Genomic DNA, 112,605 nt, shown 5'->3' with positions numbered 1-112,605 from the left:
CGCGACGGATGGCTTCTTCACCAACGGCGTCAGCAACGGTCCGCTGTCGGCGCTATCCAGCGCTGCGGCTGGCGGCAACGGCGTCTATGCCTATGGCGGATCTGCCACCACGGGCCTCTTCCCGACCAGCACCTATGACTCAGCAAACTATTATGCCGATGTGGTCTTCCGGCCGCAGCTCGCCGCCTGACGCGTCGAACGAGAATAGAGACGGTTTCGAATGAGGCTCATGAAACGCAAATGCCAGTCGCTCCGAATGCCCTCATTGAAGGGATGCTGATGAACAGCATCGACCGGCTGCCGGTGACAGTGCTCTCGGGTTTTCTCGGCGCCGGCAAGACGACGCTTCTCAGCCACGTGTTGACCAATCGCGACGGCCTGCGGGTCGCCGTCATCGTCAACGATATGAGCGAAGTGAACATAGACGCCAGCCTTATTCGAGACGGCGGCTGTAACCTGTCGCATACGACGGAGACGTTGATTGAACTCAGCAATGGCTGCATATGCTGCACCTTGCGCAACGATCTCCTGACGGAAGTGCGGCGACTGGCCGAAGAGGGGCGATACGACTATCTGTTGATAGAGGGGACCGGCATTGCGGAGCCATGCCCTATCGCGGCAACCTTTTCATTCCGCGACGAGAACGGTGTTTCGCTCTCCGATTTTGCGAAACTCGACACGATGGTGACCGTCGTAGACGCCGCAAGCCTCTTGGCCGATTACAGCAGCGCTGATCTGCTTCGCGATCGCGGCCTGCAGCGGGACGGTGACGACCGGCGGACGCTCATCGACCTGTTGGTGGACCAGATCGAGTTTGCCGATATTGTCGTGATCAACAAGATATCGGATGCGAGCGAAGAGGTCCGCGCGGAAGTCCGCAAGACGGTGGCTGCACTCAACCCGGATGCCCGCCAGGTGGAGACGGACTTCGGCAAGGTTTCTCTTGCTACCATCCTCAGTACGGGCCTCTTCGATGAAGCGAAGGCCGCCGCTCACCCGTTGTGGCACAAGGAACTGTACAATCCGGGCGACCATGTTCCGGAGACAGAGGAATACGGGGTAACGAGCTTTGTCTACCGCACGAGACGTCCCTTCGACCCCAAGCTGTTTCGAGCATTCCTGGACGAGCCTTGGCCGGGGGTAATCCGCGCCAAAGGCCACTTCTGGCTTGCCACGCGCCCGCGTCACGTTGGTTTGATGTCGGCTGCCGGGGTGCAACGGCGCTGTGAACCTATGGGGCTCTGGTGGGCGGCCGTTCCCCGACAAGACTGGCCCAGCCATCAACAGTTTCGTCAGCATCTTGAGAGCCGATGGGACAGCGCTTGGGGCGACCGTCGGCAGGAGCTCGTGTTCATCGGTGTTGATATGGACGAGACAGGCGTCCGGACCGCGTTGGACGACTGCCTGGCCAGCTCGGACCCGCGGGACTGGTCGGCTCTCGAAGATCCGTTTCCGGCCTGGTAGCACGGGACGTGGGAGCACCGGCTCGACCGGCCGGACCGGCGAGACAAGACCGAACTAGAATTCCTCTTCACCCAGAATCGGCCACTGAGCAGTAGCCGGAGGCAGCTTTGCTGCCTTGTCGGTCGGGCATGCGGTGAGGGTCATCATAACGGAGTACGGAGTATCACCCACATACCCCAGATTGCTGTCGTACATTCCCTTTCGAAAGCTGGCAGGATGAAGCCTTCCAATGGTGGTCGATGGGAAACGGGGACGCCGCTCTTGCTGAGATTTCATGTGAGGAATCGCGAATACCTAAGTACTGCCGGCGGCACGCCGAGCGTCTGTCACCCACCCTCCGTCTGGACCGTACTGCTTGGAACTGCGACCGTGGTGTCTTCAAGCACTCATGGTCCCTACGGTTTTGCCAATCAGGGCAGCGCAACCGTCCAATCCTCCTTCTCCGGCACGGTCACATCTTCCCTGATATCATCAGGCGACATGCAATCGTCCCCTGCATCGTCGACGGCGATGCCGGCACCTGCGGGAGATAGCGGCGCGCAAGACGGTTTCACCAAGACGGCGTCGGCTGAGACGGTGTTCCAGACGCCTTCCTCGACATTGCAACGCACCGTGCTTGCCCCGGATCCGTCCGAGGAGGCTGCGACACTGCCTGCCGCTCCCGCGCTTACGGGTGTTACCACCGATGCCGACACTGGAAGCACCAAGACGGCGGAGCCGGTCAGCTCTTCCAGCAGTCTCGGCACGGCTTCGTTGCGCCTTCAGGCCTCGATAGCATCTGTCTCTGTGGAGCCGAGCCAGGACGTTTCTGCTGAGACGACCGCGGAGCCGACGGCACTGGCGGCACCGATGGCGGCAGTTTCGGCTGCGGCGACGCCCAACAAGATCGCGCTCGAAAACCTGAAGCAGGGCAACCCGATCAGCGAATGGGGTCTGGAGGGCGACGGCGGTGGCACCATCCAGGGCTTCGCCACCGAAATCAGCACAAATATCGGTCAGACCGTCGATTTCAAGATCGCAACCGATTCCACTCACTACCGCATCGATATTTACCGCATTGGCTATTACGGCGGGGCTGGCGCGCGTAAGGTCGACTCGATCGAGCAATCGCTGACATCGGCGCAGATCCAGCCGCACCCGATTGTCGACATGTCGCTCGGCCTCATCGATTGCGGCAACTGGTCGGTCTCGGCGAGCTGGCAGATTCCCGACGATGCCGTCTCGGGCGTCTACTTCGCCAAGCTGGTGCGCGAGGATGGCACCGAGGATGCAAGCATCATCCCCTTCGTCGTGCGCGACGATGCCTCCACCAGCGATATCGTCTTCCAGACATCCGATACCACCTGGCAGGCCTATAATGCCTGGGGCGGCGCAAGCCTCTATTATGGCGAAGTCCCCGTCGATCCGGCCGACATGATCGGCTACCTGCCGCCGAACTGCAGCTGCGGCCTGACTGCGATCGGCCGCGCCTCGGCCGTCAGCTACAACCGCCCGATCATCACCAATACCAGCCCGATCGGCGGCTCGCATGATTTCATCTTCGGCGTCGAGTCTTCGGCGATCCAGTGGCTGGAGCAGAACGGCTACGATGTTTCCTATATCTCCGGCGTCGATGCGACGCGCAGCGGCAGCCTGCTGCTGAACCATGATGCCTATCTCTCTGTCGGTCATGACGAATACTGGTCGGCCGAGCAGCGCGCCAATGTCGAGGCGGCCCGCGATGCGGGTGTGAACCTCGCCTTCTGGAGCGGCAACGAGTGCTATTGGAAGGTCCGCTGGGAAAGCAGCATCGACGGCAGCGGCCAGGCCTATCGGACCATGGTCTGTTACAAAGAGACCTGGGGCACGAGCACGGATCCGAGCGCTATCGGCACCGGCACCTGGCGCGATCCGCGCTATGCCGATCCGGGACAGGAGCCGGAGAATTCGCTGACCGGCACGATGTTCCAGGTGGACAGCTACCGTTCCGATACGATCACCATCCCCTACGACTATTCGAACCTGCGCTTCTGGCGCAACACCGATGTTGCCGAGCTTGAGGAGGGCGAGACCTATAATCTGGTGCAGAACCTGCTCGGCTATGAGTGGGATTCCGACGTCGAGAACGGCTTCCGGCCGGATGGCCTTATCAACCTGTCGCTCTCCTCCATCGCAGTCAGCACCTATCTGCGCGACTACGGCACGACGGTCGGCGATGCGGTGGCAACTCACAGCCTCACCATGTACCGGGCCGAAAGCGGCGCGCTCGTGTTCGGTGCCGGCACCGTCTTCTGGTCCTGGGGTCTCAACGCCAACCACCAGGGAGCGGAGACGCCGACCGATCCCAACGTGCAGCAGGCGATGGTCAACATGTTCGCGGACATGGGCATCCAGCCGACCACGCTGGATGCGAGCCTGATCCTGGCGACCCAATCGACCGACGCGTTGAAGCCGACCTCGTCGATCTCGTCGCCGATCGTTGGCGCGAGCTTCGTTGAGGGGCAGCGCGTCACCATCACCGGCACGGCGCAGGATTTCGGCGGCGGCATCATTGCCGGTGTGGAAGTTTCCACGGACGGCGGCCAGCACTGGTTCAAGGCCACCGGCCGCGAGAGCTGGAGCTATAACTGGGTCGTCCAGGCGAGCGGCACCTATACGATCCTGTCGCGCGCCGTCGACGACAGCGTCAATCTGGAGGCACCATCGGCCGGCAAGCAAGTCACTGTTACCCTGCCGGGCACACAGGGCCTATGGACGCTGGCGGAAAAGCCCGCGGTCGAAACGGCGATCGATCGCGATCCGGTCGAGCTCGGCCTGCGCTTCCAGGCGACGGCGGCAGGCTCGGTGCAGGGCATCCGCTTCTACAAAGGTTTCTACAATACCGGCGACCACGTCGTCAGCCTCTGGTCCGGCGACGGAACGCTGCTCGCAACCGGCGTGTCGGTGGGTGAATCGCTCTCCGGCTGGCAGACGGTGATATTCTCCTCGCCGATCCAGATCGCCGCCGGCACGACCTATGTGGCCTCCTATCACAGCAACGGATTCTTCTCCGTCACCGAGAACTATTTCAGCGAGCCCTATGCCAGCGGCGCGCTGAAGGCCGTCGATGGCGGCGGCGTCTTTGCCTATAGCGGCACCAGCACGTTCCCCGGTCAGAACCCCGGCGGCTCGAACTATTGGGTGGACGTAGTCTTCGATGCCGGCCCCAACAGCCAGCCGGTCGCAACCGACGACAGCGGGCTGATCATCGGCCATAACGGATCGCTTGTTATCTCGATTGCCGCACTCGTGGCAAATGATGTCGATGCCAATGGCGATGCGCTGACCATCACCGCCGTCGGCAATGCGCTCAACGGCACGGTCGCTCTCAACACGCAGACCGGAACCATCACCTTCACGCCGGCTAACAATTATTCAGGCCCGGCAAGTTTCACCTATACGCTGTCGGACGGCCGAGGCGGCACGGATCAGGGCAATGTCAGCCTTAGCGTTCAGGCAGGTCCGGCCGGCGAGACGCTGTTTACCGGCAGCGAGGGGCCGACCGGCGGCAGCTTCAACGACAATACGGCGATGGAACTCGGCATGAAGTTCGTCGCGTCCTCAAACGGCACGATCTCGGGCATCCGCTATTACAAGGCTGCCGGCGATACCAGCGTGCATACCGGCTCCATCTGGAGGGCCGACGGCACGCTCGTCGCCACGGTCACCTTCACCAACGAATCGCTCTCCGGCTGGCAGACGGCAACCTTCTCCACGCCGCTGCAGATCACGGCGGGTGCGACCTATGTCGCCTCCTACCACACGACCGGCAGCTATGTGGCGACCGCAGGCTATTTCAACACGGCCCATACCAACGGCTCGCTGACGGCGCTCGCCGGTGCGAACGGTGTCTATGCGGTCGGATCGGGCTCGACCTTCCCGACCCAGAGCTACCAGTCGTCGAATTACTGGGTCGATGTCGTCTTCAACCAGTCGACGGGCAACACGGTGCCGGTTGCCGCCAACGACAACGGCTATACGACCTATTCCAACACGGCCCTGTCGATTGCCGCGGCCAACCTGCTTGCCAACGACAGCGATGGCGATGGCGACCCGCTTGTTATCACCGGCGCGAACGGCGCGGTCAACGGAACGGTGACCTTCAACAGCCAGACCAACACGGTGATCTTCACGCCGAACTCGGGCTATACGGGCGTCGCAAGCTTCTCTTATTCGATCTCGGACGGGCATGGCGGCACGGCTTCGGCCACCGTCAGCCTCACGGTCAATTCGCAGCCCGGCGGCGGCACGACCTCGAGCCTGTTTACCAGCGCCGACACGTCGGGGGTTACCGCCGCCAATGACGCAAACTCGGTCGAACTTGGCGTCAAGTTCATCGCTTCCGCCAACGGCCAGATCACGGGGCTCACCTATTACAAGAGCGCACAGGATACCGGCACGCATGTCGGCTCGCTCTGGACCACGAGCGGTCAGCTCCTTGGCCAGGCAACCTTCATCAACGAGACGGCAAGCGGCTGGCAGACGGTTTCCTTCACGCAGCCGATCAATGTTACGGCCGGCGTGACCTATGTGGCGAGCTACCATTCCAACGGTTTCTATTCGGCGACCGCGAACTACTTCACGACAGACTATACGAGCGGCGCGCTGACGGCGCCGGCAAGTTCGGTCAGCGGCGGCAACGGCGTCTATGCCTATGGCACGGGCAGCCTGTTCCCGACCGCCTCCTACAATGCCAGCAACTACTGGGTGGACGTGCTCTATCAGCAGGGCGCGCAGAATGCGGTTCCGGTCGCCGCCAATGACAGCGGCTACTCGACCAATACGGGTACGCCGATCACCATCCAGGCCTCGGCGCTGCTTTCAAACGACAGCGATGCCGATGGCGATCCGCTCACGATCACCGGCGTCAGCGGCGCCGTCAACGGCTCGGTCGCCTACAGTGCCCAGGCCCAGACGGTGACCTTCACGCCGACCGCAGGCTATTCAGGACCGGCGAGCTTCAGCTACGCGATATCAGACGGCAAGGGCGGCACGGCCACGGCTCAGGTTGCTCTCACCATCAACAACCCGGCTGCAGGCCCGGAGCAGAACCTCTTTGCCACCAATGCGACGCCTGCAATCGTCTCCACCAACGACAATCAGCAGGTCAATCTCGGCATGAAGTTCCAGGCCGATACGGCAGGCTGGATCACCGGCATCCGATTCTACAAGGGTGTCGACAATACAGGCCCGCATAACGGCTATCTCTGGACCGCCTCGGGCACGCTTCTCGGCAGCGTCGCCTTCAGCAATGAAACGGCAAGCGGCTGGCAGACCGCGACACTCACCCAGCAGGTAGAGGTCACCGCGGACACGACCTACGTCGTTTCCTACAGCACCAACGGCAATTATTCGGCGACCGGCAACTACTTCAGCGCCGATGTGACGAATGGCGACCTCAGGGCGCTCAGCGGCAGCAACGGCGTCTATGCCTATGGGTCGAGCGGGCTGTTCCCGAGCGCCAGCTATAACAGCACAAACTACTATGTGGACGTAGCATTCAGACCGCAGCTCGCAGCGTAAAGCCCGCGAGCATGTAAGACCAAGCATCTGTAAAGGGTAATGATATCGATGATGGGTGCAGACAACAGATTGCCGGTAACGGTTCTCGCCGGGTTTCTCGGCGCCGGCAAGACGACTGTCCTCAATCATGTCCTGAGCAATCGTGAGGGTCGCCGGGTAGCTGTCATCGTCAACGATATGAGCGAGGTCAACATCGATGCGGATCTCCTGCGCGAGGGGGGTGCAGACCTCTTGCGCACGGACGAGACGCTGGTAGAGCTCACCAATGGATGCATCTGCTGCACCCTGCGCGACGATCTCCTGAGCGAGGTCCGCCGGCTCGCTAGCGCCGGCCGTTTCGACTATCTGCTGATCGAGGGCACCGGCATTGCCGAGCCGCTGCCAGTCGCAGCCACCTTCTCCTTCCGCGACGAGAGCGGGGCAGCACTCTGCGATGTCGCGCGGCTCGACACCATGGTTTCCGTCGTCGATGCGGTCAATCTTCTCGCCGATTACCAGAGCGCCGAGTTCCTTGCCGATCGCGGCGAAAGACGTGACGGGGACGATGAGCGCAAGCTCGTCGAACTCCTCGTCGAGCAGATCGAATTTTCCGACGTCGTCATCATCAACAAGGCAGGCGATGTGCCGCCCGCAATGCTCTCGGAGGTTCGCCGGGTCGTCGCGGCGCTCAATCCGGATGCCCGCATCATCGAGGCGGCCTTCGGTCAAGTGCCGCTTGGCGCGATCATGGATACCGGGCTCTTCAGCGAGGCGAATGCCGCCCGTCATCCGTTCTGGCACAAGGAGCTTTACGGCTGGGGTGACCATGTGCCGGAGACCGAGGAATACGGCATTGCGAGCTTCGTCTATCGCAGCCGCCGGCCTTTCGATCCCGCGCGGCTAAGCCGCGTCATCGAACAGCCATTGCCCGGCATCATCAGGGCGAAAGGGCACTTCTGGCTGGCGACCCGGCCGGACGAGATCGGCCTGCTGTCGATTGCCGGCACGCAATGCCGCATCGAGAACAGGGGGTTCTGGTGGGCTTCGGTGCCGCGGGCGCACTGGCCGCGCCATCCGCAATTCCGCCAGTTGCTTGACCGGCATTGGGACGATGTCTGGGGCGACCGTCGTCAGGAACTGGTCTTCATCGGCTCCGGCTTCGACGAGGCGGCGATCCGAGCCGCGCTCGACGATTGCCTGGCCGGGGAGGAGACGGGTTTCGATCCGCAGACCGCCATCGGCCTTCGCGACCCGTTTCCGGCATGGCGGCACGATACTCACGCAGCGGACCGAAAAGTGTGAAGCGGTTTTCGGATAATCCGATGTGTCGACTCAAAGGTGAACAGGTTTTGATTATCAACCAGAGGAGAGAACAATGAGCAACGAACTCTATGCAGATGGCATCGGCGAGATCACCATCACGGGAACGATCGTACGCATCGACCTGATGTCGCTCTCGGCCACCGATCGTGACGCCAACAACAATCCGAAGCCGGTTTTCCGCCAGCGCATCATCATGCCGGTCGATGCCTTCGCCAATGCGGTCGATCTCATGCAGAAGGCGCTTGGCGGGTTGGTCGAGGCGGGTGCGGTCCGTCGCATCGGCGATATGCCAGCTGCGGCGGCTGCCGATATCCAGACGGTGCAGGCCGGCGCTTCGAACGCCTCGCCGAACTTCAACTGATAAAACAAATATTGCCTCGGTCTCGTATTGTTTCGGGTGGGCCATGAGTGGTTTTCTGCATACCAACCTGCACTGTCTTGCGCTCGTCGCACGTCATCACGGCGTCGATCTTGCTCCTGAGCGACTGCAGCACGATTATGCCGTCGGCAACGATCCCGTTGCCATGCGGCAGCTGCTGCGCATGGCCAAGGATGCCGGCCTCAGGGCAAGGCATCTGACGCTCGACTGGCGATCCCTGTTCCAACTCGGCGAGGCCTTCCCGGTGCTCGCCGAGCTGACGAACGGCAACTGGGTGGTTATCGCCGGCGCTGTCGGGAGCGGGGAGGATGAGAGAATCCACGTTCTCGACCCGCTGGCATCACGCGCCGAGGTGATGATGCTCAGCGAAGAGCAGTTCGCCAAGGCCTGGCTCGGATCGGTGATCCTGCTGAAGCGCAACTATCGCATGTCCGATGAGGACCGGCCCTTCGGCTTCCGCTGGTTCATCCCCGAGATCATCAAGCAGCGCAGCTTCTTCCGCGACGTCGCGCTCGCCGCCTTCGTGCTCTACGGGCTGGGGCTGACGACGCCGATCTTCTTTCAGCTCGTCATCGACAAGGTGCTGGTGCATCAGAGCTATGCGACGCTGACGGTTCTGACGGCGGGCATTGCGATCGCGCTCGTCTTCGACGCGACCTTCACCTTCCTGCGCCGCTATCTGCTGCTCTATGCGACGAACAGGATCGACATCCGCGTCGCGACCCGCACCTTCGGCCATCTGCTCAACCTGCCGATCGCGCTCTTCGAGCAGGCCTCGGCCGGCGTTCTCGTCAAGCACATGCAGCAGACCGGGCGCATCCGCGAATTCCTGACCGGCCGGCTGTTTCTCACGCTCCTGGACGGCGTTTCGCTCCTGGTCTTCGTGCCGATCCTGCTTCTCTACAGCGTCAAGCTGACGCTTGTCGTACTCGGTTTCGCCGCCCTTGTCGGGCTCGTGGTAATGATGCTCGTCGGGCCGTTCCAGCGCCGGTTGCAGGCGCTCTACCAGGCCGAAGGCGACCGGCAGGCATTGCTGGTGGAAACCGTGCACGGCATGCGCACCGTCAAATCGCTGGCGTTGGAGCCGCGCCAGCGCAAGGTGTGGGACGATTATTCGGCCCAGGCGATCTCCGTGCGTTTCCGGGTCGACAAGATCTCGACCATCGCCCAGGCGATGACCGGACTGCTGGAGAAGCTGATGAGCGTCGCGATCATCGGCCTCGGCGCGCTCGATGTGTTCAGCGGCGCGATGACGATCGGCGCGCTGGTCGCCTTCAACATGCTCGCCGGCCGGGTCTCGGGACCGCTGGTGCAGATCGTCACCATGGTGCACGAATATCAGGAAGTCGCGCTCTCCGTGCGTATGCTCGGCGAGATCATGAACCAGCGGCCGGAGCAGTCGGGCCGCGGGCGAGGTGTTCGGCCGCATCTGCAGGGCCGCATCGAATTCGACAGGGTCAGCTTCCGTTACGGCCCGGATAGCGCGCCGGCGCTCGATAATGTCTCCTTCGCCATTCCGGCGGGCTGCCTCTTCGGCGTGGTCGGCAAGAGCGGCTCGGGCAAGACGACGATCACAAGGCTCATCCAGGGGCTCTATCAGAGCCAGGAAGGCCTCGTGCGCATGGATGGCTATGACAGCCGTGAGATCGACCTCGTGCATCTGAGAACGAGCATCGGCGTCGTGCTGCAGGATAGTTTCCTGTTTCGCGGCTCGGTACGCGAGAATATCGCCGCCGCCAAGCCCGATGCCAGCATCGAGGAGATCATGGAAGTCGCCCGCATCGCCGGCGCCGAGGAGTTCATCGAACGCCTGCCGCGCGGCTTTGACACGATGCTGGAGGAAAACGCCTCCAATCTGTCAGGCGGCCAGAAGCAGCGGCTTGCCATTGCCCGCGCGCTGATTACCGATCCGAAACTGTTGATCTTCGACGAGGCGACGAGCGCGCTCGACCCCGACAGTGAGGCGATCATCCGCGAGAATCTAAGCCGCATCGCCGCCGGCCGCACCGTTATCATCGTCTCGCACCGACTTTCGACGCTCGTCGATGCCGATGCCATTCTCGTCATCGAGCGTGGCAAAGTCGCCGATATCGGCCGGCACGATCAGCTTGTATCGCGCTGCATGACCTATCGCCACCTGTGGTCCCAGCAGATGAGGCAGGTCGCATGAACGCGCACACCAGAAAACCCAGCGAAAACCTGCCGGTGCCTTCAGGCAAAGGCCCTTCAGACAAGGGGCCCTCGGGGAAGGGCAGGGAGCTTGCCGCCCGCCCGCCGTTGCCGCCGGCAATTGCCGAATTCCAGTCCGACGCCGTCGAGCTCGAGGAACGCGCGCCGCCTAGAGTTGCACGCATGACGCTCTACTGCGTGACGGCGCTGATTGTTTCGGCGATCATCTGGGCCTCGGTCTCGTCGATCGATGAGGTGGTGATTGCGCCCGGCAAGCTCGTCACCACCCAGCCGACCATCGTCGTCCAGCCGCTCGAAACCTCGATCATCCGCACGATTGAGGTGAAGGCCGGCGAAGTGGTGCATGCCGGGCAGACGCTCGCGACCCTCGACGCCACGTTCAGCCAGGCCGATGTCGACCAGCAGCAGGCGAAGTTCTCCGCCCTCGACGCCCAGGTGAGGCGCATCGAGGCCGAGCTTGCCGGCAACGACTACACGAAGATCGCGGGAGATACGCCCGACCAGGTGCTGCAGGCGCAGCTCTTCGGCCAGCGACAGGCCTTCTACATGGCGCAGCTGCAGAATTTCGAGCAGCAGATCGCCGGCCAGTCGGCCGCTCTTGCGGCGAGCAGGAACCAGGAGGCGGTGCTCAACGACAGGCGCGATGGGCTCTCGCAGATCGAGGCAGCGCGGGAGCGGCTCTATGACAAGCAGAGCGGCTCGCTGATCACGCTGCTCGGCTCGCGTGACGCCCGGCTCGACGTGGAATCCGACCTGACCGCCGTCCGCGGCCGGGCCGACGAGGCCGCCCACTCCTATGCCAAGCTCCGAGCCGACCGCCAGGCCTTCATCGAGGATTTCCGCCGCGCCGCAATGGAGCAACTGGTGGAATTGCGCGGCCAGCGCGACATGGCTGACGAGGAACTGAAAAAGATGGAACTGCGCCGCAACATGGTGGCGCTGACCGCACCCGCCGATGCCGTCGTGCTCGATCTCGCCCAGCGCTCGGTCGGTTCAGTGGTGCGCGAGGCGGAACCGGTCGTGACGCTGGTGCCGATCAATGTGCCGCTTGAAGCCGAAGTCTCGATCAACACCCGCGACATCGGCCGCGTGGCCGTCGGCAAGGAAGCCCGCATCAAGCTCGACGCCTATCCCTTCCAGAAATACGGCACCGCCTCGGGCGAGGTGAGAACCATCAGCCAGGACACGTTCCTCACCGGCCAACAGGAGCAGACAGAGACCCCGAGCCAGCCGGCCGCCCCCTTCTTCAAGGCGCGGATCCTGCTTGCCGATACCCGGCTGAATGCCGCAGGTATGCCGGTGAGGCTGCTTCCCGGCATGACCGTGTCCACGGAAATCAAGGTCGGCAAGCGTACGGTGATCTCCTATTTCCTGTATCCGCTGCTGCGTGGCCTCGATAACGCAATACGCGAACCGTAGGACGCGGAGGATCAGTTCGCCCCGACGATATCCCGAGTGAGCTTCGAGGCAGATGTTTCGCATCCCATCGCGGCGGCCTGGTCCGCCCGTATTTTGCAGAAACAGGACACTTTAACTTTGCTGGCATGTCGCAGTTGGAAATAGAATCTGCCCCGCAAACACAAATTTGCGGCGTAACGGATATTATGGAACTATTTGCCCAATTCGGATCGTCGTTCATCGGCTGACGAACCAAAACGGTGTTGACTCTTTTTTCGGCCATAACATTTCAGGAAGATCGCAGCGGGGCGGCTGTCTGGCTTGGGAGGCGGACAAGAGCAACTCATTGCTGAACATGGCGGCGATTTCAAGCGTCAATAGCAGAGCCACGGTCAGAGCGCAGTTTCCTCCGCAAGTTCTAATCAGCACGCCCTGTTCTACGTGAGGCTCAGCCCTACCTGCGAGCACCGTAATGTTCGGCGCTCGACTACTTTTCCATCATCAGCTATGGCGTCGATCAGAAAATCTGACTCGGGCAAATGCAACTCAATGATGGTAATCCTTTTCTACCGGACGGTCCTAAGCCAGTCGACGTTCATCGCAAACGCCATCGTTTTCGCCGGACGGAATAGGGCCCGGCATTGCGAACGGCATAATCGTAGCTACCACCGCAAAAAGCGTCGGCCTGCAAAATACCCCGCAACGGCCACAATGAGTATGGCGATTGGATACCAGGTTGCGACGAATAAGGGACTGTCGTCGGGGCAATTAGAGGCGTAAAGCGTAGCGGCAATACCGGCGGATGCCAATGCCGCGATTGCCCCGGCTTGACCGGGGTGATCCGGCGCACCATGGCGCATCACCAGAAAGAGGAACACGGTCGGCGCTAGCGAGAGGACCGGGATGACTGTCAGGCAATGCAATGCATTGTGACCAACCAGTCTGCTTTCCCAAAGACCGGCTGGGGTGACGATCAACTCGATGGTGGCGGCTGCGATCAACAGCGCTGGTGCCAGCAGCAACAACCAGCGCCGAGCCATTGCGCCCTCCCCTGGACGGATAAGGCTCTCCATCATCGATGCCGCCACAAAAAACAGCGCCAAAGTGGCAATGAACTTGAATACGAAGCGCACAGTCATGATTGCTTGAGCAAAATCAGGTCGAACACCCAGGACCGAAAAGAACACCAATCCCGCCACCAACGCGCCAGCAGCTGTCGCCAGAGCAAGCGCCCTCGAGAGGTTGACGGGCCTCCGTGTGTCCTCTGATATCAGATTGATCAGGTCTTCCGTGTTCACTCAAGTACTCCGTTTGCGGCTGGCCTGACCAGACCGTCCCGCTTTGTTGCGCAACCTTACCCAGGATTGGCTATCTTAGCATCATCAACCATGTTGCCATATCCGCAAGCGGATCTCGACCTCGCGTTCGACAAAACGCCATTCTTCAGTCGCACGCAATCGAAAGAGCATGGCATCAAATTGAGGGGCATTTTCCTCCGCGAATTCGAACCAGGTGAGAAAATCGAAAGGCTCGCCGAGATCACGGCTGTGATAGAGGCGTCGAGCGACGGCAGGCAAATAGTCCATCCCGATCTGAAAATGCGCCGACCTCTCCTGAATGATGGCCCGGCGTTCGTCCTGCGCAAGAGACCACCAAAGATCCGACTTGCGAATCGGGATCAAGACCGCAAGGCGCGCCGTTGCGCGGCCCAACGGTGGTTGGCGTTCTCCAAGCTGATCGAGTTCGACACGGGTCGTGTATCGCGCGCTGCCGGCTGTTCCGCGCAGAAACCAGGCTGCTGGATCGGGTAATATGACCTGATTGGTGTCCATGACACTAAGACGAGGCGCAACATCCAGACCCTTGCCGATAATGGCGCGTGTTGCCTCGACCTGCCATTGGCCACTCTCACCAGCCACGAAGTATGTCGGTTTCACCATCGTGACTTACCAGCGCAATAGTCTGTGGCCAAGCAAAGCACCGGTTCCGGCAACTATCGAAATGGCCATTGGATACCACAGCATTACAAAGAGCGGGCTGTCGTCATCGCAATTGGCTGCGTAGAACGTCGCCGCAATCCCTGCCGCGACGAGCCCGGCAACAGCTCCGGCGACCGCGGGTCGGGTGGGGGCAGCGTATCGAAGCGCGTAGAGAAAACAGGCAAGAGGACCCACCGATAAGAATGGGATAATCGTCAGGCAGAGGCTGGAATTGTGCCCGATCATGCGCGTCACCCATGTCTCCGACGGCATGACCAACAGTTCAAAGATCGCCGCTGCACTCATAAACAGAGCAGGAACCGTCAAGCCCAATGCCGTCAACCGAACCGGGACGCCCGGTCTTCCGATCCGGAACATGACCATCCCACCGGTCAAGCTGAGAGATCCCGTGATCACGAATTTGAACAGGAAGCGGCCGGTCTCGATGGCCGCGCCGAAGTCCGCACGCAAGCCGATGACCGCGAAGAACAAAATGGCGGCGATCAATGTGGCGGCGGTGGCAGCATGCATCAGGGCATGATCAAGATTCAGTCGAACCGGCGTATCCTGCACGAGCAGTTCGATCAACTCATCAGTCTTCATGTCGCCCGCCCCGAATAGAGAGCAGCCAACCCCTTCAATGCCCTATGCAGGGAAACACGTACCGCCACCTCTGTCATCTTCAGCCGATCGGCCGTTTCCCGAACACTCGACCCTTCGATCGATATCGATTGAACGATCGTTCGTTGCGGGTCCTTGAGCTTGCCCAGAATCTGTTCGATATCGATGCGATCGGAGGCTGCGATGCGTTCGTCTGCTTTAAGTGTAGCAACGACGTCCTCAAGTGGTACTGACTGACTGCCACGGCGCCGCAGGCTATCGACCACCTTGTTGCGAACGATTGCCGATAGCCATGGCCCCAAAGGCCGTGACGGATCCCATGTCCCCCGCTTGAGATGGATAGTAAGCAGCACTTCCTGAACCACGTCCTCAGCCTCGCTGGCCGGCGCACCGAACTGGTCACAACGCCTCCGCGCCATCACCCGCAAATGTGGTGTGAGGGCCGTCAGGAATTTGTGATAGGCATGGCTGTCGCCCGCAATCGCGGAACGCAGCCAGGATGCCCATTCCTTTTCACGCGCCAGATCTGTCATCCGACATATCCTTCTTCGGCGGTTCTCGTGCGATTGTTACAGAGACCAGCCAGATTTTTTTGCGCGTGAGATAGCGAGTCAAAGCGTGCAAGCGTTTGAACGGTCATGTCATCGATCATGAGATAAGATTGTCTGACTGTGATTGGGTTCCAGCAGTGCAAAAATGGGCCGGATAAGACCTTCCAGAAGGTCTCTTTCAGGACGCGTGCGCGCAAGCACACGAATACCCAGCAGCGTGCCGAGCAGCGTGCCGGCCATGTCCGATGCATTTTGGCAACGATTGATCGATCCGTCTTTCTGGCCTTTTTCGACGCAGTGCCTGAAGAAAGCCTCAACTTGCACCAGGACTTGAGCCACCACCCGCTGAAACTCATCATCATGCGGTGCTACCTCGAGCGCGGAATTGACCAACATGCAGCCTTTCCGCTTGGTATCGCTCAACGACCGCTCAATAATTTCGTTGAAGAATGCGCCGATCGCCTCACGCGGCGGCTTCGTCTCAAACCGGCCGACACGGTCGCCGAAGCTCCGTTCGACATAGAAATCGAGCGCTTTGCGATAAAATGCGTGCTTGTCGCCAAAGGCATTGTAGATGCTTGCGGTGGTCAGCCCGATTGCCTGGGCCAGATCGCGGATTGACGTTGCCTCGTAGCCGTGTTCCCAAAACCGCTCTACAGCCAGCAGCAATACTTTTTCTTCATCAAATTCTCTGGGCCTGGCCATACATCCTTCCTCCCAGAACATGGATCGAACGGGCGACTGCCCAGGGCTATCGCCAATGCATTTTAGAACATTCGGTCTAAAATTCAACCCTGTGTGGTTCAACCTTTGACTGCTTTCTACTTCATCAATCTCAGCGTCAGGCTGTTAAGGGCGGAGAGCAGTCCGATAACGGCAACCCCGAAGATCACGTAGCGCAGTTCTTCGAACGGGGTGCCGCTCAAATAGTCCAGACCATACTGCCATGCGAGGACGATCACGATGGTAGCAATCAGCGCCAGCAAAAGGCCGAACAGATGGCGCCAGAAGCCTCTCCCATTCTGGGTCATGCTCCAGCCACCTCGCGAAAACTGTCGATCTTGAAAATCAGCAGATCGTCGCGGCGTTCGATATTACCTTCAAGCACCACCGGTAAACCGGTCTTGTCGAGCAAGGCCGCCGGCATCGGTCCTCCGTCTTGGGAAGCGAGAAGAAAGAAGATGTGGCCGTCCACGGGTGCAGTGGAAACGAAGACGGGTGGAACACCTCCAGAAATACAGAGATTGGCGCAGGCCTTGTGCGCGAGGCCCGTCCCCGGCTTCATGGCGCCAGCACTGCATTTTCCATCACAGATCTCGCCCGTCAAACGCCACCGACCGAGATTGTCCGGCACGGACGTGACCGGCAGGGCCGGCATCCGCGGATCGGCTGCTTTCAGGTCGTCTTCGCCGCCGATCAGCAGCATGACCAGGTCTCCACGCTTAACGAAGATGCCACCTGCCTGTGCGGTTTTGCCCGCAAGTGGCAGCGCCATGTCGTCCACCCCGAGCTTGCCCGAGCCCGCCAGCATGACAGCGCGCGCGGGCTTTTTGCCGTCGGAGGGAACACGAAGAATCGGATAGGGCTTTACCTCCATGGTGCCGATCAAATGCTCGCCGGAGAGCTCATCGGCATAGCTGCCGGCGCCTGGACTTTCGGTATTAAGGGACAGCAACGCTGAAGTCGTCGCCATGGCGGCAATGAAGAACACGATGAACCCGATCATCAGCACCCTGACATCGGCTGGGACTTTCTTGAAGTAACCGACAAAAAATCCGCGTTCGACGGGCCTCAGCATCAAACTGTTCCTCCATTCTTCGGCGCCGCAGCCGCGGGAAGCAACTTCGCGGGGATGGTCAACGGCTCCAGCTTTGTGCCAAGAGGCAAAGGTTCCGGATCAACCAGAATGCTCGATCCCTCCAGGCGAAGGCGATATTTGCGGATCCGCTCCCGGAACGGCGGTGGCGAACAACCGTCCTCGGGGCGATACTGATAGCCATGCCAGGGGCAGGTGATAAAGCCGATGACGACCTTGCCTTCGCCGATGGGGCCGTTCTGGTGCGAGCAGATATTGGATACGGCTGAAAGACCACCCTTTGAACGGAAGACGGCGATGCGCTCGCCGCCCGGTGCCACCCCGATGATCGCCCTGCCTTCGGCAATCTCGCTGACATCGCCGACGATCACCCAAGGCGCCTCGGTGGCCTTTCGCGCCGCAGCCGCGTCAGCCGATGTCTCCCGCCGACCTGCGACAAGGTGCAGGACGCACAGTGTAGCCAATCCGCCGAGCGGCAAAAATGCCAAAGCAAGATCCCGGCGATCAATCAGAGCGCCGAGCGCCACATGCAGGATGACCGCAGCGTAGGCGAAGTAGACGCTCATGTGGATCGCCTTCCACACCGGCGGCGTCAGGAAGGAAAGCCAGAAATCGTGGCTCGTTACCGCAAGGACCGCCAGAATGACGAGCGCGAAGACGCCGAAGAGTTCGAAAGGAAAGCCGGCGATGCTCGTGAAGCTGGTATTGCTGGTGAAGAGCGCCGTGAGCTGTGGTGTTGGACTAAAGGAGAAATACCATCCGAGCACATAGTAGGCGTGCGTGGCTGCGATGAACGCGGTCATCACGCCAAAATGGCGGCGATTGTAGAGGAGCGGAACGAAACGGGCATCGATCCGCGCCAGTGGCCCGATTGCGAGGAGGATGGTCAGCATCAGCAGGGCCAGAGACCCAAAGGCACGCATCCGCTGGATCGGCAGGTCGGTATCCCGGAGCGCAGAGGACATGACTGGGCCGATCCGCAGGAAAATGAGGATGTAGAGGAAGATCCCGGCCAGCATGACCGCGTCATAGATGATCTTGGTCTTGTTCCAGATGACCGGCTTGTAGGATACGCTCACGGGTGGCTATCCCCCGGCGCTTCAACGGCTTCAAGGCGCACAGCCGGTGCATCGGCCGGCAGCTTCGGAACGCTCGCGAAGATGACGACAAGCATGATCGGGAGAACGACCGCTATGCCTGTCCATATCACTGCGTGGGCACGACGATGACGACGCTGCATGCTACGGTTCTCCCCCGGAAAGTCTGATCCACCGCCAGACGACCAGCGGCCAGAGGAGAACGAGCCCGGGGATAAGGAGCGGGCGGACCGCATAAGCGTCCCGTGCTCCCGGATCGACCTTGTCGAATCCGAACAGCAGAAAGGCGACAGCGACAGCAAGACCGATGCCGGCCCAAAGCGTCAATCCTGCGGAGACGGGATCGGACACCGAAACCATGGGACCCTCAGATGCGGCCGGTTGCCGGTATGGCCGCACCGGTGACGATGCCTGCTGCAGGCGAAACGAGGAAACCTATGAGCTTGGCGATATCCGTTGGCTGAACCCAGTTGTCCATCTTCGCATTCGGCATCGCCGAGCGGTTTTGCGGCGTGTCGATCGTGCCCGGCAAAATACAGTTGGCCGCAATGCGCTTATCGCGGTTTTCCGCGGCGATCGCTTCGGTAAGCCGCATCACCGCCCCTTTCGATGCTGCATAGGCGGCTTGATTGGCGCCGGCCTTTAGTCCCGGCGCTGCCGCGACGTGGACGATGCGGCCGTAGCCTGCCTGCTGCATCGGTTTCAGGACCGCCGCACTAATTGCATAAGCGGTTCTGGCGTTCATGTGAAACAACTGATCCCACTGGTGTACGCCCGTCTCGTCGACCGGTCCTGTCCGGAAGCCGCCGACGGTATTTGCGAGCGCGTCGAGCCGGCCAAATCTCGCGAGCGTTTTTTCGACCGCCTCCTGGCATGACGTCAAATCGGCGAGATCCATGCCGCCGATCAGCAGGATTTCGCTGCTGTCGGGCAGACTATCTGCCAATTTTTCCAAGGCTTCCGAATTGTGCTCGACACAGACAAGCCGCGTACCGTTCGCCGCAAGCTCCCTGACGACGGCGTTTCCAAGGTTTCCTGCTGCGCCCGTAACCATGACAACGGTGCTTGTTCGGGTTGCTTCACTCATGATGGTCCCGCCCTTTCGAGTTGAGGCGCCCGTAAAGGCTCGTCCGTAATTCGCGGCAGCACATCGTTTTGTTACACATGTTTTAAAAAAATTCCTGCCCGCCATGCGACGCCCAGAAATATTGATGCGGCTGCGAAAAATTCAGGACCAGCTGTAACGAACTACCTGACGCGACCGTAAAGGTCTCTGTCGGACGAAGGGTAATGGGATCTTCAGGGTTCTATTTGGCGTCCTCCTGAAGGAGCAAACGAATGAAGCGCGATGCTTACGGTCTCATGACCAGCACTGACAGCAACGAGGCACAACGGGCATTCGAGAATGCCGTTTTTGGTCTGGCGGCGCATCGGCCAAGTACTGGCGTGGCCATCCAGTCGACATTGGCAGCCGACCCCCATCACGTTGCCGGCCATGCGCTGAAGGGCTTTGCAAATCTGATATTGGCGCGGTCGGAGCTCGACGAACCTGCTGTCAAGGCACTCGTCGATGCGAAGGCAGCGCTGGTTGTCAGAGGCGGAGGAACCGGTGACGAGCGCACCCTTGCGAAAGCATTGGAGGCCGCCGTCGAAGGCTCGTTTTCGCGTGCGGCAGATATTCTCGACGACGGTTTCGAGGATCGGTCGGTAACGTTCCTCCCTTTTAAGATTTCGCAGGCGCTGCGTTTCATGCTTGGAGATGCCCGCGGCATGCTGCGGGCCAGCACGCGTGCAGTCGCTCGCCTTGACACCGGCACAACGGCGAGGGGCTTTGTTCTTGGTTGCCACGCGTTTTCGCTTGAAGAGCATGGTCGGTATGCCGAGGCGCTTGCCGCGGGGCAGCTTGCGGTTGCTCTGCAGCCCGATGATTCCTGGGGCCTTCACGCCGTCTCGCATGTCTTCGAGATGCGTGGCGATACGGCAGAAGGTATTGACTGGCTCGAGGCCAGCCGCAAGGCTTGGTCACGCTGCAACAATTTCTCCTTTCATATGGCCTGGCATCTCGGTCTGCTACACTTGGAACGCGGCGATCATGATCGGGTGCTGCAGATCTACGACGACGACGTTCGCCCACAGCAAACCGACGATTTCCGAGACATGGCGAATGCCGTCTCGCTTCTATGGCGGATGGAGCAATCGGGAGTTCATGTCGGTGATCGCTGGACAGATCTGGCAGAGATAGCCCATCGTCGAAAGGCGGACACGACCTTGATTTTTGCAGCTCTGCACAATCTTGCCGCCATGGTTGCCGTTGGCGACCGCGATGGAGCAGTGGAGCTTGTATCGCATATCGAAGCCAAAGCGCTTCGTATGGATGACCAGGGCCGCGTCGCCGCCGAGATCGGCGTGCCGATGGCGCACATTCTCACCGGTCTCCATGCTCCGGCTGACCGCCACATGCTCGAACGCATGGTGGCGAACCTGCCGAAGATCGGCGGCAGCAACGCACAGCGCGACTTCTTCGTGCTCGCGCTCGCCAGAGCGATGGCGAGCGATGGCAATAATGTCGGTGTCTCGCGTATCGGCCAGATTCGCCAACAGCTGAAGGCCGACGACCGATTGTTCAAATCTATCGAACATTCGGTTGGCATGAGTTTGCCTGCCTGATCTCACCTCAAAGAAGGAAAACACGATGTCTATGATGGAAATCCAAAAGACAAGCATCTTCCCTGAAATTCAACCGAGCCTCGGCCGGACGATTATTCTTTCCGGACTTGCCGCGAATATTACCTGGGAAATCTGGGCACGGCTGATCACGCCGCTGTGGGTTGGCGGACCGCTGGAGCCAGCTGCTCTCGTTCAATCGGTGTTCGGGTTCAACAATTTGTTGCTGGCCGAAGCGATCCACGCGATCGTGGGTATCGTTTTCTATCCGATCGGCTACCTGTTCATCGCCCGGCCGTTGCAGCGGCTGATCGTCCCCAAGCTGCCACTGCTATTGACGGGTATCGGCTTCGGCATCGGTCTTTGGATCTTCGCCCTTTACGTCATGGCACACCTGTTTGGCGGCCAACCGGCGTTTCTCGGTTTTGTTACTCTCACCTGGGCATCGCTGATCGGCCACATTCTGTTTGGTACGGTTGTCGCGTTCGTCGTCCGCCGCATCGAACGTTAGACCCGTTGTGGGACTAGGCCTGCCCGGTTCCGTGAGCCACCGGGCAGTTTTTCCAACCGTGTAAGGTTTCAGTTACCAATGTGCGTTGAGCTTCCCATTTCATCAGATTCGAGAGATTGATAGTGACCGCTGAAAGCTTCGTAACGCCGAGAGTTGCCGACATCGTCGCCAGGACGCTTCATGCCCATGGCGTCCGTCATGCCTTTGGTATGCCGGGCGGAGAAGTGGTCACGCTGATAGACGGCCTAGAGGCCTCAGGCATCGCCTTTCACCTTGCACGCCATGAAACCGCGGCGGCGATCATGGCGGCAGGCGCGAGCGCGATGACGCAAAACCCGGAACTTCTCGTGACGACCGTGGGCCCGGGCCTTGCCAATGCGGTCAACGGCATTGCCGACGCTGCCCAGGAGCGCGTCCCTTTGATCGTCATATCCGGCATTGTCGACCGTCCGACCCGTGCGCGTTACACCCATCAGGTGATCGACCATGCCCAGTTGCTCCGACCGTTGGTCAAAGCTTCTTTCGAAATCGAGCCCGAGAGCGCTGCTTCCGCGGTCGCTCGTGCCCTCGCGCTTGCCATGACGGAGCCGATGGGTCCCGTCCATCTTGACCTGTCTCCGGCGACTGCTGCCGCGGTGTCGCCAGCCTTGAACGTCATTTCGCCTCCGAAGCTTCTGAAGCCTTCGGTGACAATGACGGATCCGGCCGTTCACACACTGTCCGAAAGGCTTGGCCGGGCGCAACGACCGCTTTTTATCGCTGGTCTTGACGCCGTGCGAGATCACGCCGGTCCGGCACTCCAGCACTTGATCGAAAAAATTGGCGCACCGGTTATCACAACCTATAAGGCCAAGGGCATCATTCCCGAGAGCCACCGACTGTCGCTTGGTGCGGCCGGATTGTCACCGCTGGCGGATCAAATTCTTCTGAACCTGGTCCGGGATTCGGATCTGGTCCTGTTGATTGGGTACGACCCAATCGAAATGCGGCTCGGCTGGCTGGATTTCGTCGGAGATCCAGCAAAGCTTGTGGAGATTTCCGATACTGCCCCGGACCACGGCATGCATCATGCCGGAACCAGAATCCAGGCTGCACCTCGATCCTATCTACTGGCGCTGGCCGATATTCACGCGGGGCACAAGACCTGGACGGCTGGCGAACCCGCCGCCGTGAAAAACGAACTTGTCCGTTTATTCGCGAGCAATGGCAGTTGGGGACCGCACGCAATTACCGAGATCCTCAATGCCGTCGCCGGTCAGGAAGCAATCGTCACAGTCGACAGCGGAGCGCATCGCATTCTCCTGTCGCAAAAATGGGTTGCGCCACGGGCCATGTCATTGCTGCAATCGGCGGGCTTTTGCACCATGAACGCGGCCTTGCCGCTTGCGATCGGGGCCAAGGTCGCCGATCCATCACGTCCGGTTTTCGCCGTGATGGGCGACGGCGGTCTTGAGATGGGAATCGGCGAATTAGCTACGCTACGCGATCTTAATCTGCCTATCACCATCGTGCTTTTTCAGGATCGCAGCCTGGCGTTGATTGCTCTGAAGCAGGCATCCGCCGGTCTGAAATCTGCCGGCGTCACGCTCGGCGAAACTGACTTTGCCGCCGTCGCGCGAGGTTTCGGCGGTTATGGTTTCAATGTGGAGAATTGTGATGACTTCCGTAACGAGCTTGAGGCAGCCCGCGAGCGCGAAGGCTTCACCCTCATCGCCTGCAAATTCGATGCAAGCGCCTACGACGGCGCCTTCTGAGGCCAACCAGGCGACAGGTTCAGCCCCTCAGAAGGTCAAGCCCCCCCGTGATCCGCGGCTCGACTTTTTCCGTGGCGTCGGCATGCTGATTATTCTTTTGGCCCATATCCCAAACAACGGATGGGCGTTGTGGATTCCGGCGCGCTTCGGTTTCTCCGACGCCACGGAAATGTTCGTCTTCCAGTCCGGAATGGCCTCGGCCATCGCCTTCGGCTCGACCTTCGACCGCAACGGTGCACTTGCCCTCATCGCCCGCGTTGCACAGCGGATCTGGCAGATCTTCTGGGCCCATATTGCTGTCTTTATCGTTGTCGCCGCCATCATGGTTGTTGCCGGAACCCGTTATGACGGCGTCACCTATGTCGACAGCCTGAACCTCGTGCCCTTCATGGAGGACCCCGGCAACCTCCTCGTCGGTTTGCTGACGCTGACTTACGTGCCGAATTATTTCGATATCCTGCCGATGTACATCGTCATCCTGGCGCTGATGCCGGTGATGATCTTCGCGTCGAAAGTCCAGCGATTCCTGCCGTTTGCGCTCATGGCAGCATTGTGGCTGGCGACGCAGTTCGGCTTCACGGGGCTGCCCGCCGAGCCCTGGTCGGATCGTCCGTGGTTCTTTAACCCCTTGGGGTGGCAGTTGCTGTTTTTCACTGGTTTCTTCCTGATGCGCGGCAGCCTTCCAGCCCCCGGCTTCGATCGCAGGTTGATGGCGCTCGCGATTGCCGTCGTGATCCTGACTGTGCCTTTTGCCTGGGTACGGTTCCAAGATGCGCATCCAGCCTTCCAAATGGCCGCTACCACGCTTTTCCCCCTCACCGACAAGACCGACTTCGGACTGCTGCGCTTCGTTCATTTCATGGCGCTCTGCTACATCGCCGTACATCTCGTCGGCAAGAAAGGCTCCCGGCTGCGCGGCCCTGCCGTGCGCGTTCTGACGGTGGTTGGCCAGCAATCGCTCGCCGTCTTCATCACCGGTATCGTGATTGCGCAGCCGATCGGTATTGCGCTTGATCATGCCGGTCGCACCACTTCGGCAGAGGCAATTGGAAACCTGATTGGCTTCGGCGTGCTTGTAGGAACCGCCTATCTCGTACGCTGGTTCAAGAGTTCCCCCTGGAAATCGTGAGAATCCCTAATGTCTGACCATCAAAAACCCACCAGCCTGGGCGGTCTGCGCATCCTCGACCTGTCGCGGATTCTCGCCGGACCGACCTGCACGCAGCTGCTCGCCGATCTCGGCGCCGATGTCATCAAGGTCGAGCGGCCCGATACTGGCGACGACACGCGCAGCTGGGGACCGCCCTTCGTGCCGGATGCCGATGGCGGCGACAGTGATCTCAGCGCCTATTTCCTGTCCGCCAACCGCAACAAGCGATCGATAGCCATCGATCTCGCCAGCGATGAAGGTGTTGCGCTTGTCGAGCGGCTGGCGGCTGTCTCGGACGTGGTGATCGAAAACTACAAGCCGGGCGATCTCGACCGCCGCGGACTCGGCTATGAGGATATCCGCAAGATCAAGCCGGATATCGTCTGGTGTGCGATATCCGGTTTCGGCCAGACCGGACCCTATGCCGAGAGAACCGGCTATGATTTTCTCGTCCAGGCGATGGGCGGTATCATGAGCATCACCGGCGAAAGCGATACGGCCGGTGGCCGGCCCCTCAAGGTCGGCCTTGGCATCGCCGACGTGATGTGCGGCATGTATGCGACCGTCGGCATCCTCGCTGCTCTGCGCCATCGCGACCGCACGGGCGAAGGCCAGTATATCGATCTGGCGCTTTATGACACGCAAGTTGCCTGGCTTATCAATGCCGCGACGAACCATCTGGTTTCGGGAAAGGTGCCAGGGCGGATCGGCAACCGGCATCCCAACATCGCCCCCTACCAGACTTTCGCAACGGCTGCTGGCGAAATCGCCATCGCAGTCGGAAACGATCAGCAGTTCGCCCGCTTCTGTACGGCGATCGGCTGTCCCGATCTGGCGGGCGACGAGCGGTTTCGCCGCAACCGTGATCGCGTTGTGAATGTCGATGCACTGGACCGGCTTGTGACCGAGGCTCTACGAGCCGACACCGCCGAAAGCTGGGAGCAGCGCCTTGTCCATGCCGAAATCCCTGCAGGCCGGGTCGCCACGATCGATCAGGTCGTGGCCAATCTGCATACCTTGGCGCGTGAAATGATCATGCCCATGGAAACAGTGGACGGACAAATCGTCCGCCTGCTCGGCAACCCGCTCAAAATGTCCGCAACCCCGGTTCGTTTCGATCGGGCGCCTCCACATGTCGATCAGGATAAGGACGCCATCCTTCGCGAACTCACGATGCTCGAAGCTGCCCGCCGGACTTAAACTGTCGCTTGATCGCATCGCCCAAATGGTTTTTGCCAAGGACGCCGAAATGGGTCGTCTTGCCGATGACAAGGGCGACGTACCGACAAAGTTGAGGGCGAGCGTTTGTTTGTCATCTCGTTTCTGACGCACTGTTTTCGCGACCGCGCTGAGCTTGGCGCTCTCTTTGCTCGGCTCGGCAGGCGTCGCCGTCGTCAACTTGAAAAGGCCCCTATCCGCAACGGGGCGGATAGGTGATTCATGTCGGCATCGGGATTTACGGATCAGGCTGTACCTTGACCTTTTCCCAGTTTGCCTCGGCCTTTTTGATATACCCGCTGACGTCCTGCCTCCAGGTTTTGAGGACGCTGTCATTGTAGTTGAGGTAGAGCTTGTTATCGACCACGGTAAAGGCTTGGGGTTCGGTCGACGCCTTGTGGCCTTGCGCCGTTCCAAAGGCACAGTAGCCGCCATACTGCGGAGCAAAACGCCTGGGGTTGGCGGCGAATGCATCGCGATGTGCGGCGGATGCAAAGTGGAACGTCGCCCCTTTGTAGGTTGCCATATATTTGTCCGACCCTTTCACCGGCCTGTGGTTGGTGAAATAGGCGACCGGATCATAGCCGTTGATGGCCACACCATTCGTCGTAAAAATCTCGGCGGCATAGCCGACAGAGGCGAAGGAAAGCGTGAGAGCCGCTGCAAGCGGCAGAATGGGGCGTAGTGAGATCGTCATGGTGTTATCCTTCTGTTGAACGAAAGCGCCGCCTTTTTTCGTCGCGGGCGGCACACTTTGCGACACATTGAACCTGGCGTTCATGCTGCCATCGCTCGCGATGACCGTGAGCGCTTGCGCCAGCTCCATTCCCCTGTTGATCATAGCCTCCCCGTTTATAAGTTCGATCCGCTCCCCTATGCCGTTCGACGGGCGCGGCGCAATACTGGTCTGGGTGTTCAATTCCAGCGAGGTGCCGTCGGCGCCGTGACATGACATGAGCCTCGAAACGTGAAGAAGGAGGGCGTTGACGACTTTCGTGTTCTCAGTCGCGGTCGACCAGGATCTTGCTGGCCAGCGCCGCGTTCTGGTCGCGATGCGCCCAGGCTACCATCATGCTCAGCGCGAAGAGCACGATCGCGGGGACGGGCGAGCCCGGCAGCACGAAGAGATGGGTCAAGGTGGCGCCGACCATGATCGCGGCGAGCAGAAGCGCACCGAGCGAAGCCACAGCCGGGACGAGTATCGCGCCCGCGCCGATCAGTTCGAGTATTCCGGTGAAATACCGAAACCACTGCCCGAGCCCGATCTGCTCGAAGTTCTGAACCAACATCGGCAGGCCGTAGAGGTTAGCGCTGCCGGCGGCGATGAAGGCCGCAGCAAGGATAAGCTTGACGCTCCATAGTCCGATTTGACGCCAGCGCGGCGCCGCCTCATTCTTTATCGTCGGGCTGTCTGAATTCTGCATGGTAAACTCCCTCGTATGGAACAATCAATTCTACGGCTGCGTACGCGTCTGTCTGAACATGAGTTCATTGCGGACACATCGAGAGCGCCACCTTCGCTTCCAACTCCCGTATTTTGCGGTCCTTGTCGGACACTTCCTTGAGCATCTGCTCCATGCGAGCGTCAGGCGCGCGCGATATCTCCCAGAATGTCACGGTGAAAATCACAGGTAGGGTGGCGGCAACTTTGTGATCGATAGCTGCCAGTTGATCCGATTGCTGCGATGGGCTTTCCGTCGCGACACGGCCCCAAAGCTTAAGAGTGCATCCGGCGCCTGCATCGCAGCGAACGAAGGCTTCCACCGCCGCTTCGCGCCGAACAACGGTGCGGCGAAACGCCGTGCTTTCGACGTGCACGCGAAACGTGGATCCATCGATGACATGGGGAAGCATCGCAACGCTCGAGACGGTCTCGAACACAATCCCGGGGCGTATCCGGGAATAATCGATCGCCAACTCCCGCTGCGCCTGAACCAGATGAGCAATGCTCGGAGTAATCGTCTGCCCCCAGACGGCCGCGCCTTCTCCGAAGTGATGAACGATAGCATGGCCGATATTTGGACATGTGATTGATTGCAGCATGAGGGTGTTCCCTTGTCATCGCCGAACGATCCGCCAGCATCGCACCGGATCAGGTTTGCGACCTCGCTGCCTACCAATTCGTAGGAATGCAGGCGGTTGTTACAAAGGATCTTCGTTTTTTTTCAGCCCGGCTCACTTGGGAAAACCCACCGCTGTCAGGCCAGCATCAAGCATATCGGACCGGGCCTCGTGGCCACCGTTGTGGATGCACATGATACTGTCGCCCCGAATGCAGTCCGGTACATCGTCGCACTCGATATTATCCAGCGTGACTTTCTTCGCAGCCTTGTTGTCGCATCTGGCGCGCTCACGCAGAATGGCCAAACTTTCGAGCGCATCGCCCTGATGGAATTTGGTGCCAATCGCCCGACCGGCGAGCGGAAATGTCTGATCCGCGGTTCCATGAAAATGGACCATTGGAGGAAGATCGGCAACACAGTCCTCCCGTTTCGGAAGAGGATTCCAGAACACGCCGGAGAACGTCACCATCGCCGCGGTTTTCTCCCCCTGTTCACAGGCGGTGTACCAAGCCATCGATGCGCCGATGGAAAAACCACCGATCACCGTCCGGTCCGGGGTAAAACCGTAGCGTTGCCGCAGGTCATCAAAGACATTCGTGATGAACGCCTTTTCATCGCGACCCTGGTTGGGACCGTGGGGAAAAGACCAACTCCCGTCGATGCCATCGACGGCTACATAGGCCAGATGATGCGCGAGCGTCATCTCTACCAGGGAACGCTGCTGCATCTGCAACCTGGCGGAGCTTTTGAAACCATGGAAATAGACAAAGACGCCGCGAATGTCGCCATCTTGCGGCAACTCGATCCGATAGTTTCCCTCCCTGACCGGACAAGCAGTCTGCGCTCCGCAGAGCATTGCGGAAGAAACAGCAAGAGGCATGGCGGCGATGAGGAGGAGAGCAGCGAGGGGGTATTGGCGCATGAAGAAGTATCACCGGTGTTTATCATGAGAAGCCTGCAAGAGCCCTGGTGCGTCGTGAGCAGTTTGCGCAAGGCATGTTGCAAGTGACCGGGAAGAGGTAGGAAGTCCAGTCACAGCAGATAATTCGCGCGCGGGTCGCTGATCGTTACATCCGACGGAAAAAATTAGCAGTTTGTCCTGCGTAAATTCGGCCGGGCTGCAGGCCGCAGAGGAGCGAGGCCGCGCGCGGCGCGGTCAGAAAAGAGCGGCGGGCGTCACCGCGGCTTACTCCGCCGCCGGTCCGTAGAGGCCAAGCTGCTCGAGAAGCGCCCGCTGCCGGCCGGCATTTTCGGCCAGCAGACCGGTATAGCGATCGATGATCCGGTCGCGGTGGCTCGGATCGGCGACAACGGAGAGCGCGCCGACGATCGCTGCGACCTTTTCCGAGGTCCGCCGCAATTCGTCCAGCAGTTCCGAATTGCCGCAGACCTCGCTGACCACCCGCTTCGTCACCCTGCCGATTCCGGCCGGTGTGCGGCCGCCCGCCGAGACGTACCCTTCCGGCAGATCGCCCTTCAGATTGGTGACCGACTTGAAGCGGATGACATCGAAGATCTGATCGACCGCCTGCTTGGCGCCGGTTACCCGAGATGGATGGTCGGTATCGGCGGCGGCGTGCGGCAGCAGTTCCAGCTTGCCCTTATGGCGCTCTTCGAGCGGCAGATAGGGAACCATCGGTCCGCTGAGCTTGCCGGTCGCTGCATCCTTGAAGAGATCGGCGTCGACTGCCGCATGGGCAATCTTTGCTGATGACAGCGCCTGGTCGAGCGCGGCCGCATCGACGACCTCGCCCCGGTCGTAGTTGACCAGCACCGCACCATCGTTCATCGCGCCGAGAACCTGCGTGTCGACCACCCCTGCGTTGGAGTAAACGCCTGTCGCAGCATCCAGCCGGCCGAGGCCGATATGGACGGAGAGCACGTCGGCGCCGGTCGCCGCTTCGACCGGACTTGCGGCGTAATCGAAGCCTTCCGACTCGATCCAGCCTTGGTGATGCTGGCGCGCGTAGATCGCCACCTTCATGCCGAAAGCCTTGGCGAGCTTGGCGACTTCGCGGCCGATATTGCCGTAGCCGAGAATGGCGATTTTCCGGCCCTCCAGCTTGGCGGTCGGGAAATCCTTGAGCTGGCGCCCGGTATCAAAGTCGCCGTTGGCGACCATCTGGTGCAGCCTGTCGACGGGCAGGTCGGGAACAACCTTGAGGATCGCCTTCACCGCCATCTGGGCGGTCGCCCGGCTGTTGATGCCGGGCGTGTTCATCAAAGGCGCCTCGCCGCCCTCGCCGTTGCCGCCGCCCCAGGAGGCCGAGCCCATATTGCCGGTACCCGCGCCGATGCGCACGCCGCCGAACGGGAAGACGCAAGCCTTCGGGATGAAGGTCGCCGCCGCGATCAGCGCGTCATACTGGCCCTTGTCCGTCTGCGGCAGGATTTCGGCCTCGGTGCTGAGATTTGGCTGGTAGAAGAAATGGATGCGGCCCTTTTCCAGCGCCGCCCTGTCGTCGATCGGGCCGGCATGGAAGACGCCGCCCTTTTCCGCGACATAGGTCCTGATCTCGCTGTCGTCGGGCTCCCCATCGGCGCCGAGGCGCAGGCCGACCAGATCGGCGATCAGCACCGTATAGGCGTGTTCCGGATCGTCCTTGCGGACCATCGCGCCGGCCTTCGCAGGCGCCGCGAACGTGACGCCCTGCTTTGCCAGTTCCTCCTCGATCACGACGATCTTGGCGCGCAGATAGGCATATTGCAGGTTTTCCAGCAGCGCGACGATATCGGCCGGCTCGCGGATGCCGCCGACCCAGGCGCGGTAGTCGCCGGGCGTTCCCGGGAATGCGTTGACGTAGCGCGCCGCATCGAGGCCGGGCTCGAACGCGCCGTTCGGATGGGTAAAGCCCTCATAGCCGAGCAGTTGCTTCGAACGCGTGATAATGCGGGCATGGATCGCAGGATCGGTGATGCCGGCGTCCTCCACCTTTAGCAGCGTCACCGCCGCGCCGCGCCGCTCGGCATCGGTGACGGTCAGCGAAAACAGCGGGTGCGACGCGACCCAGTCGTCGATCACCGCCCGATTGGCCGCAGACCGCTTGTTGAGCTCGACCACCGAGCCGACCCGCGCCTCGGACTGCAGGAGGCCGAAGGTGGTTTCGGCAAAGGCATGCGCGCTGTAGGTGCTGATGACGCCGCCGAGCATGCGGTCTTCCGCGGCATCGTAAAACGGCCCGGCATCCACGGATCGCTTGGCTGAAAGCGGCTGCCGGGCATCGATCGGCGGCGCGATCTTGAGCTGGCGCGGGATCGCCCAGGACGGATCCTGCTGGTTTTTCTCAACGAGCGCCAAAGCATGCGGCGTGAAGGAGGCGACGAAATACCCCGACACCCCGCCGATCGCCTTCTGGAACGGCATGAACAAGCAGCATTTCGCCATCACGGCATCGACCAGCTCGGGCTCCCAAGGCATGGCGCCCAGCATCGACGTCGCGTCGAACACTGCATGGCGGGTTGCCGGATCGCCATCGATCCAGTTCAGCAGCTCGTGGATCTCGCGGCTGGTATAGGCATTGGCGCCGGTTGTCTCGTGGCCGACGCCGACGAAGATCGACACGCCAAGAGCGGAAAGCTCGGCGGCCGTCGGGATCACGCCCTCGGAGGCGGCAAAATGAATGCGGCTCTCGCAGCCTTTTTCGGCGAAGCGCTGCATCTCGATCAATTGTGTGGCCCAGGACTGACGGAAGAAGCCTGCCGCGCGGGCCGGATCGCTTTCCGGGCGCGGCGTATCGACGTAGACGCGCTGGGAGGCGTCGTTGGCGTTCATCAGGTGCTGGACGCAGACGGTATAGCCGCTGTGACCGCCGCCGAGTCCCACAGCCATCCGGTTCGCCTTCGGGAAGTGGAAATAGCGGTGGATCGCCCGCATCATGTCGGTCAGAATTTCATCCGCCGGGTAGCCGCGGTGCATGCTGCGGGAAATTTCGGCGGTGGTGAAGCCGCCGATGTCGTTGCCCTTGTCGTCGAACTTGCGATAGGTCTTCTCGATCCATCTATCGAAAGCGATGCGCCGCAGGCGGCTATCCACCTCGTCGGTGGTCGCATCCGTGATCGGACCGACGCCAAAAAACGGATTGGACGGCAGCTTCGGTGATCCCGACTTCGTCAGTCGGAGCGCTTCAAGTCGCTGTTCCTGCATCTGCTCGATATTGGTCATGATTGCCTATCTGTTTGAAAGGAAGGTGGGCAAGGCGCCCAAAGTCGTGATTATGGTATCGCGTTTCGGCCATCGCCTGAATGATCTTCCTATGCAAAACACGACTCGTGGCCGAGCGCCCTTTCGAGCGTTGCGGCAAGAGCGCCGCCACCGGGCTGAATATGGGTGTTGGATTCCCCTATGCAGTTGCCGCGATCGTAAAGACGCCCCTAGTGCCACTCCTGTCGACAGCCTGCCCATCGGCCCCCGGAATTGCGTAGTGCCGCGGATATTGGCATTGCCGGCAATCTCTGATCTAGTCTGCAACTCTCTCCGCCGGGCAGTTCAGCCGCAGGCTCATGACATTCGAAACGAGCCAGAGCCATATTCTCATGACCACTCACCGCTTCATTCCGACGAGCTTTCACAATGTCATAGGCTCACTTTCGCCAGCCCTGCACATCGCCGACGGCGATACCGTCGTCACCGAGACGCTCGATGCCGCCGGGCATGGCAAGGACGGCGTCAAGCAGGCATCCGGCCCCAATCCGATGAACGGCCCGATCTTCGTGGAAGGTGCCGAGCCCGGGGATGCGCTTAAGGTCGAGATCATAAGCATGATCCCGACCAGGGACACGGGTTTTACCCGCAGCGTCGTCGCCGCCAATGTGGTCGATCCCGAGGCGGTTCGCGACCTGCCGCCGCGCGATATCGCGATCTGGGCGATCGACCGTGAAGCCCTGACCGTCCGGCTTTCCGAGCAGGTTGCAGGTCTTGAAAATTTCGTTCTGCCTCTTGCCCCGATGATCGGCTGTTTCGGCGTAGCGCCCAGCCTCGGCCAGGCGATATCGACCGCGACCAGCGGCGAATATGGCGGCAACATGGATTATCGGCTGTTCGGCCCCGGGACCACGGTCCGTTTCCCGATAGCGGCCCCCGGCGCCCTGTTCTTTCTCGGCGACTGCCATGCCGTGCAAGGGGATGGCGAGATCGTCGGAACCGGCGTCGAGACGACGTTCGAGGTTACGGTACGGCTGACGGTGGAAAAGAAGGCCGGACTGGTCTGGCCGCGCGGAGAAACGGCCGAAGACATCTTCACCATCGGCAACGCCCGGCCCCTCGATCAGGCGCTCCAGCACGCGACCAGCGAAATGTTGAACTGGCTGGCGGCAGATTATGGCCTGGACAGGACGGCGGCCAGCCATCTGCTCGGCCAGGTGGTGCGTTACGACGTCGGCAACGTCTTCGATCCGGCCTACACGATGGCTTGCCGTGTTGCTAAGAAATGGCTGGTTCGCCGATAAACGGCCCCTTCCTCAATCGTGCCGGGACAGGAAACCGGAAACGGTCGCCAGGCAAAGCTGCTTTTCCTCGACATGCGGCATGTGGCTGGAATTTTCGAAGAGCACCCATTCGCAGCCGGGAACGCGTTCGAGATAAGGCCTTACCACCAGGGGCGTCGCCTCGTCGTATTTTCCCGAGATCAGCAGCGTCGGGGCTTCGATGCGGTCCAGCCTGTTCTCGATCGTCCAGTCCTTCATGGTGCCGATGACGTGAAATTCCGTCGGGCCGTTCATGTTGCGGTAGACGGTGTTGTCCTCGTCCATGATCGCAAAGGTCCGCGCCACCTCCGGCGGCCACGGCACCACACGGCAGACATGGCGGTCATAGAAAGCGCGCGAGGCAGCGATATATTCCGGATCGGTGAGGCTTCCCGCCAGCTCATGCTTCAGCAACGTGTCCTGCACCTCCTTCGGCAATTCCTGCCTCAGCCGGTTCGCCTCCGAAACCCAGGTGTGCATGTTGGCCGGTGAGTTGGCGATGACAAGCGCCTTCAGGCCTTGCGGTCGGCGCACCGCATGTTCGGCGCCGAGCATGCCGCCCCAGGACTGGCCGAGGAAGGCATAGTGTTGCTGGATGCCGAGATGGGAAAGCAGTGCGTCGAGCTCCTCGAGGAACAGGTCGACCGTCCAGAAATCCGGGCTCTTTTCCGGAAGTCGGGTGGAATTGCCATTGCCGAGCTGGTCGTAATGGATGACCGGTCGGCCGTCGAGGGCGGCGATATCCTTGAAGGAATCGACATAATCATGGGTGCAGCCGGGCCCGCCATGGGCGACGACGAGAGGCAGCTTGCTGCTCTCCAGCGAGCCGGTGACGCGATACCAGGTGCGATAGTCGCGAAAGGGCAAATAGGCTTCGTTGGTCGTGACTTCGCCCACGGGCGTCTCCATCTCTTGGCGTCATGAAAAAAATCATAACGCGGCGGCGACGGTGAAGGCAGCTATCACAAGTTATAGGGTGGCCAATTATGGGTCGGCCGGTCTTCGAGCAGGCGATAATGGGTGGCGCGCACCACGGCCTGGGTGCGGTTGCGGGCGCCGAGTTTCTTTGTCGCGGCGTTCAGATGCATCACGACAGTCGGTACGGAACGGTCGATGATGCGGGAAATTTCCTTGGCGGAGTAGCCTTCCGCCGAATGGCGCAGGCATTCACGTTCCCGCTCGGTCAGGCGGATCGTGCCGACGCTCTTCGCCCGCGTGTCGAAAAGCGAATAGGCGGTCTCATGGAAAACATGGGCAAGCAGGTTGAAGTCGGCGATATAGCGCAGTGCGTGCCGTTCGAAATCTTTGTTCCGGCCGAAGCGGATGCCGGTGACGGTGGCATAGTCGCCGCGTGGCATATGAACCGGAACGGTGACGCCGGTCGACATATCGCGTTCGCTCAAATAGCGCGTCACCGGCGCGGTGTCGTCGGTCATGAAACGGTTGATCAGCGTGTCGGCGTCCGGGTCATAGTTCCAGAAAAAGGGCGCAGAGGTGCGCAGCGCCACCTGCTGCACCGGATCGATACGGAAATAGCCGCGATTGAACCAGTAGTCGTGCATGTCGTCTGAAATATTCCGCAGCTTCAGCAGCGATGGTATCATGATCGCGCCGTCGAGATCGTAAGGCACCGGTGTATAATCGTAGATCAGCGCCTCGAAGCCGATCTGCTTCATCGCCTCGAAGGCCTGATCGATCCGGCCGTCCAGCGTTTCGTGCGCTGTAAACTGCCGTCTGATCGTTCCGATGTCGTCAAGAATGGGGTCGTCAAGCATGGGCAGCTCCCGGGGTTCGGCATTGCGGCCCACCCTATCACTTCTTATAGCTGGCACTGAATGCGGTTTAAGGTAAAAATTTAGCCGTGCCCAAATATTGAGCAAGCGAAATCTTCTGCCGGAGCGATCAATGTGGCGTGAAATACAGCCGGACGAACGATTTGAGATCGATGTCGATGGCTATCGCGTCGTTGCCTATAGCTTCGGGACTGGCAACGAGACGGTTTTCTGCCTGAACGGCGGGCCGGGCCTGCCCTGCGATTATCTGCGCGAAGCGCATTCCTGTCTGGTCGACAAGGGCTATCGCGTCGTCGCCTTCGATCAACTCGGCACCGGTGCCTCCGACCGGCCGGACGATCTCACGCTCTGGACGATCGGCCGTTATGTCGAGGAGACGGAGACGGTGCGCAAGGCGCTGGGGCTCGGCAAGGTCCACTTGCTCGGCCATTCCTGGGGCGGCTGGCTGGCGATCGAATATGCGCTGACCTATCCCGAAAACCTCAGGACGCTGATCCTCGAAGATACCGTCGCCGACATGCCGCATCTGATGCTGGAACTGGAACGGCTGCGCGCGGCACTCGGCCCTGAAACCGTGGCGATGATGCAGAAGCACGAGGCGCAAGGCACCTACAATCATCCGGAATATCTCGCGGCCGTCACCATCCTCAACTATCGCCACGTCTGCCGTCTGCCGGAATGGCCGGCGCCGGTGCGCCGCTCGCTCGACGATTGGAATATGGCGCCCTACGAGACGATGCAGGGACCGAACGAGTTTCTCTATGTCGGCAACCTCAAGGACTGGAACCGCATCCCCGATCTGCCGCGGCTGACGCTGCCGGTGCTCATCACGACGGGAGAGCATGACGAGTTGACGCCGGCCTGTGCGCTCAGGATGAAGCTTGCGTTGCCGAATGCCGAGCTGAAGGTATTTGCCAATGCCAGCCACATGCCGTTCTATGAGAACCCGCAGGATTATTATCCGGCGCTTCTCGATTTTCTCGCCCGGCACGAGGCAGGCTGATGCAACAGGAAGCCGACCGAACCAGACGAAGACAAAGGGGCGATCGCCGACATGCATCGCTATAAATTCGTTCTGACGCGACCGCTGCAGTTCCTGCCCGTCATCTTCGGCATCAGCGTCATCACGTTCATTCTGGTCCGGCTGATCCCCGGCGATCCCGCACGCAACATCCTCGGCACGCGCGCGACGCCGGCGGCTCTCGCCAGCATTCGCGCCCAGTACGGCCTCGACCAGCCGATGTGGCTGCAATATGTCTATTTCCTCAAGAACCTCGCCAATGGCGAGATGGGCAAGTCGATCCTCTACAAGATCGACGTGCTGAAGCTGATCGTCACCCGCATCGAGCCGACGCTCGCCCTCGTCGTCTCCAGCGTCGTGCTGTCGGTCCTGATCGCGGTGCCGATGTCGGCGATCGCCGCGCGCAATGCCGGTCGGGCGCCGGATCATGCGGTGCGCATCGTCTCGACCTTCGGCATCGGTTTTCCGCCCTTCTGGCTGGGACTGATGCTGATCATCCTCTTCAGCGTCGAACTCGGCGTGCTGCCGGTCTCGGGTTATGGTGCGACGATCGGCGAAAAGCTGTCGCATCTCGTGCTGCCGAGCCTGACGGTCGCGCTGTCGCTCTCGACCGTGCTGACGCGCAGCCTGCGGGCGGCGATGATTGAGCAGTTGAAATCGGATGTCGCGACGGCGGCGCGCGCCCGCGGCATGCCGGAGGGGATCGTCTTCTGGCGGCATGTCCTGCCGAATTCGCTGGTGCCGACCATCAACCTGCTTGCCGTCAATATTGGCTGGCTGATCGGCGGCACGGTGGTGGTCGAGAGCGTCTTTGCGCTGCCCGGCATGGGACAGCTGCTCGTCAGGGCGATCTTCTCACGCGACTACATGGTGGTCCAAGGCGTCGCCATGGTCTTTGCCTGCGCCACCGTGCTCATCAACTTCATCGCCGACATCGTCACTGTCGCCGTCGATCCGAGGGTGAAGCTATGAGCATCGAGGCGATCGCCCCCGCCTCCCCCGGCTGGCGCCGGTTCTTCGGCCGGCGGCCGATGCTTGTGCTCAGTGCCGGCCTGCTGCTGTTCTTCGTCCTGCTGGCGATCGGCGCGCCCATCGTCGCGCCTTACGACCCGATCATGCAGAATGCCGAGGTGCGCCTGCAGGCGCCTTCGCTGTTGCATCCCTTCGGCACCGACAATTTCGGCCGCGATATCCTCTCCCGCGTTATCTGGGGCGCGCGCCTCGACCTGCAGATGGCGCTGATCGGCGTCATCTTCCCCTTCCTGATCGGCACGACGGTCGGCACGATCGCCGGCTTCTTCGGCGGGATCGTCGATGCGCTGTTCATGCGTCTTGTCGATATCATCCTCGCCTTCCCCTTCCTGGTGCTGATGCTGTCGATCATCGCGATCCTCGGCCCCGGCCTCGGCAGCTTCTACATCGCCATGGCGCTGGTCGGCTGGGTCTCCTATGCGCGGCTGATCCGGGCGCAGATGCTGGTGCTGAAGGGCAGCGACTATGCCGTTGCCGCCGTCAGCCTCGGCTTCAGCCGCCCGCGCATCATGTTCCGCCACCTGCTGCCGAACGCGATCGCCGGCTCGATCGTCTTTTCGATGTCCGATGCGACGCTGGTGTTGCTCAGCGGCGCTGCCGTCAGCTATCTCGGCCTCGGCGTCCAGCCGCCGATTGCCGAATGGGGCGTCATGGTCGCGGAAGGACAGAGCTTCATTACCACCGCATGGTGGATCACGCTGTTTCCCGGCCTCTCCATCGTTTGCCTGGCCTTCGGCTTCAGCATGCTGGGTGACGCGCTCGGCGAACTGCTGGGGGTGCACGAATGAGCGGCTCCGTGCTGTCCGTCCGTGATCTCACCGTCAGGGCACATGTCGATTCCGGCCGGCGCACGCTACTCGATGCGGTGTCGCTCGACCTCGGCAAGGGCGAGATCCTCGGTCTCGTCGGCGAGAGCGGCTCGGGCAAGAGCCTGTTCTGCCGTTCCCTGGTGCGCCTGCTGCCCTCCTCGCTGCTGAAGATCGAAAGCGGTAGCGTGCTGCTCGAAGGGCGCGACCTCATGCGGATCGACGATAGCGAGATGCTGAAAGTGCGCGGCGGCGAGATCGGCATGATCTTCCAGAACCCGACCAGCCATCTTGATCCTGTCATGCGGATCGGCGACCAGATTGCCGAGGGCATCCGCTACCATCAGGGCCTCGGCACCCGCGAGGCCCGCGCCGCAGCGACGGAAATCCTGGCGCAGGTCGGCTTCCCCGATCCGAAACGCCAGTACGATAGTTATCCGCACGAATTTTCCGGTGGTATGCGGCAGCGGGCGATGATCGGCGTGGCGCTGTCCTGCAATCCGAAGATCCTGATCGCCGACGAGCCGACGACGGCGCTCGACGTGACCATCCAGGCGCAGATCCTGCGGCTGTTGATCGACATTCGCGACCGGCGCGGCCTGTCGATCATTCTGATCACCCACGATCTCGGTATCGTCGCCCAGACTTGCGACCGCATCGCCGTGCTGCGCGGCGGCAAGCTGCTCGAAGAGGGGCCGAAGCGGACGATCCTGGCGCGGCCGCAGCATCCCTATACGATCAACCTGATCAACAGCCACCCTTCCCTGCCGGGCGCGATATCAGCGCCGTTGCCCGAGCTTGCCGAAGCCAGCAACCCGGCGAGACCGTTGCTCGAAATCGACGATCTCCATGTGCGCTTCAGAGCCGGCGGCGCGCTGCTCAGGGGCAGTGCCAAGACGGTCAGCGCCGTTGCCGGCGTCAGCCTGCAGATCATGCCGGGCGAGACGGTCGGCATCGTCGGCGAATCCGGCAGCGGCAAGAGCACGCTTGCCCGCGCCGTGCTCGGTCTCACGCCGCTTTCCTCAGGTCACGTCACCTTCGACGGCGTTGAACTGGCGCTGCAGAAGAGTGCCGGCCTGGCAAAGCTCAGGCGCGAGGCGGCGATGGTCTTCCAGGACCCCTATAATGCGCTCAATCCGCGGCTGACGATCGGCCAGATGCTGGCCGAGGTGCTGAAGGTGCAGGGCAAGGTCGCCAAGGCCGATATCCCTGTTCGAATCGGCGAACTGCTCGATCTCGTCGGCCTCCAACGTGAATTCGCCGGCCGCAAACCGCGTAGCATGAGCGGCGGCCAGTGCCAGCGCGCCGGCATCGCCCGAGCCCTCGCTGTCGATCCGAAGCTGATCATCGCCGACGAATGCGTGGCGGCCCTCGACGTCACCATCCAGGCGCAGATCATCGAGCTCTTCCGCGATCTCACGGCGAAGATGAACCTCACGCTGATCTTCATTGCCCATGACCTCGCAATCGTCCGCAATCTCTGCGAACGCGTCGTCGTGATGTATCGCGGCGAGATCGTCGAGGAAGGTCGCTCCGAAGAAGTCTTCGCGCGGCCGAAACATCCCTATACGGCGGCGCTGATCGCCGCCATTCCCGACATCGATCCTGACAAGCGGCTACTGCAAGGCGCCGACGGCAAGGACGATCCGCATTCGATGCCGTTTCAATCAATCAAACGCATGCCATAACAACGAAGGGAACGAACTCATGACAAACAGGTGGAAATCAATCGGGCTTGCAGCTTTGCTCGCCGGTCTGACGCTCAGCGCAAGCTATGCCGAGGCCGCCGGTGTACTCACCATCGGCCGCCGCGAGGATTCGACGACATTCGATCCGATCAAGACTGCCCAGAACATCGACAACTGGGTGTTCTCCAACGTCTACGACGTGCTGATCCGCGTCGACAAGACAGGCACGAAACTGGAGCCGGGTCTTGCCGAAAGCTGGACCACGTCGGATGACGGGCTGACCTACACGTTCAAGATCCGCGATGCAAAATTCTCGGACGGTTCGCCGCTGACGGCGGAAGACGCGGCCTACAGCCTGCTGCGCATCCGCGATGACGCTGCCTCGCTCTGGAGCGATTCCTACAAGGTGATCGACACGGCCGTGGCGACCGACGCGCACACGCTGACGATCAAGCTCAAGAACCAGTCCGCGCCGTTCCTTTCGACGCTGGCGCTGCCGAATGCCTCGGTCATCTCCAAGAAGGGCATGGAATCACTTGGTCCCGATGCCTATGGCGAAAAGCCGATCGCATCTGGCGCCTTCACCGTCGAGGAATGGCGGCGCGGTGACCGCGTTATCCTGAAGAAGAACCCGAATTTCTGGCAGGCGGACCGGGTGAAGCTCGACGGTGTCGAGTGGATCTCGGTGCCTGACGACAATACCCGCATGCTGAACGTTCAGGCCGGCGAGCTGGATACGGCAATCTTCGTTCCCTTTTCTCGCGTCGAGGAGTTGAAGAAAGACCCGAACCTCAACGTCGATATCGACGCTTCGACCCGCGAGGATCATCTCCTGATCAACCATGCGCATGGCGATCTCGGCAAAAAGGAAGTGCGCCAGGCGCTCGATATGGCGATCGACAAGAAGGCGATCGTCGAGGCCGTCACCTTTGGCCAGGGCACAGTCGCCAACTCTTATATTCCAAAGGGTGCGCTCTATCATTACGCCGATAACCTGCAGCGCCCCTACGACCCTGAGAAGGCCAAGAAGCTGCTGGCGGATGCCGGTGTCTCCAACTTGACGCTGAACTATCTCATCCGCGCCGGCGACGAAGTGGACGAGCAGACGGCAGTGCTTGTCCAGCAACAGCTTGCCAAGGCCGGCATCACGGCGAACCTGCAGAAGGTCGATCCAAGCCAGGAATGGGATATGACGGTTGCCGGTGATTACGACATCTCGGTCAACTACTGGACGAACGACATTCTCGATCCGGACCAGAAGACGACTTTCGTTCTCGGTCACGATTCCAATAACAACTATCTGACCAACTACAAAAACGAGGAGGTGAAGGAACTGGTCGCCAAGGCCCGTCTCGAGCTCGATCCGAAGAAGCGCGAACAAATGTATGTCGATCTGCAAAAGATGGCCAAGGACGACGTCAACTGGATCGACCTCTATTACAGCCCCTATATCAACGTCTCGCGCAAGAATATCGAGAACTTCTACCAGAACCCGCTTGGCCGCTTCTTCCTGGAAGACACGGTCAAGAACTGAGTTCGGGCAGTATGTAGACGCTCCGTCGCCGTAAAGGCGGCGGAGCGTCATTTATTGCTGTGACACGTGGCTGGGGCCGCTTGCTTACTCGGCGGCGGCGAGCTTGTCCTGCGTCCTGGTGTCGAAGTCGCTGGCGTCGTGGCGCTCGTGCAACTGGCTCGATGGCTCGCCGGAGAGGCGGTTGACCATCCGGCCGCGTTGCACGGCCGGCCTGCTGTAGATGGCGTCGGCCCAGCGCAGCACGTTCTTATAGTCCTCGACCTGCAGAAACTCGGCCGCACCGTAGGCCCAGCCCTTCACCAACCCGCCATACCAGGGCCATACGGCAATATCGGCAATTGTATATTCGCTGCCTGCCAGATACTCGCTTTCGGCCAGGCGACGATCGAGCACGTCGAGCTGACGCTTCACTTCCATGGCGAAGCGGTCGATCGCATATTCGATCTTCGTCGGCGCATAGGCGTAGAAATGGCCGAAGCCGCCGCCGAGATAAGGCGCGCTTCCCATCTGCCAGAACAGCCAGGACAGGCATTCGGCCCGCGCGCTCGGCTCGGTCGGCAGGAAAGCGCCGAATTTTTCGGCGAGGTAGGTCAGGATCGCACCGGATTCGAAGACACGGATCGGCTTTGGCCCGCTGCGGTCCATCAGCGCCGGTATCTTGGAATTGGGATTGACCGCGACGAAGCCGCTGCCGAACTGATCGCCATCGCCGATCTTGATCAGCCAGGCGTCATACTCCGCACCTTCATGGCCAAGGGCCAGCAGTTCTTCGAGCATGATCGTGACCTTCTGGCCGTTCGGCGTTCCGAGCGAATAGAGCTGCAGCGGATGCCGGCCGACAGGAAGCTCCTTGTCATGCGTCGGTCCCGAGATCGGGCGGTTGATGCTGGCGAATTGGCCGCCATTCGCCTTGTTCCAGGTCCAGACCTTCGGGGGTGTATAATCGGAAGAACCGCTCATCTTTCAAACTCCTGGCATTGATCGGATAGAGCGCGACGCCGGTTGGGCCGCCGCATTTTTCCTGACATAGCAGAGGCGATGAGGTTTTGTCACAGGTGTCGGCGCGGTTTCACGCAATCGTCAGAGCCTTGGCAAAGCTGAAGAAAACAGCCGCTTCAAACATCCGCCTCGGGAAGACGCCTGCCCGTCGCGGCTGAGAACAGATGTCCGCTGGCAGACCGCAAGGCGAAGCGGATCGTGTCGCCGGGCTTTACGGCAATGCGCTCGCGAAACAGCATGTTGACGTTTTCGCCCTCGATCCGGGCCCCCTCGATCCGGGCAACGACCTGCGTCTCCGCGCCTGTTGGCTCGACGACGATGACCTTTGCCGGCGTTCCGCCCTCATCGTCGATGACGAATTGTTCCGGTCTGATGCCATAGATGAGTTCTTCGCCGGGATCTGCGGAACCAGGACGCAGCGATAGCGGCATGGCGATGCCGCTGTCGGTGCGGAAGATCGAAGGGGCGTCAGCCTGGATGCGGCCCTTGAGCAGGTTCATCGCCGGCATGCCGATGAAACCGGCGACGAAGGTGGTTGAGGGCCGATCATAGATCTCCAACGGCGTTCCGATCTGCTCGACGATGCCGTCATGCATGACGACGATGCGGTCGGCCATGGTCATCGCCTCGGTCTGGTCATGGGTGACATAAACGGTGGTGATCTTCAGCCGCTGGTGAAGCTCCTTGATCTCGGCGCGCATCGCCACGCGCAGCTTGGCGTCGAGATTGGAAAGCGGTTCGTCGAAGAGGAACACTTTCGGATCGCGTACAATCGCACGGCCCATGGCGACGCGCTGACGCTGGCCGCCGGAAAGATGGCGCGGGTGGCGGTCGAGATAAGGCTCCAGCGCCAGGATCTTTGCGGCGGACTGCACCCGGCGGCCGATCTCGTCTCTGGCCGTACCGCGCAGCTTCAGGGAAAAGCCCATATTCTCGGCCACCGTCAGATGCGGATAGAGCGCATAGCTCTGGAACACCATGGCAATGTCGCGCTCCTTCGACGGCAGGTCGTTGACCATGCGGCCGGCAATCGAAAGCCGGCCGCCCGAGATCGTCTCCAGGCCGGCGATCATGCGCAACAGCGTGGACTTGCCGCAGCCGGACGGTCCGACGAGCACGATGAATTCGCCATCCTCGATATCGACATCGACGCCGTGGATGACCGGCAGGTTGCCGTAGGACTTGCGGATGTTGTGAAGCGCAATCGACGCCATGATATTCCCTCCCCCGAGAACAGGATGACTTCAGGCCGCGCCCTCGCCTTCATGATTGACCGCCGTTCTGGTGCCGGAGGAGAACATGATCAGGGCGAAGAGCGGTTCGCTGCCGAGCGCGCGCGCCCAGTGACGAACATTGCGGGGAATCCGGATCGCGTCGCCGGCTTCGAGCCGATAGAGCGCATCGCCGAGCTTGTGCTCGCAATCGCCGGAAACGACGTAGAGGATTTCCTCGCAATCGGGGTGCGAATGCAGCTGGTTGCGCTCGCCGGGATTGATGCGGCAGGTCCCGAAGGTCATCTCGGCGCCGGGCGTGCCGTCGCCGGTGATCTTCCAGTTGAGTTCGCCCCAGGTGGTCGGCATGAATTCGCCGCCGGCTTTCCTGAAAATGACATCGGTATCGCTCAAGGCTGTCCCTCCCTTGTCAGAGATTGGTGGTGACGCCGGCATCCGTGCGTCTGTAGAATTCGAAGAGCTTCATGATCTCGTGGGCGATTTCGAGCGTGCCCCTTGATATCGGCGTGCCGGAGAGGATCGCATCCGTCAGATGCAGGATTTCGGGCACATAGCCGAGATAAAATAGGTTGTTGTTGTAGAGCTGGCCAAGCGAATGCTCCGGCTCATAGAACAGCGCCGCATTCTCGTCCGGCTGGATGAAGCTCGCGGCGCGGCCATAGGACGGCAGGTCGGCCTTGCGGAAGTAAGTAAGCCGGCTACCGTTTTCGACGATAGCGTTGGCGCCTTCGCCGATGATTTCGACCCGCTCGAAGATGCTGCTGCCGGATTGGCCGGCGGCAAGGTGCAGCGTGCCGATCGCGCCGGAGCGGAAGCGCAGGCTGGTAACGGTCGCGCCCGTCAGCGCTTCCCATTCATAACTGGCGCGTTCGATCTCGCCGCCGAGGAAGTTGAGGATCGCTCCCGGATGGTAGATGTGATCGAGGAAGCTCTGCATCTTGACGAGATCGGCACGGTCTTCTTGGCTCGGCAGGCTTTGCGGATAGCGGACATTGATCGAGGTCAGCCTGCCGAAACCCGGCGAGCCGATCAGGTCCCTCAGCTTCTCGATGGTCGGGAAGAAGGTCTTCTTGAGACCGGTCATCACCATGCGGCCGGTGGCTGCACTTGCCGCCTGCAGTCTTTCGATATCCTCAAGGCTTGCCGCCGTCGGCTTTTCCATCCAGACGTGCGCGCCCGATGCAAGTGCGTCGAGTGCGAGATCGGTCGCCTGCACCCGGCCGTCAGGATGATAGGCGGTGACGAGAAAGACCAGTTCCGGCTTTTCCTGCTCCAGCATCTCGCGATGATCGGTATAGGCTTTGCCCGCGCCAAAGAGCTTGGCGAATTTTTCAGCACGGCCGAGATCGAGATCGCAGATACCGGTAAGCTCGACCGGCGCGTAACGCAGCGCCGGATAGACATTGCGATAGGCATGGCCGCCGGCGCCGATGAAGCAGGCCTTGATGCGATGGTCGAATTCGAAATTATAGCGGATTTCCCGCTGGACGTGATGCGACATGGTTCAGCCCTTGATTGCCCCCTGCGTCAGCCCCTCGGTGAAGCGGCGCTGCATCAGGATGTAGAGGAGAATGATCGGCAGGAATGAAATGACGGTCCCGGAAAAAACCAGGCGGTAATCGGAGGCGTAGGTGCTGGCGAAACGGACGAGCCCGAGGGGCAGCGTCTGTACCTCGGGACTGATCAGCACGATCAGCGGCAGGAAGAAATCGTTCCAGGTGGAGAGCGCGCTGATGATGACAAGCGCCTGCACCGCCGGCGTCGAGATCGGCAGAAAGACCTTGGTGAGGATCTGCAGATGCGAGGCGCCGTCGATCTTGGCGGCCTCGATCAGATCGTCCGGCACGCCGATGAAGAAGCTCCGCATCAGGAATATGCCGAAGGGGATGCCGTTGCTCACCTGTACCAGCACGATTCCGGTCAGCGTGTTGACGAGATTAAGCCCGAAAAGCACCTGATAGAGCGGAATGACGATCGCCTGGACCGGCACAGTCAAGCCGAGGATGAAGGCGTAGAACAGCCATTCCCGGCCGGGAAAACGGATCTTGGCAAGCGCATAGCCGGCCGGTGCACAGGTGATCAGCGACAGGATGACGACGCCGATGAGATTGATGAGGCTGTTGCCGACGAGTTCGCCGAACCCGCCGATCTGCCACGCATCCAGATAGTTCCGCCACATCAGGTCGGCGGGCCAGGTGAAGGGATCGGCCTGGCCGATCTCGGCCTCGGTCTTGAAACTCGAAACCACCAGCCAGACGAAGGGGGCAAGGATCAGGATCAGTGCCGGGGTCAGCGCCAGCGCTACAGGCCATTCGCGATTACGGACGCTCATTGTGAAAGCCTCGCGCGCCAGCGGTTGAAGACGATGGTGATGGTGATCGCAAGCAGGCTGAGCAGGATGCAGAGCACTGCGGCAAGCCCGTGCTCCTGGGACTGGAAGGCAAGCCGATAGATGTAGGTGGTAATCAGTTCGCTCTGGTAGAACGGCCCGCCATTGGTCATGACGAAGACCGTGGCGAAGCCCTTCAGCCCATTGATCATCGCCAGCGAGACCACGAAGGTCGTCACCTCGCGAAGCCCCGGCAGCGTCACGTAGATCAGTTTCTGGAAGGCGTTGGCGCCGTCCACTTCCGCTGCGTCATAGAGCGAGCGGTCGATATTCTGCAGGCCGGCGATGAAGAGCAGCATGTAAAGGCCGAAACCCTGCCAGGAGCTTGCGACATTGACGGAAAAGAGCACCAAGGCGGGATCGGAAAGCCAGCCTTGCGTAAAGGCGCCGAGCCCGACCTGCGTCAGGGCGGTATTCAGCAGGCCAAAGAACGGATCGTAGATATTGGCCCAGATGACGCCGACCACTGCCAGCGACACCAGATGCGGCAGGAAGAAGGCGGTGCGGAAGAAGACCTGGGTGATCCGCAGCCTGCTGACGGCAAGCGCCAGCAGCAGGCCGAGCCCACCTGCCATCACCACATGATAGGCCAGCCAGAGGAAGGTATGGACGAGGCTCTTCCAGACGATCGGATCGCGTGCGGCCTTGGCATAGTTGTCGAAGCCGACGAAGCTGGCGGAAGTATTGAAGCCTGCGGAGTTGTTGAAGCTCAGCCAGAAGGTGGCGGCGATCGGCAGCAGGGTGAAGACGGCATAAAGGGCGAGCGCCGGCGCCATCAGCCACAATGCGGTGCGGGCATCGCCATTGGATGAGCCATCAGATGAGGCAGCCCTGGCCGTTCGGCGTTCGGACATACGGGCTGATATGCCGCCCGTATGTCCCGCCAAGGCAGACGCATCCCTGAGAGGAGCCACGACCTTTCCGGGCGTTTCGCGAATAACCACTACTTCGCCTCTGCCATCTTCGCCTGGATCTGCTTCATGCCGTCCTCGCCGCCGATCTGGCCGGAGATCAGGCCCTGGATGACCTGGAAGTAGGTGTCGAGCACGGTGCCGGGCAGATAGACGCTCGGATTGTAGCCGACGCCGCTGGCGGCAGTGGCGAAGATATCCTTCAGTACAGGGGTTGGCGGCTCGACGCCCGGGATTTCGCGCGGATAGATCATCGTGCTTGCCGGATCCTGCGCGCGTTTCTTCATCACCGCATCCGACAGCATGAAGTCGATCCACTTCGCCGCGAGTTCAGGCTGCCTGGAATTGACCGGCACCAGCCAGCTCCAGCCGACACCGCCGGTCGGCATCGCCGCACCCTTGATGTCGGAAGGCATGGGCGCGTAACCGGCGTTAGTGAGGTCATAGCCTGCCTTGCGGGCATTGGCGGTGAACCACGGGCCGGCAACGAACATGGCCGCGCGCTTGTTGAACCAGAGGCGTGAAGCGCCATCGAGATCGAGGCCTGCCATTTCCTTCTTGATGTAGCCCGCCTCGACCAACTTCTGCAGTCGGATGGCGCCGGCGGCGACCGAGGGATCGTCCCAGGCGATCTCGCGGCGCAGCGCCTTGCCGATCACTTCCTTGCCGCTCGCAGATTGCAGCAGATTGCCGAAGAGGTGGCCGGCGCTGCCCGTCGTGCGAGGACCGATGGCGATCGGCTGCAGGCCGGTCTCATGGATCGATTTCATCAGCGCTTCGAATTCGGTCCAGGTCGCCGGGATCGTCCAGCCGGCCTTTTCGAAAATATCCTTGTGATACCAGATGCCAAGCGCATCGAGACCGTCGGGAACCTCGTAGATCTCGCCGCCGAACTGGCCCTTCAGCTCGGTGTAGAGCCAGGGATAGATCTCATCGTTCCAGCCGCGCTTTTCATATTGCTCGGTGAGCGGCATGACCTGCTTGGCATTCCTGACGACGCTGATGCGGCCGATGCCGGAATTGGTGAGGATCACATCAGGGCCGGCATCCGACTGGATTGCCGCCTGCACCGCGCCGTTGCTGATCGTCCCGGTCGGCGGCATGAACTCGACGGTCACGCCGGGATTGGCCTTTTCGAAATCGGCCTTGATGCCGTTCCACAGCTGCGCGACCAGCGGTTCGGTGATCTGCTCCGGACCCCACATCTTCAGGGTTTCGGCATGCGCTGGCGAACTTATGGCGATCATCGCGGCCAGTGCCGTGCTGCGGGTAAGAAATTTCAGCATTGCTCCCTCCTCCCGGGCCGCTCCGCGGCCACGTTTTCCGTTGTTGAAAAGGAGACCTCCCTCTCCTTCCATCTGGCACTCTATCCGGCATTCCGGCCGGCTAACGCGCCGGATTCTCTTTCTGAAACCGTGCCATGACGGCCTGCTGTACATCGCTGATATGCGCGTGCATCAGGGCCTTGGCGCGTGGGATGTCGCGCGCCCTGAAAGCCTGCAGGATCTGATCGCGCTCCTCAGCTGCCCTTTCGGCCAGATCGCGGCTCTCATTGGCGATCGAGCGGCAGATCTGGATCTGCAGCGCGAGCCGCGCCAGCGTTTCGATCAGCGGCGCGCTTCCCGAAAGCTCGGCGATGGTCTCGTGAAATTCCTTGTCGCGAATGCCATAGGTCTCCATGTCGCCGCGGCGGAGTGCCGCCACCGCCTCATCCAGGATGCGCTCGAAGCCGGCGATATGCCGGTCGCTCATCTGCGGCACGGCAAGCTCGACGGCGAAGCATTCGAGCGTCTTGCGCAGCTCGTAGAGGTCGTCGATCTCCTTCGGCGTGAAGCTGCGCACGAAGAAGCCGCGATAAGGCTTGATCTCGATCAGCCCTTCCTTGGCGAGCGTGCCGATCGCCTCGCGAAACGGCGTGCGGCTGACCTGCAGGCGTTCCGTCAATTCCTTTTCGTCGATCGAGACGCCGCTCGGTAGCTCGCCGGAGACGATCAGGCGAACGATTTCCTCGTAGATCCGCTCGCGAAGAGTGAGGTGGCGCGGTGCGTTCATGGTCTCCATTTCCGTCTGGCTTTCGTTGATCAAGTATGCAATATACGAAAGAATATACAATATGGAAAATATAAAACTCGAGGTTTTTTCGGAAGAAAGTCGAAGATCGATCAGAAAGAGGAGGAAAACCAATGGGAAAGGTCTATATCGTCGGCACCTGCGACACCAAAGGCGCTGAACTGAACTATGCCAAAGAGGTGGTTCTTGCGGCCGGAGCCAATGCCGTGCTGGTCGATGTCGGCACGGTTGGGAAAGGCGCCGGCGCCGATATCCAGGCGCGCGAAGTCGCCGAATTTCATCCCGAGGGCGCGGCGGCCATGCTCGGGCAGACCGATCGGGGAACGGCGGTTTCGGCCATGGCCAAGGCACTGACGGCGTTTCTGAAATCGCGCAACGACATCGGCGCCGTCCTCGGCCTCGGTGGAACCGGCAATACCGCGCTTGTAACCGAGGCGATGCGGGCACTTCCCATCGGTGTGCCGAAACTGATGGTCTCGACGGTCGCCTCGGGCAATGTGGCGCCTTATGTCGGCCCGAATGATCTCACCATGATGTATTCGGTCGTCGACGTCGCGGGCTTGAATGCGATCTCGCGCAGAGTGATCGGCAATGCCGGAAATGCGGTAGCCGGCATGGCCCGCAACGCCATCACCCCCTCTAGGGATGATCGCCCGGGCATCGGCATGACTATGTTCGGCGTCACCACCTCCTGCGTCACCCAGATCCGCGAGATGCTTGGCAAGACGCATGAAATCTACGTCTTCCATGCGACTGGCGTCGGTGGCCAGTCGATGGAGAAACTTGTCGATTCCGGTCTGTTGCAGGGCGTGATCGACGTGACGACGACTGAGGTGCCCGACCTTCTCATCGGCGGCGTCTTTCCGGCGACCGAAGATCGCTTCGGCGCCATCATCCGCACGGGGCTGCCCTATATCGGCTCGGTCGGCGCCGTGGATATGGTGAATTTCGGCGCGCGGGACACCGTGCCGGCGCCCTTCCGCGACCGCAGGCTTCACGTCCACAACGCGCAGGTCACCCTGATGCGCACCACCCCGGAGGAAAATTGCAGGATCGGTGCCTTCATCGTCGAACGGCTCAACCGGATGCAGGGTCCGGTCCGCTTCCTGCTGCCGCTTCAGGGTGTTTCGGCGATCGATGCTGCCGGTCAGCCATTCCATGACCCCGAAGCCGACGCGGCGCTGTTTTCCGCCATTCGTGCCGGCTGGCGCGATGCGCCGAACAGGCGCCTCGTCGAGATAGACGCCCATATCAACAGCTTGGAATTTGCCACGGCACTGGTTACCGGCTTCCATGAGATCCATGCCTGAGGAGAGAGTTTTGACCCGCATCAACCGAGACGACATTCTGAGCAAGCTTCGCCGCAAAATCGCCGAGGGCCGGCCGATCATCGGCGGTGGCGCCGGCACTGGCCTTTCCGCCAAGAGTGAGGAAGGCGGCGGCATCGATCTGATCGTCATCTACAATTCCGGCCGTTACCGCATGGCCGGGCGCGGCTCGCTGGCCGGCCTGCTCGCCTATGGCAATGCCAACGAGATCGTCAAAGAAATGGGCCGCGAGGTCTTGCCGGTCGTGCGCCACACGCCGGTGCTTGCCGGCGTCAACGGTACCGATCCCTTCATGCTGCCTGATCACTTCCTCGACGAGCTGAAGGCAATGGGTTTTGCCGGCATCCAGAACTTTCCGACCGTCGGACTGATCGACGGAACGTTTCGCGCCAATCTCGAAGAGACAGGCATGGGTTTCGATCTGGAAATCGAAATCATCGCCCGCGCAAACGCCAAGGACATGCTGACGACGCCCTATGTCTTCGCCAGCGAGGACGCCGTTGCCATGACCAAAGCCGGCGCGGACATCGTGGTCTGTCATCTCGGCTTGACCACCGGCGGCGCGATCGGCGCTGAATCGGCGCTGACGCTCGATGGATGTGTGGAAAAGATCAACGAATGGTCGGATGCCGCAAGGGCGGTGCGCCAGGATGTCATCGTGCTCTGCCATGGCGGGCCGATCGCCATGCCTGCGGATGCGGCCTATGTGCTCGCCCGCTGCAAGGGTTGCCACGGCTTTTACGGCGCGAGTTCAATGGAGCGATTGCCGACCGAGGTTGCGATCCGGGCGCAGGTCGAACAATTCGCGACGATATAGGCATGGCCTGGATTGGGCACGAAGCCTGCTGCCGGCTCCACCGATGTGGGGCGCCGGCAGCCGCGAGCAACAGCTCGACCATCGCGATCAGTTGTCGGTTCCAGGGAGCGCCATGATCTCGTCCAACTGCCCGACGAGCACGCGGCTGCCCTCCACGTCGGTCGCCATCCTGGAGAAGACGTCCGCCATGCCGCGGAAGATGGTCGCTGCCGGATCATCTTCTCCAAGGAAATCGGCAATCTCCTGCATTTCGGCGACCCACCGATAGGCTTTCGGATACATGTCGGGTATGGATCCCGACAGCTTGCGGTCGACGTCGGGAAGGCTTTCGGAGAGTTCGGCTTTCAGGCTTTCGGCGGCACCGGAACGCGATGCGGCAAGCAGCATGGCGGTGCCAAGGCCGACAAATCCCTTGTTGATGCCGGCATAACACATCTTCAGTGCCGAGGCGGCGCCGAGCGGTCCGTCGAGCCTGCGGATTCGCAGGCCGTAATCCTCGAGCGGCCGGCTTCGCTCCGCAATATCGCCGCTGATATAGATGGTCGGACCTGATTTGCCGGTGACCGGCGGCCCGCCGATGATCGCACCGTCAAGCACCTCGACGCCGCTGCCTTCGAAGCGTGCCGCCAAAGCCTGCATGGTTTTCGGCGCGATCGCGTTGAGGTCGATGAAGGGCGGCGGCGCCTGCATCCCCGACGATATGTCCGCGACGAGTTCGGCGACCTTGATCGCCTCCGCCGGTGGAACGATCGACAGGATCAGCTCGGCCTTCGTCAGCTCCTGGCGGTCGACCGGCACCATGCCGGCTGCCTTTGCCCGCGCAATCGTCTGCTCGCTCCTGCCGTCGAGATAAGTCAGCACCGTAGCGCCGTGGTCGATCAGCCGTTTGGCGACGGCACTTCCCATCGCGCCCGATCCGATAATCGCAAAATCCGGCATGTGAACCTCAATCAATGACATCATCGGGTTAGAACTGTTGCTAATGGCCATATCGTCAACTGCGACGATTCAGCCGGAGCCCCTTCCTAAGAGCTGGCCGCTTCGTGCGCGCTGCCGTTGCGGCACTTTTTCTTGATATTCGTCAATGCCGGGACGGTCGACACCGGTATGATCGGTGCTATCATTCGCATTCGAGGATATGGATTTCAAATGTATCGGACGATCATCTGCGGCATCGGCATGGGTCCCCGCCAAACGGCCAGCCGCCTTCTGCGCCGGGCTGCCGCGCTGATGGACGAAGGCGGAAGCATCGTCGTCATGCACGTCATCGAGAATATCCCCCGCCGTCACCTGACGGAGCTTCCCGAGGAATTCGAAACGACCGCCATCGTCGACGCCGAAAGGAAACTAGCATCGCTCTGCAAGGAGCTGGGAATTCCGGCGATGATCGAGGTTCGTATCGGCGTTGCCGCCTCCCTGCTCGTCTCCGTCGCAAGGGAGAAATCGGCCGATCTCATCCTGGTTTCATCCCATGTGACGGATATTACCGACTACGTCTTCTCCTCGATCGTCGAGAAGGTCGTGCGCCACGCCGGGTGCTCGGTTCTCATCGATCGGCGACCCGATCCCGCGCTTGAAGGCTCGGCGCCTCAAGTGGAAGACGCGGCGTTGATATAGTTCCGCTGCGGATTGATGAAGTCGATCAGAGCGGCCGGCCTCCCCTCCCCGGCGGCGGCCCGACAACCTATATCATCCCCAAAGCCAACCAGCAGTATTCGCTGCCCGACCGGAGATATGTATGAGCCAGGATCCCTACGAGCTTCTGGGCGTGAAACGCGATGCGACGCAAAAGGATATTCAGAGCGCGTTCCGCAAGCTCGCCAAGAAACTTCACCCCGACCTTAACCCCGGTGACAAAAAAGCCGAGGAACAGTTCAAGCAAATTTCAACGGCCTACGAGATCTTGAGTGACGAGGAAAAACGCGGACGCTTCGACCGCGGCGAGATCGATATAACCGGCGCCGAGCGGGCGCAGCGCAATTATTACCGCGACTACGCGTCGAAGAGCGGGCCTGGCGATCCCTACCACAATAGCGCCGGCTTTGCCGATTTCAGCGATGCCGACGATATCTTCGCCAGCTTCTTTTCACGTCGTGCCGGCGGCGGCCAGACCCGTGGTCGTGGCCGTGACCGGCAATTTTCCATGGAGGTCGACTTTCTCGAGGCCGTCAACGGCACCAGGACCGAGGTCAAGATGCCGAATGGTCCGGCGCTCGACGTACAGATCCCGCCGGGAACGCGCGACGGCCAGACCTTGCGGCTGCGCGGCAAGGGCGAGCCGGGCATCGGCGGTGGGCCGGTGGGCGATGCCCTGATCGAAATCCGTGTGCGCCCGCACCGCTTCTTCACGCGCGACGGCGACGATATCCGCCTGGAACTGCCGATCTCCCTCAGTGAGGCGGTGCTTGGCGGCAAGGTTCGCGTACCGACGCCGTCGGGACCGGTCAATCTGACGCTGCCGCCTCATTCGAACACGGGCAAGGTCCTGCGTCTCAAGAGCAAAGGTGTTCCAAAACGCGGCGGCGGACACGGCGACGTCTACATCTCGCTGAAGATCGTGCTGCCCGACGCCCCGGATGAACGGCTGACGGACTTGATGAAGGAATGGGCGACGGCAAACTCTTACGATCCGAGAAAAAACATGGAGGCTTGATTATGGATGATCTCGAATTCCGTCTTTACTTGAAAATCGACATCGTCCAGCTCGACCTCTGGATCGAACAGGGTTGGTTGATCCCGGAGACATCGGGCGGCCAGAGGCAATTTCGCGACGCCGACGTCGCACGCGCCCGGCTGATCCTGGACCTCATGGGAAACATGGGTGTCAACGAAGCCGGCGTCGATATCGTCATGGAGCTGGTCGACGAATTGCACGGCCTGCGGGGAACGATGGGCAAGCTGATGACCGCCATCGGCAAGCAGGAGCGGGACGTTCAGCGCCGGGTGTTCGAGAGCCTCGAGGAGATTGACCGGTTTTAAACGATCGGCCGAATTCTCAGGTGGTGAACCAATAGCGGACGATATGAAAGAACAGCGGCGCTGCGAAGGTGATGGAGTCCAGGCGGTCAAGCACGCCGCCATGGCCCTCGATCACATAGCCCCAGTCCTTGGCATTGAGATCGCGCTTGATGGCCGAGAGCACGAAACCGCCGAAGAAACCAGCGACGACGATGACCGTGCTGATGGCAGCGGCCTGCAGCGGCGAAAACGGCGTCAGGCGATAAAGCAGCGTTCCGACGAGGATGGCCGAGGCGCCGCCTCCGACCAGCCCTTCGATCGTCTTCGACGGGCTGATGTTCGGCGAGAAGCGGTGCTTTCCGAGGAGCTTGCCCCAGACATACTGGAAAACGTCGCTGAGCTGCACGACCACAACCAGATAGACGAGAAGAAGCGCCGGCGGGGTGCCGGTCTCCAGCATAAGCAGGGCGGGAGCGTGGCTGATCGAATAGACCGTCAGCATCAATCCCCATTGAACCCTGGCGCTGCGGGCGAGGAATTCGTTGACGTCACCCGTCAAGGTCGCCACAGCCGGCAGGATCAGGAAGGCATAGACCGGGATGAAGATCGCAAACAGGCCGTACCACTCCGTTCCGAGCAGCACGTAATGCAGCGGCAGCACAACGAAGAAGGACAGGAAAAGAGCCAGATGATCGCCGCGCCGCGATGGTGTCAGCGTCCAGAATTCGCGAAGCGCCATAAAGGACAGGAATGCGAACAGGATGACCGTCGCCGTGTCGCCGAGCAGGATCGCGCCGCCGAACACCGCGACCATGATCCACCAGGAGCGGATACGGGCGTTGAGGTTTTGGACGGTGGCGACGGAGCCGGGTTCGGTCGCGCGCCGCTGAAGGGCAAAACCGATGGCCGAGGCGACGGCAAGCAGGCCGAGGATGGCGGCCAGCACGATGGAGAAAAGGCTGGTCATGCGGCATGCCCCCCATCCGCGAGCTCAATGACCGCGGCGCGGGCGCGGGCCAGGAATTCGGCCTTTTCCTCGCCTGGTTCGACGCGGAGCGGCTTGCCGAAGCGCGCGGTGCAGGTGATCGGGACGATCAGCATGCTTCCCTTCGGCAGGATGCGCTGAAGGTTGTCGAGATGGATCGGCACCAGATCGACATCCGGAAAACGGCATGCGAGGCGATAGATGCCGCTGCGGAACGGGGCGATCTCATCGGTGGCGCTTCTCGTTCCCTCAGGAAAAATCAGGATCGAACGGCCTTCTTCGAGCAGGCGCTCGAGAGGCTCCAGCGGGTTGCTGTCCGGCGGAGGCTTGCGGTCTATCAGGACGGCGCGCAGGCATTTCTCCGCGATGAAGCGGCGAAGTGCGCTCGTTCCCCAATAGTCTCGTGCGGCCACCGGATGGGTCAGCCGGCGCACCGGCCACGGCAGGGCGGCCATGACGGCGACAGTATCGACATGGCTGTTGTGATTGGCGAAATAGATGCGGCGGCGGGGATCGGGCGCGCAGCCCCGCCACTCGCTTCGGGCGCCGACCAGGATACGGACGAACAGCACGAGAAGGCGACGGATGAGCGCGATCATAGTCTCTCCAGGGAACGGGCAAGCGTTATCGTGCGTGTGATGCAGGTGACAAGGCTGCCGGCCGCGATGACCGCGCATGCCAGGATCAGCGACCAGTGGCTGCCTGATATCAGCGTCTCGACGCTCTGGGCCAGCAGGCCCGCCGTCAGTACCGCCATGCGCCGCTGCTTGGCCATGACGCCGCTGAAGTCCTGGGGAAGACCGACCGATCCTCCGAAGACCCTGATATAGGCGGTGAGTGCGGCGAGCAGCGCAGCCAACCAGCCGAGCCAGCCAAAGCCGCAGGCATAGCCAGCCGCGACGAGAAACAGGCTGTCGGCGACCCGGTCGGGGAATTCGTTGTAGATCGGCCCGCTCTTGGTTTTCTTCCCGCCTTCGATCGCGACCATTCCGTCCAGCAGATTGCAGACGAGCCGCAGTTGCACCGAGATCGCGGCGCAAACCATGGCAATCGGATGTGTTGTGAAAACGATGAGCGCTGCGCCTATACCCGCGAATACGGCCGATAAAAGCGAAATGCCGTTCGGTGTCGCGCCGCTCCGCGCCAGCCACGCGCTGAGGCCGATAGCCCAGGACGACGACCGGCTCGCGATCGGTCGCCGCGAGGCGCCCTCTTTTTCCCCCATTTCATGTCCCCTAACCCCAATGATCCTTGCATATCGTGCCGACGTCGTCACGCCAAGACATAACACCTTGTAAATCCAGCCCATCGCCTCCGCGTTTCGATGAGCCGGCGGCGAGCATGGGTCGAACAGCCTGATTTTTAAGCCTGTTTCCTGCTTGACACATTTTTGGGCGCTACTATGATTTTTGAACCAAATGGTAAAAAAGGGGAACAATCAATGACCAAAGATATCCTGATTTCACGCCGGGCAGTGATCGCGTCCGGCATTGCACTTGGGGTCAGCGGCTTTGCCCCGCTGGCAAGGGCGGCTGCGCCGTTGAAGGTTGCCGGCATTCATGCGTCGCCGGTCGAAAATGCCTGGAACTCCTGTCTGCACAAGGCCCTGCAGGACGCGGCCAAGGAAGGCGTGATCGAATATGTCTTCTCCGAAGGAGTCTCCGGCACCGATTATCCGCGCGCCATGCGCGAATATGCCGAACAGGGCAACAAGCTGATCATCGGCGAGGCCTATGCGGTGGAGAAAGAGGCCCGGCAGGTCGCGACCGACTATCCCGACACCGCTTTCGTGCTGGGTTCGAGCGGCGAGCAGGCCGGCGACAATTTCGGCGTCTTCGGCACCTGGAACCATGACGGCGCCTATCTTGCTGGCATGCTGGTGGGCAAGATGACCAAGTCGAATATCGTCGGGTCGGTGGGCGCCATTCCGATCCCCGAGGTCAACATGCTGATCAATGCGTTCGCGGCGGGCGTCAAGGCGGTCAACCCGGACGCAAAACACCTCGTCTCCTTCATCGGCACCTTCTTCGATCCGCCGAAGGCCCGCGAAGCCGGTCTTGCCCAGATCGACGCCGGCGCCGACATCCTGTTCGGCGAGCGCATCGGCACGGCCGATGCTGCCAAGGAACGCGGCATCAAGTCGGTCGGCTCGCTGATCGACTATACGCCGCGTTATCCCGATACGGTGTTCGCCAACGCCATGTGGTATTTCCGCCCGATCCTGGACGCTGCGATCGCCGATGTTGCGGCCGGAAAACCGGTCGGCAGAAACTACACGTCCTACGGCCTGATGAAGGAAGGCGGCAGCGACATCGTCTTCGTGAAGGGCGTGGCGCCTGCTGAAGCCGAGGCTGCGATGGAGGCCAAGCGGGCGGAGATCAAGGCCGGCACCTTCGAAGTTCCGAAGATGATGGACGAGCCGAAGTAATTCGGCTGATGCGTGGCGATGCGACGGATCTGGCGGCGGCGATCAGGCATGGCAAGCTGAGCGCTGCGGAGGCGATGCAGGCTTCTCTTGAGGCAGCCGTGCTGCAGGAGCCGCTCGGCGCGATCGCCTATCTTGATGCCGTCATGGGCCGAGCCTCGGCGGAGGTCCGCGACAGCGAGCGACGGAACGAGCCCGATCGCTTTTCCGCCAGGCGCTTTGCCGGCGTGCCGAGCTTGGCGAAGGATCTTGGCGGCCCTTTTGCCGGGCTGCCGGCAACGGCCGGTTCGCGGCTGTTCGAAAGAAGAGGCGGCGAAGCGGACTCCGATCTGGCTGCCCGGTTCCGCGACGCCGGCTTCTGTCTGTTCGGCCTGACGACCAGCCCGGAATTTGGCCTGTCGCTCGCCAGCGAACCGGCGATCGGACCAATCTGTCACAATCCCCTCGATCCCGCACGAACCGCGGGCGGCTCCTCCGGCGGTGCGGCGGCAGCGGTTGCCGCCGGGATCGTCGCGATCGCGCATGCCACCGATGCCGGCGGTTCGATCCGTGTGCCCGCCGCCTGCTGTGGCCTCGTCGGAATGAAGCCGACGCGCGGCGCTATCCCCGGCGGGCCATCCTTCGGCAACCACTTGGCCGGTATCGCGAGCGAACTCGCGGTCTGCCGCTCGGTTCGGGATACGGCGCTGATTTTCGACAGGCTGAGCGGCAAATCGCGAGGACCTTTTCCTGACCCCTCCCTCGTCGAGAGCGATGACGGCCGTTTGCGGATCGGCCTGCTTGCCGATACCGGGTCGGCCTATCCCACGAAGGACGATCGGCTCGCCGCCGTCGAGGCTGCGGCCCGTGTGCTGGAGAGCGACGGACATGAGGTCGTTCCACTGGCGTGGTCCGAATTCGAATGGAGCGTTGCTGCAGGCGGCCGCGCCTTCGCCGATATCGTCTCCGTCAACCTTGCGGCACTCATCGAGGCGGCGGCTCTTGATGAAAGCAGGGCCGAGTCTCTCACGCAGGCCTTCGCGGCGCGCGGACGGGCACTCTCAGCGACATCGCTCTGGAGCACGCTGTACGATGCCGTCCTGGTGAGCCGTAACCTCTGGGCACTGTACGACAGGGTCGATTGCATCCTCATGCCGATGCTATCCTCCGCGCCTCTTGCGATCGGTTCCTTTCCGTCCGATCATGCCGACACGGATCTGCATCTCGAGCGGATGACGGCATTTGCGCCGCTTGCCTGCCTCGCCAATACTTCGGGCTTTCCTGCTTTGACACTGCCTTTCGGACAGGATGAGCACGCCATGCCGCTGCCGGTGCAGATCATGGCGCCGATGGGTCACGAGCCGCGTCTCCTGTCGCTTGCCGCACGCCTGGAGGCCGAGGAGCGATGGCAGCACCGTTTTCCTGTTGCAGGACTGCCGTCATGACCGGGCCTGTGCTGGAAATTATCGGCGTCAGCAAGCGCTTCGGCGGCAATCTCGCCAATGACGATATTTCGATGACGCTTGCAAAGGGCGAGGTCGTGGCCCTGCTTGGCGAGAACGGCGCGGGCAAGACCACGCTGATGAACATCCTTTTCGGCCATTACATGCCGGATGCAGGCCGGATCCTGATCGAGGGCACGGAGGTGCCGCAGGGCAAGCCGCGTGCCGCAATCCGCGCCGGCGTCGGCATGGTGCATCAGCATTTTTCGCTGGCGCCCAATCTGACCGTTCTCGAAAATGTCATGACCGGCACGGAAAGACTGTGGTCCTGGCGCTCGGGGACGTCGGCGGCGCGGAAGAAGCTGCTCACAATTTCCGAACGTTTCGGCCTGAAGGTCGATCCGGATGCCCGTCTTGGCGACTTGTCGGTCGGCGAGCAGCAGCGCGTCGAAATCCTCAAGGCGCTCTATAACGACGCCCGCATCCTGATCCTCGACGAGCCGACGGCGGTGCTGACCAATATCGAGGCCGAGCGGCTGTTCACGACGCTGAAGGAAATGGCCCGCCAGGGCCTGTCGTTGATCTTCATCTCGCACAAGCTCGACGAGGTGATGGCAGCGGCCGACCGCATCGTGGTCTTACGCGGCGGCAAGATGGTTGCTGAACGCAAGGCATCGAAAACCAGCAAGGCTGAACTTGCCGAACTGATGGTCGGACGCCGCGTGACGCGGCCCGTGCGCGAGCCGTCGACACCGGGCGCCGTTGCCCTCGAAGCGGCCGATGTGGCGGTGCGCATCGGCGGCATCGATCGGCTGAAATCGGTCAGCTTCCGGCTGCACCAGGGAGAGATCCTCGGCATCATCGGCGTTTCCGGCAATGGCCAGGCGGCACTGGCGCACCTTCTCTCCGGCACGCTGGCGCGCAGCGCCGGCGACCTGCTGTTGTTTGGCGAAGCCATCGGCAATCTTAGTGTTTCCGATGTCGTCGACGCCGGCATCGGCCGCATTCCCGAGGACCGTAACGAGGAGGGCGTGATCGGCGAAATGGCGATCTGGGAAAACGTCGTGCTGGAGCGCATCGCATCGCCGGCCTTTTCTCGGCGTGGCCTCGTCAACCGCAAGGCGGGCATGGCTTTCGCGACCGAAATTATCGACGGATTCGATGTCCGCGGCGGCCGCCCAGCCCTCCGCACCCGGCTGCTCTCGGGCGGCAATATGCAAAAGCTCATTCTCGGCCGCAACCTGCATCGGCGGCCGCGCATCCTGATTGCCGCGCAGCCCGCGCGCGGTCTCGATGAAGGCGCCGTGGCCGCCGTGCACGCCCGCCTGCTCGAAGCCCGCCGGCAGGGTACGGCCGTGCTGCTGATCTCGGAAGACCTCGACGAGGTGATCGCGCTTGCCGATCGTATACAGGCGATCGTCGGCGGCCGCCTGTCACCGCCCGTCGAGGCCGAAGACGCCGATGCCCGCAGGCTGGGGCTGATGATGGCCGGCGAATGGCAGGAAACCCCAGAGGCCGGCCATGCGATTTGAGCGCCGCGAGCACCGTCCGCTTTACCTGCTGATCGTCACGCCAGTGATCGCGGTCATCGCAGCGCTGGCGCTGGCCGGCATCCTGATATCAATCGCCGGCGCGCCTGTTATCGATGCCTATTGGCGCATCCTGACCGGCGCCTTCGGCTCGCGGCTCTCGGCGACCGAAACGCTGACGCGGGCAACGCCGCTGATGCTGACGGGACTTGCCGCCGCCGTCGCCTTCCGGGCGCGGCTCTGGAATATCGGTGCGGAGGGCCAGTTCTATCTCGGCGCCATCGCCGTTGCGGCGGCGAGTTCGAAACTGTTCGGCAACCTTCCCGCCCCTATCCTCATTCCGCTGCTGCTGCTGGTCGGCGCCATTGCGGGCATAGTGCTGATCCTGATCCCGCTCTGGCTCAGGCTGCGCTTCTCGGTCGATGAAGTCGTCACCAGCCTGCTCTTGAACTTTATCGCCGTGCTCTTCGTCTCGATGCTGATCGACGGCATCCTCAAGGATCCGCTGGCCTTTGGCTGGCCGCAGTCGCAATCGGTCAGCGATCACGCCATGCTGCCGAAGCTGATCGCCCGCTCGCGTCTGCATATCGGCTTTGCGATTGCGATCGCACTGGCGGTTGTCGTCCATTTCGTCCAGTCGCGCACCGTGTTCGGCATGCAGTCGCGCGCTGCGGGTCTCAATCCCGGCGGGGCCGTCTTTGCCGGCGTCCCGCTCGGCAAAACGTTGGTGAAGGTCGCCTGTCTCTCCGGTGGGCTTGCGGGGTTGGCGGGAGCGATCGAGGTCATGGGGGTCAAGGGTTATGTGACGACCGACCTATCGCCCGGTTTCGGCTATGCCGGCATCGTCGTCGCCATGCTCGCCAACCTCAATCCACTCGGCGTCGTCTTCGCCGCCATTTTCACGGCCACCATGTTCGTGGGTGCGGACGGCATGAGCCGCGGCCTCGGCATCCCGACCTATATCGCCGATGTCACGGTGGCGCTGTCGCTGCTGACGATGCTGATCGCCTTGTTCTTCACCCAATACAGGATCCGGCGATGATGCAGCTGTTCGACATCATCGCTTCCGCCGGGCTCTGGGCGGCAATTCTGCGGATCGCCACGCCGCTGATTTTCGGCACGCTCGGCGCTTTGCTCTGCGAACGCGCCGGTGTGCTCAATCTCGGCATCGAAGGCATCATGACCTTCGGCGCGATGATCGGCTGGCTTTCCGTCTATCACGGCGCCGATCTCTGGACCGGCCTGCTGATTGCCGGCGTGGCCGGTGGCGTCTTCGGCCTGCTGCATGCCGGTCTGACGGTGACGCTCGGCCTCTCCCAGCATGTTTCCGGTCTCGGCGTCACGCTGTTTGCCTCCAGCTTCAGCTATTATGTTTTCCGGCTGATCGTGCCGCTTGCCAATACGCCGCCCACCATCGTGCCGTTCCAGCCGATCGCCATTCCCGGTCTCTCGACATTGCCGTTCATCGGGCCAGCCTTCTTCACGCAGACGGCGCCCACCTATCTCGCGATCATGATCGCCCTGCTGATGGCCTACATCATCTTCCGCACGCCAGTCGGGCTTGCAATCCGCATGACTGGCGAAAACCCGCATGCGGCGGAAGCCCAGGGCGTCAATCCGATGAAGGTGCGTTATGGCGCGGTCATCATGGGAAGCGCGCTGATGGGAATGGGCGGCGCTTTCCTGACACTGTCGGCCTTCAACAGCTTTTTCCCGACCATGGTGCAGGGGCGCGGCTGGATCTGCATCGCGCTCGTCGTCTTCGCCTCCTGGCGGCCGGGCCGCGCGCTGTTCGGCGCGCTGCTTTTCGCCTTCTTCGACGCCTTTCAGCTTCGGCTGCAAACCGCGCTGAGCGGGCTTTTGCCCTATCAGCTCTTTCTGATGACGCCCTATATCCTTTCCATTGCCGCCCTTGCCGTCATGGCCCGCCGCGCCCGCGTTCCGCAGGCGCTGATGCAGCCCTATCGCCGCGGCGAACGCTGAAACCGCCCACATCCAATGAGGCTCCGATGTTCGATCTGATCGTCAGAAATGCAAATCTCCCCGATGGCCGAACCGGCATTGATATCGGCATCCAGGGCGGCAAGATCATCGCTCTTGAGCGCAATCTCCCGGCGCAGGCGGCGGAAGAAATCGACGCAACCGGCCGGCTGGTCAGTCCGCCCTTTGTCGATCCGCATTTCCACATGGACGCCACCCTGTCGCTCGGGCTGCCACGCATGAACGTATCCGGCACGCTGCTCGAAGGTATCGCGCTCTGGGGAGAATTGCGGCCGATCGTGACGAAGGAGGAACTGGTCGATCGTGCGCTACGTTATTGCGATCTGGCGGTGACGCAGGGCCTGCTCTTCATCCGCAGCCATGTCGATACCAGCGATCCCAGGCTGGTGACCGTCGAGGCGCTGATCGAGGTTCGCGAAAAGGTCGCGCCCTATATCGATCTGCAGCTGGTCGCCTTCCCCCAGGACGGTTATTACCGCTCGCCGGGCGCAATCGATGCGCTCAACCGCGCCCTCGACATGGGTGTCGATATTGTCGGCGGCATTCCCCATTTCGAACGGACGATGGGCGAGGGTACGGCCTCTGTCGAGGCGCTCTGCCGCATCGCCGCCGATCGCGGCCTGCCTGTCGATATCCATTGCGACGAAACCGACGATCCGCTCTCGCGCCATATCGAGACGCTGGCTGCTGAAACCATCCGCTTCGGCTTGCAGGGGCGCGTCGCCGGCTCGCATCTGACTTCGATGCACTCGATGGACAATTATTACGTCTCCAAGCTCATACCGCTGATGGCGGAGGCCGAGATCAACGTCATCCCCAATCCGCTGATCAACATCATGCTGCAGGGCCGGCACGACACCTATCCGAAACGCCGCGGCATGACCCGCGTGCGGGAACTGATGGATGCCGGGCTCAACGTTTCCTTCGGGCACGATTGCGTCATGGACCCCTGGTATTCGATGGGGTCGGGCGACATGCTGGAGGTCGGCCATATGGCAATCCATGTCGCGCAGATGGCCGGCATCGACGACAAGAAGAGGATCTTCGACGCACTCACCGTCAATTCTGCGAAGACGATGGGGCTTGCAGGCTACGGCCTGGAAAAGGGATGCAACGCCGACCTTGTCATCCTCCAGGCGAGCGACACGCTGGAAGCGCTGCGGCTGAAGCCGAACCGACTGGCGGTGATCCGCCGCGGCAAGGTCATCGCCCGCTCGGCGCCGCGCATCGGCGAACTTTTCCTGGACGGGCGCCCTGCGCGGATCGACGGGGGCCTGGATTACGTGCCTCGTTATTGAGCGCGGCGGAGGCTTCCGGCTTACCGGAGGAGCTTCCGTCTGCGCCAAAACAAAAGGGCTGCGAAGTCGCCCAGCCCCTAACCTAAGTGTGAAAAACAAGTATCCTGTGATGCACTATTCGCTTGCGGCACGGGCATTGCGAGCGGTTTGGCTTGCTGAAGATATTTCCGGGAAGCATTCGCTTCGCCTGACCGTCGCTTTAATCGGGATTATCGCAACTGCTTGACGAATCAGCACCTGCTCGACAATTTTATCTCGGCGTGGCCTGCGCCTAACCTCCCAGACCTTCCCCAGCATGGTCTTGAACGGAGGCAAAGGGACTTTCGTCTCAGGCCGCTGTCTTGGTCCGATCGTTTCGGGCGGGTTGCTGGGGAACTGCGTCCGAGACGTGAAAGGCCTGATAATGACGCAAAACGGAAATCTCAAACGCCTTGTACGTGCTCGCACAGCCAAAACCGGCGAGTCTTACACCGCAGCTCTTCAACATATCCGCCAACTACCGGACGAGCCCGTGATTCGTTCAATACGGATCGCTGTCGCCCAGACATCGCTGTTCAACGATCCTCGTGATATTTCGGCGCTCCGTGCCAGCGCATCGGAAATGCGCCGCCTTATGGAGGAGGCGCATACGACAGGCGCTCGCCTCATACACTTCCCCGAGGGCACGACCTGTTCGCCTAACAAGCGCATCATGTCTGAGAATGGCCCTCGGGAAATTGGCCCGTCCGATTGGACTCGCTGCGAATGGAGTGTTTTGCGGGAGGAACTGGAGGCAACCAGAAAATTTGCGAGTGAACTTAAGCTATGGACGATATTCGGCTCCGTCCATCAGCTCACTTCGCCACATCGACCGCATAACAGTCTCTATGTGATATCCGATCGTGGAGAGTTGGTGACACGTTACGACGAGCGTCTGCTATCGAATACGAAGGTCTCTTTTATGTACTCGCCGGGAAAAAATCCGGTGACCTTTGAGGTGGATGGTCTCCGTTTCGGCTGCTCGATGGGCATGGAACTGCATTATCCGGAAATTTTCACAGAATATGAACGGCATGATGTCGATTGCGTACTGTTCTCCACCACAGGCGAGACGCCTTCAAAGCCTTCACTGGCTTTTGCTGCGGAGGCATTAGGACACGCTGCTAGTAATTCCTACTGGATCAGTTTTTCAGCTCATGCGCCGCAGAGCGTCACGGTCCCTTCCGGAATAGCTGCGCCTGATGGGCAATGGGCGGTACGATGCCCCACAAGTGGGGAAGCTGCGATCGCTGTTACGACCATCAGAAATGATCCAGTGTCTCCTGCAAGACCTTGGCGGCGAAACGCTCGTGCCGACCTTTACACGCCTCACCAGATAGATGGTGATCCGAGGAGTGACGGTCGCAACCTATTCTGACGAATAGGCGCAGGTCAGCGGGGTGGGTTACCCGCTGACCTGCCGCTGCACGGCAAGGACGAATTTCCTGCCTTGTCGCGGAGATCCTGACTTTCGAACGCGGCAAAAGTCGGGATTTTTGCAACACACGGGTAGCGGCACAGATTGGTGAGAAGCGGGCTGTCTTCTTCCCATTGGGTTTCGCGGGATACCCACCATTCGGTATTGCAGAAGTCGGTCGCAGATCGTCGATTTCTGCGGCTGATATTTGCGACAGAAAATCCCTGGAAAATCAGCGCTTCCGGTACTGTCGCGGAATTTGGGAATTACGCGACAGTATGATGCCGAAGCGTCGTCTAAGCATAGGCTAGGCACCAGCCGGGAGCGCGAACCCAACATCGCTCGGCCGGCACCTCATCAGTACGATACAGCCGGGTCACCCGCTTGTGCTCCCCGCTCTCGAACGCCGCCGCGAGCGCTTTTTCCGATTCCTCATCGCGCATTCCTTCGCAGGGGAAGATGGCGACCGGCGAAATCCATTGCGCGTGAAATTCCTCACCCCTACGCGTCACGAGGAACACCGCCCCGCGAAGGTGCATGTTGCTCCAATTGCTGCTGGTAAATCCAAGATCGGTCGTGAGCGGTAGGATCAGCCTTCCGCCATTATTGAGCCGATCCAGCCAGATATTCGCGGGCCGGGTTGCTCCAGCATTCACATAGATCACATCGGCTGAATCGAACGCTACGGAGCTGCCATCTCCCTGGACCACGGAAACGATCGGATAGGCAGCGAGATTTGCTTTCGCCCGCGCAGCAAGCTCCTGCTCGAACTCAATCGCCGTCACCCTGCCGGATGCGGCAACGAGGTTCGCCATGATCGCAGAATAGTAGCCGGCACCAGCGCCAACATGCACGATATGCTCGCCTGCTCGCAGGGCGGCCTGCGAAAGCAGGAAGGCATGAAGTGAAGGTTGTCCGTTGTTGATGTGGCGCTCAGGGACGATACCAACAACGTCATCCGTATAGAGGTAGACCGGGTCGGCGGTCGGGGTCGGTACATAGGCTTTTCGCATTCGGAAGATCGGCCACGGACCGAGACCAAGGAAATCTTCTCGCGGTACTTCGGCAAAGGCTGCTTCAACACGTTCATCGACAACTCTCACAGCCGCCGTGATCTGCTTCGCATAAGCTCGCCGCACGATCTTCATTTCGTCAGGTGTCATCGGCAGAACCAACTCCATTGATTCCTGTCGCGAGAGTGCCGAAACATGTGACAGATATGATCCAAGTCAATGTCGACCTGCAAAGTCCGCTCTAGACGTCCTCGCCTCCTGCCATGAACGGCCGAGATGAGGTCGGAACCGGCCGTTCAAATGTCGCAAGAATCCTAAGTTTCGCGACAAAAATCGCCACCGCAGAAAAGTCGGGGAAATTTCTGTCGCAAAAGTAATTCACGTTTTGGGTTACGGGCTGGGCGAAACCGTGGCCACTACAATCCGCCCTGGCCCGGAGCTTTACTTCTTCGAGGCCTCGTAAAGCGCTTTTGTTTCCGCGTTCATCGGGTAGAGGCCGGGCAACGGTACGCCTTCATCGATCCTGGTCATGATCCAGGCTTCCATGCGCTCCTGTTCCGGCGCTTCTGCCAGCACCGCCTCGAGCAGATCGGCCGGGATCAGCACCGCGCCGTCCTGGTCGACGACGATGATGTCGTCAGGAAAGACCGCAACGCCGCCGCAGCCGATCGGCTGCTGCCAGGCGACGAAGGTGAGGCCGGCGACCGAAGGGGGTGCTGCGACACCGCGGCACCAGACCGGCAGGTTCGTGTCGAGCACGCCGGCAAGGTCGCGTACGACACCGTCGGTGACGAGGGCTGCAACGCCTCTCTTCTGCATGCGGGCGCAGAGGATATCGCCGAAGATGCCGGCATCGGTAACACCCATCGCGTCGACGACGGCGACACAGCCTTCCGGCATCGCCTCGATCGCGGCGCGTGTCGAGATCGGCGAGGCCCAGGATGCCGGCGTCGCCAGATCTTCGCGGGCAGGCACGAAGCGCAGGGTGAAGGCCGGGCCGACGATGCGCGGCTGACCGGGCTTCAGGGGAACGGCGCCGCGGATCCAGACGTTTCGCAGGCCTTTCTTCAGAAGAACGGTCGTCAGGGTCGCCGTCGAGACGGTCTTGAGGGTTGCTATCGCTTCAGCGCTGAGGGCCATCGGTTATCGGTTCCAACTCGGTTTCTGTCAGATGCTCTGGATCATGCCGCCATCGACGCGGATCACCGATCCGGTAAGATAGGAGGCAGGCTCGCTTGCCAGGAAGGTGACGATATTGCCATATTCTTCCGGCCGGCCATAGCGGCCGAGCGGAATGCTGCCGGTGCTTTCTGCGACGACGTCATCGATGGAGCGGTTCTCGCGCTTGGCCTTCTGCTCGTCGAGGAAGGTGATGCGGCCGGTGGCGATCCGGCCGGGCAGGACGATGTTGACGGTGATGCCGTCGCGTCCGACCTCACGCGCCAGCGTTTTCGACCAGCCGACTAGCGACAGGCGCAGCGCGTTCGAAATGCCGAGATTGGGGATCGGCGCGACCACGCCCGAAGAGGTAGAGGTGACGATGCGCCCCCATTTCCGCGCCCGCATCTGAGGCAGCACACGATCGGTAATGGCGATGACCGAGAGCACCATGCTTTGGAAATACTGTTTCCACACCGTCGGATCCTGGCCGGAGACGGTGGTCGGCGGTGGGCCGCCGGTATTGTTGACGAGGATGTCGACCGGTCCGAACTGCCGTTCGATTGCAGCGACATGCGCATCGATCGAGCCGAGATCGGAAAGATCCCATTGCAGTGCCAGCGCTTTGCCGCCTTCGGATTGGACCGCAGCCACGGTCTTCTCAGCGGCGGCGAGATCGATATCCGCCGCGGCAATTCTGGCGCCTTCGCGCGCAAGCTTGGCGGCTATCGCGCTGCCCAGTCCGCCGCCGGCGCCAAGCACCAGGGCCGTCTTGTCCTTCAGGCCGAAATCCATTTCATCCGTCTCCTCGTATGGTCGGGCCATCTTTCGGGGCAATGGATCGTAAATAAAATATCGCTTTTGCTTCGTTCAGGAGATAGAAAAACTATCGATGGACACACGTTTTCTCGAAACCTTCATTGTCGTTGCCGAGCGGCACTCGCTGGCGGAGGCCGCCCAGCGGCTAAACCTCACGCCTGCCGCTGTCGCCCAGCGTATCCGCGCATTGGAGGCCGAGCTCGGGGTGCGACTGCTGGTGCGCTCCGGCCGCGTGATGCGGCCGACGGAGGCGGGTTTTGCCATTCTCGAACGCTGTAGGGATCTGGTGCGCGATACACGCGACCTGAAGGCCATGGCCGGCACCGCGACGCTTTCGGGTGAGATGCGGATCGGGGCGATCAATACGGCGCTGACCGGTCTCGTTCCCGGCATTCTCCACCGCCTTGCGCAGGACTATCCGCTGATCGAAATCTTCCTCAAGCCGGGCGCGTCGATGGATCTCTATGCCGAGGTTCTGAACGGCACGCTGGACGCCGCCTTCATTATCGAGCCGCGATTTCCGATGCAGAAGACGCTGACCTTCAACAAGCTGCGCCAGGAACCCCTGGTGCTGATCGCGCCGCGGGACTGCGAAGGCGCCGATCCGCTCGAACTGCTGCAGACCCTGCCCTTCATCCGCTACGACCGCAACCAGTGGGGTGGCCACATCGCCGACGAATATCTGCGCGAGATCGGCATCCGCCCGGTCGAGCGTTATGAGCTCGACGCGCTGGAGGCGATAGCGGTGATGGTAGACCGCGGTCTCGGGATCTCGATCGTGCCGGATTGGGCGCCGCCCTGGCCGGCGGGATTAGATATCGTCAAGCTGCCCCTGCCCCGCTCGTCCGCTGTGCGCACGGTCGGTATCGTCGTGACGCGATCCTCGCCACGGGCAAATCTCGTCGCCGCGCTTCTGGAAACCAGCCGCGCGGCGATGGGAGCCTGATCAATTTCAGGCGATCTTCTGGCGGACCGGCAGCTTCCAGCCGGGCCGGACGAAATGGCAGGTATAGCCATTCGGAATCCGCTCCAGATAATCCTGGTGTTCGGGTTCGGCTTCCCAGAAATCGCTAACCGGCACGACTTCGGTGACGACCTTGCCGGGCCACAGGCCTGATGCATCGACATCGGCGATCGTATCCCTGGCGACGCGCTCCTGCTCAGGGGTGACGTAGAAGATTGCCGAGCGGTAGCTCGAGCCAACATCATTACCCTGGCGGTTGCGCGTGCTCGGGTCGTGGATCTGGAAGAAGAATTCGAGGATTTCCCGATAGCTGATCCTTGCGGGGTCGAAGATGATCTCGATCGCCTCGGCATGGGTTCCGTGGTTGCGGTAGGTGGCATTCGGCACATCGCCGCCGCTATAGCCGACGCGGGTCGAAATCACGCCCTTGTATCGGCGGATGAGGTCCTGCATGCCCCAGAAGCAACCACCGGCGAGGACTGCACGTTCTTCGGTCATTGGATATCTCCTTTTCCGCAAGAGATAGTGTCTCCTGCCGCCGATTTCCACACGGCGCAATTAGCACAGCTGTGCAATTTCCCTGCCGAGACGCCCGATCCTGTCATGTCGATGTTACGCGCCGGCGCTAGCAAGGCCTTGGACAATCCTGCGGAGGCTGAGCCTCGACACCAGATGGAGACGGGTTATGAATAGACGCGAATTTCTGATCACATCGTCGGCTGCAGCCGGTCTGCTGGCTCTTCCACGTTTCGCATCGGCTGCGGCCGGCACGATCGACCTCTACAGCGGTTCGGATGCCAACATCGTCGACCTCTGGAACAACGTCATCCGCCCGGCTTTTGAAAAGGCGCATCCGGGTGTTGCCCTGAAGGTGACCGATGCCGGCGACAATAATGGACTGCGCGCCATCGCCGACCGTGCGCTCGCGGCGCTGAAGACAAAGACCGATCCGCAGGCCGACCTGTTCGAGCAGTTCGATCCGCGCCTGCCGTCCGGCGGCATCGATGCCGGGCTCTGGGTCAAGTTCTCCGCCGAGAACATCGAAGGCTACGACCATATCAACCCGCTTGCCTTCGATACCCCCTACTCCCTTCCCTATCGCGGTTCGCAGGTGCTTCTCGCCTACGATACGACCAAGCTCGATCCGAAGGATGCGCCGAAGAGCTGGGATCAGCTCACCGCCTGGATCAAGGCCAATCCGGGCCAGTTCATCTACAATCGTCCCGACAAGGGCGGTTCGGGCGGAAACTTCGTCCGCCGCGCGATCCATGAGGCCAATGGCCGCGATCCGAAGAAGTTCAAGGTGGACAATTTCAGCGCCGACTTCGCCACCGAGGCGCTGACGCCGGCCTGGAAGATCCTCAACGACCTTGCCCCGGCGCTCTATGACAAGGGCGCCTATACGGCCGGCAACACCCAGTCGATCCAGCTGCTGGCCCAGGGCGTCGTCACCATGGTGCCGGTCTGGTCGGACCAGGTGCTGCAGGCGATCTCCCAGGGTGTGCTGCCTGATACGACCGGCCTCGTGCAGCTTAGCGATCTTGCCCTTTGCGGCGGCTTCTCCAGCATCACCGTCTTCTCGAACGGCGCCAACAAGGATGCGGCGCTGAAGCTTGCCGCATTCATGCTGACGAAGGAGATGCAGGAAGCGATCATCACGGAGATCGGTGGCTTCCCCGCCATCTCCTGGGATCACATCTCCGACGATTTCCGCAAGAAATATGCTGACGTCATTCCGTCGACCATCCCGACCTTCCCGAGCGGCGATTGGGAAAAGGCGATCGCCGACGGCTGGTACCGCAATGTCGCGCCGAGCATCAGCCGCACCTGATGTCCACTGACACTGCGCCGGCGGTTCTGCGCCGTCCCCGGTCCATCAACAGGGGGAGTTCCATCGGGCTCCTCCTCGTTGCCCTGCCGGTCCTCCTGCTCGCATGGCTGATCGTCTTTCCGATCTTTTCGGCGGTCGTCGGCACGATCTTCGTCCGAGGTCCTGACGGCGCGACGGAATTCTCGCTTGCCTCCTATCGCTTCTTCTTCACCGATGGCTACAGCCTCGGCAATTTGTGGCTGACGCTCTGGACCACCGCCGTCTGCGGCATTCTGCTTTTGGCGATCGGCCTTCCGATCGCGCTTTACCTCCGGTTCTCGCAAGGACGCCTTGCCGCCTATGTGCAAGCTCTTGCGATCTTCCCGATGTTCGTGCCGTCGATCATCCTTGCCTATGCGCTGATCAGGACCATCGGGCCGAACGGCACCGTCGACCTGTTGCTGAACGCTGTCAGCCTGCCGAAGCTGCGTACGCCCTATCTGACGCCGTGGGGACCGGTCATCGGCCTCGTCTGGGACAATCTTCCCCTGACGGTGCTGATGCTGACGGCCGGGCTTTCCTCCGTTTCGAACAGTGCTATCGAGGCCGCTCGCGATGTCGGCGCAGGGCCGCTCCGGGTGTTCATCTCGATCATCCTGCCGCGCATGGGCAATTCCCTGCTGGTCACCGCGTCCTTCGCCGTGCTCGGCATCTTCTCCGCCTTCACCCTGCCCTATGTGCTGGGCTCGGCATCGCCGGAGATGATGGGGCCGTTCATGCAGCGCACCTTCGCCGACATGAACGACCCGCTGAACGCCATGACCCAGGCCGTCATCACCTTCGGCTTCTGCCTGGTCTTTGGCATCTTCTATATCAGGTCGATCGCCCGCAACCGCGAGGCCCAGCCATGAGCGCCGGTAGATCGGGCACGGATCTTCGCTTCGACTGGATCGGCTTGCTCTTCGCCTGCCTGCTGACGCTGTTCATCGCGCTGCCGCTGATCGTCGTCGGAACATGGGCCTTCACCGAGGTCTGGCGTTATCCATCGGTGATCCCGCAGCAGTTCGGCCTGCGTTTCTGGGGCCAGACGCTGGCGCGTCCGGATGTCTGGGACGCTCTCTTCCTCAGCCTGCGGCTGACGACGACAGTCACCATTCTTTCCGCCGTGATCTGCCTTCCCGCGGCTTACGCCTTCGCGCGCATGCGCTTTCCCGGCAGGAACATCCTGTTCCTGTCGTTCCTTGCATCGCATGCCTTCCCGAAATTCGGCCTGCTCGTCGCCATTGCCGGCATCTTTTTGCAGCTCGGCCTGATCAGCACCTTCTGGGGCGTCGTGCTGATCCAGCTTGTCGGCACGCTGATGCTGATGATCTGGATCCCGGTCGCAGCCTTCCAGAATGTCGACCGGCGCATGGAAGAGGCGGCGCGCGATGCGGGTGCCACGCCGCTGCGCGTCTTCTGGTCGATCACTCTGCCGCAGGCCGGACCCACGATCGCCGCCGCACTGCTTTTGACCTTCGTCGGCACCTTCTACGAGACCGAAGGTGCCTGGCTGATCGGCGCGCCTCAGATCCGCACCATGCCGGTGCTGATGATCAGCTTCATCAACAACCAGATCGTCGTGCAATACGGCGCCGTACTGTCAGTCATGCTGTGGGTGCCGTCCTTCATCGCGCTGATGTTTGCCCGCCGCGTGATCGGCACCGGCGCATTCGCACGAGGCTTCGGCGCATGAGGCGCGTACCAGTTCAAGGAAGGGTTTGAGAATGGCACATCTGGCGATCGAGGGTGTTTCGAAGCTGTTCGGGACCACCTTTGCCGTTCGCGACTTCTCGCTCGAAGTCGGCGACGGCGAGCTGGTCTGCCTGCTCGGCCCGTCCGGTTCCGGCAAGTCGACGCTTCTCCGGATGATCGGCGGCTTCGAGCGCCCGAGCGGCGGAACGATCCGCATCGACGCGAAGGATGTGACGACGCTGCCGCCCGAGCGACGCCCGACCGGCATGGTGTTCCAGAGCCATGCGCTCTGGACGCACATGGATGTCTTCAACAACATCGCCTTCGGCCTGAAGCTCCGCCGGCTGCCGAAAGCAGAAGTCCGCCAGCGTGTCGAGGATGCTTTGGCCTTGGTCGGTCTCGCCGATTACGGACGGCGGATGACGACTCAGCTCTCCGGCGGTCAGCAGCAGCGCGTTGCGCTTGCCCGCTCGCTGGTGCTCGAGCCGAAGATCCTTCTGCTCGACGAGCCCTTCGCCAGCCTTGACCAGCACTTACGCGAAAGGCTGCGGGAGGAAGTGCGCGATATCCAGCAGCGCCTCGGCATCACCACGCTCTTCGTCACCCATGGCCAGGACGAGGCTTTAGCGCTCGCCGACCGCATCGTCGTCATGCGCGACGGGTGTACCGAACAGATTGCGCCGCCGAGCACCATCTACCGGCAGCCGCAGACGGCCTTCGTCGCCGGTTTCATCGGCTCGATGAATTTTGTCCAGAGTCAGACCAGAAACGGCGTCTGCGAACATCCGCTCTTCCCGCTTGCGGTTCCTGTCGAGGATGGGCCGGTGACGCTGGCCGCCCGCCCGGAAGCGCTGACCATCCGTCCCTCGGATCGGGTCGACGCCGCGACAGTCCATCGCACCGTCGATTTCGGCACCCACAAGATGGTCGATGTCGATCTTGCCGACGGCACCCGCCTGAAAGCGATGGTGGCGCCGGACGATCGGATCCGGGCCGGGATGAGGGTCGAACCGAGTTTCGCAGGCTTTTTCGTCTTCCGCGACAACGAGCTCGTCCATCAGTCGACGCCGGCAAAGGGCGATACCGAGGTCGAGCTGTTGCCAGTCTAGGCAGCCGGCTTCTATCGGGCGCGCCCGTTCACGCCTTACTCTGGAAGCCTTCGAGCAACCAGGGATGCAGCGCCTTGCTGGCGGCCAGGATATCGCTCTTTCCGACAACCTTAGCGCCGGAAAAACGGGTGACGATGCCGCCCGCCTCTTCGACCAGCAGCGCCGAGGCGCCGAAATCATGGATCGCGAGCCCGTCTTCGAAGAATCCGTCCAGCCGGCCGCAGGCGACATAGGCGATCGACAGTGCCGCCGAGCCGAGGCGGCGCACACCCGCCGTATTGGCCATCAGGCGTTTGATCGCATCGAAATAGACCTCTTCCGGAACCGCCTTGACCTGGCCGGGGATCGGCAGCCCGGCGCCGACGAGCACGTTCTCGATGTCGCCGACATTGGCGCAGCGGATGCGTTCGCCGTTCAGATAGGCGCCGCCGCCGATCTCGGCGCTGAACAGCTCGTCCTGCATGGCGTCATAGACGACGCCCATGACGAGCCTGCCGCTTTCGACGATCGAGATCGTCATGCCGAAATGCGGAATGCCCCAGGCGTAATTGGTCGTGCCGTCGATCGGGTCGATGTAGATAACAGGCGTTTCCGGACCCGCCGTGCGATTGCCGACGGCTTCCTCGCCCTGGATGGCATAGTCCGGGAAGGCCTTCGTCATCTCGTCGACGATGATCCGCTCGACGGCGACATCGATTTCGGTCTGATAATCGCGCGGCGCCTTGGCGAGCATTTCTGCTGACGTTCTTCGCCGCAGGGAGCCGCGGGCAGTTTCGCCCGCCTTCAATACCGTTTCGGCAAGCACGACGAGGCGGGACGAGGCGGTCGGGGAAAGACGCGCGGAAATCGGGGAAGATGTCATGAGAAAAGTCCGGATGCTGCTGATGACGGAGTGAATCGCGAGGAGCCCATCCCTTCGCAGAGGCCAATGATGGTTTTATGAAGCGCGCCCATGCCGAGCGGATTATCTCAGGATCGCTTCAAGCTCGGAAATGGTCGGAAATGCCTTTCTTGTTCCATGTCTTGAGACGGTGATGGCTGCGGCTGCAACTGCGTGTTCGATGGCTAGCCTGTCCAGGCGCTGCCCGCGCAGCGCGCAGGATGCAAGTGCTGCGGCCATGAAGGTATCGCCTGCGCCCGTTGTATCCACAACCTCGCAGACCTGGGCGGGCACTTCGATGCTATCGTGCCGGTTCACGAGCGTCGCGCCGTCACCGCCCAGCGTCAGGACGATTTCGCGCGGCCCGCGGCTCAGCAGATATTCGGCAGCATCCCTGCCTGTTGTCCCGGTCAGGGTCTGCGCCTCGCCTTTGTTGAGAAAGGCGATGTCGATCAGATCCCAGAGATCGGAGAAATAGGCGCGCACCGGCGAGGGATTGAAGGCGGTGACCATGCCGATCGCTCTTGCATGTTCGAGGATGTCGCGGGTCGTCTGGTCGGACAGATTGCCCTGCAGCATCATGAAATCGCCGCGACCGGCCGTCGACAGGATCCGCCTGACATCGGACAGGGACAGGCTCTGCGCCGATTCCGTCGTCGTGACGATGGCATTCTCGCCGCCCGGCAGCCGGAAGATGATCGAGACGTCGCTCGATGCATCTTCCATTTCGATCAACTCGCTCCGAAGCGGCTCGTCCGCGAGGTAATGGCGTATCGTATCGGCCCTCGCATCCTTGCCGACAGGCGCCACCAGCGTTGTCGGAACGCCGCAGCGGGCCATGACGACCGCCTGGTTCGTGCCCTTGCCGCCGAGATCGCTGCCCCCGGCTTTGCCCAGGATGGAGGCACCGATGAGGGGAAGTTCGGAAACGGCGATGGTTTCGTCGATGGCGACGTTACCGATTATGTAGGCGCGCATGCATCCGCTTTCGCAAGGTGAGGCTAAAGGTAAGGCGCATCGTGAAAATTGATCTCGAGCTGCATCGCCCGGCCGAAGATCGCGCTGAGCCGCGCCTTTTCATCCTCTTCCAGCGTTTCTCCTGTCATGTCGAGTTCATTCTTCAGCCATTGCGCCTGGGCGGCGAAATTCGGATCGACATGCAGGTCGACCCATTCTTTCAAGAGGGGATCGCTGATTGGGCAACTGGCCGCTTCCTTCGACCAGGTCCAATACATCCACTCGGCCGCAAACATCGCCGCGACCGTATCGAGGAAGCCGCCCTGGCGGGCGATCTCCAACATGCCGGCGCGAAAGGCCTCGACCTCGGCGATGCCGGTGTCGAAGGATGAGGGATCGATGCCGCGGCTGGCGAAGGTACGCTCGAAATAGGCGATCTGCTCGTTGGCAAGCGCGTCGAGAACCGTGATCAGCCAGCGCTTCTGTGGCATCGTCCCGGCGGTCGCCGCCGCATAGGCAAAGATCGAGATAGCGCTGTCGACGAAGGCGCCTTCATAGACGAGATAACGCTCGAAAGCCTCCTTGCTCAGCCTGTCGTTCTTGACGTCCTCGACGAAGCGGTGACTCAGCATCGTCCGGAAGACGGCGTTGTTCTCGCGCAGGATGCGGTCTGAAAGGCTTTCTGCCGCCATGCTCAACCCTCCAGCCCTGGTTCGGCGGCAGCCCGGAAGGCGCGCACCCGCTCTATGTCGACCGGGTTCCACCAGACGCCGCCGTGCTTCAACGAAGACGCAACGATGACGCCATTGGTGCGGCTCAGAATATCGACGATATTGTCCTTGTTGACGCCGGAACCGACGAGCAGTGGCAGATGCGTCGCCGCGCCGATTTCCTCGATCTCTTCCATCGTTGCCGAATTGCCGGTCCGTTGGCCGGTGGCGATGACGCCGTCGGCATCGAAGAAGGCAAGGTCGCGGGTCAGCTCCTGGATCGAGCGGTCGGCGACGATAGCGTGGCTGCCATGCTTGACGTGGCTGTCGGCAAAGACCTTGATGTGCTCGGCCCTCAGCAGCGAGCGATAGCGCATGGCTTCGGCGGCCCTGCCCTCCATGAAACCTTCATTGGCGACATAGGCATTGGCCCATTGATTGACGCGGATGAATTTGGCGCCGCCGGCGATGGCGATGGCGAAGGCCGGGATCGGCGCGTTGGCAAGCACGTTGACGCCAAGCGGAATGCCGGCCGCGCGCGCGATCCGGTCGGTGACGACAGACATGAAGCCGGTCGTCTCGGGGCCGATATCCTCGGGCTTCGAAAACGGCACGTCGCCGTGATTTTCGATGATCAGGCCATGCAGGCCGCCTTCCACGCAAGCTTCGGCGTCGCGCATGCAGGCGTCGTAGATCGCATCCGTCGCAGCCCCCTGGTAGCGCGGCGCGCCCGGAAAGGCCGGGCAATGGATCATGCCGATCAGAACCTTGTCCCTGCCGAAAATATCCCTGATGGCGTTGGACGGCCTGTCCGAAATTTCCTGCATGTCATTCCCTTTCCAATTCCTGCCGCGCGCTGAAATCACGCCTGCTTTTCGGTGAGCCAGCCGAGGATGTTCTTCCAGAGCCGGCCGTAGCCTTCCCATTCGCAGAAAGCGGGCGAGAGCCAGTGCGGGCCGATATCCGACGTCCAGGCTGCCGTCCGCCCAGTGCCGTGCGTGCCGACGACGAGCAGCGGATGGCCGCCCTGATCCTCCGGCAGGCGCGCGAGGATCTCGACATCGGCACGGTCTCGCACTTCGACCTCGTTGACGCCAAGAAGCACCGGCCAGGCGCCTTCAAGGCCCCGCATCGTCGGATGATCAGGCTTCACTACTTCGGCGACGGTGCCCTCGGGGATCTCGACGCGGTCGTCATAAGGCAGGCACGTGACGGGCAGCGTGTCTTCGACAGGGGTGCGCCGCCAGCGCGCCTTGCCGTCGATGCCCTGGAAGGAGAAATAGCCGCCGACCATCAGCAGACCGCCGCCCTTCTCCACCCAGGCCTTCAGGAGCTTCAAACGGTTCGGCACGGTGCGCGAATGCAGCCACACATCCGGCGGCAGCAGCAGCGAGTTGGCGCCGATATCGGAGAGGATGATGGCGTCATAGGCATCGAGCCCCGCCATATCGAATGGGAATTTCTCCACCGCCTCATGCGCCGGCATATAGGTGAGTTCGAAGGCGCTGCCGGCGAGCGCCTTGACCAGCGGTTCGGCGCCGAGATGGAAGGTGACGCTGCCGAACTGGTCGAAGCCTTTGTAATGCGTGGCCGAGCTGACCCAGCTCTCGCCGACAAGGAGGATTTTCTTGGTCATGGTCTGCGTTTACCTGTGATCGATTGAATGGATAGAGCTAGGCTCTGGCGTCAAAGACGCGTCGGGGATTGCCGCGCATCATCTCGTCGAGAACCGTCCTGTCGAGGCCGTGCCGTTCCAGACGAGGCAAGAAGTGGCGAAGGATGTAGGCGTAGCCGTTGCCGCCGTAATGCGTCAGCATCATCTTCAGAAAGACGTCGTGCGACAGGAGAATCCGGTCGAGATAGCCGGCCTCGACGAGACGAACGATCGCGCGCGCTGCCTCCTCGTCGCTCGGGCACTGCACCTGCTGGTCGGCATAGAAGAAATCCATGCCGATCATGTCATATTCGATGAAGGCGCCACGCTCCGCCAGCTCGCTCTGATAGGCGATGTCGTCATGAGACGGGTTCATGTGGCAAAGCACGGTGTGGCGGAGATCCGCCCCCTCTTGCGCCACCACGTCGAGCACGCGGTGGCCGAGACGGAACCAGCCCGGCAGATGCACCATCAGCGGAAGTCCGGTCAGCACCTGCGCGCGGGCCGCGCCGCGCAGCGACTTCTCCTCCTCGGCGGTGAAATCCGAGGAGACGCCGATCTCGCCGATCAGGCCGATCCTGACGCCGGTGCCGTCGACGCCTTCCCTCGCCTCGCGGACGATTTCGCCCGCGATGTCATCGACGCTCATCGCGGCGACGCCTTTCGGATGTGAGGAGCCCAGGTAATAACCCGCCCCCATCACGATGTTGAGACCGGATGCTTTCGAGATGCGCTGGAGCGCCAGCGGATCACGGCCGATGCCCTTGCAGGTCGGCTCCACCACCGTGCGGCCGCCTTCTGCTGCGAAATCCTTGAGCTCGGAGATCGCCAGATGTTCGTCGTCGAGGGTGATATTGTGCTTGTTGACGAAGGGGTCCTGCCTGAGTTCACCGAGGATCTCCATGCAGACGAAGCTTTCGGCGAGATATTGCCGTTCCGGCGTCTTCGGCGCGTGCCACCAGCAGCGGCAGTCGTTGAGGATATGCTCGTGCATCAGCGTCACGCCGAGTGCATCCGCCGAAACGGGGCCGGTAACGGTCATCAGCTTGCCGGAGCGGACATGCGCTTCGGACAGGCTTTCTGCTGTCTGTTCGCTCATCGCTTCATCCTTTCCTGCCCAGCCGGAAATGGAAATTGGCCGTGAAGATGCGCGTGTTCAGCCAGATGGCGACGAGGATGATGGCGCCGGTGACGATCTGGGTGAAGAACGGCGATATATGCATCAGGATCAGGCCGTTGCCGATGACGGCGATGGTCAGCGTGCCGAGCACGGTGCCGAGGATGGTGCCGCGTCCGCCCATCAGCGACGTTCCGCCGAGCACGACGGCGGCGATTACCTGCAGCTCGAAGCCGACCGCGGCATTGGACGAACCGGAGCCGAGGCGAGCGGCGATCAGCAGGCCGGCGACGGCGCAGGCGATGCCGGAGATGATATAGACCGAGGCGATGATCCATTTGGCGGGCATGCCGACACGCCGGGCCGCCTCTGCATTGGAGCCGACCGCCACGACCTGGCGGCCATATTTGGTCGCGGTGATGACGACGTAACCGAGAATGGCGATGACGACGGCAATGACCGCCGGGATCGGGAAGCTGAGGATTTCGCCCCGGCCGAGCGCGAAGAAGCCCGGCGCATCCTTGATCGGAATGGAATAGCCCTGGGTCAGATAGAGCGCCAGACCGCGCAGGATCGAGAGGCCGGCAAGTGTGACGATGAAGGCCGGGATGCCTTGATAGGCGGTAAACCAGCCCTGGACCAGCCCCATGAAGCCGCCGAGCACGAGCATGCCGATGACGACCGACGGCCAGGGAACGCCCATCGCCATGACGATTGCCGCCACCGCATTGACGAGGGCGACCTGCGAGCCGACGGAGAGATCGATGCCGCCGGTGATGATGACGAAGGTCATGGCGATGGCGACAATCAGAATGGGGGCCGCTTGCCTGATGATGTTCAGGATGTTGCCGAGCGTGAAGAAGGTTTCGCTGCCGATCGAAAAGAAGATCATGCAGGCCAGGAAGAAAATGGCGATCGACAGGACCTGTGCGTGTTCGCCGAAGAAATCGGCGACGCGCGAGCCGTGGCCGCGTTCCGTATAAGCCGTCATTGTCTGGCTCCTTCACCGACGATCAGCCTGACGAGATCCTCGAGGTTGGTGCTGCCGATCTGCCGTTCGGCCACCTTCGTGCCCTCGTACATCACCGCGATACGGTCGCAGACCCGGAAGAGATCCTGCAGCCGGTGGGTAATGAGGATCACCGAGACCCCGTTTGCCTTGACGCGGTTGATCAGGGCCAGAACCGCTTCGACCTCGGCGACGGCAAGCGCCGATGTCGGCTCGTCCATGATCAGCACCTTGGGCTTGAAGGAGGCGGCGCGTGCAATGGCGATCGCCTGACGCTGCCCGCCGGAGAGCTGGGCGACCTTGCCGGTCAGCCTCGGGATGCGGATCTCAAGCGAATCCAGCATCTTGCGGGCTTCCGTCAGCATCGTCCTGGTGTCGAGAAACGGCCCGCGGCTGAGTTCGCGGCCGAGGAAGAGATTGCCGACGACATCGATATGATCGCAGAGGCTGAGATCCTGGAAGACCATTTCGATGTTCCGCCCACGCGCATCCGCGGGACCGGAGAAGCGGACCTCCTCACCTTCCATGGTGATCGTGCCGGCATCGGGAATGTAGGTTCCCGAGATGATCTTCGTCAGAGTCGATTTGCCGGCGGCGTTATCGCCGACGAGGCCCAGGCATTCGCCGGGGAAGATGTCGAGATCGACGCCGCGCAGGGCCTGGTGCGAGCCGAAAGACTTGCGGATGCCGCGCAGCGAGATGCGCGGGTCGGATCGGGTGCTGCCGGATGTTCCGGTTCCGGAGGGTGCGAGCCCTCCGGAACCGGCGGCAGCGATGTCACGCTGTCCACTTTCGATCATTTGAAGACGGCCCGGTATGGCTCGACATTCTCCTTGGTCACGATGGTGATCGGCACCGAGATCGTCTTGGTGACGGCTTCGCCGGCCGAGGCCTTGACGAGCGCGTCGACGGCGGCACCACCCATTGCGGCCGGGTCCTGCTGGACGACGGCGACGACGAAGCCGGCATCGATGCCGGCAATGGCTTCGGCGGTCAGATCCCAGCCGAACACCTTGATCTTGTCCTGCTTGCCCTGGCTCTGGACGGCGGCGATCGCCCCCATCAGGGCCGGCTCGCCGGTGGCGTAGATCGCGGTGAGGTCAGGATTGGCGGTGATCAGGTTTTCAGCTGCCGCAAGGGCGTTGTCCTGGATGTTCTGCCCGTCGACGACGCCGGCCATTTCAATGCCGTCGACGCCCTTGAGGGTCTTCTCGAAGCCGTCCTGGCGGATGTTCTGGATGAACGAGTTCAGCGCGCCGACGACGCCGAGCTTGGCCTTGCCGCCCATGTTCGCCTTGACGTAGTCGAGGAAGTATTTGCCCATGTCGGCGCCGGCCGCGGCATTGTCCACGCCGATCTGCGCCTTCTGCGGACCATCCGGCAGAATGGCGTCAATGGCGACGACCGGAATGCCGGCATCGGCCGCCTGCTTGACGGCCGGCATGATGCCGTTGACGTCGATCGCCACGACGGCAAGGCCGGAGACCTTTTCCTGGACGTAGGTTTCGATCGCGCTGTTCTGCGCGGTCGTTTCGTTGTTGGCGTTGAAGATTACCAGCTTGACGCCGGCGGCATCGGCCGCCTTCTGGGCGCCCTCATTCATCTGATTGAAGAAAAGCGCCTGCTGGTTGATCTGCACCAGTGCGACGGTCTTCTTTTCCTGCGCCTGAGCGCCAGTGAGGCCGATGAAGGTCAATGCCGTAAATCCGGCGGCTGCGATCATCGTTCGTCTTGTCAAATTCCGTGTCATGTTCTCATCCTCTTTTGGTTTTTTGACGTTGCTGATTATTATTTCGCAGGCGGCGCAACGGAGTTCCGCACCACGATTTCGACAGGCAGGAGTTCTTCCGAGGCGGATGGTTTCCACTCGTGCCAATTGGTTTCCAGAAGCAGCTCCAGCGACCGCCTTCCGATCTGACGCACCGGCTGGCGGATGGCCGTCAGCGGCGGCGCAAAGAGATGAAGCGGACCGACATCGTCGAAGCCGATGACCGAGATGTCAGCAGGGATCGAGACGCCCTGGCTTCTGAAGACCTCGACGAGCCCGATGGCGATCTCGTCGGAGCTGGCAAAGATCGCCGTCGCCTTTCGGTCTCCGGAGAGATAGTCGAGCGCCGCCGCACGGCCGTATTCGATCGTATATTCGCCGGCATAACGATCGGCCCGGGCCTCGCCACCATGCCGCTCCCTGAGCGCCTTCAGCAGGCCGTCATAACGCCTGCGGGCGCTGATCATGCGCTCGTCGCCGCCGATGAAGAGGACGTGGCGATGGCCTTGTTCGGCCAGGTGCTGGCCGGCGAGATAACCGCCCTGCTCATTGTCGCAGAACAGCTTCGGCGCCTTCGAATCGGGAATGTCCTCGTCGACGATGATGACCTTGCCGCTGCCGTTGATCAGCGCGGCAAGCGCGCCGTCGTCGGGGTGGTTGGTGACGAAGATCAGGCCGTCGACGTGATTGCGCTCGATCAACTGCAGATATTCGATCTCGCGCCCCGGCCGGTTGAGGGTGGCGTGCAATGAGACCGCGAGCTTCTTTTCATCGGCCGCCTGCTCAACGGCGGCGACAAGGGTCGCGAAGAAAGGATTGGCGATATCGGGTACGACGAGGCCGATCGTGTCCGAACGCCCCCTGCTCAGCCGGCGCGCATGCGGGTTCGGCCGGTAGTTCAGCGTCTTGATCGCATCCTCGATGCGCTTCTTGGTCTGAAAGGGAAGATCGAGGCTGCCGTTGACGAAACGCGACACGGTGGTGACCGACACGCCGGCAGCCGCCGCAACATCCTTCAAGCTTGGTGTCGTTCCCTTGGCCATTGACCAGACCTATTGTAAAGCGGTTTAGTAAAGCGCTTTACAAGACAATATCGATTGCTCGCCGTTGTCAACAGCGTTGATCGTGTGGGATCTGTTTTTCTTGCGATCCGATCGAGCTCGACTGGACAGGCCCTCAGGCGATCGTCGGGTCGAGCTTGTCGCGCAGCCAGTCGCCGGTGATACTTTCGAGATCCGGCTCGACGGCGTCACCGGGTTCGATTTTATGACAATTCCAAGCCGAGGGCTGCTGCCTTTATATGAGGTGATCCGTCGATGCGTCGAAGAGATGGACCTGGCCCGGATCGACCGAAAGTCCGATCATGTCTCCGGCCTTGACCCTGTCGCGGCGCGTCTCGACGATCGTCAGCTCCGGCTGGGTCTCCGCGACGATGAAGGTCGACGAGCCGGTCGATTCGACGAAGGCGATCGGCACGTCGAAGCTGCCATGCCCAGGCTCGACGACGCCGATATGTTCCGGCCGGATGCCGGCGATGAGCTTACGCCCGGGTTCGATGGCGCGTGATATCGCAAGCGTCTGTTTCACCGCGCCGAAATCCAGGATCAGGCTCTTTCCGTCTTCCGCGGCAATCGCGGGGATGAAATTCATGGCCGGCGAACCGATGAAACCGGCAACGAACCGGTTCGCCGGCCGGTCGTAGAGGTCCAGCGGCGCGCCCTGCTGTTCGATGACGCCGTCGCGCATCACCACCACATGGTCGGCCATCGTCATCGCTTCGACCTGGTCGTGCGTGACGTAGACGAAGGTTGCGTGCAGTCGGTCGTGCAGCGACCGGATTTCCTTGCGCATGTGGACGCGCAGCGCAGCATCGAGGTTGGACAGCGGCTCGTCGAACAGGAAGGCCTTGGGGTGGCGGATGATGGCGCGGCTCATGGCGACGCGCTGGCGCTGACCGCCGGAAAGCTCGCGCGGATAGCGCTTCAGGAGATGGGAAAGACCTGTCGTCGCCGCCACGTCCTCGGCGGCCTTCTTGGCCTCGGCCTTGGCGATGCCGCGGATGCGCAGGCTGTAGGTCAGGTTCTCCTCGACCGTCATATGCGGATAGAGCGCATAGGACTGGAACACCATGGCGACGTCGCGCTTGCGCGGCGGCACGCCGTTCATCAGCTCGCCGGCAATCCTGAGATCGCCCGACGAAATGCTTTCGAGGCCGGCAAGCGAGCGCAGCAGCGTGGACTTGCCGCAGCCCGACGGGCCGACGAGCGCAACGAAAGTGCCCTTGGCGATCGAGAGGTCGATATTCTTCAGGGCGTGGAAGGCGCCGTAATATTTGTTGACGCCTCTGAGCTCGATCTGTGTGGTCATTTGAGGGCTCCAGAGGTGAGGCCGGATACGATGCGGCGCTGCAAGAGAACGAAGATGGCGAGGATCGGCGTCACATACATCGTGGCGTAGGCCATGATATTGTTCCACTCGTTGGTGTTCGGCCCCATGAAGGAATTGAGGCCGACGCTTGCCGGCTGAAGCTCGGCCGCCTGGATCATCGACTTCGAATAGACGAATTCGCCGAAGGCCTGCATGAAGATCAGGATGGCGCTGACCAGGATGCCGTTGCGGGCGAGCGGCAGCACGATGTTGAAGAAGGCGCCGACGCGCGAATTGCCGTCGACGAGTGCCGCCTCCTCCAGCTCCTGGGGAACGCTCATGAAGGTGGCGCGCACCAGGATGACGAAGAAAGGCATGCTCTTTGCCGCGACCGCGATGATGACGGCAAGGCGCGGAGTGGAAAGCAGGCCGATCTGCGAGAAGCCGACGAAGATCGGCGTGATCATCAGCGAGGCCGGCAGGACCTGCAGCATCAGGATCAGGAACAGGCCGATATCCACCCAGACGTTGCGGTACCTGGCAAGCACATAGGCGCAGCCGACGCCGAGCAGGGTGATCAGCGCCACGGAACCAAGAGCGATGACCAGTGAGTTCCAGAGGTAGCGGCCCATGTCGCGGCTTTCCCAGACCGCGGCATAGGTGCCCCATTGCGGCGAGGTCGGCCAGAAGCTCGGCGGCGTCGCGAACATCTCCGAGCCGCTTTTCAGCGCGGTGATGTACATCCAGTAGAGCGGGAACAGATAGATCGCCGCCATGACGATCGATATCGCGAGCATCAGCCGGTCGCGGTTCGTCGTATTCATCCGCGCACCTCGTGGCGTGTGGACCGGACATAGACGACGGACGCAAACATGACGAAGACGATCATGATGACGGAGATCGTCGCGCCCTTGGCGAAGTCGTATTGGCGGAAGGAGAGATCCCAGGCCCAGTATTGCGTGACGTTCGACGAATTGTTCGGCCCGCCCGATGTAATCGCGGCGAAAAGATCGAACTGCTGCAGCGTGAAGATCAGGCCGAGCGCGATGATCGCGCCGATGGTCGAGCGCATCATCGGCAGCGTGATCGTCCAGAAGCGCTGCCAGACATTGGCGCCGTCGAGTTCGGCCGCCTCAAAGAGGTCGGCAGGAATGCCGGCAAGACCGACGGAAAGCAGGATCATGTTGAACGAGGTTCCGAGCCAGACATTGGCGATGATGACGGCATAGAGCGAATAATGCGGGTCCGAGCGCCAGAAGATGTTGCCGGAGATGATGCCGCTTTCCTTGAGAATGAAATTCAACACGCCGAAATCGCCGGAGAGAATCCAGTTCCAGATGGCGCCGACGACGAGACCGGGCATCACCCAGGAGACCAGGAACAGGCCGCGCATCCATGAGGCGCCGGGAAAATTGACCCAGAAGAACAGCGCCAGGCCGAAGCCGATCAGGAACTGGCCGGCGATGGAGCCAACAACGAAGATGACGGTGTTGTAGAGGATCGGCAGCGTTTCCGGCTGCGCGAAGAGGTCGGTATAATTCTTGAAGCCGACGAAGGGACGCGAGAAGGTCCCGAGGCTGAACATGTCGACCTCCTGGAAACTCATCACGACATTGTAGATCAGCGGCAGCCCCGCCATCAGGAACAGAAAACCGAGCGGGAAAGCGACCAGTACGATATCGAAACCGCGGCCGTCCCTGACGCTCATCAGGATCCTCTTCATGGGTCCTCCGATACTCCGAACGGGGCCGCCTGGCGCATGATGCGAAAGACGGCCCCTGCCGGGAGGAAATGGTTGAGTTATCCCTTCTCCCGCAAAGGGAAGAAGAGGAACAAGTGGTGCCCCCGGCCCTTCGCTTTGGGCATCTTCTCCCCGCTGGGGAGAAGAGGGAGTAAGAGCCTGGCTCGACGCTAGCTAGCCAAGCACAGCCTTGATCTTATCCGCAGCCTGGTCGAGCGCGTCTTTCGGGCTCATCTGGCCGGTCAGTGCTGCCTGAATAGCGTCCTGGATCGCCTTGGAGATCTTCGGCCATTGCGGATGCGGGCCGCGCGGCTTGGCGTATTTCAGCTGTTCGAGGAAGACCTTGAGGGCGGCATCCTTCAGCGGCTGGCCGGTCTCGGGGATCGAGATGTCGGAACGGGCCGGAAGCTGGCCGAAATTCTTGAACATCTTGTCGTCTTGCGAGGCGAAAAATTCGAGCGCCTTGAAGGCTTCGGCCGGATGTTTGCTGGTGGCGAAGATCGCCCAGTTGAAGTCACCCATGGCCGAGGAGCGTTCAGCGCCTTCCTTCGGAACCGGAAGCAATGTGACGCCCCAGTCGAACTTCGCTTCCTGGCTCATGCGGTCGAGTTCCCAGGGACCCGAGATCGCCATTGCCGCATTGCCGGAGTTGAAGGTGCCGGTCGAATCCCACTGGCCGCGCGTCAGCGTGTCGGGGGAAGCGAGCTTCTCGTCAATGATCGTCTTCCAGACCTCAAGCGCCTTCACCGCGCCGTCGGCATTGATATTTTCATAGCTGCCGCCACCCATCTGAGCCCAGGGAAGGAACTGGAAGGTGCCTTCCTCGTTGGCCTTGGCCGAGAAGGCGAGACCGTAGACGTTCTTGGCGGGGTCGGTCAGCTTGCGCGCATCCTCGACGAGCTCGTCCCAGGTCTGCGGTGGCTTGTTCGGATCGAGGCCCTTCGCCTTGAACATGTCCTTGTTGTAGTAGAGCGCGATCGTGTTCGTCGCCTTCGGCACGCCAAAATACTTGCCATCCCACTCCACGGATTTCAGCGGTCCGGGGAAATAGTTTGCTGGCTTGATGACCGTCGACTTGGAGATCATATCGGTGAGGTCGAGGAAGGCGCCGCGCGACGAGAACAGCGCATGCTCCGGATTGTCGACGGCGATGATGTCGGGCGCCTGGCCGGTCGCATAGGCGCGCATGGCCTCCGTGACGACGTCGTCGAACTGGATCAGCCGGTATTCGATCTTGATGCCGTTGTTCAGGGCGTCGAACTCCTTGACGAGGTTCGGCGCCGGCTGGATGTCCCTGTCCAGCGACCAGAGCGTCAGCGTAACGTCTTCGGCCCTGGCCGAAAGGCCGGTGAGCGAGACGCCTGCAAGCGCCAGAGCGCCCAGAATTGCATATTTGCGGATAGCCATGGTTCTCCTCCTTTGTGGTTATCCCCGTTTCCGGCAATTCCTCCTTGCCGGAAACGATATCATCAGATGGGATCGACGACGAATTCGCCGCCCCGGGCATGCTTGAGGTGGTTCAGCGCATAGACCTGGCCGGTCATTTCAAGCGCGTCGCGATAGACCGGGTCGTGCCAGCCTTCGATGTCGATCGAGCCGGACCAGCCGGCAAGGCGCAGCTCGGAAATGATGTCGGTCCAGTTGCTGTCGCCGAAGCCAGGCGTGCGCATGAAGACGAACTTCTCCTTGCCGAAGATGCCGTGTTCTTTGATGACCTCCCAGCGGATGGTCGCGTCCTTGCCGTGGACGTGGAAGAACTTGTGCGCCCATTTGCGGATCTGCGGCAAAGGGTCGATCAGATAGACCATCTGATGGCACGGTTCCCACTCCAGCCCGATATTGTCGTCCGGCGTCTCGTTGAAGATCAGTTCCCAGGCATCGGGATTGTGGGCGATGTTCCAGTCGCCGCTTGCCCAGTTGCCGTCCATGGCGCAATTCTCGAAGGCGATCTTGACGCCCTTGTCGGCGGCACGCTTGGCAAGCTCGCTCCAGATCTGCTTGTAGCGAGGCAGGCTGTCGGTCAGCGGCCTGCCACGGATGCGGCCGGTGAAGCCGGCAACGCAGGTGGCGCCGAAGTGATGGGCATTGTCGATGCAATCCTTCCAGCCCTGCAGCGTCTCGAGGTCGATCGCGCTCTCTTCCAGCGGATTGCCGAACATGCCGAGCGTCGAGATGGTGATGTCGCGGTCGCCGATCGCATCGAGGCAGCGCTTGCCGAGTTCGGCAAGGTTCTGCCCCTTGGTCGTCTGCCAGAAGAAGGGTTCGAAGCTTTCGAAGCCCATGCCGGCGATCTCGCCGATGCGGGTGGCGGCATCGCCCTTGTTGCCGCTGACCATGGTGCCGATACGAATGGATTTTGCAGGGTTGCTCACGTCACGTCATCCTATGCTGAAATTTCGACGCGCCTGCCCGTCTTGGCGCTTTCGATCGCGCCGAAGACCATGGCAAGGCTTCTGATATTGTCGGAATTGACCGTCTCGGGCCGTTTGCCGGTGCCGATCGCCGCGATGAAGTCGGCGATGACGCTGGCGTGACCATGGGTTTCCTCGTCGTGTTCTGGACCGGGAACGTTTACGGCAACAGAGCCACGTAGAAGGCCGGGCTCTTCGCCTGCGATGGTCGCCTTGAAATTCTCTTCGCCATCCCAGGCGAGCATTCCCCTCGAGCCGACGAGGCGCCACTGGCTTTCCCAGCTGGTGCGCTCGCCCTCGGCGCACCAGGAGCCGCGATAGGTGAAGACGATGTCGTCGGAAAATTCGAAGATGGCGTTGGCCGAGGCGCCGTGCCGATACCACGAACCCTTCGGATTGCGCTCGACGCAATAGACGGCAAGCGGCTTCCTGTCGGCGACGTAGCGCGCTGCATCGAAAGTGTGGATCGCCATGTCGAGAAGCAGGACGTTGTCCATCTCTTCGCGGAAGCCGCCGAAATGCGGCGCCAGGAAGAAGTCGCAATGGATGCCGGTGAGTTCGCCGATCGCGCCGCTTTCGACGAAGCGGCGAAGGCGCCTGACGCCTGATATGAAGCGGCGGTTCTGGATGACGGCGTGGATGCGGCCGGTCTCGGCGGCAAGATCGACCAGCGCGGCGCCCTCGGCAAGCGAGGCCGCCATCGGCTTTTCGCTGAGCACATGGCAGCCGGCCTTCAGTGCGGTGGAAACGACGTCGTAGCGCGCGGCCGGAATGACGATGTCGAAGACCAGGTCGGCCTTTGTGCCCGCGATGACGTCGGAAAGGTCCGAACCGATGACGGCGCCTTCAAGGCCGAACTCCGCGGCAAGCTTTTCCGCCGTCTCCCGGTTCAGGTCGACGAGGCCGACGATGATGATGGAGTCGGCCAGCAGCGGGTTGGAAGCGATGGCGCGCAACCAACCTTTGGACATAGCTCCGCACCCGCACAGAATGGCACTGAATTTCACGATTTCCTCCAAGGGAACGGTGTCAACTCTCCTCGTGACACGCACTCCGTAAACGTTTACGACTGTAGGCGAAAACATTTTGCGGTGTCAATAGACGGCAAATGGGAAATTACGGGCCTCAGATCCGGACGGATCTGAATTAAAGAAATGGAGCATGATGTCGTCCGAAAACCGCGCACACTTTTGGGCATCATTCTCCGGGGAAAATCGTCAGCGATGAAAGGGATTCGCCAGCTTGCCGAACACTTGAATATTTCGATCGGCACGGTCTCCCGCGCGCTGAACGGCAAGCTTGATGTCAATCAGGAAACCCGCCGGCGGGTGTTGGCGGCGGCCGAGGAACTCGGCTATGTCGCCAACCAGTCTGGGCGGAGCCTGAGGCAGGGGCAGACGAAGGTCATCGGGTTGATGATCGAATCCAGCAAGGAGACGGTCGAGAACGCCGACAACTTCTTCCTCGGCGTCACCAGCGGCCTGCAGAGCGTTTTTGCCCGCCACAAGCTCGACCTCATCATGTTGCCCTGCCCGAGCGACGAGGATCCGCACGAATATCTGAAGCGGATGGTGGCGCGGCGCATCGTCGATGCGATGATCATCTCGGACACGCAGCGCCTCGACCGGCGCATCGACTTTCTGTCACGGGCAAAGATTCCCTTCGTCGCGCTCGGCCGCAGTCTTTCGGCCAGCAATTTCCCCTGGATCGATCTCGATTTCGAGGGCGTGGCGGACCACGCCGTCGAGCGGCTGATCGCGCTGGGCCACCGCCGGATCGCGATCACCGCGCCGTCGAGCGAGGCCAACCTCGGCTATCTCTTTATCGACAGCTATCGCCGGGCGCTCGAGCGGCACGATATTGCCTTCGACCCGTCACTCGTCATCCGCGTCAAGTCTAGCGAACAGGGCGGCTATCAGGCGGCCCATGAGCTGCTGCTGCTCGAAGAGCGGCCGACGGCGGTGATCCTGATCTACGAGCTGATGGCGATCGGCCTTTACCGCCGCCTGATGGAATCGGGCGTCATGCCCGGCCGCGACCTTGCGGTGATCGGCTTCCGCGATGCACCGCGCGCACGGTTCCTGCAGCCGTCGCTGAGCTGCTTCCGCATCTCGCTCTACGATCTCGGCGTCGCGCTCGGCTCGATGCTTCTCGCCACCATGCCGGTCTATCGAGATTTCTATCCGGGAGGCGAGCGCAACATCATCTGGCCGCTCGAACTGATGCCGGGCGAAAGCGATGCATTCGATGTGGGGGCCATGGTCTGAGACCGGCAGGTTGGGTATATTCCCTCTTGATGTAGAGTGGATGGTTTCGATGAAAATGTCCTTCATGACCGGCGCAGCCTTCAACCGGAATCCGAGCAAGGCGAAGAAGGAAGCGAGCGAGCGGCCGCTGGTGATCACTGATCGCGGCGAAGCGGCCTATGTCCTTGTCAGCTATGCGGAATTTCAGGTGAACTGGACGCCGAAGACGCTGTTTGAGGCATTGCGCGATCCCTCCGCTGATGAAAGGGAATTCGAACCCGCGCGGCTGGGCTTTGACAACAGGACCGTCGAATTCTGACGGTTACGCCATCGTATTGCCGCGCGGGGATTGCCCGTAGCGTCTTAGGCACTGGCGGCGAAAAACCGGTTCTCCGGCCGCGGCAATCCGAGATGTTCGCGCAGCGTCGTGCCCTCGTATTCGCTGCGGAACAGGCCGCGGCGCTGCAGCTCGGGAACCAGCCGTTCGGTGACGTCGGTGAGACCTTGCGGCAGATAGGGGAAAACGATGTTGAAACCGTCCGAGCCTTCCTCGTCAAGCCAGCGCTCCATCTCGTCGGCGATGCTAGCCGGCGTGCCGACGAAGGCAAGGCCGGCATAGCCGCCATAACGCTGCGCCAGCTGGCGCACCGTCAGATTTTCCTCCGCCGCAAGCTTCAGCACCTGTGCCCGGCCGGTCTTGCTGGCATTGGTGTCGGGAATATCTGATGGTAGCGGTGCGTCGGGATCGAAGCCCGAAGCGTCATGGCCGAGCGCGATCGAAAGCGAAGCGATGGCGCTGTCGTAATGCACCAGGCTGTCGAGCGTGGCGCGTTTGGCACGCGCCTCCTCGATGCTGTCGCCGACGATGACGAAGGCGGCGGGCAGGATCTTCAGGTGGTCGCGGTTGCGGCCGATGGCTTCCATGCGACCTTTGATATCGGCATAGAGCGCCCTGCCGGCGGCCAGATCGCGCGGCGAACAGAAGACCATCTCGGCGGTCTCCGCGGCAAGCTGGCGGCCGGGGTCCGACTGGCCGGCCTGGACGATGACGGGCCAGCCCTGCGGCGGCCGGGCGATATTGAGCGGCCCGCGCACGCTGAGTTCCTCGCCCTTGTGGCCGAGCACATGCATCTTTTCCGGATCGAAGAACAGGCCGCTTTCCCGGTCGCGGATGAAGGCATCGTCGGCGAAACTATCCCAGAGCCCGGTTACCACATCGTAGAATTCCCGGGCGCGATGATAACGTTCGCCATGCTCCACATGTTCGTCAAGGCCGAAATTGAGCGCGGCGTCGGGGTTGGACGTCGTGACGATGTTCCAGCCGGCGCGGCCGCCGCTGATATGGTCGAGCGAGGCGAAACGCCGGGCGATATGATAGGGCTCGTCGAAAGTGGTGGAGGCAGTGGCGACGAGGCCGATGCGCTCCGTCACCGCCGCCAGCGCGGAGAGCAGCGTGAAGGGCTCGAAGGAGGTCACGGTGTGGCTGCGCCTGAGCGCTTCGACCGGCATGTTGAGCACGGCAAGGTGATCGGCCATGAAGAAGGCGTCGAATTTCGCCCGTTCCAGCGCCTGCGCGAAGGACTTCAGATGGGCGAAATTGAAATTGGCGTCGGGATAGGAACCGGGATAGCGCCAGGCGCCGGTATGCAGACTGACGGGACGCATGAAGGCGCCGAGGCGCAACTGCCGTGGGGTCATGACTTTCCTCATGGATCGGGCAAGGCGGCTGCCTGCCCCGTATTGGGCGTTCTGTCTGGAGCCGCTGCGGCGACGCATCGGATATCGGTTACGTAGGAGGTCGCCGAAATCAAATCGAGACCGGCTGCGGTAATTTCCGGCAGGAATTTCTTTGCTTCTCGGGTCGCATATCGCGCGAACGCGGCACGCCTTGCTCAGGCGAATGCGCACAGGGCAGAAAAATATCTCGTCCGGCCAGCGCATTCGAATTTAATATCTGTCGCAATGATCTTTTCGCTTCGAATATAGTCCGGCGAATTGTTCACCGATCAGGAGGGGTCATGACCGTACCATCTATCTCCAGGCGCACGCTGATGAAGGGCACTGCTCTGCTGCTGGCCTCGACGGCGCTCGCCCGGCAGGCGCTCGCGCAGACGGCGCAGACCACCCCGGGCGGCGGCCGGCTGATCGTTGCGGCCGATTCCGAGCCGAAGAACCTCAACCCTGCCATCGTCGCCTCGAACGGCGTCTTCTTCGTCGCCAGCAAAGTGATCGAGCCGCTGGCCGAAGCGTCGTTCGACGGCAAGGACGGGCTTTCACCGCGCCTCGCCACCTCCTGGGAGGGCTCGAATGACGGCCTCTCGGTCACCTTCAAACTGCGCGACGGCGTCACCTGGCACGACGCCAAGCCGTTCACCTCGGTCGATGTCGCCTTCTCGGCGCTCAACATCTGGAAGCCGTTGCAGAATCTCGGCCGCCTGGTCTTCGCCAATCTCGAAGCCGTCGATACCCCTGACGATTTCACCGCCATTTTCCGTTTCTCCAAGCCGACGCCGTTCCAGCTGATCCGCAACGCGCTGCCCGTGGTGACCAGCGTCGTCGCCAAGCACATTTTCGACGGTACCGATATCGCCACCAACTCGGCCAACAACACGCTGATCGGCACCGGTCCGTTCAAGTTCGCCGAACACAAGCCCGGCGAATATTACCGGCTGACGCGCAATGAGAATTACTGGGACAAGGAGCAGCCTAAACTCGACGAGATCGTCTTCCGCGTGCTGCCCGATCGCGAAGCAGCGGGTTCGGCGCTCGAAGCCGAGGAAATCCAGCTTGCCGCCTTCTCGGCTGTGCCGCTGGCCGATCTCGACCGTATCTCCAAGGTCGCCGGTATCAAAGTGATCTCGAAGGGCTACGAGGCTTTGACCTATCAGCTCGTCGTCGAGATCAATCATCGCCGCAAGGAGCTTGCCGACCTCAGGGTGCGGCAGGCGATCGCGCAGGCGATCGACAAGAAATTCGTGGTCGACACCATCTTCCTCGGTTATGCGGCCGCCTCGACCGGCCCGGTGCCGAAGAATGCGCCGGAGTTCTATACACCCGATGTCGCGACCTATGCGTTCGACCCTGCGGCCGCCAACGACCTTCTCGACAAGGCAGGATACAAGCAAGGGCCTGACGGCAACCGCTTTACACTGAAACTGCGCCCGGCGCCCTATTTCAACGAGACCCGGCAGTTCGGCGATTACCTTCGCCAGGCGCTCGCCGTGATCGGCATCAATGCGGTGATCGTCAATGCCGATGCGGCCGCGCACCAGAAGGCTGTTTATACCGACCACGACTTCGATCTCGCCATCGGCCCGCCGGTCTTCCGCGGTGATCCGGCGATCTCCACCACCATTCTCGTCCAGTCCGGGACGCCAGCCGGCGTGCCCTTCTCCAATCAGGGCGGCTACGTCAATCCGGAGCTCGACAAGATCATCAAGCAGGCCTCGGAGACTGTCGACACGGCGGCGCGCACCGATCTGTACCGCAAGTTCCAGCAGCTCGTCGTCGCCGATCTGCCGCTGATCAACGTCGCGGAATGGGGTTTCATCACCGTCGCGCGCGATACCGTGCTCAACGTCGCGGACAATCCGCGTTGGGCTGTCTCGAACTGGGGCGATACGGCGCTACAATCGTGATAGGATCGGCGGCAATTTTCTTCCAGAGGCCCTGTCCGGCGTGAGACGTGCAATCATCCTCCTGAGGCGCAGGGCGATCAGCAGCATTCCGGTGCTGCTGATCGTGGTGATCTTCACCTTTTTCCTGCTTGAATCCGCCTCGGGCGATGCCGTCGACGCCTATCTCGGCTCGATCGGCGGCGGCGATGCCGCACTTAGGCAGTCGCTGCGCGAGAGCTACGGCATCGACCAATCGATGTTCGCACGCCTCTGGCTCTATCTTTCCTCGCTCGCACACTTCGATCTCGGCTGGTCGGTCGCCTTCGGCCGGCCGGTCGGGGCGCTCATTGCCGAACGCCTGCCCAATACGCTGCTGCTGATGGGCAGTGCGACGGCGCTGTCCTTCGGCCTCGGCTCAGCGCTCGGCGTCCTTGCCGGAGCGCGGCCGGGCGGTCTGCGGGATCGGCTGCTGTCGATCGGCTCGCTGATCGTCTATGCCATTCCGAGCTTCTGGCTCGGCCTGGTGCTGAGCATCGCCTTTTCGGTGAAGCTGCGCTGGTTTCCGATCGCCGGCGTCGAGACGATCGCTTCCGGCAAGACAGGATTTTCGCGCGCGCTCGATATCGCCGATCATCTCGTTCTGCCGGTCGGCGCGCTGGCGCTGATCTATCTCGCCTTGTTCCTGCGGGTGATGCGCAGCGGCATGGCCGAGGCCTGGAAGCTCGATTTCGTGCTCTTTGCCCGGGCCAAGGGTCTGTCGCGGAGTCGGATCGTGCTGCGCCATGTCGCGCGCAACGCGCTGCTGCCGCTCGTCACCATGCTCGGGCTGCAATCGGCGGCCATGCTCGGCGGCAGCGTGGTGATCGAGAGCATCTTTGCAATCCCGGGCTTCGGGCGGCTGGCGCAGGAGGCGGTCAACGGCCGTGACGCGCCGTTGTTGATGGGCATCATCGTCACCAGCGCCGTCCTGGTCATCTCGGTCAATTTCGTCGTCGATCTCGTCTATGCCGCACTCGACCCGCGCATCGGCGCATCGGAGGGCGGCGCATGAGCTGGCTGCGGCGGCTGCTGCGCACGCCGGAAGGTGCCGCAGGATTTGCGATCCTTCTCGTCCTGCTTTCGGCCGGGCTGCTCGCTCCCGTTATTTCGCCGGGCGATCCGCTGAAAATTGCCGGCCGCGCACTGCTGGCGCCGTTCGCCGATCCCGGCTTTCCGCTCGGCACCGACCGTCTCGGCCGCGACGTGCTGGCGGGCCTGCTCTATGGTGCCAGAACCTCGCTTGCCGTCGGCCTGGCAGCGGCGTTTGCGGCCATGGTGCTTGGGCTCTGCGTCGGCCTTGCCGCCGGTTTTGCCGGCGGGCTCGTCGACGAGGCGCTGATGCGGGTGGTCGACGCCTTCCAGATCGTGCCGGCTTTCCTGCTCGCCCTTGCTTTCGTCAGCACCATCGGCGTGTCGACGCCGGTTGTCGTCCTTGCCATCGCACTCGGCACCTGGGCCGATCCGGCGCGGCTGACGCGAGCGCAGGTGCTTGCGATCCGCGAGCAGGATTATGTCGCCTCGGCAAGGGTGATCGGCATGCATCCGGCCGAGATCGCCTTCCGCGAAATCCTGCCGAACGCATTGCCGCCGGTGCTGGCGCTTTCGGCCACCATCGTCGCCGGTGCGATCCTCACCGAGGCAGCGCTTTCCTTCCTGGGTCTCGGCAATCCCAATATCGCCACCTGGGGTTCGATGATCGCCGAGGGCCGCAGCGTGTTGCGTTCTGCATCCTATCTCTCGGTCATACCGGGTGCGGCACTCGCCGTGACCGTGCTCGGCGTCCATCTCTTCAGCGAGGGTCTGGGCAAGGCGCTTGGCGACAATGGCGTGAGGGTGGCATGAGTGGGATATTTTTGAGCCTGCGACAGCTTTCGGTCACCTACGTGCGCGGCAGCAGCGGTGCGGCCGCGCTAGACCATATCGATCTTGATATCGTCGCCGGCGAAAGGCTGGCGATCATCGGCGAAAGCGGTTCCGGCAAGAGCACGCTTGCCCGCGCGCTTGCCGGTCTGCTGCCGGAGGGAACGAAGGTCGGCGGCGAGATACATTGGCCCGGCCTTGGCCATCCGCCCCGCCCAGGCCGCGATTTCGGCTTCGTCTTCCAGGATCCGGGCTCCAGCCTCAATCCCGTTTTGACGATCGGTGAGCAGATCGCCGAGGGCGCCAGGCGCCATCTCGGCCTCAGCTGGAAACAGGCCTATGCCAGGGCCGAGGAATTGATTGAGCGGGTGCGGATACCGCAGCCTGATAAGGCGATGCGGGCGTTTCCACATCAGCTTTCCGGCGGCCAGCGCCAGCGCGTGGCGATTGCGGCGGCCATTGCCGCGAGACCTGCGCTGCTGATCGCCGACGAGGCGACCAGCGCGCTCGACGTCATCGTCCAGGCCGAGATCGTCCGCCTGCTCGACGGGCTGGTGCGCGAGGACGGCATGACGCTGCTCTTCATCACCCACGACATCGCGCTGGCCTCTGGCTTCGTCGACCGCATCGCCGTTTTCCGCAATGCGAGGCTGGTCGAGGCAGGTCCCGTCCGTTCGGTGCTTTCGGCGCCTGAGAGCGACTATACCGCCGCCCTCATCGCCAGCCATCGCGATCTCGCGACGCCGCCGCTGATCGCGGAGGTGCCGTCATGAACGACAGGCTGCTTTCCATCGAAAACCTGTCGAAAGGTTTTTCGTCTGCGGGACGCCGGATTGCTGCCCTCGATAATGTGTCGCTCACCATCGCGGCCGGGGAAACGCTCGGTCTCGTCGGCGCCTCCGGCAGTGGAAAATCGACGCTATCGCGCATCCTGCTGCGGCTTGTTGCTGCTGATGCCGGCTCGATTCGCTTCGAGGGAGAGGATTGGCTCGCGCTGAACGGCGCGCCTTTGCGCCGCCGGCGGGCACGTATGCAGATGGTGTTTCAGGATCCGCTCGCCGCCTTCAATCCGTTGGCGAGCGTTGGTACAGTGCTCGACGATCCGCTTCGCATCCACGGTGTCGCAAAAGACCGGCGCCCCAGGGAGATCGTCGAGCTGCTGGAGCGTGTCGGTCTCACCGCAGATCATGCCGGCCGTCCGGTGCGGGCACTCTCCGGCGGCCAGCGGCAGCGTGTGGCGATTGCGCGAGCGATTGCGACACGGCCCTCGTTGCTGGTGCTCGATGAGGCGGTCTCGGCGCTCGATGTGACCGTGCGCGGCAGGATCCTGGAGCTTCTGGTCGACCTGCAGAAAGAACAGGGCATTGCCTGTCTGTTCATTTCGCACGATCTTGCCGTGGTCCGCGCCGTCTCCCACCGCATTGCCGTCATGGATGGCGGGCGGATCGTCGAGGTCGGCCCGGCAGCGGCGGTCGTTGCCGCGCCGCAATCGGAGGCCGCCCGCGCACTCGTTGCCGCAGTCCCCCGTCTCGTGACCGATCCTTGCTGAAGGAACTATCCATGTCCGATCTTGGTTGGAATCCCCTGCATGGCGTGCCCTCCTATCCCGCGGAGCGCTACGCCGTCCTTGCCGACAGGATCGGCGGTATCCTGCGCAGCCGCAACGACATAGTGCTGATGCAGGCAGAAGCGGTGGTGGCGCTGGAGGCGGCGGCGGTCAGCCTTGCGCGCCCCGGCCTTTCAGCGCTCAACATCATCACCAGCACCTATGGCGGCTGGTTCGGGCAATGGCTACGGCGGGGTGGCGCGACGGTCAGGGATATCGTCGCCGAGCCGGGCCTGCCGATCGAGATCGAAGCCGTTGCAAAAGCGCTCGATGCCGGTCCTCACATCGATGTGCTGGCGCTGGTTCATGCCGAATCCGCAAGCGGCATCCTTAATCCCCTGCCCGAGATACTGGCGCTTGCCCGGGCTCGCAACATCGTCACCGTCGTCGATGCGGTCGCCTCGGTCGGCGGCCATCAGCTCAACGCCGACGATCTCGGCATCGACATCGCGGTGATCGGGCCACAGAAGGCGCTCGGCGGCCCGGCCGGCGTGTCCGCACTTTCAGTCAGCGGCGGCGCCTGGGATCTGATCCTCAGAGACGGTGCGCCGCGCGAGTCGATCTTGTCTTTGGCCGATCTGAGGACCTGGATCGAGAGCGGCCGGCGTGGCCTGCCGGGAACCCCGGCGCCGCTGGAATTCTTCGCGCTGGAGACAGCGCTCGACCGCATCGAGGCTGAAGGCCTGGAGAATGTCGTCGCCCGCCATGCGCTGGCGGCATCGGCGACACGGGCGGGGCTTGCTGCACTTGGAGCCCCGGTCTGGGTGCCGGCAGCAAAGGCGTCCAATCTGGTGACGGCGGTGCCGGTGCCGGAGACGCTGGAGCCCGCTTCACTGATCGAAGCCGCCGGGTGGCTGGGGGTTGAGATCACGGCCGGTGTCGGAGCCGGGTCGGCCCACCTCCTGCGGCTCAACCACACAGGCCCGCGCGCCGCGTTCCAGACGGTGCTCTCGAATGTCGTGGCGTATGGCGCGGCCCTCAGGCAGGCCGGCCATCCCTCGGACATAGCAGCCGCTTCGGAGGCGATATCCGCAGCCTACCGCTGCTGAGAGGATGCTCTCAGGAGCGGGAAAGCGGCATCGGCGAATCCGCTTTCAGGGCACCCTTGCTTACGCCGTCTGCCGGGTGCGCCAGCTGTCGGCATAGGCTTCGCGCGCATCGCGCGCATAAGGAACCGGCGCGACCTTGACGCGGATCTCGAGCTGCTTGTGACGTTCGACGGTGGTCTTGCGGGTCCCGCCATCCGGCTCACCCCAGACGAGGGTCAGCACGTCGCCAACCTCTACATCAGGCTCGACCGTACCAAGTGAAAGCATGGTGCGTTCGGCGTGGCTGTAGCCTGAGAACATCGACAAGCCGATCGTGCTGCCGTTCTTCACTACCATGTCGTAGTTGGACGAAGCATAGTTCGATAGCGGCAGATCGATATACTTGTAGTTATCGGCGGAGGGGTCGAACAGCGACTGGAAGACTTTGGCGACATCGTCCTGGTTCCAGGCAAATGTCACCTTCCTGCGATGCGGCTTGTCGGCAATCTTTTCGAGCGCGGCGCGGCCGATGAAGTCGTGATCGAACTTGACGAACGGGCCATAGCCGAGTTCGTACGGGGTCAGGTAATAGTCCTCGATATTGTCGGAGACGAAGCTGCCGCCGATCGAGCCGGTTGCTTCATAGCTGTCGGCGCCCAGCCATTCGCGGAAGGATTTCATGCGCTCGTCGGTATACACCGCCGGCAGCGGCGACGGAATCCAGCCGGATTCCAGCGTGTTGGTCGCATAGGCGCGGGCACCGACCTGGCGCAGGCCGAATTCTTCGCCCGCTTCCAGGATGACGTTGCGGATTTCGTCACCTTCTTCATAGGGTCCGAAAATCTCGAGGCCGGGGGCGCCTGACATGCCGTGGCGCAGCGTGCGCACGCGGCGCCCGCCGATGTTCATCGTATCCATGTTGAAGAACTTGACGTCGGCGAGCGGTCCGCCGTTGACCTTTTCGAGGATCTTCCAGGCGTTCGGTCCCTGGATCTGGTAGCGGTACCGCCGGCGCACGACCGGTTTGCCGCCGGGGCGCGATGGTGACCGGTCGTCGCGGTCGAGCTTCACGTCGTAGCCGCCGGTCTGCCCGTGGAACTCTACCCAGTTGATCGTCGGTGCGCGGCCGACGATGAGATACTGGCTTTCGGCCAGATGGAAGAGAATGACATCGCCGATGACATGGCCGCTATGGCTGACCGGCACGAACTGCTTGGCGCGATTGACCGGGAAATTGGCAAAGCTGTTGATGCCGAGATGCGAGATGAGCTTCAGCGCATCCGGCCCTTCGATCATCAGTTCGGCCATATGGTGCGACTGGTCGAAGAGCACGGCGGTTTCGCGCCAGGCGCGCTGCTCGTCGCGCCAGTTGCTGAATTCCGGCGGTACGACAGGATAGATATAGGCGCCGATCTGCGAATTGCGGAGCATATCCACCGTGTTGCCGGTGGCATTCAGCTTCTGCTCGAGGCTCTGTTTCGTCATGATATTCCTCCCATTGAAAAGATGCTTGTCGAGGCCTTGCAGCCGGTTTCAGTCAGCGATCCACCTGCTGCTCTGCCCAGCGGATCGATTGGGCCGGATCGCCGAAGGTGAAGAAGTGCACGCCGCTGATGCCGAGATCCGGTTCGGTGGCCTGTGCTGCGGCAATCTCCATCAGCAACTCTTCCGGTGTTTCGCCCGAAAGTACGTTGCGGGCGATCTCGCTTCTTTCGCGCAGCGCCCGCAAGGATGCGCCGACGCCGCAGCGAAGCGCGTATTTGAGAAGCTTTGTGCGGCTGGCCGGCCCGGCGATGCCGACGCTCAGCGGCGCCGTCACGCCCCGTTCGCGAAGCCGCCTTGCAAAGTTCAGGAGCGGTTTCGGATCGAACAGGAACTGGCTCACCAATAACACATCGAGCCCCGCACGTGCAGCCGCGTCGATCTTTGCCGTCAGTGCCGCATCGAGGATGGCGCCGGCGATCCGGGGATGCCCTTCCGGGTAACAGGCGATGGCGATCCGGTCGATGCCATATACCTGAAAGAGCCCCGTCTCGATCAGTTCCAGGCTGGAGCCGAAGGCTCCGGCGGCATCGTCGCGATCACCGCCGAGGACGAGCGCATGGCGGACGCCGGCCTCCTCAGAAAGCCGGGCAAGCATGGTGTCGAGTTCCAGGCGGTTTCGGATGTTGCGGGCGACGATGTGGGGAATCGGCACGAAACCGGCATCTCTCAGCCCCGCCGCGGCCCTTACCAAAAGGCCGATGTCCTCCTTCGGAAGATGGGCGATGAAGACCTCGCAACCCTGCGGCAGGGTGGCCGTCATGCTCTCCAGCGACTGGAGATCCCGCGATGTCACCTCGATGGAATAATGCGAGAGAAGATCGGCAAGCGGCGCCTCCTCCCGGCTCTCGCTTTGCGGCGCAATCATCATAAGCCTCTCTCCTCACCCTGTGGGATTTATATGTGTCCAGGCTGTATACAATGATAGGCCGAAATTTGTGCCGCCATCAAGTGACATAACGAATATTGCGAAAAAATACCAAAATGTAGTCATATCGATAACCATATGGATATGAAATGATGTGGCATTGATCATGTAATAATCACTTGACAGGCGTTGGTATACACGTCGTACTCTTTTCGAAAAGGAATGGGGAATATCGTCCGCGACACGTGAAGGCCCAAGCGCCCGAATAGGCCGCGGACCGCAAATTTCGGGATGGAACGGGAGATGGTTGCGGAAAAGAGAACCGTGGATCGCAAGCGCGACAGCCAGGCCTTGAAAGGCCTTCTTGGCGTGCGTGATCTCGTGCTCGGCGGCGGAGTCTCGCCGGGCGAACGTCTTTCGGAAGTGTGGCTCGCCGAAAAGCTCGGCATTTCGCGCACACCGCTGCGCGCCGCGCTTGCGCGTCTCGAACAGGAAGGCCTGCTCGAGCAGATCCCCTCCGGCGGTTACGCCGTGCGCGGTTTCACCACCGCGGATGTTTTCGACGCCATCGAGCTGCGTGGTGTGCTTGAGGGCACGGCGGCGCGTCTCGCCGCCGAACGCGGTGTCACGCCAGCCAAGCTCAAGGCGATCAAGGGTCTGATCCTCGAGCTCGACAAATGCTTTCGCGATCGGCCGGAGGACATGCTGTTTGCCCAGTATGTCGAGCTCAATGCGGAATTTCATTCCATGCTCGCCGGTCTTGCGGGCAGCGAGATGATGCGGCGCGAGGTGGAACGGGCGACGCAACTGCCCTTTGCCTCGCCGAGCGCTTTTCTGGAAAAGCAGGAGGACGTGCTCGCCTTCCGCCTGTCGCTCGTGCATGCGCAGCGTCAGCACCGCGACATCGTTTCGGCAATCGAGATGCGTGAAGGCACCCGCGCCGAGGCGCTGGCGCGGGAACATGCGCGCCTTGCGCGGCACAATCTGGAATTCGTCATGGAAGAGGATCGCAGCCTGATCACTCGCGTTCCGGGATTGACGCTGATATCGACGTGAGACGCGGCCGGCGATCGAGGGCGAGGAGGCCCCGGCTGACCGACGAGAATGCCGATGGAGAAAAGAGGAGGCCGGCGGATCGCGCAGATCGCCGGTAAAAGGAGGAGAAAGCCGTGATTGCCAGAAGAAGTCTGATTGCCCTCTCTGCGGGGCTTGTCATGTCGGCCGGCCTTGGCCTGCCGTCCTATGCCGAGGATACATTCAAGGTAGGTCTCATCCTGCCGATGACCGGCCCCTTCGCATCGACTGGCCGCCAGGTGGAGGCCGGCGCAAAAGCCTATATCGCTGCGCATGGCGACACCGTCGCCGGCAAGAAGATCGAACTCGTGGTGCGTGACGATGCCGGTACCGCCGACCAGACCCGCCGTATCGCCCAGGAACTGATCGTCAACGACAAGGTCAACACGCTTGCCGGCTTCGGACTGACGCCGCTGGCGCTTTCCGTCGCACCCGTGATCACCCAGGCCAAGGTGCCCGCCGTCGTCATGGCCGCCGCCACCTCGTCGATCACGCAGGCATCGGAATATTTCATCCGAACCAGCGGCACCCTGCCGCAATATTCGGTGCCGGTCGCGCGCTGGGCGCATGAAAACAATATCAAGAAGGTCGTAACCCTCGTGACCGATTACGGCCCGGGCATCGATGCGGAAACCTGGTTCACCAAGGAGTTCAAGGCAAAGGGCGGTGAGGTCGTCGAGGCCGTGCGTATTCCTCTGCAGAATCCGGATTTCGCGCCTTTCCTGCAGCGTGTGCGCGACGCCAAGCCGGATGCGGTCTTCGTGTTCCTGCCATCCGGCGTCGGCTCGCTGTTCATGAAGCAGTTCGTCGACCGCGGCCTTGCCGAAGCGGGCATCAAGCTGATCGGAACCGGTGACATTACCGACGACGACATCCTGAACGGCATGGGCAAGCCTGCGCTGGGCACCATCACCGCGCATTTCTACGCGGCTGCACACGACAGCCCTGAGAACGCCGAATTCGTCAAGGCCTTCAAGGCCGCCAACAACAATATGCGCCCGAACTTTATGGCGATGGGCGGTTATGATGGCATGCATGCCATCTATGCCGCGCTCGAAGCCACCAAGGGCGATGCGGACGGTGCGGCGCTGATCAAGGCGATGAAGGGCCTTGCCTGGACGAGCCCGCGCGGACCGATCTCCATCGATCCGCAGACCCGCGATATCATCCAGAATATCTATATGCGCGAAGTCAAGGACGTGAACGGCGAACTGCAGAACGTCGAATTTGCGACCTACAAGGATGTGAAGGACCCGGTCAAGGCCGGTCAGTAAGCTTTACGATAAGATGCGGCGGAGCCAGCTCCGCCGCTTTGCTCCTGGAAAGTCGGGTTTGTCATGCTGACTATTCTGTTCGACGGCATCGCTTATGGAATGCTGCTGTTCATTCTCGCCTGCGGATTGACCATCACGCTTGGATTGATGAATTTCATCAACCTCGCCCATGGCGCTTTCGCCATGGCGGGCGGCTACATCACTGTCGTCCTGATGAACAGCTATGGCGTTTCCTTCTATTGGTGTTTGCCGATCGCCTTCCTCGCAGTCGCGCTTGCCGGCCTGGTTCTGGAGCGCCTGCTCTACCGGCATCTCTATTCCAAGCCGCATCTCGATCAGGTGCTGTTTTCCGTCGGCCTGGTCTTCATGTCGATTGCCGGCGCTTATTATTTCATGGGCGGCCAGCAGCAGATGATCCAGCTGCCGCAGGAGCTCTCCGGCCGCTGGGATTTCTACGGCGTCGGCATCGGCCGCTACCGGCTCTTCATCATCCTTGTCTGCATCCTTCTGGCGATCACGCTGCAGTTCCTGCTGACGAAAACCCGTTTCGGCAGCCAGCTGCGTGCCGCTGTCGATGACGGAAGGGTCGCCCGCGGGCTCGGCATCAATGTCTCGGCGGTCTTCGCGCTGACCTTCGCCGTAGGCTCGGGCCTTGCCGGCCTCGGCGGCGCGATGGGCACCGAGATTCTCGGGCTCGATCCGAATTTTCCGCTGAAATTCATGATCTACTTCCTGATCGTGGTGACCGTCGGCGGCACGTCCTCGATAACTGGGCCATTTCTTGCCGCCCTCCTGCTCGGCGTCGCCGATGTCGCGGGCAAATATTACGTGCCTGAGATTGGCGCCTTCGTCATCTACGGCGTCATGGTCGCCGTGCTTCTCCTGCGTCCGCACGGGCTGTTCTCGCGGGAGGGTGGCCGATGAGCGACGCGCGCAACGAGGCGAGAAAACGCGCCATCGAACAGCTTCGCCGCGGCAATGCCTGGCGGCTCTATGAGATCGTCCTCTGGATTGCGGCGGCCGCTGCCATCTTCGTGCTGCCTTCGAAGATGCTGCTGCTCACCGAAATCGCCATCACCGCGCTATTTGCCTTATCCCTCGATCTGGTGCTCGGCTACGCCGGCATCGTTTCGCTCGGTCACGCCGCCTTCTTCGGCCTCGGCGCCTATGCTGCAGGTCTCTTTGCCAAATATGCCATCGCCGAACCCGTCACCGGCCTCTTTGCCGCAGCCGCGGTCTCCGGCCTTGCCGGCTTCGGGGCGAGCTTCCTCGTCCTTCGAGGCTCGGATCTCACGCGGCTGATGACGACGCTCGGCATCGCCTTGATGCTCGCCGAGCTCGCCAACCAGATGGCATGGGTGACGGGCGGCGCGGATGGCCTCAGCGGCGTCACCATCGGGCCGATCCTCGGCCTTTTCGAGTTCGACCTCTGGGGCCGCACCGGCTATGTCTACAGCCTCGCCGCACTCTTCGCCCTGACATTTGTCGCACGGCATCTGGTGAACTCCTCCTTCGGCCTGTCGCTGAGGGCGATCAAGGCCAATCCGATGCGCGCCGCGATGGTCGCCATTCCGGCGAGGAACCGGATCATCGTCATCTATACGATCGCCGCCGCCTATGCCGGCATTGCCGGCGCATTGCTGACGCATACGACGAGTTTCGTTTCGCCCGATGTCCTCGCCTTCCATCGCTCGGCGGATGTGCTTCTGGTCCTCGTCATCGGCGGTGTCGGTTATCTCTATGGCGGCATCATCGGCGCGGTTATCTTCACCGTGCTACGCGACTGGCTCTCGGTCTCCACGCCGCAATACTGGATGTTCTGGATTGGCCTGATCCTGATCGCCATTGTGCTCGTCGGCCGCGAGCGCATCGCCCGCTGGCACACATTTCTGCCGGCCTCGCTGCAGGCCGGCATCAAGCGGCTCGCGACATGGCGGCCTGGCGTGAAGCTGAAAGAAAGCCGATGACCGTCGCCCTTGAAACCCGCAACCTCGTCAAGCGTTTCGGCGGCTTTACCGCCACCAACGATGTCTCGCTGACGATCGAAAGCGGCGCACGTCATGCGCTGATCGGTCCGAACGGTGCCGGCAAGACCACACTGATCAATCTGCTGACCGGGGTATTGAAGCCGACCTCCGGACAGGTGATCGTCGACGGCGAGGATATCACCGGCCTTTCCTCGCACAGGCGCGTGCGGCGCGGTATCGCGCGCACGTTCCAGATCAACCAGCTCTTTTCGGGCTTTACGCCGCTGGAATCGGTTCTGCTGGCGATCAATGAGCGGGACGGTTTTGGCCGCTCCGCCTGGCGCCCGTTGGCAGCCCATCTGGATGCGACCGATGAGGCGGTGGACCTGCTGGAGCGTTTCGGTCTTTCCGGCGTCATGGGCGAGAAGACCGGCCGGATTGCCTATGGCAAGCAGCGGCTTCTTGAAATCGCGCTTGCCTTTGCGAGCCGGCCGCGGGTGCTGCTGCTCGACGAGCCGGCGGCTGGTGTCGCCGAAGAAGAGCGCAGCGAGGTGCTTGCCATCGTCCGCAGCCTGCCCGCCGAGGTGACGGTGGTGCTCATCGAACATGATATGGATCTCGTCTTCTCCTTCGCCGACCGCATTTCGGTTCTGGTCGCAGGCGCGGTGATGGTCGAGGGGACGGTCGGCGAGATCGCCGCCGATCCGCGCGTCAAGGCGGTCTATCTCGGGGAGGACGCGACATGACGGCGCTTTTGCGGATCGACAGACTCGTTTCCGGCTACGGCGAGGCCCGGGTTCTCGGCGGTGTGAGTTTCGAGCTCGATGAAGGTCGGTCCCTGTCGCTGCTCGGCCGCAATGGTGCGGGCAAGACGACGCTGGTCGACACGATCGTCGGCGTCACCACCCATCATTCCGGAACGATCAGCTTTGCCGGCGCCGATCTGACGCGCACGCGGCCGGAACGGCGAGCCGCCGCCGGCATCGGCTGGGTGCCGCAGGAGCGCAACATCTTCAGGTCGCTCACCGTCGAGGAGAATCTGACGGCGATCGCCCGCCCCGGTCCATGGTCGGTCGAGCGCGTCTATTCCATGTTCCCGCGGTTGAAGGAGCGGCGTTTCAATCGCGGCAACCAGCTTTCCGGCGGTGAGCAGCAGATGCTGGCGCTCGGACGGGCGCTGATGCTCAATCCGAGGCTGCTGCTGCTCGACGAGCCCCTCGAAGGACTGGCGCCGATCATCGTCGACGAACTGCTGGCGGCGCTCCGGAAGATCATCGACGGCGAAGGCATGTCGGCAATCATCATCGAGCAGAAGGCGCGCAAGATCCTGCCGCTGACCGATCGCACCGTGGTTCTGGAGCGTGGCCTTGTCAGCTACGCCGGCGAGAGCGCGACCTTGCTGGCCGACAGCGAGATGTTCGACAGGTATCTGGCGCTCGGCGACCATAAGGCCGCCAACCCGACTTAGGCCCGGCCTGACGAAAACTTTCCGGCGCGCCGATGAAAGCCGTATTCGGCCCTTGATAATCACGGCTCGTCAAGGCAGGAAAGCGGCATTGCGGAGACTTGGTGCAGATGACGAGATTGCTGGATGCGCAGGGGCTGGAGATTTCGCATGAGGGGCATCGCACCCGCCTGAAATGGCACCGCTTGCGCAAGCGGTTTTCCGATCCGCTGTTCTCAGCCGAAGTGATGGCGGAGGGCTTTGCGGCCGGCGCCTCGATGGAGCTCGATCTGCGCGTGCGCGCCGACGGTGGTTTTGTCGTGCTGCACGACAAGGAACTCGAAGGCGAGACGACAGGACATGGACCGGTCACCGAAAAGAGCGTCGGTGACCTCAGCGATATCAGGATGCAAGGGGGCGACCGGCCGCTGATCCTCAGCGAGGATCTGGCTGCCATGATGCAATCGACGCATCCAGCCGCATTGCTGCAATTCGACATGAAGGACGACTACCAAGCGATCGGCGCCAGGGGCGTCGCGCATTTGGCCACGCATTTCCGCGATATCGCCGCCTCGGTGATCGTCAGTGGCGACAGTCTCGACCTCATCGTCGCGGTCAAGGAGAAGCTTCCCCATCTCCTGCGCGGCATCGATCCGACCAACAAGCTCTACGGTATCGGGAAGGCCAACGGCTGGAAGGCGGTCGAGACGGAATTGCGCGCTGACCTCAGCGGCCCGACCGAACCGGACACGATCTATCTGCACTGGCCGCTGATCCTTGATGCCGCCAATGCGGGGCTGGATATGATCGCGCTCTGCCGTGACGAAGGCAAACGTGTCGATGCCTGGACCTTCACCCTGAAGGATCCGGAGGCTGGCTTCAGCGAGGCCGAATGGCGCAACTTCTCGGCGCTGATGGCCCTGAAGCCGGATCAGATCACCACCGACGAGGCGCCGGCGACCGAACGCGCCTGGCGTCAACGCATCTAAATAGCGACCGGCGCCAATCCCTCGATGTCGAGGATGAAGGCGAATTCGCCGGCGAGCCCCGGCGCGTGGGCGATCACAGGTCCACCATCTTCAAGCAGCTTGTCGACCGGTGGCATCGCCACCATGGCCCCGGCCTCTTCGGCGATCAGCGCGCCGGCGAGCATGTCCCAGGCATTGAGGTGGCGTTCGTAATAGAGATCGGCAGCACCCTCGGCGACGCGAACGAGGTCGATTGCGGCAGCACCCATGCGGCGATAATCCATGCCGCGTTCGTGGAGCCGCCGCGAGAGCGCGAGATGGTCGTCGAAGCTCGTCTTGCGGGAATGGCCGAGAATGACAAGCGCATTGACCGGATCGACGGTCGCAGCCGCATGCACCGGAAGCCCGTCCTTGAAGGCGCCGCCGCCGCGGACGGCGTGAAAGACTTTGTCTCCGGCGGCGTCGTAGACCACGCCGATCTCCACCTTGCTACCGACGACGAAGGCGATCGAAACACCCCAGTGCCGGAAGCCTCTGATATAGTTGGTCGTGCCGTCGATCGGATCGACAACCCAGGTGCCGCCCTCGCCCGATCGTCCGCCGCTCTCTTCGCCCATGAAAGTATCATCCGGAAAGCGCGACAGCAGCCCTTCGCGGATCGCCTGCTCGGCCCTCCTGTCGGCGACGGTGACGAAATCCTGCAATCCCTTGTTTTCGACGGCAAGCGAGCCGGGAGCAGAGTCGTGCCGAAACCGGGCCGTCTCCCGCCCGACCTCAAGAGCAACGGTGATCGCGGCCTCCGCCCGTGCGCGGATGGCGGCGTCGAAAGCGGCATTCATCGGGCGGTCCTTCTTCTGATCAGTGTCACCGGTGTGAATTCGACACGCGCCGTCAGGTCCGGCTCGACGATGCGGCTCATCAGCAGGTCGACCGTCTTTTCGGCCTGAAGGTCGCAGGGTTGGCGGATGGTCGTGAGATCGTAGGCGGTCCAGCTCGCCTGAGGAATATCGTCATGGCCGATGATGGAGAGCGGCGGCGCATCATCGCGGCCGCGGCCCTGCATGACGCGGTCGATGACGCCGCAGGCCATGTAATCGTTGGCGCAAAACAGCCCGTCTATGCCGGATGCGGCAAGGTCGGCTGCAGCATCGTAGCCGCTCCGGTAGTCGTTGATCCTGACCTGCAGGAACTGGGCCTCGATGCCGAGCTGCTTGCAGCGCGTGATGAAGGCCTCGCTGCGCCGCCGCGCAGTGTAGGATATGCTAGGTGCTGCCATCACGGCGGGCTTTCGTACGCCATTGTCGATCAGGTGGGTGGCGGCGAGATGGCCGGCCATTCGATCATCGGAGATGATGCGGTCGACGAAGGGAATGTCGTTGCCCTTGTTGATCAGCACGATCGGCACGCCCTCGGCTGCGCATTGTTCACAGATCTCGGTCGGCGGCGCGTCCGAGGTGACGATGACGCCCGAGACGGCGTAGTGCAGCAGCTGGCCGATGACCGTCGAGGTATCGGCCTCCGGCGAGGTCGGCAGCAGGATGGGGCGGAAATTGCGGGCGAGCAGCACTCTTGCCAGATTCTCGATCTGCAGCGTGCGAAACGGATTGTCGAGGCCGGCAGCGATGAGGCCGACGAGATCGGAGCGTTTGTTGGTCAGGCTTCGGGCAAGATAGTTCACCCGGTAGCCGAGTTCCTTGGCGGCCTCATAGACCTTCTCGCGCGTCTTCGGCGAGACGCTGGCATCCGGCGTGAAGGCGCGCGACACGGCCGCGCGCGAGACGCCGGCCACACGCGCCACGTCGAAGGAGGTTACTTTGCGCGGTCCCTTATCCTTGTCTGCCAACTGCTTTTTCCTTGACCGCCGATGGCCGCATCAGATCGGGCAGATCCGTGCAGATGCCGAGAACCGGAAGCTTCATGAGGTCATCGAGAACGGCCGGCCGTTCCTCGTGCCAGAGCACGATCTCGCGGCCCGCATCGAAGGCGCGGCGCATCAGCGCGTCGGTCACCAGATCCTGCGGACGTTCGCCGGCCCTCTCCCAGCACAGATGCAGGATATCGGCGCCGGCCTCGTCGCCGAGCGCGTGCGGATCGTGGCCGACCCGGATCAGCACCGAAAGCGGAAAATCGCAGGCCGCGTCGCTAAGTTCGCGCACCTGTGCCGTGTCGAAGGAGCCGAGACAGGCGAAACGCTGGTTCATCTCGGCAAGATGCTGCCAGCAGCGCAGGCCGGTCCCAGGCGCCTTCAGTTCGACATAGAGACCGGTCCCGGTCTCGCGACCGAGCGCGGCCACCTCCGAAAAACTCGGCACGTCGACGTCGTCGAGGCCGGCGAGCTCTGCCGCCGTCATCTCGGAAATGCGGCGGTCGATGCCGAAAACGCGCTCGAGGTGATCGTCATGCGAGACGACGACCACGCCGTCCTTGGTCAGCTGCGTGTCGAGTTCCCACATTTCCGCGCCGAGTTCGGCGGCGCGGCGGAAAGCAGCGATCGTGTTCTCGCGTTCATGGCCGCTGGCGCCGCGATGGCCGATGCAGAAGGGAAGCCGGCCCTTGCCTGACGGCCAGCCGTAACGCTCGAAAAATGCCGAGAAGTCTCGGGTCATCAGAGCCTCCTGCCATTTTCGTCGAAGATGAACACGCCGCGGCTGTCGATCGCCCAGCGAACGTCGTCGCCGACGTGAATATCGCTGCGTACCGGCTGGATCGAGCGCAGCAGCGGTCCGCCGGCAAGAGCCACGTCGTAGAGGTTCTCGCGACCCTGTGTTTCGGCAAAGGTGACCTTGCCGGGAACGGCGATATCGCCTGCCGGCGTAAAATGCTCCGGCCGGACGCCGAGCATCAGCTTCGTGCCCTCAGCGGCACCGACAGAATCTGGCAGCGGCACGCGGATCTCGCTTTGCGGGATGGTGAAGGCGCCCTTGTCCACGACGCCGCGCAGGAAGGTGATCGGCGGATTGCCGAGAAAGCCGGCGACGAAGGCGGTCTTCGGATCATTGTACATCTTGGCCGGCGTGGCGATCTGGACGATCTCGCCTTCCTTCATGATGGCGATACGGTCGCACATGCTCATCGCCTCAACCTGGTCGTGAGTGACGAGAATGGCGGTGATGCCGGTTTCGCGTTGCAGGCGGCGAATTTCCGATCGCATTTCGAGGCGCAGCTTGGCGTCGAGATTGGCGAGCGGCTCGTCGAGCAGCAGCACATCGGGCTTGCGGATCAGCGCGCGCGCCAGGGCCACGCGCTGCTGCTGGCCGCCGGAAAGCTCGGCCGGCCGGCGGCCCATCAGGTTGCCGATCTGAACGAGGGCGGCGATGCGGTCGACTTCCTTGCGGATTTCGGCGGCCGGCATGCCCTTCACCTTCAGCGGAAAGCCGATGTTCTCGGTAACCGTCATGTGCGGATAGAGCGCATAGGACTGGAAAACGACGCCGACATTGCGAGCCTGGCTCGGCAGGTCCGTGACGTCGCGGTCGCCGAAGAGGATGCGTCCGCCGCTTGGTCGGTGGATGCCGCAGACGGAAAACAGCGTCGTCGATTTGCCGCAGCCGGAAGGGCCGAGCAGCGCCAGCATCTCGCCGTTGCCGACTTCGAGCGTCATGTTCTCGATGACCTTGGTGGAGCCGAAGCTCTTCGAAAAATTGTCGAGGAGGATGCGCATCAGCCTTTGCTCCCGCCGCCATAGATGTTCATGAGGTATTTGTTGAAGAGCGCGTAAACGATCAGCACCGGAACGAGGTAGAAGACGCCGACTGCTTTGAACATGTTGAAGTCATAGTTGTTATCGTCGGCGAGGAAGGCCGCGAGATAGACCGAAAGCACCTGCACCTGATTACCAGGCGCCAGCACCTGCGGCAGGATGAACTCGCCCCAGCCGGAGAGGAAAGAGAAGAGGCCGAGCGCCATGATCCCAGGCTTGACCTGCGGCAAGACGAGGCTGCGCCAGACCCGGAAGCGCGAGGCGCCGTCGACGACGCCGGCCATTTCGATTTCCCACGGCACCGTGTCGTAGAAGCCCTTCATCAGCCAGATGCCGAGCGGCAGGTCGATCGCCGCCTTCACCAGGATGACGCCGATCAGCGAATTGTAGAGGCCGATCATCTGCAGCACGATGAAGATGGCGATGATCAGCGTCACCGACGGGAAGGCATGCAGCACCATGACGCCGGCAAGGAAGAAGCCGCGCGCCGGCACGTTCAGCCGCGAAAGCACATAGCCTGCCATCGACGAGACGATGAGCACGACGCTGGTCGTGCACGTGGCGAAAAGCAGCGTGTTGAGCGTCACCTGCCAGATGTTCGCCTTGCCTTCCGTCGTCTGCCAAAGGAATCGCCAGTGGTCGAGCGTCAGGCCGGAGGGCAGCAGCGCGTCCGCCTGCTTCACCGTCACGGTGTCGAGGAAGAGATAGACATACATCAGCAGCAGCGGCAGGCTGACGATAGTCAGCGCCGTTATGACAGGCCAACTGCGGTAATTTGCCGAGGGCTGCGATCGTTCGGCCATGGTCAATCCTCGATCAAGGGCTTGGCGACAAGCGTGCCGTAGTTGAAGACGCGCAGATAGAGGAGCGACAGCATCACGCCGATGACGACGAGCACCAGTGCCATGGCGGCACCCAAGCCGTATTCCAGGTTGCCGGCATAGTTCCTCAGCGCAGTGTGATAGGCCGACAGCGCCCAGACCTCGGTCGCATTGCCCGGTCCGCCATTGGTGGCTAGCAGGATTTCATTGAAGGAGGCAAGCAGCGACAGCGTCTGGTAGCAGGTGACGAAGAGGATCGGCCAGCGCATCTGCGGCAGGATGATGTAGCGGATCTGCTGCCAGCGCGAGGCGCCGTCGACCTCGCTCGCATAGAACTGGCTTTTCGGAATGGCCTTCATCGCCGAAGAAAAGACCAGCATGCCCATAGAGGCGCCGATGAAGCCGTTGATCAGCACGACGAAGAACCAGGCGTTATAGGCGTTGTCGAGAAGGTAGTTCTTCGGCGGATAGCCGAACTTGCCCATCAGGATCGAAAT

At 61.8% G+C, this 112,605-nt stretch carries 109 protein-coding genes (1 of these 109 cut by a window edge); 50 read left to right on the top strand and 59 right to left on the bottom strand.

Annotation, left to right across the window (positions count from 1 at the left end; all coding sequences use genetic code 11):
• The 7 genes from OLZ32_RS26655 to OLZ32_RS26625 all read left to right on the top strand — a co-directional run.
• Window positions 1-190 (top strand): DUF4082 domain-containing protein (locus OLZ32_RS26655; RefSeq protein ID WP_264398542.1); only part of this gene is annotated, 190 nt, incomplete at its 5' end.
• A gap of 89 nt (window positions 191-279) precedes the next feature.
• Entirely contained in the window at window positions 280-1,464 is a 1,185-nt protein-coding gene (locus tag OLZ32_RS26650) for a GTP-binding protein (RefSeq protein WP_264398541.1), read from the top strand.
• Window positions 1,465-1,680: 216 nt separating this feature from the next.
• Window positions 1,681-7,005, top strand: a complete 5,325-nt coding sequence (locus tag OLZ32_RS26645; protein WP_264398540.1) for a DUF4082 domain-containing protein — start codon at window positions 1,681-1,683, stop codon at window positions 7,003-7,005.
• A gap of 48 nt (window positions 7,006-7,053) precedes the next feature.
• A complete protein-coding gene (locus tag OLZ32_RS26640) occupies window positions 7,054-8,286 on the top strand; it encodes a GTP-binding protein (RefSeq protein WP_003549394.1) in 1,233 nt (410 codons plus the stop codon).
• Between the two features lie 73 nt (window positions 8,287-8,359).
• Complete coding sequence (locus tag OLZ32_RS26635) at window positions 8,360-8,668, top strand: hypothetical protein (protein ID WP_003549393.1); 309 nt, start codon at window positions 8,360-8,362, stop codon at window positions 8,666-8,668.
• Between the two features lie 43 nt (window positions 8,669-8,711).
• Window positions 8,712-10,856: a peptidase domain-containing ABC transporter gene (locus tag OLZ32_RS26630; protein WP_003549392.1), complete on the top strand. Its 2,145-nt coding sequence runs from the start codon at window positions 8,712-8,714 to the stop codon at window positions 10,854-10,856.
• Window positions 10,853-12,295, top strand: a complete 1,443-nt coding sequence (locus tag OLZ32_RS26625) for an HlyD family type I secretion periplasmic adaptor subunit (protein ID WP_264398539.1) — start codon at window positions 10,853-10,855, stop codon at window positions 12,293-12,295. The genes OLZ32_RS26630 and OLZ32_RS26625 overlap by 4 nt, the downstream gene beginning before the upstream one ends.
• A 641-nt stretch (window positions 12,296-12,936) precedes the next feature.
• On the opposite strand, the gene OLZ32_RS26620 is transcribed toward OLZ32_RS26625, so the two are convergent.
• The 11 genes from OLZ32_RS26620 to OLZ32_RS26570 form a co-directional block, all read right to left on the bottom strand.
• Window positions 12,937-13,572 (bottom strand): NrsF family protein, encoded by a 636-nt coding sequence (locus tag OLZ32_RS26620; protein WP_017992370.1) that lies wholly within the window; start codon window positions 13,570-13,572, stop codon window positions 12,937-12,939.
• An 84-nt stretch (window positions 13,573-13,656) separates the two neighbouring features.
• Entirely contained in the window at window positions 13,657-14,214 is a 558-nt protein-coding gene (locus OLZ32_RS26615; protein WP_003549389.1) for a chlorite dismutase family protein, read from the bottom strand.
• A gap of 6 nt (window positions 14,215-14,220) precedes the next feature.
• Window positions 14,221-14,856: an NrsF family protein gene (locus OLZ32_RS26610; protein ID WP_003549388.1), complete on the bottom strand. Its 636-nt coding sequence runs from the start codon at window positions 14,854-14,856 to the stop codon at window positions 14,221-14,223.
• Window positions 14,853-15,407: a sigma-70 family RNA polymerase sigma factor gene (locus tag OLZ32_RS26605; RefSeq protein WP_003549387.1), complete on the bottom strand. Its 555-nt coding sequence runs from the start codon at window positions 15,405-15,407 to the stop codon at window positions 14,853-14,855. Before OLZ32_RS26605 ends, OLZ32_RS26610 begins: the two co-directional genes overlap by 4 nt.
• Before the next feature lie 108 nt (window positions 15,408-15,515).
• On the bottom strand, window positions 15,516-16,130 hold the full coding sequence (locus tag OLZ32_RS26600) for a TetR/AcrR family transcriptional regulator (RefSeq protein ID WP_017992368.1): 615 nt from the start codon (window positions 16,128-16,130) through the stop codon (window positions 15,516-15,518).
• A 116-nt stretch (window positions 16,131-16,246) separates the two neighbouring features.
• Complete coding sequence (locus OLZ32_RS26595) at window positions 16,247-16,456, bottom strand: hypothetical protein (protein ID WP_003549385.1); 210 nt, start codon at window positions 16,454-16,456, stop codon at window positions 16,247-16,249.
• Entirely contained in the window at window positions 16,453-17,223 is a 771-nt protein-coding gene (locus OLZ32_RS26590) for a hypothetical protein (RefSeq protein WP_264398538.1), read from the bottom strand. Before OLZ32_RS26590 ends, OLZ32_RS26595 begins: the two co-directional genes overlap by 4 nt.
• Window positions 17,223-18,320 carry a Rieske 2Fe-2S domain-containing protein gene (locus OLZ32_RS26585; RefSeq protein ID WP_264423522.1) on the bottom strand — a complete coding sequence of 366 codons (1,098 nt, stop codon included), beginning with the start codon at window positions 18,318-18,320 and terminating at the stop codon, window positions 17,223-17,225. Before OLZ32_RS26585 ends, OLZ32_RS26590 begins: the two co-directional genes overlap by 1 nt.
• Window positions 18,317-18,481 (bottom strand): hypothetical protein, encoded by a 165-nt coding sequence (locus OLZ32_RS26580; RefSeq protein WP_003549380.1) that lies wholly within the window; start codon window positions 18,479-18,481, stop codon window positions 18,317-18,319. Before OLZ32_RS26580 ends, OLZ32_RS26585 begins: the two co-directional genes overlap by 4 nt.
• A 1-nt stretch (window position 18,482) precedes the next feature.
• Entirely contained in the window at window positions 18,483-18,698 is a 216-nt protein-coding gene (locus OLZ32_RS26575) for a hypothetical protein (RefSeq protein WP_003549378.1), read from the bottom strand.
• A gap of 7 nt (window positions 18,699-18,705) precedes the next feature.
• Window positions 18,706-19,425 (bottom strand): SDR family NAD(P)-dependent oxidoreductase, encoded by a 720-nt coding sequence (locus OLZ32_RS26570; protein ID WP_264398536.1) that lies wholly within the window; start codon window positions 19,423-19,425, stop codon window positions 18,706-18,708.
• A gap of 251 nt (window positions 19,426-19,676) precedes the next feature.
• On the opposite strand from OLZ32_RS26570, the gene OLZ32_RS26565 reads away from it, so the two are divergent.
• From OLZ32_RS26565 to OLZ32_RS26545, 5 genes are all read left to right on the top strand, one after another.
• Entirely contained in the window at window positions 19,677-21,005 is a 1,329-nt protein-coding gene (locus OLZ32_RS26565; RefSeq protein ID WP_003549375.1) for a tetratricopeptide repeat protein, read from the top strand.
• Between the two features lie 25 nt (window positions 21,006-21,030).
• The gene (locus OLZ32_RS26560; protein ID WP_164055120.1) at window positions 21,031-21,513 is read left to right on the top strand and encodes a hypothetical protein; all 483 of its coding nucleotides are present in this window, start codon (window positions 21,031-21,033) and stop codon (window positions 21,511-21,513) included.
• 122 nt (window positions 21,514-21,635) lie between these two features.
• Window positions 21,636-23,267 (top strand): thiamine pyrophosphate-binding protein, encoded by a 1,632-nt coding sequence (locus OLZ32_RS26555; protein WP_017992365.1) that lies wholly within the window; start codon window positions 21,636-21,638, stop codon window positions 23,265-23,267.
• Complete coding sequence (locus OLZ32_RS26550; RefSeq protein WP_319641138.1) at window positions 23,239-24,396, top strand: OpgC family protein; 1,158 nt, start codon at window positions 23,239-23,241, stop codon at window positions 24,394-24,396. The genes OLZ32_RS26555 and OLZ32_RS26550 overlap by 29 nt, the downstream gene beginning before the upstream one ends.
• A gap of 9 nt (window positions 24,397-24,405) precedes the next feature.
• Window positions 24,406-25,617, top strand: a complete 1,212-nt coding sequence (locus OLZ32_RS26545) for a CaiB/BaiF CoA transferase family protein (RefSeq protein WP_264398535.1) — start codon at window positions 24,406-24,408, stop codon at window positions 25,615-25,617.
• A 256-nt stretch (window positions 25,618-25,873) separates the two neighbouring features.
• On the opposite strand, the gene OLZ32_RS26540 is transcribed toward OLZ32_RS26545, so the two are convergent.
• The 5 genes from OLZ32_RS26540 to OLZ32_RS26520 form a co-directional block, all read right to left on the bottom strand.
• On the bottom strand, window positions 25,874-26,554 hold the full coding sequence (locus OLZ32_RS26540; protein WP_264398534.1) for a YHS domain-containing (seleno)protein: 681 nt from the start codon (window positions 26,552-26,554) through the stop codon (window positions 25,874-25,876).
• A gap of 82 nt (window positions 26,555-26,636) precedes the next feature.
• Complete coding sequence (locus OLZ32_RS26535) at window positions 26,637-27,059, bottom strand: DoxX family protein (RefSeq protein ID WP_017992362.1); 423 nt, start codon at window positions 27,057-27,059, stop codon at window positions 26,637-26,639.
• Window positions 27,060-27,123: 64 nt separating this feature from the next.
• Window positions 27,124-27,678: a hypothetical protein gene (locus OLZ32_RS26530; protein ID WP_264398532.1), complete on the bottom strand. Its 555-nt coding sequence runs from the start codon at window positions 27,676-27,678 to the stop codon at window positions 27,124-27,126.
• 132 nt (window positions 27,679-27,810) lie between these two features.
• Window positions 27,811-28,620 (bottom strand): alpha/beta hydrolase family esterase, encoded by an 810-nt coding sequence (locus OLZ32_RS26525; RefSeq protein ID WP_264398531.1) that lies wholly within the window; start codon window positions 28,618-28,620, stop codon window positions 27,811-27,813.
• Between the two features lie 264 nt (window positions 28,621-28,884).
• A complete protein-coding gene (locus tag OLZ32_RS26520) occupies window positions 28,885-31,860 on the bottom strand; it encodes an NAD(P)-dependent oxidoreductase (RefSeq protein WP_264398530.1) in 2,976 nt (991 codons plus the stop codon).
• A 371-nt stretch (window positions 31,861-32,231) separates the two neighbouring features.
• On the opposite strand from OLZ32_RS26520, the gene OLZ32_RS26515 reads away from it, so the two are divergent.
• Entirely contained in the window at window positions 32,232-33,143 is a 912-nt protein-coding gene (locus OLZ32_RS26515) for an acetamidase/formamidase family protein (RefSeq protein ID WP_264398529.1), read from the top strand.
• Between the two features lie 12 nt (window positions 33,144-33,155).
• On the opposite strand, the gene OLZ32_RS26510 is transcribed toward OLZ32_RS26515, so the two are convergent.
• Together OLZ32_RS26510 and OLZ32_RS26505 are read right to left on the bottom strand one after the other, a co-directional pair.
• Window positions 33,156-34,058, bottom strand: coding sequence for a proline iminopeptidase-family hydrolase (locus OLZ32_RS26510; protein WP_264398528.1), 903 nt, complete (start codon window positions 34,056-34,058; stop codon window positions 33,156-33,158).
• A 65-nt stretch (window positions 34,059-34,123) separates the two neighbouring features.
• Window positions 34,124-34,936 (bottom strand): helix-turn-helix transcriptional regulator, encoded by an 813-nt coding sequence (locus tag OLZ32_RS26505; protein ID WP_003549358.1) that lies wholly within the window; start codon window positions 34,934-34,936, stop codon window positions 34,124-34,126.
• 130 nt (window positions 34,937-35,066) lie between these two features.
• Between OLZ32_RS26505 and OLZ32_RS26500 the strand changes: the two genes are divergently transcribed.
• Genes OLZ32_RS26500 through OLZ32_RS26480 form a run of 5 tightly spaced genes read left to right on the top strand, consistent with a single transcriptional unit; the run spans window position 35,067 to window position 41,035 of the window.
• Window positions 35,067-35,957, top strand: coding sequence for a proline iminopeptidase-family hydrolase (locus tag OLZ32_RS26500; RefSeq protein WP_264423518.1), 891 nt, complete (start codon window positions 35,067-35,069; stop codon window positions 35,955-35,957).
• A 51-nt stretch (window positions 35,958-36,008) separates the two neighbouring features.
• Window positions 36,009-36,947, top strand: coding sequence for an ABC transporter permease (locus OLZ32_RS26495; protein WP_003549356.1), 939 nt, complete (start codon window positions 36,009-36,011; stop codon window positions 36,945-36,947).
• Window positions 36,944-37,795: an ABC transporter permease gene (locus OLZ32_RS26490; protein ID WP_003549355.1), complete on the top strand. Its 852-nt coding sequence runs from the start codon at window positions 36,944-36,946 to the stop codon at window positions 37,793-37,795. Before OLZ32_RS26495 ends, OLZ32_RS26490 begins: the two co-directional genes overlap by 4 nt.
• Window positions 37,792-39,501, top strand: coding sequence for a dipeptide ABC transporter ATP-binding protein (locus OLZ32_RS26485; protein WP_264398526.1), 1,710 nt, complete (start codon window positions 37,792-37,794; stop codon window positions 39,499-39,501). Before OLZ32_RS26490 ends, OLZ32_RS26485 begins: the two co-directional genes overlap by 4 nt.
• A gap of 19 nt (window positions 39,502-39,520) precedes the next feature.
• Window positions 39,521-41,035: an ABC transporter substrate-binding protein gene (locus OLZ32_RS26480; RefSeq protein WP_017992353.1), complete on the top strand. Its 1,515-nt coding sequence runs from the start codon at window positions 39,521-39,523 to the stop codon at window positions 41,033-41,035.
• Between the two features lie 84 nt (window positions 41,036-41,119).
• Here the strand turns inward: OLZ32_RS26480 and yghU are convergent, their stop codons facing one another.
• From yghU to OLZ32_RS26440, 8 genes are all read right to left on the bottom strand, one after another.
• Window positions 41,120-41,995: a glutathione-dependent disulfide-bond oxidoreductase gene (yghU, locus tag OLZ32_RS26475; RefSeq protein WP_017992352.1), complete on the bottom strand. Its 876-nt coding sequence runs from the start codon at window positions 41,993-41,995 to the stop codon at window positions 41,120-41,122.
• A 155-nt stretch (window positions 41,996-42,150) separates the two neighbouring features.
• Window positions 42,151-43,248 carry an ABC transporter ATP-binding protein gene (locus tag OLZ32_RS26470; RefSeq protein ID WP_264398525.1) on the bottom strand — a complete coding sequence of 366 codons (1,098 nt, stop codon included), beginning with the start codon at window positions 43,246-43,248 and terminating at the stop codon, window positions 42,151-42,153.
• A gap of 30 nt (window positions 43,249-43,278) precedes the next feature.
• Complete coding sequence (locus OLZ32_RS26465) at window positions 43,279-43,659, bottom strand: cupin domain-containing protein (RefSeq protein ID WP_003549350.1); 381 nt, start codon at window positions 43,657-43,659, stop codon at window positions 43,279-43,281.
• A 16-nt stretch (window positions 43,660-43,675) separates the two neighbouring features.
• Window positions 43,676-44,767 carry a Gfo/Idh/MocA family protein gene (locus OLZ32_RS26460; RefSeq protein WP_264398524.1) on the bottom strand — a complete coding sequence of 364 codons (1,092 nt, stop codon included), beginning with the start codon at window positions 44,765-44,767 and terminating at the stop codon, window positions 43,676-43,678.
• Between the two features lie 3 nt (window positions 44,768-44,770).
• Window positions 44,771-45,598, bottom strand: coding sequence for a carbohydrate ABC transporter permease (locus tag OLZ32_RS26455; RefSeq protein WP_264398523.1), 828 nt, complete (start codon window positions 45,596-45,598; stop codon window positions 44,771-44,773).
• Entirely contained in the window at window positions 45,595-46,542 is a 948-nt protein-coding gene (locus tag OLZ32_RS26450) for a carbohydrate ABC transporter permease (protein ID WP_264398522.1), read from the bottom strand. Before OLZ32_RS26450 ends, OLZ32_RS26455 begins: the two co-directional genes overlap by 4 nt.
• Window positions 46,543-46,598: 56 nt before the next feature.
• Window positions 46,599-47,852, bottom strand: a complete 1,254-nt coding sequence (locus tag OLZ32_RS26445) for an ABC transporter substrate-binding protein (protein ID WP_264398521.1) — start codon at window positions 47,850-47,852, stop codon at window positions 46,599-46,601.
• A 100-nt stretch (window positions 47,853-47,952) separates the two neighbouring features.
• On the bottom strand, window positions 47,953-48,618 hold the full coding sequence (locus tag OLZ32_RS26440) for a GntR family transcriptional regulator (protein ID WP_003549344.1): 666 nt from the start codon (window positions 48,616-48,618) through the stop codon (window positions 47,953-47,955).
• 131 nt (window positions 48,619-48,749) lie between these two features.
• On the opposite strand from OLZ32_RS26440, the gene OLZ32_RS26435 reads away from it, so the two are divergent.
• Both OLZ32_RS26435 and OLZ32_RS26430 read left to right on the top strand, forming a co-directional pair.
• Window positions 48,750-49,946, top strand: coding sequence for a Tm-1-like ATP-binding domain-containing protein (locus OLZ32_RS26435; protein WP_264398520.1), 1,197 nt, complete (start codon window positions 48,750-48,752; stop codon window positions 49,944-49,946).
• The gene (locus OLZ32_RS26430) at window positions 49,939-50,781 is read left to right on the top strand and encodes a phosphoenolpyruvate hydrolase family protein (RefSeq protein ID WP_406648936.1); all 843 of its coding nucleotides are present in this window, start codon (window positions 49,939-49,941) and stop codon (window positions 50,779-50,781) included. Before OLZ32_RS26435 ends, OLZ32_RS26430 begins: the two co-directional genes overlap by 8 nt.
• 87 nt (window positions 50,782-50,868) lie before the next feature.
• Here OLZ32_RS26430 and OLZ32_RS26425 read toward each other — a convergent pair whose 3' ends face one another.
• Window positions 50,869-51,771, bottom strand: a complete 903-nt coding sequence (locus OLZ32_RS26425) for an NAD(P)-dependent oxidoreductase (protein WP_264398518.1) — start codon at window positions 51,769-51,771, stop codon at window positions 50,869-50,871.
• 159 nt (window positions 51,772-51,930) lie between these two features.
• On the opposite strand from OLZ32_RS26425, the gene OLZ32_RS26420 reads away from it, so the two are divergent.
• The 3 genes from OLZ32_RS26420 (at window position 51,931) to OLZ32_RS26410 (ending at window position 53,760) form a co-directional block, all read left to right on the top strand.
• The gene (locus OLZ32_RS26420; RefSeq protein WP_264398517.1) at window positions 51,931-52,398 is read left to right on the top strand and encodes a universal stress protein; all 468 of its coding nucleotides are present in this window, start codon (window positions 51,931-51,933) and stop codon (window positions 52,396-52,398) included.
• Window positions 52,399-52,519: 121 nt separating this feature from the next.
• Window positions 52,520-53,434 carry a DnaJ C-terminal domain-containing protein gene (locus OLZ32_RS26415; RefSeq protein WP_003549335.1) on the top strand — a complete coding sequence of 305 codons (915 nt, stop codon included), beginning with the start codon at window positions 52,520-52,522 and terminating at the stop codon, window positions 53,432-53,434.
• A gap of 2 nt (window positions 53,435-53,436) precedes the next feature.
• Window positions 53,437-53,760, top strand: coding sequence for a chaperone modulator CbpM (locus OLZ32_RS26410; protein WP_264398516.1), 324 nt, complete (start codon window positions 53,437-53,439; stop codon window positions 53,758-53,760).
• A gap of 16 nt (window positions 53,761-53,776) precedes the next feature.
• Here OLZ32_RS26410 and OLZ32_RS26405 read toward each other — a convergent pair whose 3' ends face one another.
• The 3 genes from OLZ32_RS26405 to OLZ32_RS26395 are packed head-to-tail and all read right to left on the bottom strand — an operon-like array spanning window position 53,777 to window position 55,949.
• A complete protein-coding gene (locus tag OLZ32_RS26405; protein ID WP_017992340.1) occupies window positions 53,777-54,706 on the bottom strand; it encodes a phosphatidate cytidylyltransferase in 930 nt (309 codons plus the stop codon).
• A complete protein-coding gene (locus OLZ32_RS26400) occupies window positions 54,703-55,323 on the bottom strand; it encodes a lysophospholipid acyltransferase family protein (RefSeq protein WP_017992339.1) in 621 nt (206 codons plus the stop codon). The genes OLZ32_RS26405 and OLZ32_RS26400 overlap by 4 nt, the downstream gene beginning before the upstream one ends.
• Complete coding sequence (locus OLZ32_RS26395) at window positions 55,320-55,949, bottom strand: CDP-alcohol phosphatidyltransferase family protein (RefSeq protein ID WP_032986949.1); 630 nt, start codon at window positions 55,947-55,949, stop codon at window positions 55,320-55,322. Before OLZ32_RS26395 ends, OLZ32_RS26400 begins: the two co-directional genes overlap by 4 nt.
• 216 nt (window positions 55,950-56,165) lie before the next feature.
• Between OLZ32_RS26395 and OLZ32_RS26390 the strand changes: the two genes are divergently transcribed.
• The 7 genes from OLZ32_RS26390 (at window position 56,166) to OLZ32_RS26360 (ending at window position 64,794) form a co-directional block, all read left to right on the top strand.
• Window positions 56,166-57,152, top strand: a complete 987-nt coding sequence (locus tag OLZ32_RS26390; RefSeq protein WP_264398515.1) for a BMP family protein — start codon at window positions 56,166-56,168, stop codon at window positions 57,150-57,152.
• An 8-nt stretch (window positions 57,153-57,160) separates the two neighbouring features.
• Complete coding sequence (locus OLZ32_RS26385) at window positions 57,161-58,573, top strand: amidase (protein ID WP_264398514.1); 1,413 nt, start codon at window positions 57,161-57,163, stop codon at window positions 58,571-58,573.
• Window positions 58,570-60,102: an ABC transporter ATP-binding protein gene (locus OLZ32_RS26380; protein WP_264398513.1), complete on the top strand. Its 1,533-nt coding sequence runs from the start codon at window positions 58,570-58,572 to the stop codon at window positions 60,100-60,102. Before OLZ32_RS26385 ends, OLZ32_RS26380 begins: the two co-directional genes overlap by 4 nt.
• A complete protein-coding gene (locus tag OLZ32_RS26375; protein WP_264398512.1) occupies window positions 60,092-61,141 on the top strand; it encodes an ABC transporter permease in 1,050 nt (349 codons plus the stop codon). The genes OLZ32_RS26380 and OLZ32_RS26375 overlap by 11 nt, the downstream gene beginning before the upstream one ends.
• A complete protein-coding gene (locus OLZ32_RS26370) occupies window positions 61,138-62,082 on the top strand; it encodes an ABC transporter permease (protein ID WP_130728587.1) in 945 nt (314 codons plus the stop codon). The genes OLZ32_RS26375 and OLZ32_RS26370 overlap by 4 nt, the downstream gene beginning before the upstream one ends.
• 26 nt (window positions 62,083-62,108) lie before the next feature.
• Complete coding sequence (locus OLZ32_RS26365; RefSeq protein WP_264398511.1) at window positions 62,109-63,398, top strand: amidohydrolase family protein; 1,290 nt, start codon at window positions 62,109-62,111, stop codon at window positions 63,396-63,398.
• A gap of 403 nt (window positions 63,399-63,801) precedes the next feature.
• On the top strand, window positions 63,802-64,794 hold the full coding sequence (locus tag OLZ32_RS26360; protein WP_264398509.1) for a carbon-nitrogen hydrolase family protein: 993 nt from the start codon (window positions 63,802-63,804) through the stop codon (window positions 64,792-64,794).
• A 335-nt stretch (window positions 64,795-65,129) separates the two neighbouring features.
• Here OLZ32_RS26360 and OLZ32_RS26355 read toward each other — a convergent pair whose 3' ends face one another.
• The 3 genes from OLZ32_RS26355 to OLZ32_RS26345 all read right to left on the bottom strand — a co-directional run bounded on the left by OLZ32_RS26355 (window position 65,130) and on the right by OLZ32_RS26345 (window position 67,799).
• A complete protein-coding gene (locus OLZ32_RS26355) occupies window positions 65,130-65,996 on the bottom strand; it encodes a protein-L-isoaspartate O-methyltransferase family protein (RefSeq protein WP_264398508.1) in 867 nt (288 codons plus the stop codon).
• A gap of 291 nt (window positions 65,997-66,287) precedes the next feature.
• The gene (locus OLZ32_RS26350; RefSeq protein WP_264398507.1) at window positions 66,288-66,986 is read right to left on the bottom strand and encodes a ribonuclease activity regulator RraA; all 699 of its coding nucleotides are present in this window, start codon (window positions 66,984-66,986) and stop codon (window positions 66,288-66,290) included.
• 27 nt (window positions 66,987-67,013) lie between these two features.
• Window positions 67,014-67,799, bottom strand: a complete 786-nt coding sequence (locus tag OLZ32_RS26345; RefSeq protein ID WP_264398506.1) for an SDR family oxidoreductase — start codon at window positions 67,797-67,799, stop codon at window positions 67,014-67,016.
• A gap of 97 nt (window positions 67,800-67,896) precedes the next feature.
• On the opposite strand from OLZ32_RS26345, the gene OLZ32_RS26340 reads away from it, so the two are divergent.
• Complete coding sequence (locus OLZ32_RS26340) at window positions 67,897-68,769, top strand: LysR family transcriptional regulator (RefSeq protein WP_003549302.1); 873 nt, start codon at window positions 67,897-67,899, stop codon at window positions 68,767-68,769.
• A 6-nt stretch (window positions 68,770-68,775) separates the two neighbouring features.
• On the opposite strand, the gene msrA is transcribed toward OLZ32_RS26340, so the two are convergent.
• Entirely contained in the window at window positions 68,776-69,285 is a 510-nt protein-coding gene (msrA, locus tag OLZ32_RS26335; RefSeq protein WP_264398505.1) for a peptide-methionine (S)-S-oxide reductase MsrA, read from the bottom strand.
• Window positions 69,286-69,472: 187 nt separating this feature from the next.
• Between msrA and OLZ32_RS26330 the strand changes: the two genes are divergently transcribed.
• From OLZ32_RS26330 to OLZ32_RS26315, 4 genes are read left to right on the top strand one after another with little or no spacing between them, the layout of a single operon-like run.
• Window positions 69,473-70,618: an extracellular solute-binding protein gene (locus OLZ32_RS26330; RefSeq protein ID WP_264398504.1), complete on the top strand. Its 1,146-nt coding sequence runs from the start codon at window positions 69,473-69,475 to the stop codon at window positions 70,616-70,618.
• Entirely contained in the window at window positions 70,618-71,508 is an 891-nt protein-coding gene (locus tag OLZ32_RS26325; RefSeq protein WP_264423515.1) for an ABC transporter permease, read from the top strand. Before OLZ32_RS26330 ends, OLZ32_RS26325 begins: the two co-directional genes overlap by 1 nt.
• Window positions 71,505-72,332 carry an ABC transporter permease gene (locus OLZ32_RS26320; RefSeq protein ID WP_029875360.1) on the top strand — a complete coding sequence of 276 codons (828 nt, stop codon included), beginning with the start codon at window positions 71,505-71,507 and terminating at the stop codon, window positions 72,330-72,332. Before OLZ32_RS26325 ends, OLZ32_RS26320 begins: the two co-directional genes overlap by 4 nt.
• 31 nt (window positions 72,333-72,363) lie before the next feature.
• The gene (locus OLZ32_RS26315) at window positions 72,364-73,440 is read left to right on the top strand and encodes an ABC transporter ATP-binding protein (protein ID WP_264398502.1); all 1,077 of its coding nucleotides are present in this window, start codon (window positions 72,364-72,366) and stop codon (window positions 73,438-73,440) included.
• A 28-nt stretch (window positions 73,441-73,468) separates the two neighbouring features.
• Here OLZ32_RS26315 and OLZ32_RS26310 read toward each other — a convergent pair whose 3' ends face one another.
• The 16 genes from OLZ32_RS26310 to OLZ32_RS26235 all read right to left on the bottom strand — a co-directional run bounded on the left by OLZ32_RS26310 (window position 73,469) and on the right by OLZ32_RS26235 (window position 89,061).
• Complete coding sequence (locus OLZ32_RS26310; protein ID WP_264398501.1) at window positions 73,469-74,302, bottom strand: inositol monophosphatase family protein; 834 nt, start codon at window positions 74,300-74,302, stop codon at window positions 73,469-73,471.
• Window positions 74,303-74,404: 102 nt separating this feature from the next.
• Complete coding sequence (locus tag OLZ32_RS26305) at window positions 74,405-75,298, bottom strand: ribokinase (protein ID WP_264398500.1); 894 nt, start codon at window positions 75,296-75,298, stop codon at window positions 74,405-74,407.
• A gap of 23 nt (window positions 75,299-75,321) precedes the next feature.
• The gene (locus tag OLZ32_RS26300; RefSeq protein WP_264423513.1) at window positions 75,322-75,969 is read right to left on the bottom strand and encodes a TenA family protein; all 648 of its coding nucleotides are present in this window, start codon (window positions 75,967-75,969) and stop codon (window positions 75,322-75,324) included.
• A 2-nt stretch (window positions 75,970-75,971) separates the two neighbouring features.
• The gene (locus OLZ32_RS26295; protein WP_264398499.1) at window positions 75,972-76,814 is read right to left on the bottom strand and encodes a BtpA/SgcQ family protein; all 843 of its coding nucleotides are present in this window, start codon (window positions 76,812-76,814) and stop codon (window positions 75,972-75,974) included.
• Between the two features lie 35 nt (window positions 76,815-76,849).
• Window positions 76,850-77,623, bottom strand: coding sequence for a glutamine amidotransferase (locus OLZ32_RS26290; protein ID WP_264398498.1), 774 nt, complete (start codon window positions 77,621-77,623; stop codon window positions 76,850-76,852).
• Between the two features lie 37 nt (window positions 77,624-77,660).
• The gene (locus OLZ32_RS26285) at window positions 77,661-78,740 is read right to left on the bottom strand and encodes a phosphotriesterase family protein (RefSeq protein WP_264398497.1); all 1,080 of its coding nucleotides are present in this window, start codon (window positions 78,738-78,740) and stop codon (window positions 77,661-77,663) included.
• A 4-nt stretch (window positions 78,741-78,744) separates the two neighbouring features.
• Window positions 78,745-79,749, bottom strand: a complete 1,005-nt coding sequence (locus OLZ32_RS26280; RefSeq protein ID WP_029875352.1) for an ABC transporter permease — start codon at window positions 79,747-79,749, stop codon at window positions 78,745-78,747.
• Complete coding sequence (locus OLZ32_RS26275; RefSeq protein WP_264398496.1) at window positions 79,746-80,567, bottom strand: ATP-binding cassette domain-containing protein; 822 nt, start codon at window positions 80,565-80,567, stop codon at window positions 79,746-79,748. Before OLZ32_RS26275 ends, OLZ32_RS26280 begins: the two co-directional genes overlap by 4 nt.
• On the bottom strand, window positions 80,564-81,517 hold the full coding sequence (locus OLZ32_RS26270; RefSeq protein ID WP_003549273.1) for an ABC transporter substrate-binding protein: 954 nt from the start codon (window positions 81,515-81,517) through the stop codon (window positions 80,564-80,566). Before OLZ32_RS26270 ends, OLZ32_RS26275 begins: the two co-directional genes overlap by 4 nt.
• 38 nt (window positions 81,518-81,555) lie before the next feature.
• Window positions 81,556-82,578: a LacI family DNA-binding transcriptional regulator gene (locus OLZ32_RS26265; protein ID WP_221946731.1), complete on the bottom strand. Its 1,023-nt coding sequence runs from the start codon at window positions 82,576-82,578 to the stop codon at window positions 81,556-81,558.
• A gap of 253 nt (window positions 82,579-82,831) precedes the next feature.
• Window positions 82,832-83,902, bottom strand: a complete 1,071-nt coding sequence (locus OLZ32_RS26260) for an ABC transporter ATP-binding protein (protein ID WP_017992321.1) — start codon at window positions 83,900-83,902, stop codon at window positions 82,832-82,834.
• Entirely contained in the window at window positions 83,899-84,726 is an 828-nt protein-coding gene (locus OLZ32_RS26255; protein WP_003549270.1) for a carbohydrate ABC transporter permease, read from the bottom strand. The genes OLZ32_RS26260 and OLZ32_RS26255 overlap by 4 nt, the downstream gene beginning before the upstream one ends.
• Window positions 84,723-85,625: a carbohydrate ABC transporter permease gene (locus tag OLZ32_RS26250; RefSeq protein ID WP_028743425.1), complete on the bottom strand. Its 903-nt coding sequence runs from the start codon at window positions 85,623-85,625 to the stop codon at window positions 84,723-84,725. The genes OLZ32_RS26255 and OLZ32_RS26250 overlap by 4 nt, the downstream gene beginning before the upstream one ends.
• A gap of 192 nt (window positions 85,626-85,817) precedes the next feature.
• Window positions 85,818-87,050: an ABC transporter substrate-binding protein gene (locus tag OLZ32_RS26245; RefSeq protein WP_264423509.1), complete on the bottom strand. Its 1,233-nt coding sequence runs from the start codon at window positions 87,048-87,050 to the stop codon at window positions 85,818-85,820.
• A gap of 62 nt (window positions 87,051-87,112) precedes the next feature.
• Window positions 87,113-88,015: a sugar phosphate isomerase/epimerase family protein gene (locus OLZ32_RS26240; RefSeq protein WP_264398492.1), complete on the bottom strand. Its 903-nt coding sequence runs from the start codon at window positions 88,013-88,015 to the stop codon at window positions 87,113-87,115.
• Window positions 88,016-88,026: 11 nt separating this feature from the next.
• Window positions 88,027-89,061, bottom strand: coding sequence for a Gfo/Idh/MocA family protein (locus OLZ32_RS26235; RefSeq protein WP_264398491.1), 1,035 nt, complete (start codon window positions 89,059-89,061; stop codon window positions 88,027-88,029).
• A 216-nt stretch (window positions 89,062-89,277) separates the two neighbouring features.
• Here OLZ32_RS26235 and OLZ32_RS26230 point away from each other — a divergent pair, with 216 nt between their 5' ends.
• Together OLZ32_RS26230 and OLZ32_RS26225 are read left to right on the top strand one after the other, a co-directional pair.
• The gene (locus OLZ32_RS26230) at window positions 89,278-90,321 is read left to right on the top strand and encodes a substrate-binding domain-containing protein (protein ID WP_264398490.1); all 1,044 of its coding nucleotides are present in this window, start codon (window positions 89,278-89,280) and stop codon (window positions 90,319-90,321) included.
• A gap of 49 nt (window positions 90,322-90,370) precedes the next feature.
• A complete protein-coding gene (locus OLZ32_RS26225) occupies window positions 90,371-90,619 on the top strand; it encodes a type II toxin-antitoxin system Phd/YefM family antitoxin (RefSeq protein ID WP_245274986.1) in 249 nt (82 codons plus the stop codon).
• 44 nt (window positions 90,620-90,663) lie between these two features.
• On the opposite strand, the gene OLZ32_RS26220 is transcribed toward OLZ32_RS26225, so the two are convergent.
• Window positions 90,664-91,998 (bottom strand): LLM class flavin-dependent oxidoreductase, encoded by a 1,335-nt coding sequence (locus OLZ32_RS26220; RefSeq protein WP_017992317.1) that lies wholly within the window; start codon window positions 91,996-91,998, stop codon window positions 90,664-90,666.
• Between the two features lie 320 nt (window positions 91,999-92,318).
• Here OLZ32_RS26220 and OLZ32_RS26215 point away from each other — a divergent pair, with 320 nt between their 5' ends.
• Genes OLZ32_RS26215 through OLZ32_RS26190 form a run of 6 tightly spaced genes read left to right on the top strand, consistent with a single transcriptional unit; the run spans window position 92,319 to window position 98,471 of the window.
• Complete coding sequence (locus tag OLZ32_RS26215) at window positions 92,319-93,938, top strand: ABC transporter substrate-binding protein (protein WP_264398489.1); 1,620 nt, start codon at window positions 92,319-92,321, stop codon at window positions 93,936-93,938.
• 40 nt (window positions 93,939-93,978) lie between these two features.
• Complete coding sequence (locus OLZ32_RS26210) at window positions 93,979-94,968, top strand: ABC transporter permease (RefSeq protein WP_003549254.1); 990 nt, start codon at window positions 93,979-93,981, stop codon at window positions 94,966-94,968.
• Window positions 94,965-95,798, top strand: coding sequence for an ABC transporter permease (locus OLZ32_RS26205; RefSeq protein WP_264398488.1), 834 nt, complete (start codon window positions 94,965-94,967; stop codon window positions 95,796-95,798). The genes OLZ32_RS26210 and OLZ32_RS26205 overlap by 4 nt, the downstream gene beginning before the upstream one ends.
• Complete coding sequence (locus OLZ32_RS26200) at window positions 95,795-96,589, top strand: ABC transporter ATP-binding protein (protein ID WP_264398487.1); 795 nt, start codon at window positions 95,795-95,797, stop codon at window positions 96,587-96,589. Before OLZ32_RS26205 ends, OLZ32_RS26200 begins: the two co-directional genes overlap by 4 nt.
• Window positions 96,586-97,365, top strand: a complete 780-nt coding sequence (locus OLZ32_RS26195) for an ABC transporter ATP-binding protein (protein ID WP_264398486.1) — start codon at window positions 96,586-96,588, stop codon at window positions 97,363-97,365. The genes OLZ32_RS26200 and OLZ32_RS26195 overlap by 4 nt, the downstream gene beginning before the upstream one ends.
• A gap of 11 nt (window positions 97,366-97,376) precedes the next feature.
• A complete protein-coding gene (locus tag OLZ32_RS26190) occupies window positions 97,377-98,471 on the top strand; it encodes a pyridoxal-phosphate-dependent aminotransferase family protein (protein WP_264398485.1) in 1,095 nt (364 codons plus the stop codon).
• Between the two features lie 60 nt (window positions 98,472-98,531).
• Here OLZ32_RS26190 and ligM read toward each other — a convergent pair whose 3' ends face one another.
• Window positions 98,532-99,935, bottom strand: coding sequence for a vanillate/3-O-methylgallate O-demethylase (ligM, locus tag OLZ32_RS26185; RefSeq protein ID WP_264398484.1), 1,404 nt, complete (start codon window positions 99,933-99,935; stop codon window positions 98,532-98,534).
• Window positions 99,936-99,987: 52 nt separating this feature from the next.
• Window positions 99,988-100,863 carry a methylenetetrahydrofolate reductase gene (locus OLZ32_RS26180; protein ID WP_264398483.1) on the bottom strand — a complete coding sequence of 292 codons (876 nt, stop codon included), beginning with the start codon at window positions 100,861-100,863 and terminating at the stop codon, window positions 99,988-99,990.
• 300 nt (window positions 100,864-101,163) lie between these two features.
• On the opposite strand from OLZ32_RS26180, the gene OLZ32_RS26175 reads away from it, so the two are divergent.
• The 7 genes from OLZ32_RS26175 to OLZ32_RS26145 all read left to right on the top strand — a co-directional run bounded on the left by OLZ32_RS26175 (window position 101,164) and on the right by OLZ32_RS26145 (window position 107,608).
• Window positions 101,164-101,916 (top strand): GntR family transcriptional regulator, encoded by a 753-nt coding sequence (locus tag OLZ32_RS26175; protein ID WP_065284949.1) that lies wholly within the window; start codon window positions 101,164-101,166, stop codon window positions 101,914-101,916.
• A 113-nt stretch (window positions 101,917-102,029) separates the two neighbouring features.
• Window positions 102,030-103,208: an ABC transporter substrate-binding protein gene (locus OLZ32_RS26170; protein ID WP_003549244.1), complete on the top strand. Its 1,179-nt coding sequence runs from the start codon at window positions 102,030-102,032 to the stop codon at window positions 103,206-103,208.
• 63 nt (window positions 103,209-103,271) lie between these two features.
• Entirely contained in the window at window positions 103,272-104,132 is an 861-nt protein-coding gene (locus OLZ32_RS26165) for a branched-chain amino acid ABC transporter permease (protein WP_003549243.1), read from the top strand.
• Window positions 104,129-105,175, top strand: coding sequence for a branched-chain amino acid ABC transporter permease (locus OLZ32_RS26160; protein WP_264398482.1), 1,047 nt, complete (start codon window positions 104,129-104,131; stop codon window positions 105,173-105,175). Before OLZ32_RS26165 ends, OLZ32_RS26160 begins: the two co-directional genes overlap by 4 nt.
• On the top strand, window positions 105,172-105,921 hold the full coding sequence (locus tag OLZ32_RS26155; protein WP_065284952.1) for an ABC transporter ATP-binding protein: 750 nt from the start codon (window positions 105,172-105,174) through the stop codon (window positions 105,919-105,921). Before OLZ32_RS26160 ends, OLZ32_RS26155 begins: the two co-directional genes overlap by 4 nt.
• Window positions 105,918-106,643: an ABC transporter ATP-binding protein gene (locus OLZ32_RS26150; RefSeq protein ID WP_264398480.1), complete on the top strand. Its 726-nt coding sequence runs from the start codon at window positions 105,918-105,920 to the stop codon at window positions 106,641-106,643. The genes OLZ32_RS26155 and OLZ32_RS26150 overlap by 4 nt, the downstream gene beginning before the upstream one ends.
• Before the next feature lie 107 nt (window positions 106,644-106,750).
• Window positions 106,751-107,608, top strand: coding sequence for a glycerophosphodiester phosphodiesterase (locus OLZ32_RS26145; protein ID WP_264398479.1), 858 nt, complete (start codon window positions 106,751-106,753; stop codon window positions 107,606-107,608).
• Here OLZ32_RS26145 and OLZ32_RS26140 read toward each other — a convergent pair.
• The 6 genes in view from OLZ32_RS26140 to OLZ32_RS26115 are tightly spaced (at most 2 nt apart) and all read right to left on the bottom strand, a layout consistent with a single transcriptional unit that may run on beyond the window.
• A complete protein-coding gene (locus OLZ32_RS26140; RefSeq protein WP_264398478.1) occupies window positions 107,605-108,426 on the bottom strand; it encodes an inositol monophosphatase family protein in 822 nt (273 codons plus the stop codon). The two genes, OLZ32_RS26145 and OLZ32_RS26140, sit on opposite strands and share 4 nt — an antisense overlap.
• Entirely contained in the window at window positions 108,423-109,430 is a 1,008-nt protein-coding gene (locus OLZ32_RS26135) for a LacI family DNA-binding transcriptional regulator (protein ID WP_264423506.1), read from the bottom strand. Before OLZ32_RS26135 ends, OLZ32_RS26140 begins: the two co-directional genes overlap by 4 nt.
• On the bottom strand, window positions 109,414-110,193 hold the full coding sequence (locus tag OLZ32_RS26130; RefSeq protein ID WP_264398476.1) for a glycerophosphodiester phosphodiesterase: 780 nt from the start codon (window positions 110,191-110,193) through the stop codon (window positions 109,414-109,416). Before OLZ32_RS26130 ends, OLZ32_RS26135 begins: the two co-directional genes overlap by 17 nt.
• The gene (locus OLZ32_RS26125; protein WP_003549235.1) at window positions 110,193-111,248 is read right to left on the bottom strand and encodes an ABC transporter ATP-binding protein; all 1,056 of its coding nucleotides are present in this window, start codon (window positions 111,246-111,248) and stop codon (window positions 110,193-110,195) included. The genes OLZ32_RS26130 and OLZ32_RS26125 overlap by 1 nt, the downstream gene beginning before the upstream one ends.
• Window positions 111,248-112,090 (bottom strand): carbohydrate ABC transporter permease, encoded by an 843-nt coding sequence (locus tag OLZ32_RS26120; RefSeq protein WP_164047288.1) that lies wholly within the window; start codon window positions 112,088-112,090, stop codon window positions 111,248-111,250. The genes OLZ32_RS26125 and OLZ32_RS26120 overlap by 1 nt, the downstream gene beginning before the upstream one ends.
• A gap of 2 nt (window positions 112,091-112,092) precedes the next feature.
• Window positions 112,093-112,605 carry the end of a carbohydrate ABC transporter permease gene (locus OLZ32_RS26115; protein ID WP_264398475.1) on the bottom strand. The gene runs 789 nt beyond the window's last position, so the window shows 513 of its 1,302 coding nt (coding positions 790-1,302); the start codon falls outside the window, past its right edge; its stop codon occupies window positions 112,093-112,095.

This window comes from Rhizobium acaciae (genome assembly GCF_025941625.1).
GTDB lineage: Bacteria > Pseudomonadota > Alphaproteobacteria > Rhizobiales > Rhizobiaceae > Rhizobium > Rhizobium acaciae.
Note: the sequence above shows the minus strand (reverse complement) of the source record. Positions and strands in the feature narration are given on the sequence as shown.

Excerpts from the sequence above, each read along its gene's own strand:
- OLZ32_RS26650 (WP_264398541.1), top strand. The coding sequence starts at position 280 with ATGAACAGCATCGACCGGCTGCCGGTGACAGTGCTCTCGGGTTTTCTC.
- OLZ32_RS26645 (WP_264398540.1), top strand. The coding sequence starts at position 1,681 with ATGAAGCCTTCCAATGGTGGTCGATGGGAAACGGGGACGCCGCTCTTG.
- OLZ32_RS26640 (WP_003549394.1), top strand. The coding sequence starts at position 7,054 with ATGATGGGTGCAGACAACAGATTGCCGGTAACGGTTCTCGCCGGGTTT.
- OLZ32_RS26635 (WP_003549393.1), top strand. The coding sequence starts at position 8,360 with ATGAGCAACGAACTCTATGCAGATGGCATCGGCGAGATCACCATCACG.
- OLZ32_RS26630 (WP_003549392.1), top strand. The coding sequence starts at position 8,712 with ATGAGTGGTTTTCTGCATACCAACCTGCACTGTCTTGCGCTCGTCGCA.
- OLZ32_RS26625 (WP_264398539.1), top strand. The coding sequence starts at position 10,853 with ATGAACGCGCACACCAGAAAACCCAGCGAAAACCTGCCGGTGCCTTCA.
- OLZ32_RS26615 (WP_003549389.1), bottom strand. The coding sequence starts at position 14,214 with ATGGTGAAACCGACATACTTCGTGGCTGGTGAGAGTGGCCAATGGCAG.
- OLZ32_RS26610 (WP_003549388.1), bottom strand. The coding sequence starts at position 14,856 with ATGAAGACTGATGAGTTGATCGAACTGCTCGTGCAGGATACGCCGGTT.
- OLZ32_RS26605 (WP_003549387.1), bottom strand. The coding sequence starts at position 15,407 with ATGACAGATCTGGCGCGTGAAAAGGAATGGGCATCCTGGCTGCGTTCC.
- OLZ32_RS26600 (WP_017992368.1), bottom strand. The coding sequence starts at position 16,130 with ATGGCCAGGCCCAGAGAATTTGATGAAGAAAAAGTATTGCTGCTGGCT.
- OLZ32_RS26595 (WP_003549385.1), bottom strand. The coding sequence starts at position 16,456 with ATGACCCAGAATGGGAGAGGCTTCTGGCGCCATCTGTTCGGCCTTTTG.
- OLZ32_RS26590 (WP_264398538.1), bottom strand. The coding sequence starts at position 17,223 with ATGCTGAGGCCCGTCGAACGCGGATTTTTTGTCGGTTACTTCAAGAAA.
- OLZ32_RS26580 (WP_003549380.1), bottom strand. The coding sequence starts at position 18,481 with ATGCAGCGTCGTCATCGTCGTGCCCACGCAGTGATATGGACAGGCATA.
- OLZ32_RS26575 (WP_003549378.1), bottom strand. The coding sequence starts at position 18,698 with ATGGTTTCGGTGTCCGATCCCGTCTCCGCAGGATTGACGCTTTGGGCC.
- OLZ32_RS26570 (WP_264398536.1), bottom strand. The coding sequence starts at position 19,425 with ATGAGTGAAGCAACCCGAACAAGCACCGTTGTCATGGTTACGGGCGCA.
- OLZ32_RS26565 (WP_003549375.1), top strand. The coding sequence starts at position 19,677 with ATGAAGCGCGATGCTTACGGTCTCATGACCAGCACTGACAGCAACGAG.
- OLZ32_RS26560 (WP_164055120.1), top strand. The coding sequence starts at position 21,031 with ATGTCTATGATGGAAATCCAAAAGACAAGCATCTTCCCTGAAATTCAA.
- OLZ32_RS26550 (WP_319641138.1), top strand. The coding sequence starts at position 23,239 with ATGCAAGCGCCTACGACGGCGCCTTCTGAGGCCAACCAGGCGACAGGT.
- OLZ32_RS26545 (WP_264398535.1), top strand. The coding sequence starts at position 24,406 with ATGTCTGACCATCAAAAACCCACCAGCCTGGGCGGTCTGCGCATCCTC.
- OLZ32_RS26535 (WP_017992362.1), bottom strand. The coding sequence starts at position 27,059 with ATGCAGAATTCAGACAGCCCGACGATAAAGAATGAGGCGGCGCCGCGC.
- OLZ32_RS26530 (WP_264398532.1), bottom strand. The coding sequence starts at position 27,678 with ATGCTGCAATCAATCACATGTCCAAATATCGGCCATGCTATCGTTCAT.
- OLZ32_RS26525 (WP_264398531.1), bottom strand. The coding sequence starts at position 28,620 with ATGCGCCAATACCCCCTCGCTGCTCTCCTCCTCATCGCCGCCATGCCT.
- OLZ32_RS26520 (WP_264398530.1), bottom strand. The coding sequence starts at position 31,860 with ATGACCAATATCGAGCAGATGCAGGAACAGCGACTTGAAGCGCTCCGA.
- OLZ32_RS26515 (WP_264398529.1), top strand. The coding sequence starts at position 32,232 with ATGACCACTCACCGCTTCATTCCGACGAGCTTTCACAATGTCATAGGC.
- OLZ32_RS26505 (WP_003549358.1), bottom strand. The coding sequence starts at position 34,936 with ATGCTTGACGACCCCATTCTTGACGACATCGGAACGATCAGACGGCAG.
- OLZ32_RS26500 (WP_264423518.1), top strand. The coding sequence starts at position 35,067 with ATGTGGCGTGAAATACAGCCGGACGAACGATTTGAGATCGATGTCGAT.
- OLZ32_RS26495 (WP_003549356.1), top strand. The coding sequence starts at position 36,009 with ATGCATCGCTATAAATTCGTTCTGACGCGACCGCTGCAGTTCCTGCCC.
- OLZ32_RS26490 (WP_003549355.1), top strand. The coding sequence starts at position 36,944 with ATGAGCATCGAGGCGATCGCCCCCGCCTCCCCCGGCTGGCGCCGGTTC.
- OLZ32_RS26485 (WP_264398526.1), top strand. The coding sequence starts at position 37,792 with ATGAGCGGCTCCGTGCTGTCCGTCCGTGATCTCACCGTCAGGGCACAT.
- OLZ32_RS26480 (WP_017992353.1), top strand. The coding sequence starts at position 39,521 with ATGACAAACAGGTGGAAATCAATCGGGCTTGCAGCTTTGCTCGCCGGT.
- yghU (WP_017992352.1), bottom strand. The coding sequence starts at position 41,995 with ATGAGCGGTTCTTCCGATTATACACCCCCGAAGGTCTGGACCTGGAAC.
- OLZ32_RS26470 (WP_264398525.1), bottom strand. The coding sequence starts at position 43,248 with ATGGCGTCGATTGCGCTTCACAACATCCGCAAGTCCTACGGCAACCTG.
- OLZ32_RS26460 (WP_264398524.1), bottom strand. The coding sequence starts at position 44,767 with ATGTCGCATCACGTCCAGCGGGAAATCCGCTATAATTTCGAATTCGAC.
- OLZ32_RS26455 (WP_264398523.1), bottom strand. The coding sequence starts at position 45,598 with ATGAGCGTCCGTAATCGCGAATGGCCTGTAGCGCTGGCGCTGACCCCG.
- OLZ32_RS26445 (WP_264398521.1), bottom strand. The coding sequence starts at position 47,852 with ATGCTGAAATTTCTTACCCGCAGCACGGCACTGGCCGCGATGATCGCC.
- OLZ32_RS26440 (WP_003549344.1), bottom strand. The coding sequence starts at position 48,618 with ATGAACGCACCGCGCCACCTCACTCTTCGCGAGCGGATCTACGAGGAA.
- OLZ32_RS26435 (WP_264398520.1), top strand. The coding sequence starts at position 48,750 with ATGGGAAAGGTCTATATCGTCGGCACCTGCGACACCAAAGGCGCTGAA.
- OLZ32_RS26430 (WP_406648936.1), top strand. The coding sequence starts at position 49,939 with ATGCCTGAGGAGAGAGTTTTGACCCGCATCAACCGAGACGACATTCTG.
- OLZ32_RS26425 (WP_264398518.1), bottom strand. The coding sequence starts at position 51,771 with ATGGCCATTAGCAACAGTTCTAACCCGATGATGTCATTGATTGAGGTT.
- OLZ32_RS26420 (WP_264398517.1), top strand. The coding sequence starts at position 51,931 with ATGTATCGGACGATCATCTGCGGCATCGGCATGGGTCCCCGCCAAACG.
- OLZ32_RS26415 (WP_003549335.1), top strand. The coding sequence starts at position 52,520 with ATGAGCCAGGATCCCTACGAGCTTCTGGGCGTGAAACGCGATGCGACG.
- OLZ32_RS26410 (WP_264398516.1), top strand. The coding sequence starts at position 53,437 with ATGGATGATCTCGAATTCCGTCTTTACTTGAAAATCGACATCGTCCAG.
- OLZ32_RS26405 (WP_017992340.1), bottom strand. The coding sequence starts at position 54,706 with ATGACCAGCCTTTTCTCCATCGTGCTGGCCGCCATCCTCGGCCTGCTT.
- OLZ32_RS26400 (WP_017992339.1), bottom strand. The coding sequence starts at position 55,323 with ATGATCGCGCTCATCCGTCGCCTTCTCGTGCTGTTCGTCCGTATCCTG.
- OLZ32_RS26395 (WP_032986949.1), bottom strand. The coding sequence starts at position 55,949 with ATGGGGGAAAAAGAGGGCGCCTCGCGGCGACCGATCGCGAGCCGGTCG.
- OLZ32_RS26390 (WP_264398515.1), top strand. The coding sequence starts at position 56,166 with ATGACCAAAGATATCCTGATTTCACGCCGGGCAGTGATCGCGTCCGGC.
- OLZ32_RS26385 (WP_264398514.1), top strand. The coding sequence starts at position 57,161 with ATGCGTGGCGATGCGACGGATCTGGCGGCGGCGATCAGGCATGGCAAG.
- OLZ32_RS26380 (WP_264398513.1), top strand. The coding sequence starts at position 58,570 with ATGACCGGGCCTGTGCTGGAAATTATCGGCGTCAGCAAGCGCTTCGGC.
- OLZ32_RS26375 (WP_264398512.1), top strand. The coding sequence starts at position 60,092 with ATGCGATTTGAGCGCCGCGAGCACCGTCCGCTTTACCTGCTGATCGTC.
- OLZ32_RS26370 (WP_130728587.1), top strand. The coding sequence starts at position 61,138 with ATGATGCAGCTGTTCGACATCATCGCTTCCGCCGGGCTCTGGGCGGCA.
- OLZ32_RS26365 (WP_264398511.1), top strand. The coding sequence starts at position 62,109 with ATGTTCGATCTGATCGTCAGAAATGCAAATCTCCCCGATGGCCGAACC.
- OLZ32_RS26360 (WP_264398509.1), top strand. The coding sequence starts at position 63,802 with ATGACGCAAAACGGAAATCTCAAACGCCTTGTACGTGCTCGCACAGCC.
- OLZ32_RS26355 (WP_264398508.1), bottom strand. The coding sequence starts at position 65,996 with ATGACACCTGACGAAATGAAGATCGTGCGGCGAGCTTATGCGAAGCAG.
- OLZ32_RS26350 (WP_264398507.1), bottom strand. The coding sequence starts at position 66,986 with ATGGCCCTCAGCGCTGAAGCGATAGCAACCCTCAAGACCGTCTCGACG.
- OLZ32_RS26345 (WP_264398506.1), bottom strand. The coding sequence starts at position 67,799 with ATGGATTTCGGCCTGAAGGACAAGACGGCCCTGGTGCTTGGCGCCGGC.
- OLZ32_RS26340 (WP_003549302.1), top strand. The coding sequence starts at position 67,897 with ATGGACACACGTTTTCTCGAAACCTTCATTGTCGTTGCCGAGCGGCAC.
- msrA (WP_264398505.1), bottom strand. The coding sequence starts at position 69,285 with ATGACCGAAGAACGTGCAGTCCTCGCCGGTGGTTGCTTCTGGGGCATG.
- OLZ32_RS26330 (WP_264398504.1), top strand. The coding sequence starts at position 69,473 with ATGAATAGACGCGAATTTCTGATCACATCGTCGGCTGCAGCCGGTCTG.
- OLZ32_RS26325 (WP_264423515.1), top strand. The coding sequence starts at position 70,618 with ATGTCCACTGACACTGCGCCGGCGGTTCTGCGCCGTCCCCGGTCCATC.
- OLZ32_RS26320 (WP_029875360.1), top strand. The coding sequence starts at position 71,505 with ATGAGCGCCGGTAGATCGGGCACGGATCTTCGCTTCGACTGGATCGGC.
- OLZ32_RS26315 (WP_264398502.1), top strand. The coding sequence starts at position 72,364 with ATGGCACATCTGGCGATCGAGGGTGTTTCGAAGCTGTTCGGGACCACC.
- OLZ32_RS26310 (WP_264398501.1), bottom strand. The coding sequence starts at position 74,302 with ATGACATCTTCCCCGATTTCCGCGCGTCTTTCCCCGACCGCCTCGTCC.
- OLZ32_RS26305 (WP_264398500.1), bottom strand. The coding sequence starts at position 75,298 with ATGCGCGCCTACATAATCGGTAACGTCGCCATCGACGAAACCATCGCC.
- OLZ32_RS26300 (WP_264423513.1), bottom strand. The coding sequence starts at position 75,969 with ATGGCGGCAGAAAGCCTTTCAGACCGCATCCTGCGCGAGAACAACGCC.
- OLZ32_RS26295 (WP_264398499.1), bottom strand. The coding sequence starts at position 76,814 with ATGCAGGAAATTTCGGACAGGCCGTCCAACGCCATCAGGGATATTTTC.
- OLZ32_RS26290 (WP_264398498.1), bottom strand. The coding sequence starts at position 77,623 with ATGACCAAGAAAATCCTCCTTGTCGGCGAGAGCTGGGTCAGCTCGGCC.
- OLZ32_RS26285 (WP_264398497.1), bottom strand. The coding sequence starts at position 78,740 with ATGAGCGAACAGACAGCAGAAAGCCTGTCCGAAGCGCATGTCCGCTCC.
- OLZ32_RS26280 (WP_029875352.1), bottom strand. The coding sequence starts at position 79,749 with ATGACGGCTTATACGGAACGCGGCCACGGCTCGCGCGTCGCCGATTTC.
- OLZ32_RS26275 (WP_264398496.1), bottom strand. The coding sequence starts at position 80,567 with ATGATCGAAAGTGGACAGCGTGACATCGCTGCCGCCGGTTCCGGAGGG.
- OLZ32_RS26270 (WP_003549273.1), bottom strand. The coding sequence starts at position 81,517 with ATGACACGGAATTTGACAAGACGAACGATGATCGCAGCCGCCGGATTT.
- OLZ32_RS26265 (WP_221946731.1), bottom strand. The coding sequence starts at position 82,578 with ATGGCCAAGGGAACGACACCAAGCTTGAAGGATGTTGCGGCGGCTGCC.
- OLZ32_RS26260 (WP_017992321.1), bottom strand. The coding sequence starts at position 83,902 with ATGACCACACAGATCGAGCTCAGAGGCGTCAACAAATATTACGGCGCC.
- OLZ32_RS26255 (WP_003549270.1), bottom strand. The coding sequence starts at position 84,726 with ATGAATACGACGAACCGCGACCGGCTGATGCTCGCGATATCGATCGTC.
- OLZ32_RS26250 (WP_028743425.1), bottom strand. The coding sequence starts at position 85,625 with ATGAAGAGGATCCTGATGAGCGTCAGGGACGGCCGCGGTTTCGATATC.
- OLZ32_RS26245 (WP_264423509.1), bottom strand. The coding sequence starts at position 87,050 with ATGGCTATCCGCAAATATGCAATTCTGGGCGCTCTGGCGCTTGCAGGC.
- OLZ32_RS26230 (WP_264398490.1), top strand. The coding sequence starts at position 89,278 with ATGAAAGGGATTCGCCAGCTTGCCGAACACTTGAATATTTCGATCGGC.
- OLZ32_RS26225 (WP_245274986.1), top strand. The coding sequence starts at position 90,371 with ATGAAAATGTCCTTCATGACCGGCGCAGCCTTCAACCGGAATCCGAGC.
- OLZ32_RS26220 (WP_017992317.1), bottom strand. The coding sequence starts at position 91,998 with ATGACCCCACGGCAGTTGCGCCTCGGCGCCTTCATGCGTCCCGTCAGT.
- OLZ32_RS26215 (WP_264398489.1), top strand. The coding sequence starts at position 92,319 with ATGACCGTACCATCTATCTCCAGGCGCACGCTGATGAAGGGCACTGCT.
- OLZ32_RS26205 (WP_264398488.1), top strand. The coding sequence starts at position 94,965 with ATGAGCTGGCTGCGGCGGCTGCTGCGCACGCCGGAAGGTGCCGCAGGA.
- OLZ32_RS26200 (WP_264398487.1), top strand. The coding sequence starts at position 95,795 with ATGAGTGGGATATTTTTGAGCCTGCGACAGCTTTCGGTCACCTACGTG.
- OLZ32_RS26195 (WP_264398486.1), top strand. The coding sequence starts at position 96,586 with ATGAACGACAGGCTGCTTTCCATCGAAAACCTGTCGAAAGGTTTTTCG.
- OLZ32_RS26190 (WP_264398485.1), top strand. The coding sequence starts at position 97,377 with ATGTCCGATCTTGGTTGGAATCCCCTGCATGGCGTGCCCTCCTATCCC.
- ligM (WP_264398484.1), bottom strand. The coding sequence starts at position 99,935 with ATGACGAAACAGAGCCTCGAGCAGAAGCTGAATGCCACCGGCAACACG.
- OLZ32_RS26180 (WP_264398483.1), bottom strand. The coding sequence starts at position 100,863 with ATGATGATTGCGCCGCAAAGCGAGAGCCGGGAGGAGGCGCCGCTTGCC.
- OLZ32_RS26175 (WP_065284949.1), top strand. The coding sequence starts at position 101,164 with ATGGTTGCGGAAAAGAGAACCGTGGATCGCAAGCGCGACAGCCAGGCC.
- OLZ32_RS26165 (WP_003549243.1), top strand. The coding sequence starts at position 103,272 with ATGCTGACTATTCTGTTCGACGGCATCGCTTATGGAATGCTGCTGTTC.
- OLZ32_RS26160 (WP_264398482.1), top strand. The coding sequence starts at position 104,129 with ATGAGCGACGCGCGCAACGAGGCGAGAAAACGCGCCATCGAACAGCTT.
- OLZ32_RS26155 (WP_065284952.1), top strand. The coding sequence starts at position 105,172 with ATGACCGTCGCCCTTGAAACCCGCAACCTCGTCAAGCGTTTCGGCGGC.
- OLZ32_RS26150 (WP_264398480.1), top strand. The coding sequence starts at position 105,918 with ATGACGGCGCTTTTGCGGATCGACAGACTCGTTTCCGGCTACGGCGAG.
- OLZ32_RS26145 (WP_264398479.1), top strand. The coding sequence starts at position 106,751 with ATGACGAGATTGCTGGATGCGCAGGGGCTGGAGATTTCGCATGAGGGG.
- OLZ32_RS26140 (WP_264398478.1), bottom strand. The coding sequence starts at position 108,426 with ATGAATGCCGCTTTCGACGCCGCCATCCGCGCACGGGCGGAGGCCGCG.
- OLZ32_RS26130 (WP_264398476.1), bottom strand. The coding sequence starts at position 110,193 with ATGACCCGAGACTTCTCGGCATTTTTCGAGCGTTACGGCTGGCCGTCA.
- OLZ32_RS26125 (WP_003549235.1), bottom strand. The coding sequence starts at position 111,248 with ATGCGCATCCTCCTCGACAATTTTTCGAAGAGCTTCGGCTCCACCAAG.
- OLZ32_RS26120 (WP_164047288.1), bottom strand. The coding sequence starts at position 112,090 with ATGGCCGAACGATCGCAGCCCTCGGCAAATTACCGCAGTTGGCCTGTC.